This is a genomic window from Pedobacter sp. AC212, assembly GCF_979258625.1.
On sequence record NZ_OZ409870.1, the window covers coordinates 3,171,933 to 3,287,275 of the forward strand.

87 protein-coding genes (2 of these 87 cut by a window edge) are annotated in these 115,343 nt (G+C 38.5%); 8 read left to right on the top strand and 79 right to left on the bottom strand.

Translation table 11 applies throughout. From position 1 onward, the window contains the following. Together ACZZZC_RS13775 and ACZZZC_RS13780 are read left to right on the top strand one after the other, a co-directional pair. Nucleotides 1-200, top strand: partial view of a glycoside hydrolase family 43 protein gene (locus ACZZZC_RS13775; RefSeq protein ID WP_463487427.1) — the final stretch only. 772 nt of this gene lie to the left of the window's left edge; 200 of the gene's 972 nt are visible here — the last part of the coding sequence; the start codon falls outside the window, past its left edge; its stop codon occupies nucleotides 198-200. A 337-nt stretch (nucleotides 201-537) separates the two neighbouring features. Then, nucleotides 538-663 (top strand): hypothetical protein, encoded by a 126-nt coding sequence (locus ACZZZC_RS13780; protein ID WP_463487428.1) that lies wholly within the window; start codon nucleotides 538-540, stop codon nucleotides 661-663. A gap of 48 nt (nucleotides 664-711) precedes the next feature. Here ACZZZC_RS13780 and ACZZZC_RS13785 read toward each other — a convergent pair whose 3' ends face one another. The 3 genes from ACZZZC_RS13785 to ACZZZC_RS13795 form a co-directional block, all read right to left on the bottom strand. Continuing rightward, nucleotides 712-3,057 carry a beta-L-arabinofuranosidase domain-containing protein gene (locus ACZZZC_RS13785; RefSeq protein WP_463487429.1) on the bottom strand — a complete coding sequence of 782 codons (2,346 nt, stop codon included), beginning with the start codon at nucleotides 3,055-3,057 and terminating at the stop codon, nucleotides 712-714. 9 nt (nucleotides 3,058-3,066) lie between these two features. Continuing rightward, entirely contained in the window at nucleotides 3,067-4,389 is a 1,323-nt protein-coding gene (locus tag ACZZZC_RS13790; protein ID WP_463487430.1) for a rhamnogalacturonan acetylesterase, read from the bottom strand. Between the two features lie 283 nt (nucleotides 4,390-4,672). Beyond that, entirely contained in the window at nucleotides 4,673-7,177 is a 2,505-nt protein-coding gene (locus ACZZZC_RS13795; protein ID WP_463487431.1) for a DUF4982 domain-containing protein, read from the bottom strand. 147 nt (nucleotides 7,178-7,324) lie between these two features. Between ACZZZC_RS13795 and ACZZZC_RS13800 the strand changes: the two genes are divergently transcribed. Continuing rightward, on the top strand, nucleotides 7,325-8,221 hold the full coding sequence (locus ACZZZC_RS13800; RefSeq protein WP_463487432.1) for an AraC family transcriptional regulator: 897 nt from the start codon (nucleotides 7,325-7,327) through the stop codon (nucleotides 8,219-8,221). A 91-nt stretch (nucleotides 8,222-8,312) separates the two neighbouring features. Here the strand turns inward: ACZZZC_RS13800 and ACZZZC_RS13805 are convergent, their stop codons facing one another. From ACZZZC_RS13805 to ACZZZC_RS13980, 36 genes are all read right to left on the bottom strand, one after another. Next, complete coding sequence (locus ACZZZC_RS13805; RefSeq protein WP_463487433.1) at nucleotides 8,313-11,684, bottom strand: DUF5107 domain-containing protein; 3,372 nt, start codon at nucleotides 11,682-11,684, stop codon at nucleotides 8,313-8,315. Between the two features lie 14 nt (nucleotides 11,685-11,698). Then, nucleotides 11,699-13,048, bottom strand: coding sequence for a sugar porter family MFS transporter (locus ACZZZC_RS13810; protein ID WP_463482567.1), 1,350 nt, complete (start codon nucleotides 13,046-13,048; stop codon nucleotides 11,699-11,701). 1 nt (nucleotide 13,049) lies between these two features. After that, entirely contained in the window at nucleotides 13,050-15,497 is a 2,448-nt protein-coding gene (locus ACZZZC_RS13815; protein ID WP_463482568.1) for a beta-galactosidase, read from the bottom strand. 275 nt (nucleotides 15,498-15,772) lie between these two features. Beyond that, entirely contained in the window at nucleotides 15,773-16,816 is a 1,044-nt protein-coding gene (locus ACZZZC_RS13820) for an NAD(P)-dependent alcohol dehydrogenase (protein ID WP_463482569.1), read from the bottom strand. A gap of 183 nt (nucleotides 16,817-16,999) precedes the next feature. Next, complete coding sequence (locus tag ACZZZC_RS13825) at nucleotides 17,000-17,647, bottom strand: hypothetical protein (protein ID WP_463482570.1); 648 nt, start codon at nucleotides 17,645-17,647, stop codon at nucleotides 17,000-17,002. Then, complete coding sequence (locus tag ACZZZC_RS13830) at nucleotides 17,644-18,351, bottom strand: hypothetical protein (RefSeq protein ID WP_463482571.1); 708 nt, start codon at nucleotides 18,349-18,351, stop codon at nucleotides 17,644-17,646. The genes ACZZZC_RS13825 and ACZZZC_RS13830 overlap by 4 nt, the downstream gene beginning before the upstream one ends. Before the next feature lie 27 nt (nucleotides 18,352-18,378). Beyond that, a complete protein-coding gene (locus ACZZZC_RS13835; RefSeq protein ID WP_463482572.1) occupies nucleotides 18,379-19,203 on the bottom strand; it encodes a hypothetical protein in 825 nt (274 codons plus the stop codon). Nucleotides 19,204-19,215: 12 nt separating this feature from the next. Continuing rightward, nucleotides 19,216-19,653, bottom strand: a complete 438-nt coding sequence (locus ACZZZC_RS13840; protein WP_463487434.1) for a hypothetical protein — start codon at nucleotides 19,651-19,653, stop codon at nucleotides 19,216-19,218. Next, nucleotides 19,643-20,620, bottom strand: coding sequence for a hypothetical protein (locus tag ACZZZC_RS13845; protein ID WP_463482574.1), 978 nt, complete (start codon nucleotides 20,618-20,620; stop codon nucleotides 19,643-19,645). Before ACZZZC_RS13845 ends, ACZZZC_RS13840 begins: the two co-directional genes overlap by 11 nt. A 4-nt stretch (nucleotides 20,621-20,624) precedes the next feature. Next, nucleotides 20,625-21,212 carry a YcxB family protein gene (locus ACZZZC_RS13850; RefSeq protein WP_463482575.1) on the bottom strand — a complete coding sequence of 196 codons (588 nt, stop codon included), beginning with the start codon at nucleotides 21,210-21,212 and terminating at the stop codon, nucleotides 20,625-20,627. Nucleotides 21,213-21,330: 118 nt separating this feature from the next. Then, entirely contained in the window at nucleotides 21,331-21,972 is a 642-nt protein-coding gene (locus ACZZZC_RS13855) for a hypothetical protein (protein ID WP_463482576.1), read from the bottom strand. 130 nt (nucleotides 21,973-22,102) lie between these two features. Further along, nucleotides 22,103-23,044: an XAC2610-related protein gene (locus ACZZZC_RS13860; RefSeq protein WP_463487435.1), complete on the bottom strand. Its 942-nt coding sequence runs from the start codon at nucleotides 23,042-23,044 to the stop codon at nucleotides 22,103-22,105. A 243-nt stretch (nucleotides 23,045-23,287) separates the two neighbouring features. Next, complete coding sequence (locus ACZZZC_RS13865) at nucleotides 23,288-24,199, bottom strand: hypothetical protein (protein ID WP_463482578.1); 912 nt, start codon at nucleotides 24,197-24,199, stop codon at nucleotides 23,288-23,290. Then, the gene (locus tag ACZZZC_RS13870; RefSeq protein ID WP_463487436.1) at nucleotides 24,189-25,259 is read right to left on the bottom strand and encodes a DUF6688 domain-containing protein; all 1,071 of its coding nucleotides are present in this window, start codon (nucleotides 25,257-25,259) and stop codon (nucleotides 24,189-24,191) included. Before ACZZZC_RS13870 ends, ACZZZC_RS13865 begins: the two co-directional genes overlap by 11 nt. A gap of 1 nt (nucleotide 25,260) precedes the next feature. Then, nucleotides 25,261-26,085 carry a hypothetical protein gene (locus ACZZZC_RS13875; protein ID WP_463482580.1) on the bottom strand — a complete coding sequence of 275 codons (825 nt, stop codon included), beginning with the start codon at nucleotides 26,083-26,085 and terminating at the stop codon, nucleotides 25,261-25,263. Beyond that, nucleotides 26,082-26,903 carry a hypothetical protein gene (locus tag ACZZZC_RS13880; RefSeq protein ID WP_463487437.1) on the bottom strand — a complete coding sequence of 274 codons (822 nt, stop codon included), beginning with the start codon at nucleotides 26,901-26,903 and terminating at the stop codon, nucleotides 26,082-26,084. Before ACZZZC_RS13880 ends, ACZZZC_RS13875 begins: the two co-directional genes overlap by 4 nt. Before the next feature lie 33 nt (nucleotides 26,904-26,936). Next, complete coding sequence (locus tag ACZZZC_RS13885) at nucleotides 26,937-27,461, bottom strand: hypothetical protein (protein ID WP_463482582.1); 525 nt, start codon at nucleotides 27,459-27,461, stop codon at nucleotides 26,937-26,939. Nucleotides 27,462-27,555: 94 nt separating this feature from the next. Further along, nucleotides 27,556-28,539, bottom strand: coding sequence for a toxin-antitoxin system YwqK family antitoxin (locus ACZZZC_RS13890; RefSeq protein WP_463482583.1), 984 nt, complete (start codon nucleotides 28,537-28,539; stop codon nucleotides 27,556-27,558). A gap of 101 nt (nucleotides 28,540-28,640) precedes the next feature. Next, the gene (locus ACZZZC_RS13895; RefSeq protein ID WP_463482584.1) at nucleotides 28,641-29,018 is read right to left on the bottom strand and encodes a hypothetical protein; all 378 of its coding nucleotides are present in this window, start codon (nucleotides 29,016-29,018) and stop codon (nucleotides 28,641-28,643) included. A 2-nt stretch (nucleotides 29,019-29,020) separates the two neighbouring features. Further along, nucleotides 29,021-29,923: a hypothetical protein gene (locus ACZZZC_RS13900; RefSeq protein ID WP_463482585.1), complete on the bottom strand. Its 903-nt coding sequence runs from the start codon at nucleotides 29,921-29,923 to the stop codon at nucleotides 29,021-29,023. A gap of 23 nt (nucleotides 29,924-29,946) precedes the next feature. After that, the gene (locus ACZZZC_RS13905; protein ID WP_463487438.1) at nucleotides 29,947-30,327 is read right to left on the bottom strand and encodes a hypothetical protein; all 381 of its coding nucleotides are present in this window, start codon (nucleotides 30,325-30,327) and stop codon (nucleotides 29,947-29,949) included. 14 nt (nucleotides 30,328-30,341) lie between these two features. Further along, a complete protein-coding gene (locus ACZZZC_RS13910; RefSeq protein ID WP_463482587.1) occupies nucleotides 30,342-31,076 on the bottom strand; it encodes a DUF6882 domain-containing protein in 735 nt (244 codons plus the stop codon). A 272-nt stretch (nucleotides 31,077-31,348) separates the two neighbouring features. Further along, nucleotides 31,349-31,840, bottom strand: coding sequence for a hypothetical protein (locus ACZZZC_RS13915; protein WP_463482588.1), 492 nt, complete (start codon nucleotides 31,838-31,840; stop codon nucleotides 31,349-31,351). A 243-nt stretch (nucleotides 31,841-32,083) separates the two neighbouring features. After that, entirely contained in the window at nucleotides 32,084-32,905 is an 822-nt protein-coding gene (locus tag ACZZZC_RS13920) for a toxin-antitoxin system YwqK family antitoxin (protein ID WP_463482589.1), read from the bottom strand. 17 nt (nucleotides 32,906-32,922) lie between these two features. Further along, nucleotides 32,923-33,285 carry a hypothetical protein gene (locus ACZZZC_RS13925; protein WP_463482590.1) on the bottom strand — a complete coding sequence of 121 codons (363 nt, stop codon included), beginning with the start codon at nucleotides 33,283-33,285 and terminating at the stop codon, nucleotides 32,923-32,925. Between the two features lie 146 nt (nucleotides 33,286-33,431). Further along, nucleotides 33,432-34,100 (bottom strand): hypothetical protein, encoded by a 669-nt coding sequence (locus tag ACZZZC_RS13930; RefSeq protein WP_463482591.1) that lies wholly within the window; start codon nucleotides 34,098-34,100, stop codon nucleotides 33,432-33,434. Next, entirely contained in the window at nucleotides 34,097-34,564 is a 468-nt protein-coding gene (locus tag ACZZZC_RS13935) for an XAC2610-related protein (protein ID WP_463487439.1), read from the bottom strand. The genes ACZZZC_RS13930 and ACZZZC_RS13935 overlap by 4 nt, the downstream gene beginning before the upstream one ends. Next, complete coding sequence (locus tag ACZZZC_RS13940; RefSeq protein ID WP_463487440.1) at nucleotides 34,510-34,806, bottom strand: hypothetical protein; 297 nt, start codon at nucleotides 34,804-34,806, stop codon at nucleotides 34,510-34,512. Before ACZZZC_RS13940 ends, ACZZZC_RS13935 begins: the two co-directional genes overlap by 55 nt. 10 nt (nucleotides 34,807-34,816) lie before the next feature. Further along, entirely contained in the window at nucleotides 34,817-35,329 is a 513-nt protein-coding gene (locus ACZZZC_RS13945; RefSeq protein ID WP_463482593.1) for a L,D-transpeptidase family protein, read from the bottom strand. Between the two features lie 3 nt (nucleotides 35,330-35,332). Further along, nucleotides 35,333-37,120 (bottom strand): hypothetical protein, encoded by a 1,788-nt coding sequence (locus ACZZZC_RS13950; protein WP_463487441.1) that lies wholly within the window; start codon nucleotides 37,118-37,120, stop codon nucleotides 35,333-35,335. 4 nt (nucleotides 37,121-37,124) lie between these two features. Continuing rightward, nucleotides 37,125-37,871, bottom strand: coding sequence for a DUF2931 family protein (locus ACZZZC_RS13955; RefSeq protein ID WP_463482595.1), 747 nt, complete (start codon nucleotides 37,869-37,871; stop codon nucleotides 37,125-37,127). A gap of 4 nt (nucleotides 37,872-37,875) precedes the next feature. After that, the gene (locus tag ACZZZC_RS13960; RefSeq protein WP_463482596.1) at nucleotides 37,876-38,178 is read right to left on the bottom strand and encodes a hypothetical protein; all 303 of its coding nucleotides are present in this window, start codon (nucleotides 38,176-38,178) and stop codon (nucleotides 37,876-37,878) included. 11 nt (nucleotides 38,179-38,189) lie between these two features. After that, nucleotides 38,190-38,765, bottom strand: a complete 576-nt coding sequence (locus ACZZZC_RS13965) for a peroxiredoxin family protein (protein WP_463482597.1) — start codon at nucleotides 38,763-38,765, stop codon at nucleotides 38,190-38,192. A 148-nt stretch (nucleotides 38,766-38,913) separates the two neighbouring features. Beyond that, on the bottom strand, nucleotides 38,914-40,674 hold the full coding sequence (locus tag ACZZZC_RS13970; protein WP_463482598.1) for a WG repeat-containing protein: 1,761 nt from the start codon (nucleotides 40,672-40,674) through the stop codon (nucleotides 38,914-38,916). A gap of 59 nt (nucleotides 40,675-40,733) precedes the next feature. Continuing rightward, on the bottom strand, nucleotides 40,734-41,162 hold the full coding sequence (locus tag ACZZZC_RS13975) for a hypothetical protein (protein ID WP_463487442.1): 429 nt from the start codon (nucleotides 41,160-41,162) through the stop codon (nucleotides 40,734-40,736). Between the two features lie 4 nt (nucleotides 41,163-41,166). Then, nucleotides 41,167-41,472: a hypothetical protein gene (locus tag ACZZZC_RS13980; RefSeq protein WP_463482600.1), complete on the bottom strand. Its 306-nt coding sequence runs from the start codon at nucleotides 41,470-41,472 to the stop codon at nucleotides 41,167-41,169. Nucleotides 41,473-41,693: 221 nt separating this feature from the next. Here ACZZZC_RS13980 and ACZZZC_RS13985 point away from each other — a divergent pair, with 221 nt between their 5' ends. The 4 genes from ACZZZC_RS13985 to araA all read left to right on the top strand — a co-directional run bounded on the left by ACZZZC_RS13985 (nucleotide 41,694) and on the right by araA (nucleotide 46,388). Then, entirely contained in the window at nucleotides 41,694-41,918 is a 225-nt protein-coding gene (locus ACZZZC_RS13985; protein WP_056849153.1) for a CDGSH iron-sulfur domain-containing protein, read from the top strand. A gap of 210 nt (nucleotides 41,919-42,128) precedes the next feature. After that, nucleotides 42,129-43,829 carry a ribulokinase gene (locus ACZZZC_RS13990; RefSeq protein ID WP_463482601.1) on the top strand — a complete coding sequence of 567 codons (1,701 nt, stop codon included), beginning with the start codon at nucleotides 42,129-42,131 and terminating at the stop codon, nucleotides 43,827-43,829. Continuing rightward, nucleotides 43,826-44,524 carry an L-ribulose-5-phosphate 4-epimerase gene (locus ACZZZC_RS13995; RefSeq protein ID WP_463482602.1) on the top strand — a complete coding sequence of 233 codons (699 nt, stop codon included), beginning with the start codon at nucleotides 43,826-43,828 and terminating at the stop codon, nucleotides 44,522-44,524. Before ACZZZC_RS13990 ends, ACZZZC_RS13995 begins: the two co-directional genes overlap by 4 nt. A gap of 373 nt (nucleotides 44,525-44,897) precedes the next feature. Beyond that, complete coding sequence (gene araA, locus ACZZZC_RS14000) at nucleotides 44,898-46,388, top strand: L-arabinose isomerase (protein WP_463482603.1); 1,491 nt, start codon at nucleotides 44,898-44,900, stop codon at nucleotides 46,386-46,388. Between the two features lie 261 nt (nucleotides 46,389-46,649). Here the strand turns inward: araA and ACZZZC_RS14005 are convergent, their stop codons facing one another. From ACZZZC_RS14005 to ACZZZC_RS14095, 19 genes are all read right to left on the bottom strand, one after another. Then, the gene (locus tag ACZZZC_RS14005; protein ID WP_463487443.1) at nucleotides 46,650-47,666 is read right to left on the bottom strand and encodes a zinc-binding alcohol dehydrogenase family protein; all 1,017 of its coding nucleotides are present in this window, start codon (nucleotides 47,664-47,666) and stop codon (nucleotides 46,650-46,652) included. Nucleotides 47,667-47,785: 119 nt separating this feature from the next. Continuing rightward, nucleotides 47,786-48,574, bottom strand: a complete 789-nt coding sequence (locus ACZZZC_RS14010) for an L-fucose dehydrogenase (RefSeq protein WP_463482605.1) — start codon at nucleotides 48,572-48,574, stop codon at nucleotides 47,786-47,788. An 86-nt stretch (nucleotides 48,575-48,660) separates the two neighbouring features. After that, nucleotides 48,661-50,910 (bottom strand): DUF5703 domain-containing protein, encoded by a 2,250-nt coding sequence (locus ACZZZC_RS14015; protein WP_463482606.1) that lies wholly within the window; start codon nucleotides 50,908-50,910, stop codon nucleotides 48,661-48,663. A 257-nt stretch (nucleotides 50,911-51,167) separates the two neighbouring features. After that, the gene (locus ACZZZC_RS14020; protein WP_463482607.1) at nucleotides 51,168-52,595 is read right to left on the bottom strand and encodes a sialate O-acetylesterase; all 1,428 of its coding nucleotides are present in this window, start codon (nucleotides 52,593-52,595) and stop codon (nucleotides 51,168-51,170) included. A gap of 15 nt (nucleotides 52,596-52,610) precedes the next feature. Next, complete coding sequence (locus ACZZZC_RS14025) at nucleotides 52,611-54,632, bottom strand: aceric acid hydrolase (RefSeq protein ID WP_463482608.1); 2,022 nt, start codon at nucleotides 54,630-54,632, stop codon at nucleotides 52,611-52,613. Between the two features lie 90 nt (nucleotides 54,633-54,722). Then, nucleotides 54,723-58,121, bottom strand: a complete 3,399-nt coding sequence (locus ACZZZC_RS14030; protein WP_463482609.1) for a glycosyl hydrolase — start codon at nucleotides 58,119-58,121, stop codon at nucleotides 54,723-54,725. A gap of 146 nt (nucleotides 58,122-58,267) precedes the next feature. Then, nucleotides 58,268-59,557, bottom strand: a complete 1,290-nt coding sequence (fucP, locus tag ACZZZC_RS14035; RefSeq protein ID WP_463482610.1) for an L-fucose:H+ symporter permease — start codon at nucleotides 59,555-59,557, stop codon at nucleotides 58,268-58,270. Nucleotides 59,558-59,707: 150 nt separating this feature from the next. After that, nucleotides 59,708-60,151, bottom strand: a complete 444-nt coding sequence (locus ACZZZC_RS14040; protein ID WP_463482611.1) for a MaoC/PaaZ C-terminal domain-containing protein — start codon at nucleotides 60,149-60,151, stop codon at nucleotides 59,708-59,710. Nucleotides 60,152-60,361: 210 nt separating this feature from the next. Next, complete coding sequence (locus ACZZZC_RS14045) at nucleotides 60,362-61,441, bottom strand: Gfo/Idh/MocA family protein (RefSeq protein ID WP_463482612.1); 1,080 nt, start codon at nucleotides 61,439-61,441, stop codon at nucleotides 60,362-60,364. Then, a complete protein-coding gene (locus tag ACZZZC_RS14050) occupies nucleotides 61,438-62,676 on the bottom strand; it encodes an extracellular solute-binding protein (protein ID WP_463482613.1) in 1,239 nt (412 codons plus the stop codon). Before ACZZZC_RS14050 ends, ACZZZC_RS14045 begins: the two co-directional genes overlap by 4 nt. Next, complete coding sequence (locus tag ACZZZC_RS14055) at nucleotides 62,669-63,832, bottom strand: CaiB/BaiF CoA transferase family protein (RefSeq protein ID WP_463482614.1); 1,164 nt, start codon at nucleotides 63,830-63,832, stop codon at nucleotides 62,669-62,671. Before ACZZZC_RS14055 ends, ACZZZC_RS14050 begins: the two co-directional genes overlap by 8 nt. A 201-nt stretch (nucleotides 63,833-64,033) precedes the next feature. Next, nucleotides 64,034-65,194, bottom strand: coding sequence for a CaiB/BaiF CoA transferase family protein (locus ACZZZC_RS14060; RefSeq protein WP_463482615.1), 1,161 nt, complete (start codon nucleotides 65,192-65,194; stop codon nucleotides 64,034-64,036). Next, nucleotides 65,191-66,351 carry an ABC transporter substrate-binding protein gene (locus tag ACZZZC_RS14065; protein ID WP_463482616.1) on the bottom strand — a complete coding sequence of 387 codons (1,161 nt, stop codon included), beginning with the start codon at nucleotides 66,349-66,351 and terminating at the stop codon, nucleotides 65,191-65,193. Before ACZZZC_RS14065 ends, ACZZZC_RS14060 begins: the two co-directional genes overlap by 4 nt. 256 nt (nucleotides 66,352-66,607) lie before the next feature. After that, nucleotides 66,608-68,659 (bottom strand): glycoside hydrolase family 2 TIM barrel-domain containing protein, encoded by a 2,052-nt coding sequence (locus tag ACZZZC_RS14070; RefSeq protein WP_463487444.1) that lies wholly within the window; start codon nucleotides 68,657-68,659, stop codon nucleotides 66,608-66,610. Between the two features lie 25 nt (nucleotides 68,660-68,684). After that, nucleotides 68,685-68,993, bottom strand: coding sequence for a sugar-binding domain-containing protein (locus tag ACZZZC_RS14075; protein WP_463487445.1), 309 nt, complete (start codon nucleotides 68,991-68,993; stop codon nucleotides 68,685-68,687). Nucleotides 68,994-69,156: 163 nt separating this feature from the next. Next, the gene (locus ACZZZC_RS14080; protein WP_463482618.1) at nucleotides 69,157-70,263 is read right to left on the bottom strand and encodes a glycoside hydrolase family protein; all 1,107 of its coding nucleotides are present in this window, start codon (nucleotides 70,261-70,263) and stop codon (nucleotides 69,157-69,159) included. After that, on the bottom strand, nucleotides 70,256-73,015 hold the full coding sequence (locus ACZZZC_RS14085; protein WP_463487446.1) for a family 78 glycoside hydrolase catalytic domain: 2,760 nt from the start codon (nucleotides 73,013-73,015) through the stop codon (nucleotides 70,256-70,258). Before ACZZZC_RS14085 ends, ACZZZC_RS14080 begins: the two co-directional genes overlap by 8 nt. Before the next feature lie 242 nt (nucleotides 73,016-73,257). Then, nucleotides 73,258-74,799 (bottom strand): RagB/SusD family nutrient uptake outer membrane protein, encoded by a 1,542-nt coding sequence (locus tag ACZZZC_RS14090; protein WP_463482620.1) that lies wholly within the window; start codon nucleotides 74,797-74,799, stop codon nucleotides 73,258-73,260. Nucleotides 74,800-74,809: 10 nt separating this feature from the next. After that, nucleotides 74,810-77,947, bottom strand: a complete 3,138-nt coding sequence (locus tag ACZZZC_RS14095; protein ID WP_463482621.1) for a SusC/RagA family TonB-linked outer membrane protein — start codon at nucleotides 77,945-77,947, stop codon at nucleotides 74,810-74,812. 296 nt (nucleotides 77,948-78,243) lie between these two features. Between ACZZZC_RS14095 and ACZZZC_RS14100 the strand changes: the two genes are divergently transcribed. Continuing rightward, nucleotides 78,244-79,014 (top strand): IclR family transcriptional regulator, encoded by a 771-nt coding sequence (locus ACZZZC_RS14100; RefSeq protein WP_463482622.1) that lies wholly within the window; start codon nucleotides 78,244-78,246, stop codon nucleotides 79,012-79,014. Nucleotides 79,015-79,697: 683 nt separating this feature from the next. Here the strand turns inward: ACZZZC_RS14100 and ACZZZC_RS14105 are convergent. From ACZZZC_RS14105 to ACZZZC_RS14205, 21 genes are all read right to left on the bottom strand, one after another. Beyond that, on the bottom strand, nucleotides 79,698-81,863 hold the full coding sequence (locus tag ACZZZC_RS14105; protein WP_463487447.1) for an alpha-L-rhamnosidase-related protein: 2,166 nt from the start codon (nucleotides 81,861-81,863) through the stop codon (nucleotides 79,698-79,700). A gap of 51 nt (nucleotides 81,864-81,914) precedes the next feature. After that, nucleotides 81,915-83,504 (bottom strand): sodium:solute symporter family transporter, encoded by a 1,590-nt coding sequence (locus ACZZZC_RS14110; protein ID WP_463487448.1) that lies wholly within the window; start codon nucleotides 83,502-83,504, stop codon nucleotides 81,915-81,917. A gap of 135 nt (nucleotides 83,505-83,639) precedes the next feature. Beyond that, on the bottom strand, nucleotides 83,640-84,725 hold the full coding sequence (locus ACZZZC_RS14115) for a Gfo/Idh/MocA family protein (RefSeq protein WP_463482625.1): 1,086 nt from the start codon (nucleotides 84,723-84,725) through the stop codon (nucleotides 83,640-83,642). A gap of 99 nt (nucleotides 84,726-84,824) precedes the next feature. Beyond that, the gene (locus ACZZZC_RS14120; protein WP_463487449.1) at nucleotides 84,825-87,410 is read right to left on the bottom strand and encodes an L-rhamnose mutarotase; all 2,586 of its coding nucleotides are present in this window, start codon (nucleotides 87,408-87,410) and stop codon (nucleotides 84,825-84,827) included. A gap of 6 nt (nucleotides 87,411-87,416) precedes the next feature. Continuing rightward, nucleotides 87,417-88,349 (bottom strand): sugar phosphate isomerase/epimerase family protein, encoded by a 933-nt coding sequence (locus tag ACZZZC_RS14125; protein WP_463482627.1) that lies wholly within the window; start codon nucleotides 88,347-88,349, stop codon nucleotides 87,417-87,419. Further along, a complete protein-coding gene (locus tag ACZZZC_RS14130; protein ID WP_463482628.1) occupies nucleotides 88,349-90,004 on the bottom strand; it encodes an acetylxylan esterase in 1,656 nt (551 codons plus the stop codon). Before ACZZZC_RS14130 ends, ACZZZC_RS14125 begins: the two co-directional genes overlap by 1 nt. Beyond that, nucleotides 89,958-90,251: a GIY-YIG nuclease family protein gene (locus ACZZZC_RS14135; RefSeq protein WP_463482629.1), complete on the bottom strand. Its 294-nt coding sequence runs from the start codon at nucleotides 90,249-90,251 to the stop codon at nucleotides 89,958-89,960. Before ACZZZC_RS14135 ends, ACZZZC_RS14130 begins: the two co-directional genes overlap by 47 nt. A gap of 142 nt (nucleotides 90,252-90,393) precedes the next feature. Beyond that, nucleotides 90,394-91,530 (bottom strand): sialidase family protein, encoded by a 1,137-nt coding sequence (locus ACZZZC_RS14140; protein WP_463482630.1) that lies wholly within the window; start codon nucleotides 91,528-91,530, stop codon nucleotides 90,394-90,396. Between the two features lie 117 nt (nucleotides 91,531-91,647). Further along, nucleotides 91,648-92,316 carry a DUF3826 domain-containing protein gene (locus ACZZZC_RS14145; protein WP_463482631.1) on the bottom strand — a complete coding sequence of 223 codons (669 nt, stop codon included), beginning with the start codon at nucleotides 92,314-92,316 and terminating at the stop codon, nucleotides 91,648-91,650. A gap of 171 nt (nucleotides 92,317-92,487) precedes the next feature. Continuing rightward, nucleotides 92,488-95,226, bottom strand: a complete 2,739-nt coding sequence (locus tag ACZZZC_RS14150) for an alpha-L-rhamnosidase (RefSeq protein ID WP_463487450.1) — start codon at nucleotides 95,224-95,226, stop codon at nucleotides 92,488-92,490. Between the two features lie 180 nt (nucleotides 95,227-95,406). Further along, on the bottom strand, nucleotides 95,407-98,184 hold the full coding sequence (locus ACZZZC_RS14155; protein ID WP_463482633.1) for a glycoside hydrolase family 2 protein: 2,778 nt from the start codon (nucleotides 98,182-98,184) through the stop codon (nucleotides 95,407-95,409). Next, a complete protein-coding gene (locus ACZZZC_RS14160; protein ID WP_463482634.1) occupies nucleotides 98,184-99,593 on the bottom strand; it encodes a sialate O-acetylesterase in 1,410 nt (469 codons plus the stop codon). Before ACZZZC_RS14160 ends, ACZZZC_RS14155 begins: the two co-directional genes overlap by 1 nt. 169 nt (nucleotides 99,594-99,762) lie before the next feature. Further along, nucleotides 99,763-101,592, bottom strand: a complete 1,830-nt coding sequence (locus ACZZZC_RS14165; RefSeq protein ID WP_463482635.1) for a six-hairpin glycosidase — start codon at nucleotides 101,590-101,592, stop codon at nucleotides 99,763-99,765. 162 nt (nucleotides 101,593-101,754) lie between these two features. Continuing rightward, a complete protein-coding gene (locus ACZZZC_RS14170; protein WP_463482636.1) occupies nucleotides 101,755-102,681 on the bottom strand; it encodes a glycoside hydrolase family 43 protein in 927 nt (308 codons plus the stop codon). Nucleotides 102,682-103,039: 358 nt separating this feature from the next. Beyond that, nucleotides 103,040-104,440, bottom strand: a complete 1,401-nt coding sequence (locus tag ACZZZC_RS14175) for a glycoside hydrolase family 140 protein (protein WP_463482637.1) — start codon at nucleotides 104,438-104,440, stop codon at nucleotides 103,040-103,042. A 3-nt stretch (nucleotides 104,441-104,443) separates the two neighbouring features. Beyond that, on the bottom strand, nucleotides 104,444-107,596 hold the full coding sequence (locus ACZZZC_RS14180) for a DUF6298 domain-containing protein (RefSeq protein ID WP_463482638.1): 3,153 nt from the start codon (nucleotides 107,594-107,596) through the stop codon (nucleotides 104,444-104,446). A 162-nt stretch (nucleotides 107,597-107,758) separates the two neighbouring features. Next, nucleotides 107,759-109,390: a pectate lyase family protein gene (locus ACZZZC_RS14185; RefSeq protein WP_463482639.1), complete on the bottom strand. Its 1,632-nt coding sequence runs from the start codon at nucleotides 109,388-109,390 to the stop codon at nucleotides 107,759-107,761. Nucleotide 109,391: 1 nt separating this feature from the next. After that, complete coding sequence (locus tag ACZZZC_RS14190) at nucleotides 109,392-111,047, bottom strand: pectate lyase family protein (RefSeq protein ID WP_463482640.1); 1,656 nt, start codon at nucleotides 111,045-111,047, stop codon at nucleotides 109,392-109,394. A 373-nt stretch (nucleotides 111,048-111,420) separates the two neighbouring features. Further along, nucleotides 111,421-112,389, bottom strand: coding sequence for a hypothetical protein (locus tag ACZZZC_RS14195; RefSeq protein ID WP_463482641.1), 969 nt, complete (start codon nucleotides 112,387-112,389; stop codon nucleotides 111,421-111,423). A gap of 42 nt (nucleotides 112,390-112,431) precedes the next feature. Beyond that, nucleotides 112,432-114,288 (bottom strand): RagB/SusD family nutrient uptake outer membrane protein, encoded by a 1,857-nt coding sequence (locus ACZZZC_RS14200; RefSeq protein ID WP_463482642.1) that lies wholly within the window; start codon nucleotides 114,286-114,288, stop codon nucleotides 112,432-112,434. A gap of 11 nt (nucleotides 114,289-114,299) precedes the next feature. Beyond that, nucleotides 114,300-115,343: the 3' end of a SusC/RagA family TonB-linked outer membrane protein gene (locus ACZZZC_RS14205; RefSeq protein WP_463482643.1), read on the bottom strand. 2,133 nt of this gene lie beyond the right edge of the window; 1,044 of the gene's 3,177 nt are visible here — the last part of the coding sequence; its start codon lies off the right edge, out of view; the stop codon is at nucleotides 114,300-114,302.

The following is a 115,343-nucleotide window of genomic DNA, read 5'->3' on the forward strand; positions in this document are numbered from 1 at the left end:
TAGCTGGAAATTCGAATACCAATCATCAGGCTATAATCGATTTCAAAGGAAAATCATATTTTATTTACCACAATGGCGCCATTAACACTGAAGGCGGCAGTTTCAGAAGATCTGTTTGTATCGATTATTTGAACTATAATAGCGACGGAACGATAAAAAGAATAGTGATGACCAGCGAAGGAGTAAAAAAAGCAAAATAAACACCTTGATTAGTGGTGAAGATTATTGTCTAGCTTTCGCTTGCAGTACCTGAACTATTTTTGCTAAAACTGCTTCTTTTTCTTCCGCATCAGCGGAAGAGAAAAAAAGATCAAAGATAAAAGCTTAAAAGCTAAAGTAAAAGGACTAAAGCTGGCAAAACTGATTGGCGATAAATTTTATTGCCGTCAGTTTCAACTGACGGAAAATTAATAAAGCGACCAAGGCTTTAGCCAAATCCTGCCGTTTGAAAGTCTTTGTTTCTTGTAGCTCATTAAGTACCTAAACCCGACAGCAGCGAAAATACTTTTTGTTTGCAGGAACCTTGAATACACTGTCATGCTGAGGCACGAAGCATCTGCAGCCGATGAAACACCTGCCTGCGGTAGGCAGGGATGCTTCGTACCTCAGCATGACAGAAGCCGACAAAAAGATTGTAGCGAATGGCAGGAAGCAGATAAATAAACTTCGTTAACTAACTATTGGTTGCTAAGATTTGTTAACCTTTAAATCTTATCGCATCAGTCTTACTTCGTAAATATTGGCAATTCTGGAGTCTTTGCTAGCTTCAAATTTTACGGTTATTTCTTTATTCATTAGAGATTCTGGTATTAAGATATCCTTCGAGAAAAACACCTTTCCATTACCTCCATCCATTGAGATTTGCGTTACAAGTTTGCTATTAATAATGACATCGAAAGTTCGGTTTTTTTCGGCTCCATATAATAATAACCTCACTTTGCGAGCTTGTAAATCTTTGTTTTTTAACACATAACTAAACCAACCAGATCCATTTCGAAAATGTTGATCATTGAAGGTTCCATTATCCGTTTTCTCACCTTTAAAATCGTGATCAGACTCGGGTTGCTGTTCGCCAGTATTTACAAGATCAATTGTTGCCAATTCTAACTCCTGTTTCTCCTTTTCGGCAAGCTGAAAAGCCTTCGCCCGTTCGGGTAAACCTTCTATCGTAGCGTAAGGGAAATAAATGACGTATCTTTTCTCCTCTAAATTATAAAAAGGAACAAGCTTTAAATCTTTGTATTTCGGTTGATAAATCAATGCTGCAGCACTAAATTCCAATGCATTGTTGGGTAAAGGTTTTACCTGACTGGCAAGGGTGCTCTTAGTTCCAGTTACCAAAGGCGCTTCGTTTATCGGCAAAAGCTTGCCTGTTGCAATATGTCCCATTCTGCTACCGTCGGCAGTAATATTCGGCTGGTCTAGCGTATCTAATGCTGCTGCCAAAACCACGGGACCATGCACAAAGGAAACCCAGTCAGATCCATCAGGCATAAATTCAGTTGAGGTATGCATTGGTAAAATTACCTTAATCCGATCGCCTGTTGACCAAAGTCTGTTAACACTTACATAACCATTTTTTAAATCTTTTACTTCAACAGATTTTCCGTTAACAAAAACCTGCATTTTATTTTTTTCAACCCAAGAAGGATAACGAAAGTTCACAGCGAATTGCTGCTTTTTTGTCAGCGAAATTTCAAGCGTGGTGAAATCGGTGTTTGGAAATGATGTTCTTTGAACAGCCTTTATCCCACGTTCTTTCCAATCAACTTGCGATGGAATGAAGAGGTTTACAAATAGATTTTTTTCATCATGAGCATAAATCAACTCGCCGTATTTACCATGGTTTTCCAATCCTGATCCCACGCAGCACCAAAAACTTTCCTGAGGATTCGAATAGGTTCGGTAATGCCCGGGACGCATCGGGGTAAAATACACAAATCCACCTTTGCTGCGTTGCGAAGTAAGAATGTGGTTATAAAGCGTTCGTTCGTAATAATCTAAATAAGTGTTTGATGGATTGGCAAGAAACAGCTGCTTGGTGAGCTTCAGCATATTGTAAGAATTACAAGTTTCCGGTCCTTCCCTCGACTCAAGCATCGAAGAAAAATCGTTTGAAGGATGAAAATGCTCCCTCACACTGTTGCCACCAATGGAGGTGGTTCGGTGGTTTACAACTGTTTTCCAAAAAAAATCTGCAGCGTTTGCCATTGTGGTATCGGCTGCTACCAGGGCAATTTGTTCAAACCCAATTACCTTCGGAATTTGAGTATTGGCATGTAAACCATTTAAAGAATCTTTATTGTATTCAAGCGGATTTAAAATAGAGTGATCTGAAAACTGCCTGGCTAATTTAAGATATTTTTTATCTTTAGTAATTGAATATACATTGGCAAAAACCTCATTTAAGCCGCCATGTTCACTTTTTAACAAAGTTTGAATTTGCTCATCGGTTAAACCCGACACCAAATCAATGCACCAATCGGTGAGCTTAATGAGCATTCCTTTCGCCCTAATGTTTCCAGCAATAGCATAAGCATCGTAAAGGCCGGCGTAAATTTTATGAATGTTGTACAATGGAACCCATCTATCATTTAGCGAGAAACTTGATGATCTGATGTTGCCTGCTTTGATCTGCTCCCAAATTTTCTTTCCGTCAGGCACCCCGGAAAGATAACCATTACCATTTTTAATTTGACATTTCTCCAGCTCATGGATCATATAATCAAGCCGCTGCTTTACTTTTAAATCGCCTGTTGCGGCGTACATTAGTGATAGTGCCGAAACATAGTGGCCACCAATGTGCCCATCTAAACCCGTATTTTCCCAGTTACCGTACGAACTAGATTTTTGTGTTGACCCAGCCTCTACATGGTATGGTGCTAAAAGTTTATCGGCATTTAGCGAGAGCATATAATTTTGATCGGTTTGCTGAGCAGCCAAAAAAGGACTTTCTAGTAAACGCACATCTCTCAACTGAAAAGCGGTGAGCTTCTGTTGCGCCATACAGCATACGTTAACAGTAAAGAAACAAATAAGGGATAGAATGAATTTCATAGTCATGGATTAATTGCCATCTGGTTTGATTAAGCTGCTATTAGGGCTTTCAGGCCATTTCCAAACTGATGGGTCATCTGGTTTTGATGGATCAAAATTAGGAAAATCGTTCACAATATATTTAGCAATGCCAAGCTGCTGAGCTTTAATTCCTAAAACCACGCACTTTGCAATTTCATAAGCCCCGTACGGGTTGAAATGTGTATTGTCTGCCAATGGTTTATCCTGGTCGGGATAGCTATTTGCCGGATAATGAACAAAGGCTCTTTTAGATTTGTCTTCGCCCAATGCGTCGTACAATTTGGCTGTCATCACATTAAGATCAATTAAAGCAACGTTTTCCTCTTTAGCTACCTTCCTTGCGGCATCCGGATAATCGCCAAGTGTATTCTGTGTTTTTCCATCCGATCCGAAAGATCTTCTGCTAGTGGAAGTAACAATTACAGGGATTCCACCAATTTTCTTAAATTCAGAAACAAAGGTCTTCATCCGCTCCGTATAGGATTTATAAGCTCCATCATTGGCGCCTTTTTCCTTTTGGTCGTTGTGGCCAAATTCTATAAAAAGGTAATCGCCTGGCTTTGCAATACTCAGAATTTTATCCAACCTTCTGCTTCCTTGGAACGAGCCCAATGTGAGACCCGACTCTGCATGGTTGGCAATGGCAACGCCAGGTTTAAAAAACCGGGGAATCATTTGCCCCCAAGATGCCCAAGGTTCATTTTCCTGATTTACAACCGTAGAATTGCCAGCCAGAAAAATAGTAATCTGATCTTCAACTTTTGTAATTTCTAAGCCTGCTAATGCTGTTTGGTGATCAAACTCTAAAGTTAATTTATCGTCCCAATCTAGTTTGGTAAGCTCACGGGGTTTCAGCCCGACAACCCGGCCATCTTTAATGTTTTTATTTTTTACATTGACAATGAACGATTTGACCACATATTGGCCTAGTTTCGTTTGCACGTCTTCTAACATCAAGCGGCGGGATTCTGCTTTAACCGTAGTTAACGAGGATTCTTTTGAATCGCCCAATGTTAAGGTTACCCTATAATTTCCCTCTGGTACCGCTACCGAAAAATAAAACGGCTTATTGCTTCGCACCAAGTCGGCATTGAGCAGGTTTTTGCCTCCCCGGTCGATTCCTTCTACCTTACTATCAAAATCGAAACCATATTTTCTATTATTTGAAAAGCTGGTTGTTGGTAAAATTTTGATGCGGTTTTTTGCTGCCTTGCCTGGCCCAAAGTCAAACTTATAATCTATACTTTGCGCTTTTAATTGGTAGCAGAAAAACACAAGGCCGCTAATTAATATCAGTTTTTTAAAATTCATTTGCCTTTTTGTTGGTTATTTTCCGTGGTAGATGTTTTTTTTTCCGGCGATGCCTAAATCGATCTTATCCGCACTGATATTGGTGGCATATACATTACATAAATCATCCACAAATAAAATTATTGTACTCATAAATGGAATGTTCAGACCGCAATCGGCAGTAGGAAAATATTTGGTTAAGCAACTGAAAACTCAATTGCAACCAAATATGCAGAAACAATTTTTATTTGCCATCCTGTAGCCACCCGTTTAAATCAATCAAGAAAAAAAAATCAAACTAAAGCTATTTTGCTTTGGAAATAATTTCTGTTTGCGCCGCCTTTAAACCACCACCAGTTACGTTTAATTTTATTTTTCCTGGATTAACGGTCGACTCTACCAGAACCACCAGTTTTCCACTAAATAATTTCATGGTAGGTTTCTCAAAACTCTCTAAAGAAGTGGCGTCGCCATTACACACAGCTTTAAATTTTCCATTATCGCTCACTTCAAACTTGAGTTGTTGGCTGGCTGTAGGACATAGATTTCCGTTTTTATCAACGACCGAAACGGTAACAAAAGACAAATCTTTTCCATCTGCATCAACTACGCTCCGATCTGGAGTAAGTACAATTTTATAAGGCTTACCTGCAGTTACTATTTTTTCTTCCGCAGCAGGTTTACCTTGTGCATCGAAAGCTACAACTTTAAGCGTGCCAGGTTGATATTTTACATCCATCCACATCAATCTGTATCTGTTTTGAGGAGAGGTTTTGTCTTTTTTGCGAATGCCGAGGCTTTTGCCGTTCAAAAAAAGTTCAGCGCTATCGTAGCTGGTGTAAACAAAAACGGGTGTAGTTTCTCCATTTCTATTTTCCCAATTCCAATGCGGAAGTAAATGCAATGTTGGTTTAGTTTTGTTCCATCGGCTTCGGTATAAATAGAAACGGTCTTTTGGCAAACCTGCTAAATCGGAAATTCCGAAATATGAACTTCGCGAAGGCCAGCTATTGTCGTAAGGTGTTGGCTCGCCCAGGTAGTCGAAGCCGGTCCATACAAACTCCCCGATCACCCATGGCTTATCATCCTGCATTACAAAATCATCATCGGGAAGATTAGACCAGCTGCAGTATTCCATATCATAAGATGAAGATTGGAAATCATCATACTGCTTATCTTTGGCCTTAACCACCGGAAATTTATAAACCCCTCGTGAACTTACTGTAGAGGCGGTTTCAGAGCCTAAAATAAAACCTTGTGGGAAAGCCTTGTTGGCCTCCTCGTAAAGATGCACCCGATAATTTAGTCCTGGAATATCAAGAAGTGCCCCGAAGCCCGATTGCATAGTGGCCTTAACCTGATCCATTCCTACAGTAACTGGACGAGTAGGATCTTCACGATGAAAAATTTCCTGTAACCATTTTGCCCGTTTAACCCCTTCAGCTCCAAATTGATCAGGTACTTCATTTCCTGAACTCCACATCACAATACTCGGGTGGTTTTTGTTTGCCTGTACAAGATTTACGATATCTTTCTCAGCATCGGTATTGAAATACAAATGATAACCATTTTCTACCTTTGCTTTTGCCCATTCATCAAAACTTTCTGCCAAGAACATAAATCCCATTTCATCGCAAAGCTCCAATTGTTCGGGCGAAGGCATATTATGTGAACTCCTGATTGCATCGCAACCCATATCTTTCAAGATGGTTAGTTGTCTGCGTAACGCGGCCACATTGATCGCGGCTCCGAGTGGACCTAAATCATGATGTAAACAAACGCCTTTAAATTTTCGTACTTGTCCGTTTAAACTGAAACCCTGATTGGCCTTAAAACTAATGGTTCTGATGCCAAAACGAGTTTTAACGATATCTTTTACCTGGTCACCATCATATACTGTAGAAACAAGCGTGTACAGATATGGGTTTTCGGGGCTCCATAATCTTGGTTCGGAAACGCGAATATTCTGGTCTGCCTCCTGTCCAAAAAAAGATTTTGCAGTATCTGCGGCAACCTGTTTACCTGAACTATCCAAAACCTGATTCACCAGGCGCAAGTTTGAGCCAGTTAGTTTGGTTTTTACGTTCACCTTGGCGAATCCCTTTTCTACCACCGGTGTAGTGATGGTAATGCCCCATTGATCGATGCTTTTCTCTTCTTTGATAATGAGGTGAACATTGCGATACAACCCTGCACCAGGATACCAACGGGAAGATTTTGGCTTGTTATTAAGGTGAATGGCCAGTATATTATCTTTTGATTTTAGTTCATTGGTAATGTCTATATAAAAATAATTGTAACCATAATTCCACTGCCCTACTTGCTTTCCGTTAAGGTAAACCCGGGGTTCGCTCATTGCACCATCGATTTGTAGCAACACTTTTTGCGTTGAAGTAACGGCTGGAAGAATAAGTTTTTTTCTGTACCAACCTTCCCCAATATAGGGTAATGCACCTGTTCTACCTGTTTTTTCTGTAGGCTTTGTTTCACCGTTCTGCGTGATGGCAGTCACTTGTTTGTCTATTTCCTTATCGAAAGGACCAGAAATAGCCCAATCATGAGGAACCCGAACGCTTTGCCATTTGCTGTCGTCAAAACCTGGTGCAGCTGCATCGGCAAAAGTGCCTTTTGAAAATTTCCAACCATCGTTAAGTGTGATTTGGTTTCTTTGCGCTAAACCTTGAAAATAAACGGATAAAAGAAGCGATAGGATTAAGATTACTTTGGATTTGAACATTGGCTTATTGCCTTTTACCGGCGTGGTTATGGTTAGGATTTTATCGGTTTGTGAAGAAACGAAAGATTTCACAGAAAGTCAATTAAAATAAGTAAAACATGGAAATTGTTATATTTGCTATGCTTGAAGAATTAACCTAACAACATCAACCAACCATTGATCTACGCATATTTAAAAAAAATAATGCAAAGATACGATCATTGGTAGCGGCTATCCATTATGACCTATAAATTAAAATCAGACAAGAAGATAAAGGAGGGTTTTGTTGGCCAACAAATGATTGTTCTTCCACCGAATGTTAAAAATTCTGTTGTTAAGAATGATTTAATTAATCAGTTGTATCTCACAGCCATAGGCTATTATCCACATGCGATTTACCATAGCAGGGAGCGTAAACTCGGGTGTAGCGAATACATATTGCTCTATTGTATCACAGGGAGCGGGTCTGTAACCATTGAGGATCAAAACTTTAAGCTTAATCCCAATCATTTCATCATTCTGCCGAAACAAGTTGGGCATAAATACGCAAGTTCACAAAACAACCCGTGGACACTTTATTGGATACATTTTAAAGGCGCCAGTGCTGATATTTTTTATCGTCGATACTTGGAAAATATTCAAACCCCTGTTTTCTCTGCGTATGATGAAAAAAGATTTCGAGAATTTGAGATGATGTTGAAAATACTCGGGAACAGCTTTGAGAATAGAGATTTAGAAATTGTAAACTTGAGCCTACAGAATTTCTTGGCACATTTAATCTATTTCAAAGAGATTAATCCATCCCATATCGAATTGGATAAAGTTGCCAGATCGATTGCATTTATGAAACAAAATATTGCCCTCAACTATTCGCTTCAGGATCTGGCAACCGCACAACACTTGTCTGTAACCCATTATTCCAGACTTTTCAAAGCAAAAACCGGACGTTCTCCTAACCAATATTTTAACGAGTTGAAAATACAGAAGGCTTGCCAGTTTTTATATTTTAGTGATTTGAATATCAAGGAAATCTGTGTAGAGGTGGGTTTCTTTGATCAATATTATTTTTCACGATTATTTAAAAAAATGATGGGCATCGCTCCTGCTATATATAAAAACCAACATAAACGGTCTTAGCAACAAACAAGAGCGATTAAAAAGGCAATAAAATAGTAGATAGTTGAGGCGACAAAAATGAAAAATTGAAGTAAATCATGTCTCTAATTAATTATGTACTTGCCAACTTTCCCAAACCTTCAGTAGCCAAAAGCAGCAAATGACTTTTCGCTCCGAAATGCATTGCATCCAAATCAATAATAGAATTGAAAGTTTTGACCGCTTCATCTATTTTCCCTAAACCCGCGAGTCCAAGTCCTGACATATACAAACAATGAATTTTATTCCGCACATTCAGGTCATCATCAAAAATTAACAGGTTAGGCAATGAAACAGCAAAATAGTCTAATACCACCTGATCTTCCTGATGGGTTTGTCCATAAGAAAGCAAATCATTAAAGATAATATTAGCTTTATCATCCTCTCCGAGTTTTCTCCAGGCCAAACCCTGATAAAATATTTTATCGGGCTGTTGGTCATTGTAAAACATTGCCGCCCCTAAAGCCGAATTTCCTTCAGTTGCCTTTTGATAACAAGCGATTGCAATGTTACGATATTCTTCATCGGTATTCGATTCACTTAACCTTTCGTAACACACACCTAACCAATAAAATACATCATTTTCTGCTGCGCCATATAACTTTCCTTCACCCAAATTGTCTGGATATGTCTGCGCTTCCTGAAGCAAAGAAAGTGCATGATCATACTTACCTTGCATACCATAAGCTTTGGCCATTTCAGTTAAGGCGTACAAGTATTGACCAGAAACTTTGCCTTCACCTCCTTCCCATGGATGAAACTGCCTGGACATGATTAACTCGTAGGCCTTTTCATGTTTACCGATAAAATTATAGATAGACAATCGTTCCAAATACAGATCATCACGTTGCAAGACTATTTCTAAATGTTCCTCCAGAAATTTCAGGCGCTCAGTAACTCCATAGTTCAATCTTTTGTACAACTGATCGAGTTCCATCAATACCCGTGCATCAGTTTTATCTAAATTAAAGGCTTTTTGAAAAGAAGCCAATGCTAAATTCGGCTGATTAAGTTTGTTAAAATAAGCAATACCGAGATTTCTATGAGCAGTGGGAAACTGATCGTCAATCGAAACGGACAGTTCCCAACTTTTGATGGCCTCATGGTATTGACGTTTATCGTACCATAAATTACCTAGATAATACGGTGCTTTAGCATCTAATGTTTGATTGGCGATGGCATATTGCAAAACCTTAATATCCGTAAGTTTATTTGGAAAACAGAGATAGGAATTCGCTTTAGAAGCGAGTTCAACATAACGGTTTGCAATCTCGATCGTTCCAGATTGAGCAGAGAACCAAGCGAGGTAATAATATACCATTGGAGAAGTATTTCCATTTCTTTCGGCCAGTTTTAAAAACCTGCCGGCTTCTCTAAATAATCCTGCAGCCGCATAGTCGATGGCATATTCCAACAAATTATGTTCAGTACCCCGAGATAAAATCAACACTTGATTAAGATTCAGATTGGCTTCCTCGATATTGCCGATTGCCTCATTAATCAAATACCGTTCAAACCTCGCCCCTAAATTAAAACGATCTTTTTCTATAGCGATTGAGCAAACTAGCAAGGCTTTTTCATAATCTTTTAAATATCGTAACACCGTTGCTTTCAGTGCCCAGGCTTTGCTATTTCCCATGTTTCGGTTCAAAGCCTGATCTATATGTTCATCAGCCAGCTGATAATCTCCGCGGAAAACATCAATTTGGGAAATAGAGAAAAAGGCGGTATCCTGCCATGCTTTACTCCACGTAGCTTTATAAAAAGCACTATATGCCTCGTTAATTTGATCCTGATATTTTAGACAAAAGCCCAAATTGTAATAGGGTTCGCTATCGTAAGGATTGGGGTTTCTACCTATTGATGTTGCAACAGCTTTTTGAAAATAGGGTTCGGCTTTTTCAAACTGACCTCTGCGTAAATACCAAAGTCCGAGTGCGTTGTTGTTGCGCAAATCAGATGCATCTCTGTTTAAAGCTTCTTCATAGTATGGAACCGGACTGAAAGTAGCGTGCCTGTACTGCTCCAAATGTTGACCAATCAAAAAAAGCTGTTCATTGCTCTTCGCTTCTTTCGGCATTAAGGCTGGCTTAGCCGCTTCTGGCATCTCATTTTTTTTGTTTTCAGCGGGCTGATAACGAATCAGTTCATTTCCCTGCTCATTCAAAACCTGAAACAACAGCTGTTTCTCATCAAAATCAGCCTCAATCGCAATCGAATCCTCGAAAATTTCTTCGGGTTGAAGATTTACCTGATTGTTGTAAGGCAATTTGCCTCCAATGGAAACGATGATTTTACTTGCAGGCTGAATAGAGGTTACCATTATTTTAAAGTTGAGTTTACTTTCTTCAGCAGTTACAGTGAGTAAGATATCTTTTGTTGCATTTTTTACTTGTCCAAGTTCGCGATAAGGCAGAAAATATTGGGTAAATGTTTTCTCCTCGTAAGGCATCAGCCAGGTAAAATCAGGTTGATTATCAGTGAATACTCCCGTCATCAGTTCAATATAGGGCCCATCTTCATCAGTAAGGTTCCTATCCCAAGCTTGCCCGAAATCACTATAACCCCAGGTCCATTGTTTTTTTCCTGGCGAAACATGGTGATTGGCTACATGCAATAGCCCCCCTTTTGAGTCATGCTCATAGCCCCCCATAAAGTTGTAATCGGAGTTGATGGCCATATATGAGGTTGGAACGGGAATGTTTTTATATCTGGAAATATCTGTTCCAGGAGAATAGTCTACTTTGTAATATGTTCCTGTTGCAATTGGGAAGGAAGAAACATCACGTTTGCCGTGGTCGAAAACGGCATTCACATCCGGTGGGAAAATGGATTGATAATCATCGTTAACTTTTACGGCTGGATTTGCCCACCACAAAAAAGTTTGCGGTAATGGTGTCCTATTAAACAATTTGGCCTTAATCTCCACGTATGCCCTATCTGAATACAGGGTAAAACCGACCAATCCCTTCGTTCCAAACATCCTTTCCACCTCATTTATCCACACAGTTTTGCTTCCATCACTGTTTTCGCTGGTATCAAAATCAATCGCTTCGAAGGTGCTTGGTCTATGGTGCTGAGGCCAATTGAATTCAATTCCGCCCGAAATCCACGGTCCGGTCAATCCAACCAGCGCTGGTTTAATCACCTGGTTATAATATACAAAATGACGTTTTTTTATTTTATCGTAAGCCATTTGGATACGCCCACCCAATTCGGGTAAGATCATAATTTTGATATAACGATTTTCCAAAAACAAGCCTTTGTAGGCCTTGTCTGTTTTTTCATCTTCAATCTTTTCGATTACCGCGTTTGGATACACCACGCCGCTACTCCCCTGATAGACACGTTTCTCGAAAAACATAGGATTTTTATCAGGTTTACCGATACCGTAAGTAGGAATGATCACTTCTTCCTGCCAAACTTTTACCTCTGAAATACTCATTATTGATGTTAATTTTAATGTCCTACAAAAGTGCTTTCCAATTCCTCTAACGTTTTTCCTTTAGTTTCCCTTACCTTTTTCAACACGAATAAAAACCCAAGAAAGCATATCACCGCATACAGGTAAAAGGGCCCATAAGTACCGAGTTTTTCGGCTAAAATTGGAAAGGTGAAAACTAGAATAAAATAAGCTCCCCAAAGCGATACAATTGCTACAGAAGAAGCGAGCCCTCTAATATGATTGGGGAATATTTCAGAAATCAATACCCAGGTAACCGGCGCCAAAGAGCTGGCGTACATACTAATCGCAATGAGGACGAAAACAGAAACTAAACCCGCAGCGGCACCACTTTGTAGCAAATATGCCAGTATAATATAGGTAATCGATAAACCAATTGAACCGAAAAGCATTAAAGGTTTCCGCCCGAGTTTGTCTACCTGCCACATGGCAAAGAACGTAAATACAAGATTTACAATGCCGATTGCAACGGTTTCAAAAAGCTGCCTATCTAAGCTGGCCCCAACAGATTCAAAGATGGTTGAAGTATAATTGAAGACGACATTGATTCCACATAATTGCTGAAATACTGCAAGGGTAATCCCCACCAAAACTGCAGGGCGTACCGCTTTTGCAAAAACAGCTGCATAACTTTGTTTCCCTGTATTTTCAGCATTGGAACGCTGAATATCATTCATTGTTGATTCTACGTATTGGGGGGTCCCAATTTTGTTCAGGATGGCTTTTGCTTTTTCAGCTTGCCCGGAAACAATTAACCATCTAGGGCTTTCTGGCAGCCAAATCACGCCTAACAAAAATAAAACTGATGGCACAACGCCCAAGCCAAACATCCATCGCCAGGCATCAGGTCCAATATCTGCGAGTTTGTAGTTAACCAAATTGGTAATCAATATTCCAATAACAATAGTGAGTTGATTGATGGCCACATTTCTTCCTCTTACTTTTGCAGGAGATACTTCGGCAATATACATCGGGCTCAACATCGACGCCATACCTACACCTATACCTGCCGCAAACCTCATGGCTACAAATACGCTTAAGGTTGTGGAAAAAGCCATGCCAACAGATGAAACAGCAAACACGATTGCAGCGATTGCAAGGCCTGGTTTTCGCCCATATCCATCTGCAATTTTTCCAGCAGCGAGGCAGCCGACAATACAACCTAAAGCCAATGAGCCCGTAAGAAAACCCTCCCACCAGGCATTAAGCAGAAATTCAGTTCTTAAAAAAGGTAACGCCCCTGAAATCACCGCGAAATCAAAACCAAATAAATATCCGCCAAGCGCTGAGATAAAAGAAATTCCTATGATATAACCATTGTGAAATCCAGTATTTGTCTGTGTCATTCTATTTTATTTTGATGGTAAAAGTGTATTCTGGAACAAAGGTTAAGTGTTTAATATCGACTAATTTAGAGTCCTTTTCAAACTTAGGTAGAGCCTGTGGTAACAGATCTACCAAGTATGGGGCTGTTTTGTAAATAGGCCTGAAATAAAACTGAAGTTCATTTGATTTCGACTGCCCGATAAACTGCTTCAAACCAATATTCCATGGAAGCCCTTTAAAGAAATCATCTGCAACAAGCGTATTATCAAGATAAGCTAAGCCAACATCACCCAAGTAATCAATATTTAGAAAAATATCATTCAATCCCTTTTCTAAAACCGGCAGCTTAACCTGAACCTTATCTTCTGCTGTTAAATTTTTATCCAATACAGGACTAACCTCAGGAACTGAAACCGTGTAGTCATCAGTAGGAAAATTATCCTTCTGGACCTTCATCTCAGAAGTATTTTCAAAAACTAAACTTCCCTTGGGATAGACTGATAAACTAAAATTCGCTTTTCCTAAAGAGAGTAACTGCAATTGATCTTTATCTTTTAAAATAATGGCCTCAGAAAAGCAAATGGCTTTTTGATCATCAGCTGATATTATATAGGATTGCAGCGCTTTTGCTTTTGAAATGATTAAGACCTTGGTCTTTTTCCCCGCCAGCTCTATGCTGACCTCTGCGAAAGACTTTAGATCTGGTAGAATTTTGATTGTGTTCCCAGCTTGCGAAACCTTACAATTGCTGAGGTTAACTATCTTAAGCCCTGCTGATTTTGTAAACACCAACTCTGCAGGTTGTTGCCCATTAGCGAAAAAAACGTAATAAGGATTTACACCATTAAACTTGGTGAGCAGCTGGGCAGTTGCATACTTAAGGTTTGCCCCGTTAATATTGAGGTTAAAGGGATATATAGCATTCTCTCCACTTTTTATATTGACTGGAATAGAAATCTTTCCGGTTTTGGTATTGAGGTTTACTACTAATCCAGATTTATCGGTCGGTTTTGCATCATCCTGAAAGTTATTGATAAAAAGAAAACCACTGTTTCCATCAGACCTTACCGAATAGCGTAACGTTTCTAAGTTTTCTGGTTTAATTTTCTCATTATCTGGCGGTAATGTGACCGCCATCGGAGCCAGAAGATAGCCAAATTCTTTCAAGAAGAAATGGATCAGTTTTAAGCGGTGAAACGCCGCCCTAATCTGCCCATACTCACCAATAGGAGCCTGAAAATCGTATGAAATCTTCGGGTAACCATAAGTTTCATCACTAAAATAAAATTCACCTCTTGGTGTAGACCCACCATGATACATGTAATAACCCAGGCCATTGGCCGCACTTCCTAAACACCTATTAATTAAGGCATCCATACTTTCTGCAGCAACGGTGGGTCTTCTACTGTAGGTGCTCATAATTCCTGAACCAAGCTCTGCTGCAAATGCCGGGTAAGCTTGCGGATTATAACTTATCGGAGCGTAATCGGGAACTTTGGTCATATCCTTATACAAGAAAAAAGGTGAAATATCGGCCTTCTCTGTCCATGTTGGATAAGCATAAGCAGCAGTAACGGGCAGGCTTTCATTTTCAACGATTGCAGCATTTCCCCAACCGGTAGCGGTATACAATGGGGTTATTATCCCGTTTTTAATGGCAAGACTTTTAAGCATTTTCATATGATCCTGACCAAGTGCGGTATATGGATTTTTAATATCGGAAACCGCTACACCCTGATGGGTAACAGCACGATCTCTTGCTGAAGCCGTGAAATCGTAAGGCTCTCCAGGATAAGATATTCCCCATGGCGCAGCAGAGTGCTGGTATTCGTTTTCTAACTGCGTGGCTACAACGGGGCCGCCATCTTTAAAAAACAGCCCTTTCATTTGTTTACCAATTTCATTATACAGCTTATCTACATGGGCCAAATATCCAGCATCATTGGATCTAATTGAAAATGGCTTTGACAGTAACCAGTCTGGCAAACCACCGTTTCTAATTTCTCCATGGCAGAATGGCCCGATCCTGATGATCACCTGAACATCGTTCGCTTTGCATAATTGAAGAAACTTTCTGAGATTTCTGTTACCAGTCCAATTGAAGCTACCTTCTTTTTCTTCATGCATGTTCCAGAAAACATAGGTAGCAATCATAGAGATGCCACCTGCCTTCATTTTCTTAATAGATTCGTCCCAATAATTTTCAGCGTATCTGCTAAAATGAAACTCCCCAGTAATTGGAATTATAGCCTGATTATTATAGGATATGAAGTAGTTGTTTACCTCGATTTTATTTCCTTGTGGATCAACACCTCCCAGATTAAGTTGACCATTAACAATCTCTTCTGCGGCATTGGAAATATCAATATTATAATTTTTTTGCTGTGCTGAAGCAAAGTTCAGGAAAAGGGCTGACAGCAAAAACGCCAAAGCTTTCGGATAGTATATTTTTTTAATGCTCAGAAACATGTTTATAAATGGTATAAGCCAAAAATAATTGTACCGAACATTAATTCACATGGACGAGTCGCTACATAAAGATGGACAATCTTATCATCATAAATTTTAAAAAAAATATAAATTGAACCAAGAGGCAGATCGCTTTATCAGCTGAAGCGAAGCTTTTTGTGAGAGAAATATCTAATAATGGTAAACTAAAGCTAAACGAGAATGAATGTCGATTTATAACACAAAAAGCCCAGTAAATTAACGTCTACTGGGCTTCGGGCTTAAATTTCTGTTTTTTATAGCGTTGCCATATCAATTACAAATCTATAACGAACGTCTCCTTTTTCCATACGTTCATAAGCAGTCTGAATGTCTTTCATATCGATCATTTCAATATCAGAAACGATGTTATTTTCCGCACAGAAATCTAACATCTCCTGAGTTTCGGCAATGCCTCCAATCCCGGAACCTGCCAAACTTTTTCTTCCGCCTAATAAACTAAAAGCAGCAATTTCTGCTGGTTTTGGTGGAACACCTACGCAAATGTGCACACCGTTAGTTCTAAGTAGCGATAAATACATATTGAAATCATGTTCCGCTGAAACGGTATCCAAAATGAAATCGAAAGTTCCAGTAGCCGCTTTAACCTGTTCAGCATCTGTAGTCACTACAAAATGATGAGCACCGAGTTTTTTCGCGTCTTCTTCTTTTTTAGGCGATGTACTTAAAACCGTTACCTCAGCACCAAAGGCTACGCCGAATTTAACGGCCATATGCCCCAAACCACCTAGCCCAAGAACGGCAAGTTTATGTCCTTTACCTACTTTCCAATGGCGTAATGGAGAGTATGTAGTGATCCCAGCACATAACAGTGGAGCAACAGCTGCAAGATCCAATTTATCAGAGACATGCAATACAAATTCTTCTCTTACCACGATTGAATCAGAGTAACCGCCATAAGTGGGAGTTTTCCCGTCTCTTTCCAAGCCATTGTAAGTTTGGGTATTTCCTTCCAGACAATATTGTTCCAGATCTTGCTTACAATTTTCGCAAACCTGACAAGAATCAACCATACAGCCTGTTCCAGCTAAATCACCTACTTTAAATTTCTTTACGTGGTCTCCAACTTTTATTACTCTACCTACTATTTCGTGACCAGGAACCATCGGAAAAATTCCAGGAAACCAATCATTTTTAATTTGGTGTAAATCTGAATGGCAAACGCCACAGAATAAAATTTCAAATTGAACATCATGTGGTCCAACTTCCCGGCGTTCGAAATTCCAGGGTGCTAAATCTGTACCTGGGTTTTGTGCCGCGTATCCTTTTGTTGCAATCATTTTTTAAATTTTAGGTAATTATACTTCAACAAAAGTAATAGCAAATTGTTAGTCGTCTTGCATCAATCAAAGTATTACTTACAAAATTCAAACAATCAGTGGATTGATCTCAAACTCCTCCAATAAATAGCTATAACCAATACAGCGAAGGTATTGACACATCATTCTCCGCCTGCAAGTCTATTATCCTGCAATTAGCTGTTTTTTAACTTGAAGATGGTGACCATCCCATAAAAAAATCCATGTCCACTGGTATTCTTCACAAACCTCTTCCTCATCCGGATGCTGTTGTCTATAAACATCATCAGAATTTGTTCCATAAGAAATGATGACTTCTTTATTTATTACCTTAATGGAATAGATATAATAGCAGCCATCATCTTTGATATGATGGGTATTACTGATGTTATCTTTATACTCCAATTCTTTCAAATTCAAATGCTTAAAAAGATTTGAGAACTCAGTTAAATCCCAATAATCGTATAATCTGGAGAAGTGGTGGATTAACATTTCTTCGGTTAACTGATTATTATTGGCTGACCGTTGTAGATCAAAATCTGGGTTTACCTCAGAAATAATTAAAGCAGTATCTCTTACGGGGAATAGAAAAAAGTTCCCTAATTCTTCTGGATTTTTATTTTCTAGCGCAGATTGTAGCTTCGTCAACTCTTCAATCAATTTATGTTGATTGAGCATCTTTCCTTCAGCTTTTTTAGAAGGTAAAACATTTGCGGTATCTTCAACTGTAACTGTCTGGTTCTCTGTTTTTTTACTTTCAGTGCATGCAATAAAAGAACAGCTTAATACTATTACTATAATTAAATTCTTCATTCTATTTTGCTTTTAAAATAGTGAAATGATTTTGTTCTGCCGTTTGCTTTGTCAATTTTAAAAGCTTTAACAATAAAGGTTTGATCATCGATCCATTTTATTTTTTCTACTGCCCAATTTTTAGTTTCGAAGCTCGAGTATTCTCTCAAAAATTTTTGTGGCTGTTGTCTATCTCCCACTTTTAACAGACCAATAAAGCAACTATTAGGGTCGTAAATCCAGTTATAAAAGTAAAGAAAATACTTGCCATTAGGAGATGCAATGGGCGTTTCTACTGCGCCATCACCTATTGAAATTATTTGGTATTGGTAAGCTGTGATACTATCAATTAGTACCATGGTGCCAAATCCTAAATTTTCTGAAGTTGAATTATCGCTAAGTGCATATATTTTCAGCTTTGAATAGTATCCTAAATACTCATAGCCGCAAAAACCTCCTGCTAACCCATAATCTTTGTACTTTTTTAACTGGAAAAGTTTTTCTTTCGTTAGAATAAGATGATGTGTTTTTGATGGTTTAAGTAAGGGTTTCGAAAATTGTTTAGCTGGTTTAATTTGATCGAATTCGGCCTGATTGCTTTGCTCGAATTTTATTTTTGGAAGCTGATCATAAGTGGCTATAAACCCTACTGAGATAACCTTTTTCTGCTGCCCCAAAGTGGTTATTCCATAGCATAAAAACAAAATTAAAGTGAATCCTTTCATAGGGTTAATTGAGCTTTTAACTCTTAATTAATATCCGGTAACCAATAAATTTTTAGATGCTTTTAAACTGCACTTCTGAAATTTGGTATAAGCCATAGCGCCTTTGGTGCGGATTTGATCGGCAGTTCCACCAGCAATATAACTGCTCAAAGCATCGTGTAAAGTATAAGCTTCGGGCGCCATTAATCCGGTTGTCCACAGTAGTGGATTTGCTTTTGCCTGGCTTAAATGGGGTGCAAAATATTTTTTGCTGATGCAGGCCAAAATAATGGCATCTCGTTGTTTGCCATCAGCGTTGCTAAAATTTTCATCCAGCTGAAAATCCATTAAACCATCATGGCCTATGTAAGCCACCATTTTTGCATTACCGTTTATCCCAATGGTTGTTTTATTTATGTTGATAGTATCTTTCAACTGCCCCGCGGCACTATAAAGAAAATCTGTAGTTGTTTTTTTAATGTATTGCCCGTCATACGCATCTGCAACGAGGTAGTAATTTTTGCTAACGTGTTTAAAAACCAAACGCTCCATTCGTATTTTATCCAACTTTTGCGTTTTCAGCAACTTCCACTCTTTACTCTTTTTGAAATAGCTCCTGATTCCATTTGCACATCCCCAATACAAATTATTATCGGGATCTTGGCCATTGCCAATGGCTTTTGGTACAGGAACAATACCTTGATATTTGTTATCGCAAAGCGCTACAAAAACATGAATAGTTTTGGTAGCTGTATCGAACTTGGATACATTAACATCGCGTTTGTTATTCGCTTTAATAGGTTTGGGCTCACTTTGGCAGCTTGAAGCCAAAAGACCAAAAACTATGCACAGCATTAAATATTTCTTCATCATTTTATTGCTTATTTATTCTTGTATAGCTTCATTATTACCTATCTCCAGCATTCCCGTGATGGCCGCAAAAACTATTGCCAATGGCAAAAGAGCCGACAAAGCGAAATTGAAAAAGTAACTAATATAATCATGGAAATTGTATTGTTGAAAAGCCTCGATCAATGGATCGTCTCCAGTGTTGACAGCAATCCGAATCACCAGCGAGATCACTAAAAATGGCACCAAGAACCTAAAGATGAAATGTGGCGCCAATAAACCTGCATGATCGAAAAATTTAATGATATAACAATAAACAACTACACCAACTAATATAGCTGGGCTAATGCTAAAAAAAAACAGGCCACCATAACCGCTATTTAACTCAGGATTTATGAATACATAAATCAGAAAACCAATGGTGGTTGTTAATGCAATTAAAAAGGCTTTAATAAATGACAGCTTAATTTTCATTGCTATTTTTGGGTTTAATGATATAATAAACATCATCTTCATAGAGGAGTGCGTATGGCAGATTTTTAGGTTTATAGTAGCCAAAATTGTATGTAGGATACTTCCCTTGATCGTTTTTTGGCTTTTCATTCTGGAATAACTTCGCCTTAATTTTAATTGTATCTGTTTTATAAAATAAATTGATGTAAGCGAACCCATACCAGTTGTTTTTTTTCACCCGGTTTATTTTTTGATAATCAGCAACATAGACGATTGAATTGGGTTTATCAAAGGCTTTACTATCAGGAACCAGATTTGGTAGCTGAGCATCAGGGAGGTCATCAAGATTTACATATAATTTCTTACCATAAAGTGCAACCCATTTTCCGTTAATTAAAAATATGGCCTTATCTATTTCACGGTTTCTATTTGGATCATCGTACTTCCATAAGCGATCGAATTTGAAATAGAACACGTCTGTAGCTTTTTGATTTAGTCTGGAAAATTCCTCTTCAACTTTATCTTTCGGCCAGTCAACACTGGCATTAAGCTCAATGTATTTTTTAGTGGTGGTATCGCCATCTAATATCCAGCTTGAATATGCTGTGTTTTGCAATATATAATCGCCACGGAGAATAGTACTATAATCGTTGTTGAATGTAATGCTATCGGCCACATTTCCTAAGCTATCTATTTTATAAAATGATTGTTTCCTCTTATCTTCATGATGTTTAATAAGAATGATATTCTTTCTTGAAGCGAAATAATAAGGCTTCGAAAGATTATCTCTGTAGGAATTTTTGAAAAGACGAGTCACACTGTATCTTTCCGTCTTTACCCCTTCTGGCAGCAATTTATATTGGCTGTCTTTCAACTTGAAATCAGGTTGTTGGATGAAATTGCGAAAAAAATATCCATAGACAATACTTAAGATAAAGCCGGCAATTGCCAGTATGATTACTAGAATATTTTTCCTATAAATAGTCATTACATTAGTTCTTTATCCAAATTTCTGCCCCATTAAACTTCTTTGTTTTAATATGTTTTTGTTCCATTAAAAACGATCTAAATTCTTCCAACTCAGCAATACTTAAAAACGATGACTTGGGCAAAATTGAATGCTTTCTGCCCTGAAACAGCATAATAAACTCTTCATTTTCAGCTTTCTTGGTAAATGCTCCCCAATACACAAAGCCATCTCGATTGCTACTACTTTCTTTCTCAACAAGCTGCTGTTTAAAAGCCAATCCTTCTGTAAATAAATTAATGGTAAAATTACCTCTGTAAAATGGGCTTTGTTTAAAAGCATAAATTGGCAGGTAATAATAATTTAGCGCAACAGCGAGCAGCACAGACAACCAAATTAAACATGTTGCTAGCATAATGTTCTTTAAAGCTTTTATAAGCAGGATATTCGATGTAGATGGCTCAGATATAAACCAGCATGAAATGCCTACCCCAAAAATAAAACAGCTTAGAAATAATAAAAAGAACTTCGCCCGTGGCGTTGGGAAAACGTTAAAGCGGTAAGCTCGTTTAAGCTGGTCTTGAGTGTAAGCGTAATTTAAAGTGATTTGCATTTTTTTGGTAGGTTAATTTATAAAGTAGGTCGTCATTGCGAGGTTACGAAGCAATCTATCCCGCAAAATAGATTGCTTCGTCATGCTTCCTCGCAATGACGCTACGGTGAAAAAGTATCTACTCCACTTCCTGCCATTTCATGGATAATTTGGCCAAATACAGGGCAAACTGCTGTTTCTGTTCTGACGTTTCTAGCTTTTGGATTAAACCTGCTGATCTACTACTCCAATCCATATAAGCTTGTTCCTTTGCATCAATTTCGGCTTTGTTTTTATTTTTAAAGGCAGTTGAATACTCTTTTAAAAGTGTCTCGAAAGCAGCGAAGTGCTGATCAACCTCTGGATTACCGAAATCCGGTTTTTCCATGGCATTGATTTTATCAATTCCCTTTTGTCGGTTTTCTTCGGAAGTTTTCACTAACTCCTCTGTGCTCGTTTTTTTCTTTCCCGCAAAAATTAAAATAGAAAAAAACAGTGCAAGCGAGGCCAACGAAACCAAGGCGTATAGGCCAGTTTTTCCTCCATGGCCCATCCATTTCCTAAGGCCGAAAAACAATAGTGCAAGCCCGAGCAAAACCATTGTTACCGCCAGACCAGTATTTCCTAAATAAATAAATACAGGATATAAAATGCGGGGAATGTTGTAGTTAGATTGAGGTTGAAAATACAATGTGCCTTGACTAAATATTCCAGCGCCAATAAATCCGATCGCAGCAGACTTTATTCGCTCGGCATTTTGAATTGCCTTATTATTTTCCATATTCGAGAGTTTTTTTATTGAAGATAACCTCCTTTTCTATTCTCTTTATAGATAATAATTATTCGCTCTAGCCTTGTACAAATGTGTTGCTCTTGCTTTATTATTCGCAAAAAGCACTGCATAACATTTTTTATTTTTTCTTTTCGGTTTTAACCAATACAGATTTTCCGTTTTCGATTTTATAATAAGTGAAATGCGTGTAGCTGTCGTTTTCGTAAACCCTTTCTTCTTTCACCAGAAACAGTTTTCCATTTTGCCAGCGGTAATATTGGGTTCCTTCGTTTCCGCTTCCATCTGCATCTATGGTTTGGGCTTCTTTTTTAACGGCATCAAAAAATATCACACCTAAATCATTCAACTGTTTGCTTTGGATAAATCCACGTTTTTCGGGTTGATAGATAAAATACAGGAAAGAGTAATCGCCTTTGGCTACGCCTGGGTAATAGATGGGGATTTTAATATCGAGGTAACCATCAAAATTCAGATCCTCGAGCAAAACTTCGGCTTCTTTCATAAAAACATCATGAAAATCTGTAAAAATGCAGCGCTGGCTTTTGTTTACGAAGACCTTGAGCAAAACCAGATTGAAATAATATTGCGCATCGGCTGGAAGGTTATCTATCTTCGCTCGGTTTCGGGAGTACTGAAAAACGTAATTGGAAGGATTAAATGCCTTTAAATTTTCTCTAGCTGTCAGTTTTACGGTTAGATATGCTGCGTCTTTACCAGGTTTTTGCCAACTGCCGCTCAAATAAATCTGGTCTATATAATTAAGTCTGAATTTCCCTGTGATTTCATATTTCCGCTTTGCGATATTGTAGGTGCTTTCTTGCAAGTTGAGTTCGCCATCTATTAATTTGCCCTCGAGAATTATTTTCTCGGTATTGCCATTCTTTTTGTAGTAGTATTCGCCAGCTATACTATCGTTCTTTTGGTTCATTTCCAATTTCATTTCTATCGGATATTTATCGATCAATCCAGTGAAATTTATAATTGAAGTAACTTTGGCATCTTGCGCTTTTAATTCAAAAAAAGACAGTGCTGATAATAGTATGATAAGTATTTTTTTCATTGTTTGTTTTCTAGTTTATGTTGTTTAATCCTCCCACTTTCTCCTCAATGTCATTAAGTTAAAAAAGCTTCGTCATTGCGAGGGTCGATTTTTCATCGCCCGAAGCAATCTCCTTTTCGAAAGTAGAAAGCTAAACAGCAATGAGATTGCTTCGTTCCTCGCAATGACGACCGCTTTAAAAACCTTGGCTTAATTAAGCGGGACACATGACCCATATCTTTCTATTAGAGAATGTCAATCGTTTTAAAAATCGAACCATTCTAAAATATACGCTTCATTTTTTTCCTCTGCTCCTTTATAAATCCCAATGGGTTTGCCGTAAAACAGTTGCATCGTCTTGGCATCAAATTTTGCTCGACAATTATCTATAGTTAACCTGCAATAAACTTTTACCGGCACCAGAAACTGGCCCTCGTTGTTGGCATTATAACCTCCATAAACTCTCTCGTTTTTATCAGCTGTTGTAAAATAATATTCGCAACGATTATATTCGATAGTCCTACTTTTAATACTGTTCTCGAATTTCTCTTTACCGTTTGCACGGTAATATTCAGCGGGATTATAATCTGCTAACTTCGAGGGCAAGGCCGTTAATTCGGCAAGAGTTAAAGGGATATGCACAATAAAATACAGGAAGTATTTATTCGTCTCGTGTTCAATAAAGTAACGTTTTCTTTCATACCATCTCCCTTCATTAGATTTTTCAAGTTCTTTTCGCTTGGCTACATACGTTTCTTCGTCTTTAATTATTTCCTTTTGATAGTTGAGCTTTTTAAAAATTTTGGGGTCAAGATTTTTCGGGTCGATATTTAATACATATTGCGCATTGGTGTAAACAGACCTGCCTTCCTTGTAATAACTGATGTAGGCGTTCCAACGTGGAATACTGCTCATCCAACTCACATCTAAAACTAATGGCACTAAGTCGGAAGATTTAATGGCGTATTGCTGATCACCAATTTTTGCTATTAAAAAATCTGTTTCTACATTAAAATCGGGCATAAAATCGCCAACTGGTTTACGCTGTTTAATTAAACCTAAAGGTTCTACAGGAACTGTGCTCGTTTTCTCTTCCATTTTTGTAGGTTTTACTTCTTGCCCGATGCAACTGAACGAGACAAACAACATGAAAATGGCAGTTATCTTAAATTTCATATTGTTTGTTTATTTTTTCTTCGGGTTTGGCACTAAACAAGTACAACACCATTAAAAAGAAATATTCTAAAGGTTTCATTAAGATATAAACTGCGTTTGAAGCCTTGGCTGTAGTAATTTTTTTTGATAGCGGATAGCCATATTTATCGTAAAAACCTCTAATCACTTTGTGTAAACGAGGTGCGTTTTCTTGTATCAATTCTTCAAAAGCATTGGCAATTAACAACTGTCTGTTCACAATAATTTCGTGCCCATGTCTTTTGCCAAGCCGTAAAGGTTTTACAATTGCAGGTGTTCCGCAAACAGCAACTGTACAGAGGTAATGCCCTTTATGGTCTAAAAATGGAGGATGTGTTTTTTGCGAGAATGTCCAGGTAGTGGTTTCTGTAAACACTTTAGTTATAGAATTGACATGTTGCCCGAAGAGTATTAAAATAGCTGTTACTATGGCGAAAACTGGCAAAATCATCAAAAAAATCCATAAAGGAAGTACTTTGGCTTGGGCTAGTTTTTGGTTTAGCTGGTTTAGATATTTGTTGCGATAAATTTTAGTGGGCGAAAATTTAATTTCGTTGCTTACAATTTTGTTTAAAATGATAATGCTTGTAACAATGTAAAAGAATGGTAGTGGTACAAAGAAAAACTCTCCTTTATTGTGTATTGTATTACTACCCGTTTGAATAAGAACAGACAAGCTTATAGGCAGACCAATAATCACAAAAACTACACAGATTGAAAATAGCAAAGGCGGCAAATTATTGCGCTTATACCAAAGTTTAATTAGGCTGAAAATGGCAAGTGTAAAAAACACCAAGAGTGTTGGCAAGTGCTTGAAAGCGAGTGGCGTATAGCCACCATCTACCACATCTATTGAGGTATAATAATCATCGCCATTAAAAAGCCAGATCATACCAAATAAACTAATAGACAGGATAAAAAGACCTATAAAAATAAACTCCCCAACCACAATTGCAGGTTTTGCATTTTGCCTTACCTGCTTGTAAAACAGATAGCCAGCAATGGGGCAAATAATAAAAAACAAGATGATGATTACCGTCATTTTAATTCGCTCTTGGTGCTTCTAGTTCTTTCTTATCTGGATCGATACCATCAATATAAAAACCAATTTTATAAATATGTCTAGCAAAATCATTTTCCCATCTAAAAGAAAAATTAATACTTTTCTGCTGTAATTTTTCGATGTATGCTTTCGAATAAGTTAAACTGGCAATCTGTAGCAATTCATTATCTACCTTTCGCAACCTAAACCTGTAAGATCCATATCTACCATAACCACTAATTTGATGGGCCATATCAATTGCTTTCTTATTAAATGCATCCGTGGTTTCTATTGGATCATGGTTATGCGTTACCGGAAACCCATCGACCAATATAATACCATAATTTTTTACTTCCCTGTCATTCAATTTGCTGTCATTAACCTGCATTTCAACGATATAATCAACACCTTTATATTTAACAGTGGAAAGGCTAACCAAACCATTTTTGGAACGAAAATTTTTACCATCATTTGAGTTTAATTCCAATTTTGGGCACATAGAGATCACCTGTTTAATAGGTTTAAAAAGTTCAATTTTGATATTGTTATATGAGATAGAGAATTTATCTCCAAATATTTCGATCCTATCTTTTTGCAGTTTAAAAAGTGATAAGGCCCAACTGTAGCTGACCTCATTAAAAGGTTTGGGTTTGATACTATCCGTATAAATAATTCTTACCGGATCGTATTCATAGGGGTTATCGATGCTATAAACCAAACGAGCAAGTTCATCGGCTTTTTTATATAAGCTGTCTGTTTTAGTTTGGGCCGTAACAATTTTTGCTAAGCCAAATAAAATGAATAAAAGTAAGCCGATTTTTTTCATTTCACCTTGGTTAATTTCATTTGATATAAATCTACATCAGAGATATTGTATTTCCCCGTAAGCTCTTTGAGTTTACCTGCATCGAATAGCATTTTCGTATTGTTCAAAACCTGATAGCTCCCTTTTGAATTTGTGGTATCTGCTGGTCTGTTTGGCCCATCAAAAGTGCTATTATATTCGCAAATCATATTTATTTTAAATGGTGATTTTTCTGCATCAAACCTCACCTCTATCATTCTCCTAATCATTCCCTCTGGAAGATTTTTAGCACCAGTATAGGCGTTGTCTACAAGCCCTTGATACTCGCTGTAAAACGGACTGCACCTATCTGTTTTACACCATTCTCTAAAACCATCTTTAAGCAAATAAACGGTATCAGCCTGTTTGGTAAAGGCTAATTTCCAATCGCTATTTTTTAGCAAGGCTGATATATCAAATGTTTGGTTGGTTCTTCTTAAAAAAATAGTATCAATTTTATATTTCGCACTTTTTGATTGCCCACCGCCTCTTGTACTATACATTGAAACTGCATCTTTTTCAAAACCTTCTTTTTCTACCGGCTCAAAAACCATTAAGGGAGGAGCTTCCATAGCAAATATTTCAGTCAACAAAAATGCATTGTAACGCTCTTCAGCAAGCTTAAACCCTCCATTTTTATCTGTTAAAGCTTCTCCAACCTTGCAATTGGCAATGGGGTTTTTATCGTAATCTACAATTACGCCAGTAATTTCTGGCCGCCTAAGCCTAGAGATGCATGATTGCTGGCTTACAGCTATAAAGCTGAGAAATAAACAAATTAATGCCCTAATTTTTATCATAGTTGAAAATTAAGCGGTAAACGTTAGCACAGTTTAATTTAAAATATCACTATGTATTCTTCCAATCTCATCGTCAGTTGTCATAAAATCGTATTTATCTGAGAACACCCAATATTCATTACTTATTTGTGTATCCCTGTAAAGTGTGAGATGAAAAGTTTTTATTTTCTTATTCACTATTGTCAAACTCATACCTTCTCCATAACCAGAATGATGAGAATTATAGTCTTTCATTTTTAGTATTTCATTTTTCAGTTCTTTCGAAGAGAATTTGCTAAACACATCCTCTTGGTGGTAAATTTTAGTACCTACATCACTTACTATCATTTTAACTTCGTTTCTAATCTTTTCTATCATATTTGTATAGATGTTGTAGGTTAAAAAGCCAAAAAAAATCGCATTGAATATTAATATAATTCCAACTTTTCTGTATTTCAAAAACTTGATTTCGAACTGCGAAATAAAGGCAATTGAAAAACCAATAAGTCCAAAAAAAACTGAAACGGCAAAAATCAATTTTATAGTTAAGTAGAGTTCAGAATATTCATCTATGCTCATTTTTTTAAACGTTTTTCAGTTTCGATGCCAATCAGATTTGTTGATCAATGCTTTTTAACTTTTAAGCAAATTTGCTGTTGTGTATTTACCATTTCTAAAGTTTTTGATTAATTAACTTGCCTTTCCTATCGTAATATTTCCATTCACCAATCTGCTTTCCATTACTAGATTTTCCGATACTTTCCAGTTTTCCGTTATCGTGATATGTTTTCCATTCGCCTGTTCGTTTTCCATTTTCATCATATTGCCCAATTTTTTCTAATTGCTCATTTTCATGGTAAGCTCGCCACTCGCCAGCGCTTTTTCCATTAATATAACTACCAACAGTTTTCAGTTTTCCATTATCATGAAACCATTTCCATTCGCCAGTTTGTTTGCCATTTTCATAGTTCCCAATTATCCATAATTGGTTATTTTCGTGGTATCTTTTTGACAGCCCAATCAGCTGTCCATTGTTATACATTTCTATACTTGCAAGTTTTCCATCCTCATAAAACGATTTCCATTCTTCAACTTCAATACCATTTTTGTAATGTTGAATTTGTTCTAATTGCCCACTTTCATAGTAATATTTCCACTCTCCCGTTTTATTTTGGTTTTCGTAATTTCCGATAGATAAGAGTTGTCCGTTTTCGTGGTATTTTTTCCATTCGCCTATTTTTTTTCCATTTTCATAGCTTCCTATTTCCAACAATTGACCATTTTCGGAATATACTTTCCACTCATTTGTTTCATTTCCATTGGCATACACTCCTGTTTTATATATTTTACCATCAATATAGTAGCTTTCCCATTTTCCTGTTAGTTTTCCGTTATCCCATCTTCCTATTTCACTTAATTTTCCATTTGGGAAATAATCTTTCCATTCGCCTGTTTGCTTATCATTTTCGTATTTTCCAATCGTCGCTAATTTTCCATTTTCATGATACCACTTCCATTCACCAGTTCTTTCGTTATTCGCATCGTATAAGCCTAGCTGTCTTAATTTACCATTGTCGTAATAGCTTTTCTCTTCATTTTGTCCAAAAGCAAAAAATTGCACCAGTAAGAGCATTGTAAGTATCCATATATTCTTCATTTGCGTTTCTTAAATGGCGTTTTTCGAGGTTTTGTTGAGATACTTAATTATTTTAGCTTCGTGTCAATTATTCCTCTATCAGCGTAACCAGTAACATTAAACTAATCTTTCTTATAATTATCGAGGTTTAAACCATTTGTTTTAAAAACCAAGCTTTCGTTATTTACAAATATCTCTGCCATTTCTCCATTGGTACGCATAGATAAATGGTATTCTTTTTTATTAATAGTAAACGAAACTCCTTTTGCACCAACTTTAATGTCTTGATTTGGCTCGTAATTCAATTTTTTTAATGCTGTTTTCAGGTTTTCTAGCTGTATTTTGTTCAGTAAAAACGTTCCGTAATTATTATGAATTTCCGCTTTTTCTATTGCATCAACAGCTAAAAAATCAGTCAGCATTTTATCTTTTGTAAATGTTGGGTTTTGGCTGCATCCATAAAACAAAGCGATAATTAAGATTAATATCAGTTTTTTCATCTTTACTTCTTATCCGTCAATTCCAGTTCATCCAAAGTTGCTTTTGTTTCTTTAAGTGCTTTAATTTCTTCGTTTAGCTTTTTAATTTCAGCATCAAAATAAGCTGCATCGGCTTTTGGTCTTTCAATGGTTCCACCCTTTTTGGTTGTTATTTTAGTGGCATAAGCTTTGATTACCAAATCATATGGAGAAAAATCGGTGATAGGATATTTTGCAGTTTTCCATAAGTTAGAATGTTGAACCGCATTATGTAGCAAGGGTTGGTGATAATCGAAATTTTCATTTGGTTTTAAAACATAATCATCATTCCAAGTACCTCCCTGACCTTCTGAAGCTATTAATTCTCCTGTTTTTTTGGAATAAATATTAATGTAAAACATATACTCTCCAATTAAATTTTCTTTAAAAGTGTTTGTAAAAGTTAAATCCAAAAAAGGCTGTTTGGGATCATCGGAAAAAAACACATCTTCACTAATGGAGATTTTAGTCAATTTAAAAGCATCTATTTTCTTAATTATTTCAATTGCTTTAAGCTTATCTTTTTCTAAACTATCAATTTCGGCTTTTTTGCTGGCTATTTTTTCATCTCGGTCGGCTTTTAAAAAGTCTTCAGCATAGCTGATGATGGCGCTGTAGCTTTTGCCATCAATCATTTCCATGGAAATTTTGTCGAATGATTTTCCTCCATATTTCTTCGGGGAATTCCATTTCTCTTTCATCGCTTTTACAACGATTATCCGCAAAGCTTTCTCCAGGTTTTCTTTTTCTTCTTTGTCTAATTTTTCTTCCATTTTAGCTTTTGATGTTTTAAAAGCTTGCTCATCCTTGCCAGAAATAGTTGGGCCACACGCAGCAAAAAGCATTATGATTAGGGAAAGCATTAAAACTGAATAGGAATTTTTCATTTTGATTTCTTTAGATGATAAGCCTAAGCTTGTTGAATACTTTTTGCATTATTAAATATTGCTTTGGTTAGTTCAGTTGTGTCTTCTGCCGAAAAATGACTGTGTCCAATTCCTACCAGTTGGGCATTAACCCCCTCTGTTGGTTGTAAAAAAGTATCGTAGGCAAAGTCAATTAAACCACTTATATATTTTTCTGCACCCCCTAGTTCTATTAATTTATGTTTTACAAACGCATTTATTTCGGTTGGGTCTAAAAAGCATAATAAATTTCCGACGCCGAAACTATAGCCATAGTAACTTAAAGCAAAAACATTAAACAAGGTTTGGTTATTGATATCCCACCTTTCATCGTTTTTTACTTGATTAAATAATTGTTCGCTTTTTTGTTTAAAAATTTCTATCATTTTGTGCTGGATTTTTATCCGTTCAACTTTGTTAATCTCGATAGCTCATCGAACTCGGCTGTAATCGTTTGTCCGTTTTTTGCAGCAACTAACTTGGCTCCATTCTCAGAAATTTGGTAACCTTTTGCGTTTAAATAATTCGTTAGCGCCAAATTGTGGTTCATCTCAAATTGCGAAATGAGTTGCGGAAAAACTGTCGCAATTCTGTGGTGATTGTGCTGACGAATTTTATCTACTTTTTCACTTTGTATGGTAACCACCATCGCACCTTCACCATAGTCGGCGATATAATAACCACTTGTGTTAAACATGCCCGAAGCTACCGATCCAATTAAGTGTAAATCGGCAATTGTTGCATCAAATTGGTTAATACTTAGCAGATCTATATCGTTTTCGTCACCATATTTTTTTAGTTGGTTTGCTTGTTGCATAATGCTTTCAGGCAATTCTGATTTTGTATTTGCCCAGGCCCAAAGCCAGGTTTGAGATGAATGTGAAAATGTTCCTAAAACCTGGATAGGAAACACCAAGTCTGCACCAAAGCTAATTTCTCCCTTCGTCATGTCAACATTCCAATTATTGCTGCCGATTACATCGCCTAAATCAATTTGCTTATCGAACGCAATACCGCAAAACTGTTCTATAAGTTCTTGTTCGGTTTTACAGATTGGTATACTTGGTGTCGGCAATGTTTCTTTTGGCTGTTCAGCTTTATCGTTTTGTCCGAATATTTTATCAAAAAATCCCATAAGAAAAATGATTATAACCTGCGATATTTTAAAGGTGACTTCGTTTTTCTTTAACCTATCGCAGGCACTATGTTAATAGTAATATTGTTTAATCGGGTCTATTCTAATTTGTTCCCATTCCCAAGCGTACTCACCCGTGTTTGGGGCTTTTTTGGGGTTCAGCGGCTGTAATTCTTTTTAGTGTGAATGGAATTATTACTTTTTCATGCTATATGTACGGTTTGATGAAAAATTAACCTTTGGTATTAAACTGTTCAGTTTCAATTAACCTTTTAATTCGCTTTATCTATTCTGGTTTCGCTTGGACCGCCGTAATAAACAGATTTGTCGTTCATAGTTGTTTTGCTTCTATCAACTTGTAAATCCATAGTAAAAGATACTTCCATTTTATCTGTGTATTTTAAGGGTTTTCCCTCGTTATCGTAAAATACAACCTGATCCATTGTAAATGTACCGGGTGCGTCAAATTCATTTTTCCCTTTTCCATTAGCCATAGGTAGCGATGCAATCATTTTTCCTTTTCCACCTGGCTCATCATAAAAAGCGATATGCGGCAATTGGCTATCGTTAGACAATGTACTTTTTACTGTGATATCGCCGTCAATAAAAGGATAACCGACAATGGCAAATCGTTTCCCATTATTTTCTTCTTTTTGATTTAAGGCATGGTATTCTTCAAACGTTACAACTTTTCCTTTTTCTTTGTTTTGGCTACATGAAATAAGCATAGCTGATGCAAGAGCGATAAATAGCATTTTCTTCATTTTGTTTTTTGTTAACTTTAAAATTTATTGTTATTGTAGTATTTAAATTTGTAAGTCTGAGCCGTTTGATACTAATTTTAGTTGTATTTAGCCAATTCAAGTTTATACTAATACTTGTGGCGTAAACCTCATAAATCTAGCAACCCAAACGCTTTTAAGTTTGGCTAACGACTGCGCAATTTCTAAGGAAGTCGTTTGCGATGATAATTTCTTCAAGATTTTTTGGAACGTTTTATACTTACCTTATTTTTGCGCTTGTTTATAAATTGCTTCTGTTACTTTTTCTCCATTAAGATAGTAATGTGTAAAAAGCACTGATCCATCTGGTTTGTACATGTGTGAAACGCCATGACGTTTTCCGTTCAAAAATTCGACATCCATATTTTTTTTACCCAAAGCATAATTGGTGGATAAACCGTTTTGCAAATCATCTTTATAATTGGTTTCGGTCATGATTTGTCCATCGTTATAAACTCGATAAACACCATTTCGCTTATCATTTTTGTAATTAATTTCTATAGTTAATTTCCCATCTGAACCATAAGTTTTAGAAGTTCCATTCTTCAAATCGTTTTCATAATAAGCTTCGGTTATTACTTGGTCGCCTGAAAAGGTTTGAGATAAACCGTGTTTTTTATCGGCTTTGTACACAGATTTATTTGATAATTTACCACCGCTGTACATTTCGCTGGCACCGTTTTTTTTGCCATCCTTATACTCCTGGCGTAACCAAACTTTGCCTTCGTTATCGTAATTTTCTTTTATCCCGTTACGAACGCCGTTTTTGTAGTAAAGTTTGCATTCCATTCTTCCGCCTTGCGAATACCAAAACGCCTCGCCAGTAATTATTCCTTTTTTGATATTGTAAAGTGCAAATCCGCCTTCATCAAATGGAATTTTGTACTTGCCTTGTAAAAGTTTGTTATTTAAGCTGAGCACCAATTCGCTACTATCGGCATTGTAATCCTTTTGCAAATGTTTCCATTTTATTTCTTCGGGCAGTTGTGCAAAAATTGGTTTAGCCAAACAAAGCAGCAGGAATAAAGGAGTAATCTTCAAAATCATTTTTGGAGCCATTTTAATTAATCTAGTTTGTTTCTTTTTTCATCCCACTTTTTAGTAAGGTCCTCTATAAATCCGTAATACGTTTTGCGTTCATCACGTTTAAGCTTATCTTCTAATTTAAGTGCCTTTATTGTCCAGTCAGAAAACTGTATGCTTAACTCCGGAGAATATGATTTGTCATCATTTTTCACCGCAGTTGAGAGTACATTCCAAAGATTTTTGAAATCATTTAGATGATTATTTACTTCATCATTACTATATTTTGGGATTTCGATACCAGATTTGGAGAAGTAATCAACTCCATCGCTTTTAGGCGAATTTGAACAGGCGGAAACAAGTGATAGGACAATAAATAGGAAGAAAAAATTTAGCGTTCTCATGCTTATATCATTTTATAAACACCAAACTATAAATTTTCATTTTAGCGAAATCGCTCAATTATTATTTGCGAGGAATTGTTTATTATTCGCTTATGCTTTATATATTTTACAACCCTTAGAATGTTTAATTAACAGATTTCGAATGATTAACCTGCCGCAGTAAAGCCTTTAAAAATGATTCGTTTATTGTCGACCAATTCAAACATATAAATGTTGTTGTGTTCTCCCTCACTTACATGCTCTCCGTTTTCATCAACACCGGTGCTCCCAAAACTCATATTTAAATACAGGGCGTTTTGTTCTTCTACGTAAAAATCAGCTAACATTTGATAGGTATAGTCTCCTTTGGTAAATATTGGTGATTCTGAATGCTGCTCATTCAAAAGCTTAGCGGTTTTTATTTTGGTGATGGTCTTCACAAAGTCGGGATCAAAAATCAGGTTAAGGTAACGGTCGAGATCCTCTTCGTAAAAGAAATCGGCTTTGCTTCCATATTTTAACTTTCGCTTTTTCCACTCCCCATCGCTCAATTGAATTAAATACCACAAACTAGAATTTTCGGTAGTTAATACAGGAAATTTAAAATAGGTTTTAAGCTTGGCCTTATCCTTTGTTAAAACAGCAGACCTAAAATTTTTAAAATCATCAACCCAAGTTTTTACCGGGATGTATTTTGAAGTATTGGCTACTTTTATTTGAGTGGTATCGGCAGCTTTTTCCTGCACCACATTTTGGGTATTCGCATCTTTCTTTTTGTCGCCACCATTACATGCAAATAATAGCGACGCTGCAAAAAGCATCAATATTTTCTTCATTTTCGATTTTTATCTAAAATATCTTTGATCTTACCATCCAATACCTCCTCGTCTCCGGCGAAATCATCCTCAAAACCTGCACCAATTTGGTAAACTTTATTGGCTTTAGAAATTTTGTAAACGCTATAGTTATTTGTCCCAGAATAACCATAACCTAGAATTACATTATATTTCTTGTTATATTCTGGATTAACAATATTCTCAAAATTTAGCACGCGATTAACCTTATGATTTTTGCTATCTACTAGATATAAAAAATAATGTGAGTTTGAACCTCTCGCACCTGTTTCTGAGAAGATAACAATATCATTTACATCATCTCCATTGAAATCTTTGTATTCTATAAAATCTTTTTGGGTTTTGATAAGTACATTTTCTCCCCAGATTATTTTATCAGTTTGCCCCCTATCTATACCAAAATATATTCGGGCTGTTTTTCCTTTTCTAGGTATTCTTCCCCACAATTTTGAACTGCAAAAACATAACTGGTATCTGCAAACGGATGGTAATATTCCCAGATACAATTTGGATCGCATTGATAAAAGACCTTACTATCACTCGTATTTCCCACGATAGGATTTTCGATTTTGATTTGCTTTTTCTGTTGTTTCGGAAAAGCCTTCACCTCTTTACCTGAGTGTTTCTTCTCCTTTGGTTGACAAGCAGCTATACTAAACAAAAATATAAGTATAATTAAATTTCTCATTTCACTTATTTTATGGTTTGATCTGAATTCCCGCTCCTAATTTCACGGAGCGATATAACTCATCGACCTCAGAATTCGTTAAGGCAACACATCCATTCGTCCAGTTAAACCACCTTTGAAATTTGTTAATCATACCTAGACCATTTCGTAAACCATGAATCTTGATATCGCCACCTGTAGACTTTCCTATCGACTTTGCATAATTGATATCTTGCACATTAGGATAAGAAATACCTAAATTTTTATTGTAGCCGCTTTTATCATTTTTGGCGTTGATGGTATAATGTCCCTCAGGTGTTTTTTCATCACCTTCAAATTGTTTATGTCCAACCGGATTATCGCCAAAAGAAACTTGGTAGGTTTTAAGCAATTTCCCTTGCTGATAAACGAACATTTTATGTTGAGATTTAGAAACTACCAACGAATCTACCAACACATCTGATGGAAGTTTATTTTCTGGGTATATGTTGTAAACCAAACCAGCAAAAAACACAATGACCAATAGCAATAATATCTTTCTCATTTTCTAGTTTTCCTCTTTTGGCGCTGGTTGCAAAGTTGGTCTGCCCTCTGTTGCCTCAACCAGCTTCTTATCATCCGTTAGACTGTACAAATCAATTTTATAAAGCAACTGATTTTTATAATTGTATTCATATAGCCAAATTCCACTTATAGTTCCCTTGGCGTTAATCATATCATATTTTATCTTTCTATTTTTAGCATCATAGCTGGTTTTATAAGTATACACTAATTGCTTATCTCTATACAAATTTTCAACAATGAGCCTACCTTTTTCATCGTATTTAAATAACATTTTACCACCAACGTTGCCGTTAGTTATTTCAGTACGTTCCACCAATCTGCCAAATTTATCGTAAACAAAGTGTTCCTCATATTTGTAATTATCACTAGAAAAAACGGTTTTCACAACCTGTTTTTTTGTATCATAAGTCTTTGAAGTTTTACCTTGCTTGTTGTCATCAGACAATTCATAAACTTCATCTCCACCAGTGTAACGTGTAACTTTTGTTACGCTATCGACTTTGTTGTAATAAAAAGTTTCGTCCCAACTTAACTCTGGCAAAGGAATGTAGTCGAAATCGAAACCTGTTTCTTTAAACACCTTACCTTTTTCATTATATTGATATTTAATAACCCGGCCAAGGCGATGATTTACTGTGGCTAATTTTTTAAACTTTTCTATTTCAGCTTCACTAAGTTTCGGTGTAATAATGATTGGTTTAGGCTGAAGCGCCAAGCCTACAATGATTTGGTTACCGTACTTATCAATAAATAATTTTTGATCAGTTTTGATGTTTCGGAAGCCCAAAAAACCTTCTTTGGAATAGCAATATACCAACCTGTAATACCCGTTCGGGATAGTTACAGTTTTATTAGTTTCAATAAAATAATAAGATTTGTAACGGTCTAATTCTATAAAATGGCGGTCAGCATCATTTGTTGCTTTGGAAATTTCTGTAATTTCTTTTCCATCACCATTAATTAGAAACAATTTTCGGGCATCTGGGTTAGTATTACCTGTATCTTTAACTGCACCTGTATAAAATTCGGAAGGGTGTGATCGATGAAAATACGCCATATCATAATCGTAATTTTTGGATATTTTTTCGCCCTTATTATTTACTAGATATGCTACATCACCTTTAAGTATTATTTTGGCTTTAGGCTCTCTATCCTCAACCAGACTTTGCTTTGCACGATATCCTTTTAACCACGCTAGCTGGCTGTAAACAATTTCATCTGCTTGACTTGCACCACCCTCATGGTAAGCATAACCATCATTTAATGCATTGCTGATATTATTATAAACTATTGGGGATAGAATTTGTGTATTGGTATTGAACACGCCAAACTTATTCCCCATTTGTACTGTAAGTAAACTGTCTGGTAGCGCCACAAAAACACTGCCTATTCTATCGTATTGAAAATTGAGAATGATTTTCCCGGTATCGTTTATCAACCCAAATACTTCTTTGCCTAAATTATTAAGCTGGCGTATCGCGATATATTTACCATATGATTTAATGAAACCAGAAATTTCTTTTTGAGCCGGAAAAATAATTTCTCCGGTTTTTTTATTCGCAACGCCATAACCGTAATTAATAGAAGCGCTTTCTTTGGTTTGATATTGTATAAAGTTGCTGTCTATTTCATGAATAAAATGGAATTTAGCTAGTTTTTCAATTAGGGCTTTGTTGTTTTCTAAAATATTTAGCTGTGCGTGTATTTTTTGGTTTATAAAAATTAAAAAACAGATCAAGATAAAACTATGTTTAGATAATGTATTTCTCATAGCGTTAATCTATAAATCCGTTTTTCTTTTGGTAATCCCAAAGTTCTTTGTTGTTCTCTAGATATCGAGAAGGCGAATCGATATAGTTTGCATCTTTGTCATAACCATTTTTAAGCAGCGTTTTCACACTATCTGATAGTTTGCTGAAAGCTTCTTCAAAATACGCTTCTTTCGATATTTTTCCATCGAAGTAAAAATCAGCTGCCTTTGGGATTTTTGGTTTTAATTTGACACGCAAAATTTCCTGCTCCAAATTTACTCCCCTTAACCATATAATTACATTGCCTTTATTTGCAACTCCAACCATAAACGACAAACCTTTCCGCCTGCCGGCATAATCAGATAATATTAAAAACTGTTTATTCTGACGAGCTGAATCGAATATTTTTTCTATGCTACGTTTTGGCAGTTGCAGGCTATCACTATAAAAGAGCTTATCCCTGAATGAAAAATAACTTATTTTAATACTGCTTGGCAATCTTTGTGTTTTCGCATGTGTGCTGGCCGTGTAATCAATTTGCCAATTTGTTGAAAAACTAGACAAGTATTCAGAATCTATAGGCTCGAAATCATCATTTGGCGTGATCAAGTACAACTCAGAAATTGCTATCGGAAATGTATTTGGCGCAGTAACAGTTGCCGAATAATCATATCTCTCCCAGCTCTTGTAAGTTAAAAAACGATAAATGATACCTGCAAGCAGTAAGACGCCAAAACCAATATACAACTTGTTGATGTGATTGATCTTCATACTATTAATGGTTAAAGCCCTTACTTAGTTGCCATGAATACCATAACAAGCCAAAAAATATAATAGCAATGATTAGCGCAATGCCAAATAGCCATTTACCAATTCTGTAACCTTTTCCATGATAGCTAAATGCGTAGCCACCTAACAAAAACAAGATACCAATCCCCAAAACGCCTAAGCCCAGCTCTTTTCCTTCTTCGCCTGCGCTGAAAGCAAAAGCCACTAACAAGGAAAAATTTGCTAAAATTAATACAATACTAAGATTACTATTTTTCGTTTTATTTAATTCGAGTTCATCCTGTTCCATCAACATGGAAATTAAAGTTTCTTTGATTTAACCAAACTATCGAGCAAAACATCAAAGGTGTCTGTGTTCCCGCCACACCCGTTGTAAACTACTTTACCTTTCGGATCAATCAGGATTTTTGCCGGTGTGCAATAAACGTTCTCTTTAATTGCCTTCTCTTTTCCCGGCCCCTGTGTATTGTCAATTTGTTTGAAACTGAACTTAGCGTCTATAACACTTTTCGTCATAGTTGTAGCATCATCTGAAAACCCATTCACAATTCCAACCATAGGAAACTGATTGCCATATTTTTGGTGCAGTGTATTTAGTTCAGCCACCAGATCATAACTTTCTGATTTTTTGAGGTAGCTATTTTGATAAACAAATACAATCCAGTACTTACCATCATGCTCTGCAGAATTAAATGTGCTTCCATCAACCGTTTTTGCCGAAAACTTTTTCGGACTGCTGCCAAGCAGCAAATCGACATCAGCTTTGTTTGCCGCAATAATTTCCTTCATTTTATCGGCTTTCGTTTTTTCCTGTGATTCGCCATTGCAACCAAGCAGGGCAAGAAGTATAAAATTTGCTAAGATAAATTTCTTCATAAATAGTAGTTTAGTTCAATTGTGTTTTCATGGTACATTCATTACGAGACATCTCCAACCCTTCTTTAACTTTGGTTAATACCTTTTTAGCGTCAAACTTTCAACTGCGTTTTTTTCTTGTCAGATCAACCACTAATCATTTTTGTTTCTAATTCGTACGCTTTTCAGGTGCTGGTGGCAATGGTGGAGCAGCTTCCATTACTTCCATTTTTTTCTCTTCGGGCATACTATACAAATCAATTTTATACTGCAATTGGCCGTTACCATTGTATCTGTAAAACCAAATGCTTGTGCTTATTCCTCGGCTGTCAATCATATCGTATTTTATTTTTCGGTCTTGCTTATCGTAACCAGTGGTGTAAGTGTAATCAAGTTTACCATCGCGAAAAACCTCCTCCTTTAAAACCTGGCTTTTGGCATTGTACTTAAACATACTTTTCGAAATCAACTTTCCATCATACCACTTGGTTGTTTCTTTTACATTGCCAGAATTATCATAGGTAAATCGTTCTTCATATTTTGTTTCTCCAACTGTACTGGTGGTACTTACCAATTGTTTTTTGGCGTTGTATATTTTTTTTACCGCAGGGGCTGCTTCATTTGGATCCAAATCAAATGGTTCATTAACACCCTGATATCTCGTAATCCTTTTTACCTTATTATTGTTATCATAATAGTAAGTGTCTTCCCATCCTAGTATGGGCTGGTCGGAACCTTCACAATTGAAACCAGTTTCTTTAAACAGTTTGCCAGTATTGGTGTACTGGTATTTCGTAACACGCCCTAAATACAGCTGCTTTGTAACCAATTTCTTAAAATCGTTGATTTCAAAATCAGTTAATTGCTGAGTTAAAATGGCTTTTTTGGGCACTGGCGGTTCGCCAATAGTGAGTTGATTTCCGTATTGATCGACAAATAATTTCTGTTTGGTTTTTAAGTTTACAAAACCAATAAAACCCTCAGACAAATACAGCTCAACAAATTTCTCATAACCATCAGGAATGGTGATTATTTTCTCGGTATTGATGAAATAATAGCTTCGCTTGGGGATCAAATCGATAAGATAGCGATTGCCACTATTTCGATGAGACGAAATTTCAGCAACTTCCTGGCCAAGACCATTAATGAGAAATAATTTTCGAGCCTCTGGATTTTTACTTCCAGTATCTTTAACAGCGCCTAAATAAAATTCATAAGGATGTGCTTTATAGAAAGACTCCAAATCGTAATCATAGTTTTTTGATATTTTATCGCCCTTTTTGTTCACCAGATAAGCAACATTGTCGTTAACAATAATTTTTGCATTGGGCTCGATATAATCTACGCTAACTGGCTGAACATAAAAACCGTCTAAGCCTAATTGGCTATAAATACTTTTGGCCGCTTCAATCGAAGTACCATTACGACTGGCATCATAGTCGTTCAACACATTGTTTGTGTTATCGTAAATTATCGGCGATAAAAGCGCAGTCTTTGTATTAAAAACCCCAAATTTATTTCCCACTTGCACAATCACTAAACTATCGGGCATCGGAACTAAAAAGTTGCCTATCAAATCATATTTAAAGTCGAGAATAACTTTTCCCTTTTCGTCTATTAGACCAAATAATTCGTTTCCCAAATTACTACGCTTTTCAATGGCGAGGTATTTACCGTAGGAGGCCATTGAATAGCCATTACCATTTTTTGAGGGAAAAATTACTGTTCCTGTTTTTCGAGATGCAATGCCATAACCAGAGCTCCTTTCGGCTTTGTATTTGATGAAGTTGCTGTCCAATTTACCAACATAGGCAAATTGTGCAAGTTTGTTGAGGAGTGCTCTGTTATTTTCCAGGATGTTAACCTGTGCTTGAACACTCTGTATAAAGACGATTAATAGAATGAAAAACTTAATGAGGCGTTTAAACATATTTTATTAATTAGTAACATTGAAAATTGATGCATCCAGAGAGATCTATCAAGTATCTTTTAACAATCATAATTTTCATAGTGTGTTCGTTCTAAACCCTCTTCCAATTCTTCCTTCAACTTTGGCGATAATGCTTGTTTCTTCAGTACAACTTTTAATTGTGTTTTGCCGTCAGGACTGATCCAAATCCCTTCCAAACCATTAGGAGTTTTTTTCAAGATTAACATTCCTGTAAACCGATACTCTGTCATCCCGAAGCGGCCTTTTTCATCACTTTGAATCAGTAATTCGATCCAGTTTTTGCCATTGCCGTATTGATAAATGCCAGAATATAGTGGGGTTGCTCCACAATCATTTCCATCTTCTTTTAAATACAATCTAACCGATCGGTTATTAACTTTACCGGTATAAAAGGTTGTTTTCACTTCCTGTGCGAAACCAATAGTGAAAAATAAAAAACAACAGGTACAAGAGATTAAAAATTTCATGATCTTAAGAAGTAATAAATGTGTGTCCGATATACATAATTAGAAAAAGCAGTACTCCAAGTAAAGCTGCTGCATAAATATTTTGCAGTCCGTCACTAACTCTCTTTTTGACAAAAAAATACAGTGCTTGAGCGATCAAAAATGTTTCTAAAATCAAAAAAGCGCCAAAAGGTATAAACTTTTGCAACTTGAGTGACATGCCGCTATTCCCACTCTCGCCTTTGTCAAATAAAGAGACGAAGAAGAAAGCCAGGAGGACTAAGCCAATCAGCACTACCAAAATAAATCGCTTACCAAACACTTGTTTCATGTATCGAATTAAGATATTTAAAGAGAATTTGGTTAATTATACAATTAAAGAAGACAAAAATTTTCTTTGATGAATATCCGCCTGTAGGTTTTAATTATTCGCCATCCTTCAATTGGTATTTGTAAAACATTAACGCCTACGCGGAACAATTCTAAACTGTAAACTAATAAGGGAAATCAATTCTGTTTAAGTTAATTTTGTAACATACTAACAAAACATTTATGTCAAAAACAAAACTAACGATCAACAATAACGGATCAGTGAAAATTGAAGGTGATTTTGAAATTGTAGATAGAAACGGTAATGCTTATGGTTTGCAAGGCAGAGAAATTGTTTCTATTTGCCGTTGCGGATTATCAAAAAACAAACCTTTTTGCGATGGCGCACATAACGGGCATTTTGAACATGAAGCTATAGCATTCGATCTTCCTCCAAAAAAGGTTTAATTTTAAAAAACAATACTAAAAAGCCTTGCAGCAATGCAGGGCTTTCGCATGTAAAAACAATATGATAATTATTTAATCTATTATGCATATTTAAACCCAAAAGTGCTTAAACGCCTGCAAACAAGAATGCTTCGTAATTGTGGATTAAAAAAATGTTTAAAATTTTTTAGTTTAGATAAATAAACGTTAATTTGACGATTATTTATTGTTATGAGCACAGCAAACTATGTAATTGGCGTTGATTACGGGACGGATTCTGTTCGGTCCGTTTTAGTAGATACTGCTAAAGGAAAAGAAATTTCTGCATCCGTTTTTCTATACCCACGGTGGCAAAAGGGTTTATATTGTAAGCCATCCATCAATCAATTCAGGCAACATCCTTTAGATTATGTTGAGGGTTTAACCCACACCATTAAAGATTGTTTGGCAAAAGCCGGTGGAGCGGATATTGCCCATTTGGTTAAAGGTATTTCCATTGATACCACCGGATCCAGTCCGGTTGCTGTCGATGCATCAGGTACTCCCCTTGCATTAAAGCCAGGTTTTGAGGAAAATCCAAATGCCATGTTTGTACTTTGGAAAGACCACACTGCAGTTAAAGAGGCTGCCGAAATTAATGAACATGCGACGAAATTTCCTGTAAACTATTTGAAATACGTTGGCGGCATCTATTCTTCAGAATGGTTTTGGTCTAAACTATTGCGCATTTTAAGAATTGATTCGTCCATCGAAAAAAACGCAGAATCGTGGGTGGAACATTGCGACTGGATTCCTTTTTTATTAACAGGAGGAACTGATGTGGCAACGATGAAACGTAGTCGCTGCGCTGCCGGACATAAAGCTTTATGGGCAGAAGAATTTGATGGGTTACCGCCGGAAAGTTTCTTTAGCAGTTTAGACCCACTTTTGGCTGGCTTTAGAGAAAAGCTTTTTGTTGATACCTATACTTCTGATGTTTCAGCTGGAACATTAAGCGAGGAATGGGCAAATAAATTAGGCTTAAATACTGATGTAGTCATAGGCGTTGGCGCATTCGATGCCCACATGGGCGCTGTCGGCGGACAGATTGAACCTTATTACTTAAGCAAAGTAATGGGAACCAGCACTTGCGATATTTTGGTTGCCCCAAATCAGGATTTACATGGTAAACTGATTAATGGTATTTGTGGCCAGGTGAATGGCTCCGTAATTCCAGGCATGGCCGGTTTGGAAGCTGGTCAATCGGCTTTTGGCGATGTTTACGCATGGTTCAAAAACTTAATCAGCTGGCCTTTAAATCATCTGTTAACAGCATCTGAACTTATTGATGAAGCAACAGCAGTTGCTTTGAAAGAAGAATTGGAAGGCAAAATAATTGCTAATTTGAGTAAACAAGCTGATGCACTTGAAGACGACGACTATGCTGAGTTAGCAATAGATTGGTTGAACGGCAGAAGAACTCCAGATGCCAATCAGGAACTTAAAGGCGCCATTACCGGTTTAGGCCTTGGTACCGATGCGCCTCGTTTCTTCCGTGCTTTAGCTGCTGCAACATGCTTTGGAGCTAAAGCAATTGTAGATCGTTTTAAAGAACAAGGTGTTCCGGTTAAAGGGATTATCGGCATTGGCGGAGTAGCTAAAAAATCATCATACATTATGCAAATGATGGCCGATGTTTTGGAAATGCCAATCAGAATCCACCGTTTCGAACATACTTGCGCTTTGGGTGCAGCGATGTTTGCAGCTGTTGCCGCTGGCATTTACCCAACCATTGAGGATGCCATGGCTGCTATGGGAACTGGTTTTGAAAAAGAGTACAAGCCAAATGTGAAGAAACAGAAAATGTACCGCATGCATTACCAGCAGTATCTTGGCTTAGGCCGATACCTGGAGCGTTACAATAAAAAAGATGTTAAACCGTACTTATCATGAGCAACTATCAGGATATAAAGGAGCAGGCTTATTTAGCCAACATGCAGTTGCCTAAACTTGGCTTGGTATTGTTCACTTTCGGAAATGTGAGTGCCGCTGACCGGGCTAAAGGTGTATTTGCCATTAAGCCGAGCGGTGTACCTTACGAAGATTTATCAGCCGATAAAATGGTGATTGTTGATTTCGATGGCAATACTGTTGAAGGAAGTTTACGTCCATCATCTGACACCAAAACCCATGCGGTTTTGTATAAACATTGGGAAAATGTAGGTGGAATTGTTCACACACATTCTACTTATGGAACAGCTTGGGCACAAGCGCAAAAGGCCATTCCAATTTATGGAACAACCCACGCCGACCATTTGACGGTTGATATCCCTTGTGCACCACCAATGGACGATGCAATGATAAAAGGCAACTACGAATATGAAACAGGCTTTCAGATTATGAATCATTTCGAAAGTTTGGGTTTGAGTTATCAAGAAGTGGAGATGATTTTAGTGGGTAACCACGCTCCTTTTACCTGGGGAAAAACGGCCGAGAAAGCAGTTTATAACAGCGCTGTTTTAGAAGCCGTTGCACAAATGGCTTTGTTAACCCAGCAAATCAATCCTCAGGCGCCGAAGTTAAAAGATTCGTTAATTCAAAAGCATTATGAGCGCAAACATGGTACAGGCGCTTATTACGGACAATAAGTGAGTTCGGAGTTGAGAATGTTGAGGTTCAAATTTTTGTAGAAATCTGAAAATGATTTGGAAAGCAATTGCAGTGGTGATTCGGTTACGATAGTCCCGCCTTTTGCTTTAGCCCAGCAGAAAAAGCTGGGGCTGCCGCTGCTATCGGGTTTAGGATTAAAAGGTTTACCGAAGTAAAATAAACCTGATTGGAGTGAGCATCCCGATAGTTCATCGGGATAAAACGGAAAGCAGGACTAGCGGAACCGATGGAAACAGAAATCTGCTTTTCAAAAATGATAAAGCTATTATCTGCACCTAGAAATGATAAATCTTTTGGTCTGTGAGCATACAGACTGAGAAGAATTGAATAAAATTAAAATAACATAGAGTAATGATTGATTTAAAAAAATTACAGGTTTGGTTTATCACAGGTACACAACATTTGTATGGTGAAGAAACCTTAAAACAAGTTGCAGCGCATGCACAAGAAGTTGCTGATTCACTAAACCAGAATGGAAAAATCTCTGTTTCGGTTGTTTACAAGCCTATTGTGAAAAGCACTGAAGAGATTTTCGAAACATTGCAACAAGCCAATATCGATAAAAACTGTATCGGTGTAATTACCTGGATGCACACCTTTTCTCCTGCTAAAATGTGGATTAGAGGCCTAAATGTTTTGCAGAAACCACTGTTGCATTTGCATACGCAATTTAATCGCGACATTCCATGGAGTACCATCGACATGGATTTCATGAACCTGAACCAGAGTGCACACGGTGATCGTGAGTTTGGTTTTATGGTAACCAGAATGCGCAAAGATCGTAAAGTTGTAGTTGGCCATTGGCAAGATGAAGAAGTAGCCAAACAAATTGATATCTGGTGCCGTGCCGCTGCTGGTTGGAACGATTGGCAGGGAGCAATATTCGCCCGCTTCGGAGATAACATGCGTTTTGTTGCCGTAACCGATGGCGATAAAGTGGAAGCTGAAATGAAGTTTGGATTCTCTGTAAACACTTATGGCATAGGAGATTTAGTAGCAGTAATTAATGCGATACCTGAAGATGAAATTCAAAATTTATTGAGGGAATACGAAGAAACTTACGAAATGGCTGCCGACTTGAAAGCTGGCGGTGCCAGACATCAATCTGTTTACGATGCAGCTAAAATTGAATTGGGTTTACGTAAGTTTTTAGAAGATGGCGGCTTCAAAGGATTCTCTGATACTTTTGAAGATTTGCATGGCATGATCCAGCTTCCGGGGATAGCAGCGCAACGTTTAATGGCCGATGGTTATGGATTTGCTGGTGAAGGCGATTGGAAAACAGCAGCTTTGGTACGTGCCTGTAAAGTAATGGGCGCTGGTTTAGCTGGCGGTAACGCATTTATGGAAGATTACACCTATCATTTTGATCCTTCAAACTCAATGGTTTTGGGCTCTCACATGCTGGAAGTTGATGCAAGTTTGGCATCTGGCAAGGCAAGTTTAGAAGTTCATCCATTAGGAATTGGCGGCAAAGCTGATCCGGCCCGTTTGGTTTTTAATGTTGCCGGAGGCGACGCTTTAAATGCATCTTTAATTGATATGGGAAATCGTTTCCGCCTGTTGGTTAACGAAGTAACCGCTGTTGAGGCAGAAAATGATTTACCTAATTTACCTGTGGCCCGCGTGTTATGGAAACCACTTCCGGATATGAAAACAGGCTGTGCTGCCTGGATTTATGCTGGTGGTGCACATCACACCGCTTACAGTCAGAATTTAACTACCGAACACTTATTGGATTTTGCAAACATTGCAGGATTGGAATACGTAAACATTGGTGCAGATACGAAAATTAACCAGTTTAGAAATGAATTACACTGGAACGAGGTTTTCTTCAAATAGGATTATTTAAACGCTCAAATCTTAAAGCCGATAGTTTTAACTATCGGCTTTTTTGTTTGTAACTGGTTGGTGGAAACAGTTTTGGGGTTCCTATTTCTGGTTGGTGGAGACACCAACCAGTAGGATTGCCTATTTGTAGCAAAAGTAATCTGCGAATGTGGCAAAAGAAAACACATACACGAACGGTCATAATCCTGAATTTATTTCAGGATCTTAAAATCTGGTTGGTGGAGACACCAACCAGTAGAATGAAAGCAAAACCTAATCTATACTTACCATTGCTTTGATCACCCCCGTTTTAGGATCTAACCAACTTTCAAACTCCTCTTTCACCTCCTCAAATTTAACCTGATGCGTAATGTAATTTGTAGGATTTACCAATCCCGCTTTCATTGACTTAATTACATGTTCGAAATCTTCGATGGTTGCATTTCTACTGCTCATTAATGTTGATTCGCGTTTATGAAACTCCGGATGGTTGAAAATCAAATCTCCTTTTTGCAGGCCTATTAAAACGAATCGTGCCCCGTGAGCCATATAATTAATCGCGTTATTGATTGCCTTTTGATTCCCCGTAGCATCAATCACGACAGTTGGCATATCGCCGTTTGTAATATCGCTAAGTTGTTGCGTTACATCAGGCGCAAGCGCATTAACCACGTGAGCAACTTTTAATTTCTCCTTACAAAATGCCAACCGATCTTCGTTGATATCCAAAGTAATCACATTTGCGCCGGCAATCCGGGCAAATTCCATCGTTCCTAAACCAATCGGACCAGCACCAATTACCAGTACAAATTCACCTGGCTGAACATCTGCCCTCCTAACACCATGGGCACCGATTGCCAACGGCTCAACTAAAGCAAGTTCATCATAACTCAAACCTTCACCATGCAAAAGTGTACGCGATGGCACTTGCAAATATTCTCGCATACCCCCATCAACATGTACGCCACAAACCTGCATTTTAACGCAGCAATTTGGTTTGTTCATGCGGCAGGCAATACACTCACCACAGTTAAAATAAGGAATAAACGTTACGGCCTCACCTATTTCAAAACCTTCAGCGCCGTCTGCTTCCACTAGCTCACCCGAAAGTTCATGCCCCAAAACCCGTGGATAATTAAAGAAAGGCTGGGTACCTTCAAAAGCGTGTAAATCGGTACCACAAATGCCAATTCGCTTAATTTTAATAATGGCGTGATCTTTCTTTAACTCCGGCTTAACTGTTTCAGAATATTCGAAGGTACCAGGTGTTGTACAAGTAAGGGTTTTCATTTTTAATTTAATGATTGAGTAAAAAAATCGTCATCTCGACTGAAGCATAGCGGAATGGAGAGATCTGTTTAGATAGATTTCTCGGCTGTGTTGCACTTCGCTCGAAATGACGGACTGGGTTACGCGTTAGCTAAAGCTCTGTCTAAATGAACATAACCACCATCTACATGAATAATTTGTCCGGTAGTATGGCTTGATTTTGACGACATTAAGAAAGCAGTCATGTTGGCAATTTCTTCCGCAGTAGTCATTCTGTTTTCCAAAGGAATTTTAGAGGTAATTTCGTCCAATTTAGCTTGTGCATCAGGTAAGGTTTCAATCCAGGTTTCGTAAGCTGGGGTCCAACATTCGGCCACCACCACTGCATTTACACGGATTCCATACTTCAAAAGCTCTACTGCCCACTCGCGGGTTAAAGCGTTTCTTCCACCGTTTGCTGCAGCATATGCTGAAGTATTTCCCTGACCAGTTTCCGCTGTTTTCGAAGTAATATTAACGATTGCACCTTTGCTTTTAATCAATTCTGGCAAGGCGTGATGTGCCATTAAATAATAGTGGACCACGTTCTTGTGTAATGAAGCCATAAAATCTTCGTAATTACCGCTTTCTAAACCCACTCCATCATTTACACCTGCATTGTTTACCAAACCATCAATTCTTCCAAATTGAGTAACAATTTCAGCGACTACCTTCTTACAATCATCAGGATTGGATAATTCAGCAACAAATTGTGCAGCCTTTCCACCCTGGGCAGCAATAGCATTAACAACTTTTTGGTTATCATCGGCTTTTCTACCAACAACTACTGCGATGGCATTTTCCTTGGCAAAAACTTCTGCAATGCTACGTCCGATACCTTTTGCAGCACCAGTAATTACGATCACTTTTTCTTTTAACTGTAAATCCATATTTTTCTATTTATTCAATGATTGAATTTTGAATGAATAAATGTTCATTGGCAAATCGCTAAGACATTCCCTCATTCAATCCTCCGTCACTCTAACATTTTATTAATTACATCTGCCCTTCTTGATTCTGGCAAAACTTTCAAATCTACTAATTTTCCATCTTTCAAAGTCCCTTCGACTGTCGTTTTATATGGAGCATGAAGTTTGAAATGAACATCCCATTCTTTAGGCCACGCAGGAAACAAATAAATGCTTTTTCCATCTGCCTGCAGTAGCATTTCCTGTAAACCGATCATCCCCGAGCCGCCCCAATTGTGGTCTGGAACCCAATCAAAACCTGGTCCCCAGAAAGCAGGAAAGCGCCTACCGGAATCTTTCAGTTTCGCAGTTGTCAACTTTGCCGCCTCATCCGTCAATCCTAATCTCGCTGCAAAAATATTATCCTGTTTCCAACCTACATGACTTCGGAATTTTAAAACGTCTGTATCATATTTGAACGTATTGATTGCCGTGTCTAAACCCGGCTTTCCTATTCCATAAATTCCCCAAGGATAAACCGGGTATAATTGCGGACTTTCGGTATTGTTAATTCGCTCCCAAAGTTTAGCAGGAGAAATCGTGGCATGACCATTAAACTCCCTGAAGCTTATTGGCGGGACGGTTTTTAGCATTTCATTCCATTCTGTTTTTTGTTTTTCGGATAAACCGGGATACGCAATCAGCCTTTCAAGAACTGTTTTTAAAGCAGCGATTGTCGAGGTGGAATTGTAGGCCATTTTATAAGTCTCCGCACCAGAACCCGGATATAAAACCAAGTGACCATTGGCATCCAAAGCCTTTGCTCCTCTTTGCTTCGCCAGGTAGGTATAATGCTCTTTGAAAAATGTGAGGGAGCTTTCAATTAAAGGAAGATATGTTTCAATATTTGCGCCATCATATCTTTCAGTTTCCAAAATCATCATACAAAATTCCAAAACGGTATCCCACTCATATTCCAACCAGGCATTGTATTCCATGCCTTTGTTAAAATCAGCAGGTCGTTTCCAGCCATATTCTGCCGGATTTGGTAATCCAAAGTTTTCCAGTTGCTCTGTAAAACTGGCTCCATTATGTCCCCAGGAAGCTTGCGTCCTAATCTCCGCATTTTTCAGTAGATTGAGATAGAAATCGAACTGTGGCTTCATCATTTCGAAGTCGCCGCTTTTTAACATTGGCCAGTAAACCAACCGCTGGTTTTGTGCGGTGTGCGTTCCTCCTCCCCAGTTTCTAAAATCGGGCGTGTATTTCAAAGCAGTATCTGTAAGTTGCGGATCATAAGTAAACAAGCCACCATTAAACTTAGTAGGATAATTTCCAAATGCGTTGCAGCCTAACATATACCGAAACAACTGATAGTTTTTTGATGACTGATTCGTTGCTTCATCTTTTGAGCTGATGTTGATAAAACTTCGTTGCCAGTAATCATTCCACCATTTAACACTTGCTTTTTGATTGATTTTGTTTGGCACTGCATTTAATGTTCTTTCCCATTCCTGAAGCGATTTGGTTTTTGCAGTGGTTAGGGTAATGGAAATATTAGCCGATTTGGAGGGCTTCTTACTTTTCAAAGTCCAACCTTTAAAAGGCGTATTCAAATATTTCCCTTCGTAATTCCCAGCGGCCAATAGGTTATCTCCCCTCATTGTTCCTCCAAAAATTAAATTATTTAGAGGATTATATAGTTCTTCTTTCCTGTCAACAAGTTCTTGTTGCTTTACGGCGACGTCGAAAACGGTTTCTGCTTTGTTCTGGTGATAAAATTGAATGGCATTATTTTTAAATACAACCTCGTCTTTAAGAGTCTTTACAATCCCTTGAGGTGCCCATTTATACGAATTCTGGTTATTTTCCTTGCCTTTAGTTATGCGATCTTCAAAACGCCAGCTTTCATAACTTGCTTCGGTGCTAATGTTCTGATTTGATTTAATATCTAAATGAATAATTGGATTGAAAACATCTACCCAAACTTTGATTTGGGTGTTCAAATCCCCATTAACTCCGGAAATCTGAGCATATCCATCTTTTAGAATTAATTCTTGTTTGAAAGTTTTTCCATCGAATGGATTAGGACTGAATTTAAGTTTTACCCGGCCTAGTTTGAGTAACGTATTATTTTCATCAAATGTTCCGCTACGCGATAGATAAAGGTAAACTTCACCTTTTTCCACCCATAAATTTAGGCCGATATCTCCTCCGCCAACCGGCATCGATTCTGATGAATTAATACTTTGGGAAGTCCAAACAACATTAGCAAGTTGTTTTTCTTGCGAAAAAGCAGTAGAGGTTAGTAAACACAAAAGCGAAATAAAAATTTTTGACCCACATAGAAACTTGGCAACATCCAAGCGAAATACATAGAATTTTGACCATATAAGGAATGTGAGAACATTTAAGGTCTTAGCCAGAATACTTGATTTACTTGGTATCGTTTTGGTTAAAATCATTCTTTGTTAATCAATTATAAGTCGTCATTTCGACCGAAGCGGAGAAATCTTTTTGATGAGATTGCTTTCCCGAAAGGTCGGAATAAACTGTATTTCGCAATGATGTGTCGTTAATTATCCCAATCATCGGTGCGGAAAGAAGAAACCGGCAGGCCATCATTGCCGAATAAATCGCCTACCAGGAAATCTTTAAAAGCATAACGAACCGCAACTGGCATTTTAACTTGTTCAGCTGATACTGTAATGCTGCTTCCGGTAATTGCTGCTTTCGCAGGATAAAATTTCCGATCTGCTCCCGCTACTTCAAAAAGACTTAATTCTTTACCGAAGGCGGTCAAGCCATTGGCTACATTTTGAAATTTAATTACTGCTTTATTTTTATCAATGGTTAAAGACTCATAATTGGGACTTAGTGCGCCAAAGCCTTTTATACCGTAAGTTTGTGCCAAGGCAAGATAAGCCAAACGCTCACCACCTTGTTTTTTGTTCGCTGGATGAATGGATTTTTCCTCACCGATATCCATCAAAACCGCCATTCCTGAATTAGGAATCTTATTTAGAGATTTTCGCTGGGCATCTCTTAAAAATGCGGAGTTAAATTTCCCTCCAATGTGGTAAGGCGGAAGCTGCGCATAATTATAGGGAGCAATTTGCGCATAGTAAAATGGAAATTCTCCGTTATTCCAATTTTTTCTCCATGAAGAAACCATTGCTGGAAATAAATCTTCATAGCGATCTGGTCGCTCGTAATTAGATTCTCCCTGATACCAAATTGCACCCTTGATTCCGTAACCAATCACAGGATAAAGCATTCCGTTATAGAGCGTTGTTGGTGTTCTGCTTACTTCTTTTATCGTATCGCCTTTGGCTGGAATTTTAACTTCCGGAAATGCCTTTAAATCTTCTGGCGACATCCAGGCTTCAATGGAAGAACCTCCATAGCTGTCATTGATGACACCGATAGGCACTTGCAATAACTCACTTAATAGGGAAGCAAAATAATAGGCAGTCGCACTGAAGTTAGAAACCGTTTCTGGTGCCGCCATTTTCCATTGAGATGGTTTACTGTTTTCCTGGCGTTCGATAATGGAAGAACGCGGAACGGTATAAAGTCTAATATTTTTATTCGCCGATTTAAGGATGGCTTCGTTTGAACCGATTATTGGCTGACTTTTGAAGCCTTTCATTGGCATTTCCATGTTCGATTGACCACCGCAAAACCAAACCTCACCAATTAAAATGTCTGTTAAAACCAGCTTTTCGCCATCATTTAATTCGAGTTCATATGGTCCTCCAGCCGATGGTGTGGCCACTTTTACTTTCCACTTCCCGTCTTGATCAGCGATTACTGAATAGCTTTTCTTGTTCCAGGATGTGATGATCTTTACTTTAGCAGAAGCCTTCGCCCAACCCCAAATGGCCACATTACTTTGTTGCTGCAAAACCATATGATCGGTAAAAATGGAGGCAGGTTTAACCGTTGCCGATGCGACGATGCAGCAAATGAGGTTTAAAAGTATGGTGAGTTTTAGTTTCATTCTTATCACGTTATTTTATTTACTAACCGGTAGCCAAACCGACATTTCTGAATGCCCGCGATTTCCCCAGGCAAAATAAGGTACCAGTTTAATTTCAGCATCATTGCTATTATTATTAACCGGACGATACAATACGTTTTTCCAGTTATTCGGTTCCACAATTTTAGCATTACCAATCAAACTCATCATTTCGGCACCATCAATATTGATTGGTTGAGCGGTAAATTTCGTTGAGGTAGGAATAAAAGCGTTGAAAATATCTTTGCCTGGTAAATCTGTTGACTCCAGGCAATAAACAATTGGTCCGCGTTTTACCGCAATTTGGTTTCTATTTTCTTCTACTAAAGGATTGGCCTCAATCAAAGTAGCTTCCATCGGGAGATTCAATTCTATTACATCACCTTTTTTCCAAACCCGATTTATTTCGGCGTATGTTCCAGAAATTGCTTCAATATTTTCTGCCTTTCCATTAACACTAATTTGAGCATTTTGAGTCCATGCTGGGATTCTAAGAAAAACTGAATACGGTTTATTTCCTGTTTCTTTTATCGCGATCATAATATTTCCATCCCATGGATAATTGGTAGTTTGCGCAACAGAAATCTTACTGCCATCAGCTAATTTAGTAGTTAAGTTATTTCCACCGTACAAATTGAACCACAAGCCTTTATCAGAAACACTATAAGCATAATCACTTACTTCGGCAATGGTTCTTACCACATTTGGAGGGCAGCAATTCGATAGGCCAATGTATGGAACTCTATCTTTTGACCATCGTTGTTTGAATGGAAGATCATCAGATTGCGCCAGCGGATTAGTATATAAAAAGTTTTTTCCATTTAAACTTATTCCCGATAAAACACTGTTGTGCAAAGCCAGTTCCATCACATCCGCATATTTTGCATCGCCTGTAATCTGGAGCATTCTCCAGTTCCAAAGTACATTACCAATATTAGCACAGGTTTCGTTATGGGCTGTAAAATTTGGCAACTGGTAATCGCGACCGAAAGCCTGATGAATTTTTTGAACATCAGCTGGATTGTAGGAGGTCCCATCAGGCGAAGTGCCATCATAAAGTGAACCACAGCCTCCTGTGATATACATTTTATGCTGATTCACATCATCCCACATTAAATTCAAGGTTTTCAAAAGTGAATCTTTTCCGGTTTCGGCATATAAATCGGCTACGCCAGCGTACAAATAGTTCGCTCTCACCGCATGCCCCATCGCCTTGGTTTGCTGCAAGAACGGAATTCTATCCTGATTATCATCTGTTCCGTCATCAATTTTACCTTTAATGGCAATTAAGTGATTGGCCAATTCCAAATATCTGGGGTCTTTAGTTGTGCGGTACATTTCTACAACGCCCATGTAGTGAGAAGGACAAATGGCATTTCTGGCCAGTGTTGGCGATGCCGATTTGTAGAAATTGTACAAATAGTCCGTTGCTTTTTTAGCGATGTTTAATAGTGTGGTTTTTCCAGTAGCACGATAATGGATGCAACCCGCCGTCATCAAGTGCCCAATGTTATAAGATTCGAAGCTCAGCCTATCTTGAAACTGATTTTTTGAACCGGTTTTACGCTGCTCAATCATTGCTTTCGTGTAGATATAACCATCTTCGCGTTGCGATTTTCCAATCACGACAATAGCTTTATCCATCATTTCATTGAGTTTGGGATTTTTTGTCGACGCATATAAACTCGCTACAGCTTCCAGTGTTTTGTAATAATCCCCATCATGAAAAGATGGTCCTGAATGCGCACCTGTATCTAAGCCTGCGGCAATTTCAAAGTTTTTAAATGCATGGCTTATTTTTGGATCGTTATAAATGGCCCACATATTGGGCACCATGGTTTCAGTCGCAACCTTAAACCGATCGGCCCAAAAACCCTTTGTCCAGGTTACATCAGCCATGTTAACACTTCGTAACTTCGCATATTTACTATTTGAAGTATTAACAAGCGCCATGTCCTGGGCATAAACCTGTAAAAATGGTAGCGTTAGTAGGATGATGATTGCAGATCTGTTTATCATATTGCTTGCTATTTTATCTTCTTGCTATCATTGCAAGCCAAGAGCAATACTTCTTATAGATTGCTTCATGCCTCGCAAAGACGATTATTTTTATTTCTCTTCCGCTTGAATAACAACCGGCCCAAACAATCCTGAAGGATTTAAAGGTTTACCTTCCAAACGGAAAGGCGCAGTAGTCTTCGTAATTCTTTTATCTCCAGGTAATTTATCATCCCCTATTAAACGATTTGCCCAGGTGTTTGTAACTTCAATAGTGATTTTATTTTCGCCCTTTTTTATTGCTTTGCTGATGTTTAAGCGATGCGGTGCTGTCCACAATGTGCCACAATTTATCCCATTGATTTTCACTTCAGCCACGCTGGAAAATTCACCTAAATCAATCCAGGCATTTTTTGTATCTCCATTGAATGTAAAACTCTTCGAATAAATGGCAACTCCTGAGTAGTATTTTATTAAACTATCAGCCTGTTTAGTCCAGTCGGTTAAATCTTTAAATACAACTGGCTTTGACGGACCACCAAGAGCTGGATCGAATTGTACTTGCCAGTCCGTTGAAATATTTTCAATGGCTTTAAACTTATTGAAATTTGGCCCAGCTTGCAGTTGAGTTAAACTTGTCTTTTCATTAAAAATTACGAACACCGAACCATTCGATGGCAATTTTAAGTTAAAATAAGTCCTTCCATCTCTAATCGACCAGCTCTTCAAAGCTATTGTATCATTGCTTACCGAGTTGTAGATTTTAGGTACCCTTCCACTTATTCTAAAAGAAAAATTAAAATCTCTTTCTTCAGCTTCTTGGTTTGATATAAAGTAGATATCTTTTGATCCATCTGATCTATGTGTATAGGTTATGTTTTTTGAATACCCAGGTGAAACATCCGTGACCTCATAGTTGACATCAGTAATATTCAAATCTTTTTTGACGCCAATTTTATCGAAATTCTCACTATAATAGGGCGCTTTAATTATCATTCCATTGCCTATCCTTTTAATAAGATTAGTAGCAATTTTATCGTCCCAAATCTCATTAACTATTAGATCAAACTCAGCTCTACTTGCCTGTTTTAAACCATTTTGATATAAAGGTTTATCTGCAACGATAACCTTGGCCCCCGCCTTTATTAATTCATAAAGCTTTTCAACAATTTCAAAACTCATGTATTGATAGTTCGGATTCATTTTCATCGCCCCGGGAAAAACCAAAACTTGATATGTTGCGCCGCTTTCAAAAACTACCTCCCCATTTTTTACCTTAGCAGTAGCCAATACATCAGGATTAAAACTATCGTAAGCGTAACCGCGTAACGGATTTACCCAGTTTTCAGGATCAGCGATATTTGCAGAATGTGTTACGCCAGACGGAATCTGACGCAAAGGTTCTCCAACATTGGCCAAACGTTTCTTTTCTGTTTCCACTACATCAGCACCGAAAATGCCAGGTAAAGTTTCTACTAGCCGATCTGGCAGAACTGAACGGCGGGGTAATTCTTCTCCCGTAAAAACTGCGATATCAACCACAGGCTTACCTTGCTGTAACAGGTTTTGTGTTCGCTCAGCGTACTCTACCCATGCTTTACCCGCTTTCCACCAGGTTTGGTCTCTTTGGAAATATAACCCTACACCATCTAGCGTCATCCCTGGTTTTCTATCCATCCATGGATTGTGCGTAAAAACATGATAAACCAACTTGTTAATTCCAAGCGCATAATTCCTATCCTGCAATGTTTTCATATTCGAAGGATTCTCATTCCAATCCATGCGAACCGTGGTAAAAGCTTCTGCTTGAACAATATTTTTCCCATAGATATGAGCACCAGAAATGGCATCCAACATATCATTCGGCTTATCGTGAGTCGGGCTGTTCAACCAGAATTCTCCCATTGGTACATCAACAGTTTTGTAATGCAACAATCCATCGCTCATCATCGTTGGCGCAATGCTTTCAGCCGTAAAAGTTACCCCTTGTTCTCTAGCTAATTTTGCCAAGGTTTTGTAAAACTGATCTACTACCAATTCGGAGATGGTTTTACGAATGTCGTAAAGAAAATTCTCAGAAACTGAAGCGCTTTCTACAGGCAATCCGGTCATAATAGGCAAGTATGGCGTTAAATCGTACCCTCTGCGTTTCTGAAATTCTGCCTTAAATAATGGCGACCAATTCTGACTGCCACATTCCCAACTATCTACATGGAAAACGCTTAAAACTTTCTTAGCTATTTCTGGTCCGCCATATTTTAGCGCTTCGCCATACCAGTTATCGAATTGCAGTTTAACGGCTTCTGGATTAAACTTATCGCACTCCAACCCTTTTCCACCACCACCGGTTGCGTTTGTATGGCCTGTTGATGTATGTCCGACTCTTAGAATTGTCCACTCGCCTTTCGGTGCTTTCCAGTTTAAAGTTCCGCCTGCATTTAATTTATCCGTGAGGTTGATGATTTTATTCAATGGAACACACAGTTCTTTTGCAATCTGTTCATTTGTACTTCTCTTGCTAATTCTCCAAACCGAACCATTTTTCCCTTCAAACTGATTAATTTGGGCAGATGAACTTAACTCAAGATTTACCAGTTTCAAAGAAGGTTTCCATTTAGCCGCATCCAAATCTTCAGCCCCTGGTTCAGAATTCTTTTTATCGTAAATAAACCTGAAAAATTTAGCCGTTGTTGGTTTAATGGAGTGCGTTACATCTTCGTCGGTATCTTGCCAACCATGACGTGGTGCTTCCAGCCTGCCAATTGATCGAAAGCTTTTTCCATCATCACTCACTTCAATTGCCAGTCGCTGTGCCTGATAATTATTTCCACTAATTTTAATAGTTACTGTTCTGCAAGTAAAAGGTTTTGCAAACTCATATTGAATGTAACACGGTTCGTTGGAACCAAAGTTTTTCTTATTTCCGGACTTAATCAATCCTGTGGCATCAGCATCATTGCTAGCCGTAATTTTAGGTATAACCGTTCTGGTAGAAATGTTTTCGCCCACAGGCGATGGATAAGCATAAACTGCGATATCCTTATAATAGTTTTCGTTTGATTCTGGTTTAGGCAGGATAATTTTTGGAGTTGCACTATTTACCACAGTCTTAGACCAAACCACCTTTTGCATGGAAAATTCAGGCGTAATCCAGGGTCCGCCGGCCAAGGCGAAACCATCACTCACATGCATTCCAAGTTTTAAGTTTAAACGTTTGGCCTCACTCATGGCGAACTCAACCAGTTTCCACCATTCGGGTGTAAGCTGAACTGCTGGTGGTGAATAAACTGGCGTTTTATCCGGACCTTGAATACTCATCAAGTAAGCACCTCCAATTCCATTGGCTTTCATCGCCTCTAAATCGGCTGTAATACCAGGTTTAGAAACCGCACCTTTTACCCAATACCAGAATACCCAAGGTTTAGCATTTTCGTTTTGTTGTGCATTAAGCGTAAAGCTAAAAGTACACAATAGAAAGAACAGGAAGATTTTACTAAACACTCGTTTCATTTTGATTTATTTTTCGTCATTGCGAAATCGATTTTTCATCGATTGAAGCAATCTTTCTCGTAAAGCAGACTGCTTCAGCTTACTCATTCCAGGCCTCGCAATAACGATTTATTTTTTTATCCCTCCCAGTAATAACGGAACATTGTTTATTTATGGGCGATTTTATAACCTCTTAATCCGAAATAAAGAATAATTAAATAACAAACTAAAGGAATACTGTAACCAATTTGGATATTATCTCCGTAATGATCGATTAGGGAACCCATCCCGAATGGTAATATCGCACCGCCAACAATTGACATAATGAGCCAAGATGAACCCGGTTTTGTATCCTCTCCTATACCATCTATTCCCAAGGCAAAAATGGTTGGGAACATAATCGACATGAAGAAACCCAAACCGCCCAAAGCGTAAACTACTACTACTCCTGTTCCAGTTATAGCAACAATACTAAGTAAAACACATATTACAGCGTAAATAGCCAATAGTTTGTTTGATGCGATGTAGCGTAATAAAGCTGTCCCCACAAATCGCCCAACTAAAAATAATGTACCATATAACCCTAGATAATTCAATGCTGTATACTCATCAAAACCACCAGCCTGTTGTGCTGCCCTGATGAAAAAGCTAGTTACACAAACCTGTGCACCTACGTAAAAAAACTGTGCAATTACTGCCCAACGTAAATGTTTATGTTTTAAAGCGCCCAAAAAACTACCTTGAGAAATACCATCTTTACTGGCTGTTTTAACCTCTGGAAGTTTCATAAAATAAAATAGCAAGGCCACTAAAACCAAAATAGTTCCCAAAATAATATATGGTGTTTTTACTGTTGATGCTTCGGTTAGAAAATAATTGTTTCTAACAGTTTCCGTCATTGCCGCTAATTCTTCTTTGGTGTGAGATTTACCAGAAAGAATAAATCGACCTACAACTGTTGCCAAAGGTGCTGCTAAACCATTAAATGTTGCTGCGAGGTTCAATCGCCATGCCGCTTTATCAGGACTACCTAATATTGCTGCGTAAGGATTTGCAGAGGTTTCTAACAACGTTAAACCACAACCAATGATGAAAAGTGCTATTAAGAATGTAATGTAAGACAAATTATTTGCCGCAGGAACGAATAAAAAAGCGCCAAAAGCGAAGGCTAGCAATCCAGTAATCATGGTTGATTTATACCCGAACCGTTTTAGAAGCACACCCGCAGGGATTGCCATTAAAAAGTAAGCTAAAAACACTGAAGTGTCAATCAATGTAGATTGACTATTACTTAAGTTACACGCCTTTTTTAGGTGTGGAATTAATATCGAATCGAGGTTGTGCGCCATTCCCCAAAGAAAAAAGAGGCTGACTACTAAGATAAAAGGCAACAGGTATTTTTTCCCTGATGAAGGATCACCTTCGGTTACAATTTCTGGCTGTGTGTTGTGGTTCATTATATTTGGTTTATTTGTTAGTTCATTGGTTCATTAGTCATTGGTTCATTAGTGCAAAGCTATCCTATACATTTGTCCATTTCGTGTTGTTGGCATTTTATCAAAATCATCAATATCGGCACCCAAACCAATGAACTATTGACTACTGAACTAATGATTTTTCTTTACTACAAGCAAATGGTCGCAGACTAAAACTACTTCTCCATGCTGATTGATTATTTCTACGTGTTCGGTTACAGTTCCGTATTCGGGTCTTTTGCTATCTCCCTTTTCTGAGATTGTGATTTCTGAATGAATAGTATCACCAATAAAAACAGGTTTTACAAAACGCAGTTTATCGTAGCCTTTGCTCATCGCCTCCGGATTAATTTCTGAAGCGGTTAATCCAATTCCGATGCTAAAAATCATCGTTCCATGGGCAATTCTTTGTTTAAAAGGCTGCGTAGCACACCATTCTGCATCCATGTGGTGCGGAAAAAAATCTCCTGTATGGCCGGCGTGAACAACGAAATCGGTTTCTGTGATCGTACGTCCAAGCGTTGTACGTTTATCTTGTAATTGGTAATCTTCAAAAAATGTTGATTTGAAATACATTTTATTTTTTTTTAAAAATTTTCGTTGTCTTGGCCAGACGGGCTTTTTTCTTTTGATCGCAAAAGAAACAAAACTCCCAGCTTAAAATTTTTCTATTTAAGTTAATGCTTTGGCTTTAACTGTGCATCCCGAAAAATTTGTTAGGCTGGATTTAGTAGAACGACTTTAAGTGCTTTGGCTCTTGAAATCGCCTATATCCGAACTTATAACTTATAACTTATAACCTAAAACATTTACCCCTCCGGTATCACTCGATTGATAAGCACTTTCCACAACAGCCATCGTTTGAATCACATCCTCAACACTTGTATACAACACATCACTCGAACCCTCATTATACCTCATCAAATTTGCCATCGTTCCAATAAAAGCTTCCGGAAACCAAGAGCCTTCTAGTTTTACAGTTTGCCATTCAGGCGATTCACCTTCTTCTACAATACAGTATTCGAAAACATCTGGCACACCATGAGGATAATCCATTAACAGGCCAATTTTTGCCACAATCGCACCTTTTGTCCCCTCCCATTTAATATAACTCTCCTGGTGGTTTGGTCCAAAATCATGATCGTGGTTGGTATTAATCACCGCATGGAGCGTATCACCATAATCTAACAAAATTGTAGAGCGTGAAGATGATAAATTTTTCGCGGGATGTCTCAAAGTTTTTGCTAAAACAGTGTTCGGATTACCCAAAAATGATCTGATCAGATCTACATAATGGATGCTATGGTATTGAATCTCAAGCCTCGGATGAATGATCACATGTGGAAAAATTTCCCAAGGCGTTTTAATCGTCACCCGAACTTCCATATCGTAAAGTTCACCAATAAGTCCTTTTTCAATGAGGTATCTAGCTGCACTTACAAATGGCGCAAAACGAAGTTGAAAATTAATAGCTGCTTTCAGATTTTTAGAACGGCAAAGCGCTAAAATTTCATTTGCCTGAGCAAAATCATCACCCATAGGCTTTTGGATTAAAACAGCGCTTCCATCTGGCAATTGATTTAAAGCATCGATATATTGCGCAGGCATTGTTGTGAGATCATAAACTGCATTTTTTGGTGCATTTGCTACGGCTTCAGCAACGGTATTAAATACATTCGGAATACCAAAAGCATCTGCTAATTTTTGGGCCCGTTCTTTGGTTCGGTTCACGATGCCGTACACTTCAAAACCAGCAATTTTATAAGCTGGAAGATGTGCATCGGCCACGATTCCACCAGCACCAATGATAATAATTGGTTGCTTTGTTGATGGTAATTCTGGTTTATATTTTATATCAATACTCATTTATCAATTTTATTTATCTGGCTCTGTGCTTCTAAAATAAGCGCTTCACTTGGCGTTTCAGTATTTACCGCCTGTAAAACCATTTGATCGATAATAGCGGCAATTGCTGCCCAATTTTGTTTTTGCGGTAGCATATTTGCCACCTCGTGCAACGTTTCCAATTTGTGATAATAAGGAATAATGACGTTGATTTCAGGATCCTTCCAGGTTGAAATTCTGCAGCCAATTCCGCCTTCCATTGTAAGTTGTTTATCTTGTTCCTGAGCTAATGCAAAGCGAAGAAAATCATAAGCAAGATCCTTATTTTTACTGCCTTTGGCGATGGTGTAAAGCCAGTAAATATTTAACGAAGCGGAATTTTTACCCTCCGCTGCTGGTAACAAACCAACATCAACTTTTCCTTTAACCTTAGAGTTTACATCTACTTCACACATCGCAGCAAAACCAAACCAGTTGATCATCATGGCCGCTTCTCCTTGCGAAAATGCAATTCCAGCAGCTACCGATTCAAATTTGGCTGATTTTGGATGGACCGCAGTTTTGTCATTCACTATTTTTCGGTAAAAATCTAACCCGCTGATTGCCGCCTCTGTGTTAAGCTGGATAAATCCGTTTTTATCTGTTAGGCTCCCACCCCTGGTCCACAATTGCAGGCAAAAATCAAACACCGTATTATGCCCGTCAGGGTAGCAGGCAAAAATACTTCCATATAAATTATCTTCCGGACGGTTAAAATATTGGGCAATTTGATGGAAGTCATCCCAGGTTTTTGGCACTTCTAAGGGCTTACCGTACTTTGCCAAAAATCTTGTTTGCTCAAGTTCGCTTTCGAACAAGTCTTTCCTGAAGATGAAGCATTCTGGTCCATCGTGGAAGGGCAAGCCTACCACTTCCCAACCAAAACGCTGCAACGTTAATAAAGACTTGCTCCATCCTCTCGGAAAATCTTCAGGTTTATTTTTGTTGATGTAAGGATTGAGCACTTCAAAATCCTGATGAGAATAACCTTCCAAAACCCAATCTGTGCTGATGTGGGCAATATCAAAATCTCCATTCGCTAAACCTTTTTTTGAAATGGTTTTATCATAGAGTTCATGCAAATCCATCACCACCATGTCCAGCTTCACGGTACAGCCTGAAAATTCGCAATATTGATCCCAGAATTTCCGTATCGCGGATTCAAACGGAGCAAATTTGCGAACAGCTATTTTGAAAGTTTCTATTTGGTTATGCATTGGCAATCGTTTTCTGCGTAATGAATTCTTTTATAATCCTTTCATTGTCTTGCCCTAATTTTGGTGAACCTTTGCTGGAAGTTAACAGTTCGCCGTCAATTCGAATTGGGCATCGGGTGGTTTCATATTGGTAACCATCCTCCATCTCCACTTCCTGAATCATATTTAATACTTTAAAACCGTCATGCGCCATCAGTGCATTCCAGTTTAATACATCAGCACACCAAATATCTGCTGGTTCTAAAACGGAAAGCCATTTTTCAGTAGTTGCGGTAAGCAGATGTTCTGCCAAAATCGCTTTAATTTCGTCTCTTTTATCAAAAGCTTCCTTCAATTCTATATAATCTTCCAGCTTTTCGCAGTCTAATAATTGTCCTAATTGAGGAATTGAACCCATTGCTAAAGCCAGATAGCCATTTTCGGTTTGATAGATCCCATAAGGCGCACCAAGATAAGCGTTGGCATTGTTTCTTTTTGAACGTTCTGGTAAAGCACCGCCATCATTCATGAAGGTCGTAATCGTCTCAAACTGAAAATCATAGGCCGATTCCATCATGCTTACTTGCACAAAACCGCCCTCATTTCTTATCGCTTTGCGATATAGGCAAGCCAAAAGTCCTTGCGCCAAATGCGCACCCGCCAGCATATCAACAATAGATAAACCCATTGCCACAGGACCGCTATCCGCATTTCCTGTTAGAGATGTTAGTCCGGTAACGGATTGTAAAAGTAAATCCTGGCCTGGTTTATTTTTCCATTCTGTATCTGTTCCATAGCCTGAAACTTCGCCATAAATGATGGCTGGATTTAAAGCGCTAACTGAAGGATAATCAAAGCCTAAACGCTCCATCACGCCAGGGCGAAAATTGTGGATCATCACATCTGCTTTTTTAAGCAGCTCACGCACCATATCCCTGTCTTCTTCATTCTTTAAATCTACTTCAAAGCTCTCTTTATTTCTATTGATGGCATGAAAAACAGACGATTCTCCGTTCATAATCAGATTCGAAGTGTATAGGGTGCGGCAAATATCGCCCACCCCTAAACGTTCAATTTTGATTACCCGAGCGCCCATATCAGCCAAGCGCAAACTTGCCGATGGACCGGAAAGAAACTGGCTGAAATCGATAACTAAATAATCTTCAAGCGGTCTCATAATTTTGTTTATTTATCAAAGTTGCTATTTTGAGCTAAAAGCGGTCGTCATCTCGACCGTAGTGGAGAGATCTTCAACGGTGGTCAAAGATTTCTCCATTTCGCTTCGCTTCAGTCGAAATGACGACCGATTTATTTATTTTTATTTTAAGTTGTGTTTCTGAACTTACAGATTCTTCACTGTGCTCAGAATGACAATCGATTAAGGATGATTCTCTAATTCAAATTCTCTATTAATATCCAATGTATCAAAACCCAGTTTTGGTGCAGCTTTCGGGGCAAATAATTTTTCATTATCTAACCTAATAGGGCTTACTGTCGTTTTGATTTTCAGGTCTTCACCCAAATCCAACTGTTGTTCAATTTGCAGATTTTTATAAGTATTTAACGCCGTGGCAGTTTGGTAATTCAATACCTCTGCACACCAAATTCCGTGGCTTTCTAAAAGATTAACCCAGTTTTTGGTTTCCTCCTTTTTGAAAGTTTCGGCTAAACGAACAATCAGTTTATCCCGATTCTCGAAGGCTGAACCTGCCTCGACATACAAATCGGAAATATCACATTTAATAATGGCGCAAATATTCGGAAGATTTCCCATCGCCATGGCAATATACCCATCTTTTGTTTCATACATCCCGTAAGGTGCACTTAAATAGGCATGTGCGCTACCCTTTGCCCCACTTCTGTCTGGCAGTTTCCCGCCATCATTTAAATAGGTAGTGATCACCTCAAACTGCACATCTAAAATCGACTCCAGTAAACTCACCTCGACCAAAACACTTTTATTGGTTTTTGCTCTCTTGATTAAACCGACTAAAATGCCTTGAGCCAGGTGATTTCCACACATAATATCAGAAACAGAAAGCCCGAAAGGAACGGGTCCATCTGTATCAACGCCCGATAAAAATGTTAATCCCGAAACTGCCTGAACCAATAAATCCTGACCTGGTTTATTTTTCCATGGGCCTTCGTTTCCATAACCAGTTACCACTCCATAAATAATTTTAGGATTGATAGCCTGAACATGATCGTAATCCAATCCTATTTTTTCCATTACTCCAGGGCGGAAATTATGCGTCATTACATCAGCCTTGCTGATTAATTTCTTCAACTTTTCTAAATCATCCGGGTTTTTTAAGTCCGCTGCATAACTTTCCTTATTGCGGTTAATGGTATGAAAAAGCAAGCTATCATCATCAACGAAAAGATTTTTTATTGATAACTGACGACAAGCATCGCCGGTTTTCGGGCGTTCGATTTTAATTACCCGAGCGCCTAAATCTGCTAATTTTAAGCCGGCAGATGGTCCTGCCAGAAACTGGCAAAACTCCAAAACTAAAAGTCCTTCTAGCGGCCTGTTCATGATAATACCAAAGTTTTAGATTTTTGATACAATTCGTTCATCTTCGATAAAACTGCAATTTCGTCTCCACCATTCATTAAATAATCCCGAACTACATCGCCTGCGTGATCTTGAAAAAACATGGAGCCATGATAACGCGGACGAAGAAATGCCCGTTGTAAAGCAGGTAAAGTATTAAAAAAATAATTGTGACTTTGACGGTTAACTTCTTCGTTTTTCCAAGCTGCTAAATGCCCTGGCTGACCTCCGTTTTCGAAAAACAAAGTAGATTGACAGGATGGAGAACCCACAAATTCGACATACTTGGCGGCTACATCTAGCTCCTCACATTTGGAAGATATCGCCAAACCGGTTCCACCTAATGTGCTTCTTAAGTTTGTTTTTCCATCAAGGGAAATCATATCGTGAAAATGTAAGGTTTTGCGGGCATATCCGTTTCTTGAATAATTGGAATAGCCATACGCAAACGGGCAATAAGCGATTTCATCTGTTAAGGTCATCGCTTCATAAACGTGGATTGGATTTCTATTGAAGTTTGCCGGATCTATTTTCGAAGCCAGTTCGCGATACATTTGCAAGGCTTTAACACCAGTTTGCTGCGACACCACTTCATCATCACCTTGACAAGGATCTTCGCCAAGAGAGCAACAGAGCGTGTAAAAGTTCATCAGTACATCGATTGGGATTCCAGCAAAGGCAACCAATCCTTTATCTGCAAGCGCTAGTAAATCGTCGAAAGATTTCGGCAATTCCAAACCGTTATCAGCAAACAAATCAGGCCGTGAAGCCGCCACCGGGGTTGCCGCATCTATCGGAAGCGCCCATAAATGTTCATCATAGAAATAACTTTCGTAAGACTGACCAACCGAATTTCGTTCCTGATCAGCAAGATAATCATCAGAAAGATAAAAATCTAAGGGCACTATCGACTGTGTTTTCGCTGCAAAACCAGCCCAGGGATGATCGATTACGAGTAAATCAAATCTTTCTGCCAGTTCCTGAATAGAAAAATCGGCAAATTGCTGCAAACTCCTTTTCTCCCAGGTAATGTTAACATTTGGATATAATTCGGAAAAACGCTGTGCCGTAGCCACCATAGGCAAAAGCCCGCGACTATGATTCCAGGTTATTCCTTTTAAATTAATTGTTTTCTCCACTTTATATTTCTTCTTTTTAAACCGTCGACTAAAGTCAACGGCAATGAATTAGCAAACTGCCAACCATTTATTGTTTATTTATACTGTCGTCATTCTGAACGCGGTGAAAAATCTCTAAGCTATTTCATACAACATTGAGGTAAGATATGCTTTGGCAGAGCCTGTCCCTATTCGTTTGCAGATTTGTCGTTTCTCAGAATGACAATACCTTAATTTTAAATTTATTTGTCTAGTTTATTCTCTAATATTTAGTTGATCATTTCCCTGTATTGATTGTGATAGATGTTGATGTTAAACCATTAGAACTAGCCGTTAATTTGATAGCCCCGGCCTTCTCCGTTGATTGAAGGATAGCCAGGCATAAGCCATGAAATGCTTTGCGATAATTTGCCTTAAATGGCTCTAAACTTGCCTGGAAACCATTATCAACGCCAGCGATAAAACCATCGCCTTCCACTTTGAAATTCACTAAATGATCCGCATTTGGCACTAAATTGCCAGCAGCATCCAAAACCCGCACCGTTACAAATGATAAGTCGGAACCATCGGCTTTGATGTTTTTCCTATCGGCGATTAATTCTATTTTGGCTGCTGCTCCTGCAGTTTTCACTTCCTTAACTAAAACTTCTTTACCGTTTTTTCGGGAAACTGCTTTCAGTGTTCCCGGCTCGAAATTTACATTCCAGAGCACGTGCAGATCATCATTTTGTTTTGATTTTTTACCCAATGATTTACCGTTGAGGTACAACTCCACTTCATCGGCATTGTTGTAATAAGCCCAAACTTCAACAGATTTGCCTGATTCCAAACCCGCCTGTTCGGTAGGCAGGTTCCAGTGTGGCAAAATATGTAAAACACGTTTATTCGTCCATTCGCTTTGATACATGTAATAAGAATCTTTTGGGAAACCTGCTAAATCCACAATTCCGAAATAGGAACTTCTGGCGGGCCAGGGATAAGGCAACGGTTCTCCTAAATAATCAAAACCTGTCCAAACGAATAAACCGGAAACGTGGTCGTATTTTTTTGCTTCCTTCCACGTTTCTTCGTGTGTAGAACCCCAGTAGGCCGAAACATTATCGTATGAGGATGCAGACCATTCTTTATTGCCTTCGGTAAATTTAGTTTTTCCATCTTTAGGCCAACGGCGAATGGTATCTGCCGTATCGTAAAAACCCCTTGTTTCTAAAGCAGATGTAGTTTCTGTAGCCAAAAATTTTACTCCCGGATAGTTTTTTGGGAAATCCGCATATTTTTTATGATTGTAATTAAGTCCGTAAACATCAAGCGCATTCGCCTGGTAAATAAAGTTCTTTTTCGCGTCGGTTTCTGTTAATGCTGAAATTACCGGACGGGAAGTGTCTAAATTTTTAACGATACCGACCAATTCTTTGGTAATCGCAATGCCTGTGCTGTCAAATTGCTCGCGAATTTCATTTCCAATACTCCAAAGTATAATAGATGGATGATTACGGTCGCGTTTGATCATATCCTCGAGATCACGTTTGTGCCACTCTGAAAAATTCAAATGGTAATCATTTTTGGTTTTCTTTTTCGCCCACATGTCAAAAGCCTCGTCCATTACCAGGAAACCCATTTTATCACATAAATCTAAAAACTCTGGTGCTGGTGGATTATGAGCAGTGCGGATGGCGTTAACGCCCATTTCTTTCATAATTTCGAGTTGACGCTCCATTGCTCTAACATTAACGGCAGCACCTAAAGCACCTAAATCATGATGGAGGCAAACTCCTAAAATTTTCATTGGCTTACCGTTTAAAGAAAAGCCTTTTTCAGCATCAAAATTGAAAGATCGGATGCCAAACCTGGTTTCGTATTTATCAATGATTTTTCCATTCTGGGAAATTTGCGTAACCAGTTTGTATTGATAAGGATTTTTCACAGACCACAAAATGGGATTTTTAACCTCGAAAATCCTGTTGATCAATAAACCTGATGTATCGATTTTTAGCGCTTGCTGTACAGTAGCAGAAGTTATTTTTCCTTCGGCATTATAAATGGTATTCGTTACTGCAACAGTTTGTGTTTTTAAGGTTTTATTCTGAACCTGAATCTGCAATTCTACTTTACCAGACTGATCTGCAGTTATAAAAGTTCCCCATTTTGATACTGCAGTTTTAGCTGTAGAGGTTAACCAAACGTTCCTGTAAATTCCAGAACCTGAATACCAGCGGGAATCTGGCTGGGCTGAATTATCAACTTTAACTGCTATGATGTTTTTACCCGATTTCAAAAAGTTGCTAATCTCATAAGAGAAAGAAGAATAGCCGTATGGTCGTTTTCCCAAATATTTTCCATTAATCCAGACTTCACTATTTTTTATACACCCCGTCGAATTCGATGCTGATTACTCGGTTTTGAAAATCTGCAGGCGCTGTAAATTCTTTTCTATACCAACCAATTCCTGTTGGAAGACCACCGCCTTCGGGTTTAGCGGGATTTTTTTCGTCGAATTTCCCTTCAATGCTCCAATCGTGGGGTAAGGTAAGTTTTCTCCATTTTAAATCGCTGTATGCTGGAGATTTCGCCCCTGGCTCGTCACCTAAAAAGAATTTCCAGTTTTTATTGAAATTTGTTCTGGTGCGGGATTCAGAAATCACTATTACTGGGCGAGTTGTCATTGCGAGGCTGGGATTGAGTGAGCCGAAGCAATCTGATTCTACAAATGAGATTGCTTCGTACCTCGCAATGACGGTGTTGGCTGATTTTGCCTCGCAATGATGACTTGCCGACAAGCCTGCCATCAAAAAAAATAAAACCTTAAAATTGTTCAACATCTTCATTCTAATTTCCACTTACAAAGTTCACTTTACTTTTACCTAAATCTTTCGAGGTTGCCACCGCGATGCCGCGTTGATCTTGCTTGTTCACTGCACAATAAAAATGATAAACCACTCCTTTGTACTTCAACACGAAAGACTTGTGAGCATATAACTCATCATATTTCTCTGATGATTCAATTAAATTATCGCCGTTCCAATCAGTCCAGTTTACTAAATCTTTAGATACCGCAAAACGATTAAATGATCCTTTTCTGTCTTGCCAAAAGGCACCAAAATAGAACATCACGTAGTTATCACCCATTTTTTGGATTACCGCATCGCCCGTAATTCCAACAGGATGATGCACCACAGGATTTTTATTGAAACGCTGCCAGTGAACCATATCATCTGAAACTGCCATTCCAATTCGCTCGTACCAACGTGTTTTCTTATTATTAGCCAAAGAATCACCAACGGCATTATAATACATTACGAACGGATGTCCGGTTAACCTTTTTGGGTCTTCAATAACTGTACTTTTAAAGAGTTTGTTTCTGTTTTCCCACCAACGAACATCTTTGTCTGCTGAAGTTAAAACAGGTTTATCTAACCTGCTCCACTCTTGCACAACTGATGGATGATTTTTCGCATTAGCCATGCCTATTGAGAGCGGTTCTACTTCGTAGCCCTTTTCTTTTCCACCAAAGTACGACATCCAATATTTACCATCGAATTGATTTACACCGTAGTCTCCACCCCATTTAATATCTAGCAAAGCGTTGTAACCCGCTTTTTGGTTATCATCCCACAAACTATTGTCGCCAAACGACAGCAATTTGCCCTGATTTTCCCAGCGCAAAAGATCTTTGCTTTTTGATAACCAGGTTTCGTAACCACGCCCGCTGAAAATAAGATAAGTCATATACCAGTATTTTCCCTTTTTAAAAATAGTTGGGCAGTCCATTTTATAATCTTTATCGTCAGGAACCATTACCAGGCCATACTTAAAAGGCGTTTTAACTTCCTGATAAATTTTTTCCATCTCCGCCTGAGAAACAGAATTTGCAACCTGAGCTTGTAGACTGAATGTGCTCAAAACCAGAAAAAGTATGATTTTAAATCTATTCATTTGTACATATAAATTTGTAATGCCCCGAACCAATTGTAATTTTTGCCTTGCCGTTTTCGAAGCTTAAGGCATTCATTTTTGGATTTAACTCATCTGTAATGGTTTGCTTTGTTTTCCCTGGAAAATAAACATCAGCCGTTGTATTAACTGGAATATTCACTTCAAGCACAAAGTTTTTGTCACTTTTGTTCCATTGCGTTGCTATTTTCCCGTAAGGAGAATCATAACTTACATTTGCAGAAGTTAAGTCGCCAACCACTTCCGGCTCGATCACAATATGCTTAAAAGCAACTGAATGATCAGCCTGACGAATACCGCCGATGCCGCTGTAAAGCCATTCCATTAAATGCCCAAGCATAAAATGATTATTTGAAACGGTTGGAAGTGCGGCCCATGACTCGGTTAAAGCGGTTGCGCCTTTGGCAATTTGCATTCCATAACCAGGTACGTCAGAGCGGCTGTTCATGTCGAAAATTACATCCGATCTTCCTGCATCTTCCAGAACACGAAGAACATAGCGGTAGCCGATATCGCCAGCCGTTAAACTGTTTTTCCGGTTTCTAATATCTTTTACTAAATTTTCGATCACTGCGCTTTTATCCTGATCTGCTACCAAACCCATGTAAACCGCCATGGCGTTCGCAGCTTGCGAACCCGTTGCATATTGCTTGGTTTTAGGATCAAAAAACTGATCATTGAAAGCTTTTCTTACTTCGACTGCTAATTTCGAATAATTTAAAGCATCTGCTTTTTCACCCAAAAGCGTAGCCATTTTTTCTAAAATCTTTAAGTCGTAATAATAGATCGCCGTACCTGTAACGCCCATTGGCGTGAGTTGGGAAACACCTGGAGGTTTTGGTCCCAAATCATACCAATCTCCTAACCCTTGCGACAAAATATGGTTATCAGCTTTGGTTGCAAGGTAGTTAATATAGCCTTGCATCATCGGGTAATAATCAATCATTGCTTGCTTATCGCCATACCACTGATATAAATACCAGGGAAGTAGAATGCCACTGCTTCCCCACTCCGGCGAATCACGGAACATATCGCCTCCCCATTCAAATTTCACATATTCTGGCGCTATTTCTGGAATAAGGCCGTTAGGCAACTGCGAATTCCTCATATCCTCGAGCGCTTTTTTGAATAATGGCGCCGCAGCATAATTGTAACCTACAGAATTGCCCATTAAGTGCAGTTGCTCTAACCATCCAAGCTTTTCGCGATGCGGACAATCGGTAAACACACTCACCATGTTGCTTTTGATCGACCAATCAATCAACTTAAAGGTTTTATTAAAAAGTTCGTTTGATGTATTGAATTCACCCACTTGTTCGGCGGCATTTCTGATGTGTAATGCTTTTAAGCTTTCTATAACAGGTGAGCCAGATTTATTTTCTGTGTTTGCCGGAATACCACCTCTTACTTGAAGATACCTGAAACCCGTGTAAAAAAACTTCGGCCGCCAGGTTTCTATTCCTTCACCTTTTAAGATGTAGGTAAAGTACGATGGGCCCCCGATATTTTTTTGCGTCACTGAGCCATCTTCTTTAATTAACTCCGCCGGTGTAATGAGAATGGTATCGCCTTTTTTACCGCGAACTTTCAATTCTATTATCGATGATGAATTTTGCTTCATATCGTAAACCCACTCACCATTAGGCACCCGAGTAGTTTTTATAGAAGAGGTATATCCAAAAACTTTTACAGGCTCTTCCTTTTGGGCATTTAAATTCGGTCCATCGACCAACAAAGCGGATTTCCATTGCTGGTCATTAAATCCTGCTACATTCCAGTTTTTTTGCTCGAGGTTTGCGTTATAATCCTCACCGCCATAAATACTTGAAAATGTAACTGCTGAAGGAGCCGTTTTCCAACTCTGGTTACTGATAATATTGGCAGAGGTACCGTCTGTATATTCAACCAAAACACGACAAATCATTTTTGGATAACCATAAGCTACCTTTAGTTTTCTATATCGTTCTTTAACGGGAGGGATATAATAAAAACCGTTTCCAAGCATTACACCAACAGCATTTTTCCCTTTCTTGATCTGTTTGGTTACATCGTAGGGAACATACAATGCTTCTTTGTCATATTTTGTCCATCCCGGCGCAAGAAAATCATCCCCAACCTTTTCGCCGTTTAAACTCATTTCGAAATGACCTAAGCCCGAAATAAAAGCGGTTGCCTTTTTTATAGTTTTAGAAACGACAAAATCTTTACGGAACATTGGCAATATATTACTGCCGGTATACTTATCTTTTTTACCATCAACAGGTAAAACATTGATATTCGAATCTGCCAGTTTTTCGTAAGCAATCCACTTGGCGCCCTTCCAATCCTCAACATTTAGTAAACCCATTTGCCAACATGCAGTAGCGCTCCATGGTGAAACATTTCCAAAATTATCCCACACCTTTACTTTCCAGTAATAGGTTTTGGTTGATAGAAGTTTATTGCCTTGATATTTTATCTGGATAGATTGTGCAGAATTTACTTTCTTGGTGTCCCAAACATCGCCAATATTTTGATTCAACTTTGTAATGCTGCTCGAAACCAGAACCTGATATGCTGACTGCATCACATTTCGTTGATCAGATTGTAATTTCCAACTTAGGCTTGGCGAAGTAAAATCTACTCCGATTGGATTATGGCGAGAGGCTAAACTTAATTGTATGACTTCAACCTGCTGCGCAAAAAGCGAAGCATTAAATGTGAAAAGCAACAAAAAAGTTATGAATTTGCTCATTAAAAAATTGACATCTTTTGGATGTTTTACCTAGGTTTATAATTGGTTATCAGCTTCAAAAACAACAAAAGAAATTAATTCTTTATGTTAGCATTTAGGTTTATAGTTAAACGTTAAACCTATTTACGTGACTAATTCAAATATAAATAATTTTTTTAAATATGAAAAGAGATGACGTTGTAATAATTCTGTAGCGAAATAAGTAGCAGCAGCTAATTATTAACTTAGCTGCTGCTGGTAATTTAATAATTTGGATTTTGAAGCAATTTCGGATTATTATCCAGTTCGGATGATGGAAATGGCAATACGTAATTTTTGGTCTCAAAAATCAATGCTGTTCCTGCTGGTGTGCGCAAAGTAGGCAATTTTATATGCGCAATATTCCATCGTTTTAAATCATTATACCGCTGGCCTTCAAGTGCAAATTCGATTCTTCTCTCATGGCGGATATAATTTCTAAGCAAAGCCTGAGTATTATATTTGGTTTGATCAGTAGCTGGCATTGCTATACCGATACGTTGCCTAACATCGTTAATTGCTTTATAAACTGTTGCGTCGGGGCCACTAACTTCATTTTGCGCTTCGGCATACATCAATAAGATATCAGCATAGCGTAAATGAATGTAATCTTGATCGGTTAGTGTGGCCGTTCCAGAGGTAATTGGTGCTCTCGATAGATCGACATACTTTTCCATTAAAAATCCGGTGAAAGATTGTGCAAAACCATTCCAAATTACATTTGACGAATTTCTCCATATCTCATCAGGAAGTTTCATGGTTAAATTTAATCGGGGATCGCGATTATTGTAGGGATTTGCAGCGCTAAACAGAGGCGATTCCGCACTTGGTTTTCCATCTGTCATTTCGTAATCATCAGCTAAATCTTTGTAAGGCTGAATGAGGGAAAACCATCCCAATTCAATATCCATACCGCCTGCACCAGGAGAAGTTCTTTGAGGATTAGTTGGAGCAAGGTATTGGGTAGAAAACATAATTTCGGTATTTACAGCTGCCGTAGCTTGTCCACTTGTTTTAAATAAAGCTGCATAATTATTAGAAAGTGCAAATTTATTGTCTGTCATAATTTCTTTCAACACTGGAATAGCCTCTGCCCATTTTTGCTGGGTAATTAAAACTCTGGCTTTAATACCTTGTGCACTCCCCTTTACTGCATGACCATTATATTTATCATTTGGAAGATTAGCAATAGCAAAGTCTAAATCTTGTTGTATAAAAGCATAAACCTGCTCTTTTGTACTCTTCGGAATTTTTACCTCCTCAACAGTTTTTGGGTAATGCTCATTAATTGGCACGCCTCCAAAATGCTGCACCAAATCAAAATAAGCCAAGGCTCTTATAAAACGTACCTCTGCTTTATAAACATTTTTCTTCGCCTCAGTCACCGGAGCACGGTCTACATTATCTAGAAAATAATTACAAGAAGTAATTGCTCTGTATGGAGATGAATAAAGATTTGGTAAAACGCCACTTAATCCTGGCGAAATACTTCCGGTTGTCATTTCAAGCAAATTTGCCTGATTGGTATTTTGGTATGGGAAAGCATTATCACTTAATGCATCTAAATACACCCTTTCGTAGCCCAAAAAGTTTTGCTGCAAGCGAGAATACACGCCAGCCAATGCAGTTTGTACATCAGTTTCTGAGCCCCAAAATATTTCAGAAGAGACACTGTTTAATGGATTTTTATCTAAAAAATCTTTTTTGCATGACCCGAATATTAGTAATCCGAATACGAAACACAATATTATATTTTTATTTTTCATGAGATATCTCTTAGAATTTAACATTTAAGCCAACATTAAAAATTTTCGTTTGTGGATATTGCGCCAAATTTCCAGTGGAACTAGCTCTTTCTGGATCTCCACCTTCGTATTTTGTGATAGTGAATAGGTTATCAGCGGATACATACACACCTAAGCTTTTAATTCCGATTTTAGAAATAGCGCTAACCGGTACATCGAAACCAAGCATTACGTTTTTAAGTCGTAAATAAGATGCATCTTGTAGATAGTAAGTTGATGCTGCATAAGGCGCAACTCCGCTATAACCAGCAACATAAATGGCAGGCACGGTATTACTTCTGTTTTCTGGTGTCCAAGCATTTAAAAACTTAGTAGTAGGTGCTGTACCTTGTTGGAAAGGGTCGACGCCCCAGTTATTCACGCGGTTTTTGATGCCCTCAACTCCCTGGAAAAAAGCGCTGAAACTAAATCTCTTATAACCTAAATTTAAACCGAAAGAATAGTTAAAATCAGGATAAGCACCATCTACCACTATTCTATCGTTTGCGTTTACAATTCCATCACCATTTACATCTTTCATTTTTAAATCTCCCGCTTTCGGACTACGATTTAATTCATGCACAGGAACACTTGGGTTACCAATATCTTCCACCTGAAAAATACCATCCCATTGGTACAAATAGAAAGAAGAGTAAGGTAATCCAACTTCGTTGATGGTACTGCCTTTTGCTGGTGTTCTAAGTTCTATCACTTTATTTTTAGCAGTAGAAATTAGCGCATTTAAGCTATAAGTAAATTCGCCGATTTTGTTTTGGTGCGTTAAAGCCAGTTCAACACCCTGGCTTCGCATTTTTCCATCGTTAACTGTCGAGGCACCTAACCCTAAACTTAATGGTACGGTTGGTCTGGCTAAAATATCGAAAGTAGAACGTCTGAACCAATCGAAGGTTGCTCCAAAAAGACCATTTTTAATATTAAGATCGAAACCAACATCAATACTTCTGGTTGATTCCCATCTTAAACTAACATCTTTGAAATCATTTATAACACCACCTTGTTGCAGTGCACTATTACCGAAAGGATAATTAACGTTATTAATGATAATATTATCCTGATAGAGGTAAGTACCAATATCCTGATTGCCCAGTGTACCGTAAGAAGCCCTGATTTTAAAACTACTTAGCCAGCTTAATTTATCTTTAATAAAGCTTTCTTCAGATACCAACCACCCCGCAGAAAAGGATGGAAATACGCCCCAACGGTAATCTGGCGAAACTTTCGAGGTTCCATCGTAACGTAAGTTAGCCTCCAATAAATATTTCCCTTTAAAATCGTAGTTAATTCGTCCGAATAGTGATCTCATACCCCATTCTGATGGTGCGGCTAAAGACGGTAACCTCGGATGCGTAAAATACAAAGATTCGCCTGATGCAGAATAACCGGTAAGATCTTCCAGAATTGGTGCTACCGAATTAATTCTTCTGCCTCTTAAGTTTTGATTTTTATAAGATAGCTGTTCAAAACCGGCTAAAGCTTTTAGGTTATGCCCTGTACCCAAGGTTTTCTCGTAGGTTAATGTGGAGTATACGGTTGGATTTAAAACCTTCGAATATTGATCGGTAACACCTAAAATATCGGGACCAAAAGAGTTAGCTACATATTCATTAGTTAAAGGTGCTCTATCTTGTAAGAGAAAGGCAGAGTAAGGATGCTGATACATTTTGTAATATTCATCAACATAATTTATTGCAACTTTTGAACTCCAGGTTAAGCCTTCAAAAGGTTTAATATCGATATAAGCCTGGGCATTCACATTATACTCTTTGGTCGTTTGTTCTCCCATGGCGTAAGCTTCTTGTGGGTTACGGTTTCTGCCTTCGTTTGCATAAGCCCTCGAAACTACCCTACCGCTACCATCAGGCAAAAACGGGCCATAAAGCGGGCCTGCAGCATACACTAGCAAGGCCATGTTTTCGCCAGTAAAAGGTGGTTCCTTGCGGTCTTTATAAGTCATGTTGATAATTGTACCCACACTGATGCTTTTGGTTAGGTTATTATTATAGTTTAGCAATGCATTGTAGCGCTTAAACTTATAGCCTTTAAAAACAGCATTCTGATCTAAATAACCTGCTGAAATATTGAAAGTGCTTTTATCGCTTCCGCCAGAGATTGAAAGGTTATGTTGCATTACATTAGCAGGATTAATATAGTAATCCAGATTATCGAAATCAGGATATTGTGCTTTATCTGGCGAGTTACGATATAAATCTATATCAGCCTGTGCATATCTGAAAGCGATACCAGAACGGGCCGCTGCTGTATTATACATTTCCATGTATTGGGCAGAATTTGTAATTAAATCTGGTAGTGCTGTAGGGGTATGTCTGGCGAAATTGGCCCGGTAGCTAAACACCGTTTCACCTCGTTTCCCTTTTTTAGTAGTTACTAATATTACTCCGTTGGCAGCCCTTGCGCCGTAAATTGCGGCAGATGATGCATCTTTTAATACGGTAACATTCTCAATATCATCAGGAGATAAATTATTGAAGGAACCCGCTACACCATCAATTAATACCAGTGGATCGGTGCTTCCGCCATAGGTAGAACGCCCTCTGATTAAAAAGTTCGGGTTATCTCTTCCTGGTTCGCCCGAGGGTTGCGTTACCTGAACGCCAGTTATACGACCCTGAATTAAATTTGCCGCATTTGGAGCTGGTCTTTCAGTGAGTGTTTTTCCACTAACTGTAGCTACAGCACCTGTTAAATTTATTTTCTTTTGTGTGCCATAACCTACGACAATTACATCCTCTAAGTCGTTTTGCTCTTCGGCAAGCGCTAAATTGACGGTGGTACGGTTATTTACCGCCACTTCCTGAACGGTAAAACCCACAAAAGAAAAAATCAAAGTTACATTACCCGAAGCAGCAGAAATGGAGTACTTTCCATCGGTATCGGTTGTTGCACCAATGTCGGTACCTTTTACTTTTACACTCACACCTGGCAAAGTTTCTCCTTTTTGTGAGGAAACCACTCCTTTAATAATAAATTTAGTTGGTAAGGTTTGGGCAAATCCAGTTGTCGCAATAACCATGAGGATGGCTAAAATTTTTGCGATTAAAACATGGCGCAGCCTAAACAAGCAATAGCTCTTGCAGTTAATTGGGTTCATAATCGAATTTATTTGGTTAGTTTTTTGATAATTGTTTAGCAATTACCATGATTGTTTTTTAAAAAATAGAAAGATTTTTAGGGTAAATATTTGGTTAATAATTTTACTGTTAATTGGAAACTGAAATTGCTCAATAGTTAATAACGAGCTGAAATTTCAAATCTATCTTCTCTATATCTGGCTAACTCAAATATAAATATTTATTTCATATATAAAAACAATTTTTATACTATAACTCCTTTTGATTTTTAATTTTTATTTGCTCCAAATTATTAAGTTTGTTTAAATTACTTTCAATGAATAACGATACGAAATACCAGGCCCCTGCATTAGACAAGGGATTAGACATACTTGAACATCTATCTGCACAATCCATCCCCCTTTCACAAACTGAAATTGCGGTTGGCATTGAAAAAACGCCGAATGAAATTTACAGGATGTTAATGAGTTTGGAGAGTCGTGGTTATATTTTACGTGATGAAGTTTCTGGAAAGTACAGGCTTTCGTTAAAGTTATTTTACCTTTCACACAGGCATTCGCCGATGGACGAGTTGAGAAAAGCCGCTCAATTTCCATTAGAAGAACTGGCCAATACCATCCGCCAATCTTGCCACTTAAGTATCTTGTATATGAACCAGGTGATGGTGATTATCCATGCTAAAAGTCCGGGGCCTATTGCCCTGTCTATTGAAGAAGGAAATTTGTTCCCCTTGCCATTAACAGCTTCTGGCAAGGTCTTATTAGCCTATATGCCCGACATTGAAAAAAGAACAACTTTAAGAAATAATTCAATTTTCAAGAAATATAGTAAAGCGCAGCAAGAAGATTTTATGGTTTCGCTCGACGATATTAAGAAAACTGGTTCTTATTTCAAAAACAGTGATTCCGTTTCGGGTGTAACGGATATTTCTGTTCCGATTGGTGTAGATAGCAACAATGGCATTATTGCCTGTTTAACTATTTCGATGTTAAATGCTTTAAATAACGACAAGGCTATGGGAAATGATACTATTCTCTCAGAAGCAAATAAGTGTGTTAAAAAGATTGAGCAAAGAATTGGGGTATAAAGTGTTCTAAAAGCCTCACCCTATGAAAGGGTGTAGTTATTTTTCCATGTGCTGCATCCCTCTCCTTGAAGAGAGGGAAACAAAGAAGATGTGGTTTGAACCTGTTGGCTTCACTCCTTTGTTCTTTAAATCCATCTCTCAAAGAAATGTTAAATTAGTCTTCGCGAAGCGTGCATAAGGAAGTTCGCGAAGCGTGCATAAGGAAGATTGAGCAAAGGATTATAGTATAAACTGTTCTAATAGCCTCACCCTATGAAAGGTTGTAATTATTTTTCCATGTGCTGCATCCCTATCCTTGAAGAGAGGGAAACAAAGAAGATGCGGTTTGAACCCGTTGCTTCAATCATTTGTCTGTTAGATCCATCAATGAAAGAAAGGTGAGGTTAGTCTTCCCGAAGCGGGCATAAGGAAGATTGAACAAAGGATTGGGGTGGAAACTGTTCTAAAAGCCTCACCCTGTGAAAGGTTGTAGTTATTTTTCAATCCACTGCATCCCTCTCCTTGAAGAGAGGGAAACAAAGAGATGTGGTTTGAACCTATTGGCTCCACTCCTTTGTTCTTTAAGTTTATCTCTCAAAGTGGAAGGTTTGAAAGCCTTAAAAAATGATAACGCATAAAGATGCTTTGTGCATTGCCTGCCTGCTAAGGGCAGGCAAGCAATGACGAAAAACAAAAAACATATGTTATCCAGAATATTTCACACTATAATCTCTGCCTTTATCAATTGTTATCTCATAAACACCTTTCGAAACTTCCTTAACTTCTGCACCTTTTACCACAGGCTTGGTTTTGCTATTTATTCTTAATTTTCCTGTTCCTACGGCAGATGAAATTTTAATTTCTTTTTTACTGCAGTACAAGGAGATATCGCCATTAGCAGTAGGAACCTTTCCCTCCATCCATTCCAAACCACCTAAATTTGGGGTGATCGTATAGGTTTCATAACCTGGTGTAGTGGGTTCAACACCCAAATAATACTTGCCCAATAAATAGATCGGACTTGCACCCCAGGCATGGCAAAGGCTTTTTCCAAATGGTCTGCCATACATTGCTAAATGCTCTGCCCCTTTTTTATCTGGATTATATTCTTCCCAAAAAGACGTTGCACCGAGTTTTAACATTCCACCCCAATAGCTTTTCATTTCTTTTAAGACGTAGCTTTGCTCACCCATTGCGCAAAGGGCTTCCAGTTCGTAGAAACGCATATAAGGAGTTGTAATTTTTGCAACCTGGTCATTAAGGAGCACATTCTTTTTCACACCAAGTTTCTGTTCTGGGGTAAAATAATCGAAAAAGATGCCAAACATATTGGCGTAACGCGTTACATTGTCCGTTTGCTTACCATCTATCCTACTGTGAACCAAGGCGTTTTTATTTTGGTTCCAATACAAATCAAATATTTTAGCTTTTAACTCTTTTGCTTGTTGATCGTATTTTGTGGCACCTTCAGTATCATTGGCCAGTTTGGCACATAAAGCCATCGTTTCTAAGCTTCGGGCATATAATAATTGCTCAAAACTTACTTCACCGTCTTTACTCAGTTTGTCTGCCCAATCGATAAAAATCCAATCGCCCTGCATCCATTCCAGCAAACCATCTTTGTTTTTTCTTCCATCGATATACGTCATTAAAGATTGCATACGGGGATAAATATCTTGCACAAATTTTTGATCGCCTGTGAACTTGTAGTAATCGTAAATCCCTAAAAACCAATAGAAAGAGTAATCCATTATGGTATTGATGTGGGCTGTAACCGGATCTTTTCCGCGTTGTGCCCATAAAGTTTTTTTTACTGTTGGTGCATCAAAAAACGAATAATAATTCATCAGATAACTTTGGTAGGCATCACCACTCCAAACCCAACGGTCGCGTTTAATTCCATCGATAAAAAATTCACGGGTATTTAAGTGAAAGGTGTATTTAGCTACATCGTAAATTTTATTCAGTTCGGTATCAGATGATTTAAAACTTCCCCTTTCGGTTACAGGCGCATACTCATAAAGCATGGAGATGGAATCAAGGGTCACATTTCCACTGGTTTGGCGATTTACATATCTGAATGCTTTCGAAAGTGGCATTACCGAATCTTTCTTTTGCGTTAGATCAATATCAACATAATCTAACGTTTCGCATTTTTCTTCTGAGGAAGCCTCTTCAGGCGATTCGCCATAATATAAGCTCAAACGGCCCTTGCCTTTCAAACCGTGTACTTTTATGAAACCAAATGTTTCCCGGCCAAAATCAAGCAATTCGCCGCCGTCGTTTTTCTTCTTCGAGATTGCAAACATCGGTTTCACCGGTAATTTAAACTGCGACGGCAATTGATCGGGATCATTCAAATTCCATGAACCTGCCGAAACGAATGTGGTTCCTGATTTGTCGGAAACCTTTCCGCTTTGATCAATCCATTCCTTATCCTCAAAAGTCGAAAGCCATGTTTCGTCTGAAACAATTGTTGTTCCTTGTACAAAAATCGCTGGAACATGTGCCTGATTGTAAACTTTAAGGCTCAATTTATGCTTTCCGGCAGGAATTTGGATGGTTTTAGGAAAACCAGAAATGGCCTGTCCGTCGATCTTAACATTATAAGTTCCTTCTACAAAAAGCTTAACTTCTTCAGGTTGAGAAAGATTAAATTCCTTATGAAAATCTACCAGGACATAGTGGCTATCCATTTTCCAAAAGACTGGAAAAAATGATCCTCGTTCGGTTCTGCGGTTTTGCATTACATTGCTCATGTAAATATCAAAGTCACCTGGATACCAAATCCATGAGGCTTTTTGGGCCAAAGCTGGCATCACAAAACAGCTTAAAAATGCCAGAATAATTATTGTTTTAAAGTTTTTCATATAGTGTATTTTTTGCTTGATATCATCGGACTTCGGACCTCAAACACCTTTTTAGTGTCCGTTAAAGAATATATAAAGTATAACCATCACAACGGCTAATGCACCAAAAGAAATCCATACCCTTCGACTTGGCTTTTCTATATTTGCCTGATGTGATTCATTTACGATGTAAACAGATGGTGAACGATCGGCAAGAGAAATAACAATCGACAAAATCATCAGCAAGGCAAAAATGAGGAAGGACAAAACCAGATAATGTGGCCAAAATGTATATACAGAAGATGGCAAAACCCAAAGGTAACAAACGCCTATACCTAAACTGATGATTGAGCCAATTGACAACGTGAAATTAACAGCTTTTCTAGTGGTTCGTTTCCAAAACACAGTTGATAAAAACACAACAGACAATGGCGGAGCAATAAAACCTAACACAGCCTGAAAGACATCGAACAATTTCAGGCCTTGAATATTATCTATTGCTAATGCAACCAGGATGGCAAAAACGCAACCTGCAACTATTGTTAACCTGCCAGTTTTAATAATTTCTTTGGTTGTTGCATTGGGGTTAATTTTTTTCACATACACATCCATGGTAAAAACAGTACTTAAAGAATTAAGGCAAGATCCAATTGTACCTACCAAAACTGCAATTAACACCACGATTACCAAGCCATTCATTCCTGGAGGAAACAGATTGGTAACCATGGTCATGTATGCCATGTCGGCGTTGCCCAGATTAGGATATAAGACGTAACACAAAATCCCGGTGACAATAAAAAGCGGCAATGAAAGTATTTTAAGCCAACCAATAAAACTGACACCCAACTGTCCCTGTTCTAAATTCTTGGCTCCAAGTACCGATTGAACCATGGATTGATCGGTGCAGAAGAAAGCCACAGCAGAAACCGGATAACCCAGCAGAATGGCATACCATGGATATTGCGGATCGCTTCCAGGCTGAACGAGGTTCCAGAAATTCTTTGGTGTTTTTTGGTATAGTGCACTTATTCCTCCAACTTTCTCCAAACCTAAATAAGTAAGTGCGAAGGAAACGCAGATCAGTAAAATCATTTGAAAAACGTTCACTTTAGCGATAGCTTTAAGTCCGCCGAAAAATGCGAACAGGCCAGCAAAAGCTACTAAAACGGTAACCGATTGCCACATCGGAACGCCCAAAATCTGCCTCACCAAAACACCACCAGCAAACAAACCCAATGATAGCCATGAAATCAAAATCTTAATCAGGGCATACCAGGCAAGTATATTTTGTGTTGAATCGCCGTAACGGTTGCCCATAAATTCGGGCATGGTACTTACTTTAGCTGCCAGATATTTTGGAGCAAATACAATGGCAAGCAAGAATAGAAAGATAAAGGCATACCACTCGAAATTAACCGCCACAATACCCGTAGAATAACCGATACTTGCAAACGCAACCAACATGGATGGACCAACATTTGTTCCCCACATGTTAAAACCAATGCTCGACCAGTTAAGTGATTTGTTGGCCAGGAACAAGTTTTCATCTTCGTTTTTCTTCTTTGAAAAGCTTGCCCTATACCCGATAATAATTAAAATGACGAGGTAAGCGGCGACAATAAAGTAATCTAAGTTGGTTAAACGTTCTACAATATTTCCCATTAATTTATTTGGTTAGTTGTTTATTGGTTGTTGGTTTTTTCCATAGATGCACAGAGATAAACACAGATTTAAGTTTGTATCTGTGTTTATCCTTTCTATCTGTGGTTAATATTATTCCGTTCGCTGTGGCATAAACTACAAGCCAATCGATTCTCTTGTAATATTGTTTACTTTTAAAATTTCATCAATTTTTACAGGCAAACCGATCTCCATTGATTTATCCATCGCCTGCAATAGGGCAACAGTTCCAATTCCTTCTTTTAAATCCGGATAGGCCGTGAATTTGTTATTGATACTGTCTGCAAAATAATCGAGATAGTTCTGGTATTCGCCCGCATGATGACTTTGTCCCTCGAAACGGAAATAGTGTTTCAATGTTGCATCACCCCAGGTAATAATCTTTTCTTCACCGGTTTTGGTCGTAACAGAATAGCGTAATTCGTGGTAATCGGCCTGACTCGCTCCTTCTGTTCCGCGGAGAATGCAACTCATTCCGCTATCGCGACTTGCAGGTTGCGTTGGGCCTGTATATGCACCGCTTACCCGTGCAATTCTGCCATCTTTTGCCTTGAATATAAAATGCATCGTATCAACATTTTTCAATCCTGCTTTTAAGCCGTTGCTACTCAACATGCCATAACCCATTACTTCTTCAATATCAGGCATATACCAGCGAACAAAATCAACAGGATGACTTAAGCCGCCGTACAACCATTTAAATGATTGTTTTAAGGACCAACCTTTCTCTAGAAACCAACGGTGATCTGCATGGTAATGACTTTCGATGGTGATCAGCTCGCCAATTAAACCTTTATCAAAATCCTTTTTCTGGCGCATTGCAGGTTCGAAAAAACGAGAACTTTGTCCTACGAAAATCTTCCTTCTTGATTTTTTTGCCAATTCTAAAAGCTCATTGGCCTGAGACAGATCATCAATAAATGGCTTTGTACAAACTACGTGTTTACCATGTTGCAAGGCCAGTTTAATGTGCTCAAAATGCAAATGATCTGGTGTGTAAATGGCTATCATATCAATTTTATCGCTCGTTAGCATATCCTCGTAATTGGTAGTCCAATTTTGAAAATCGAATTCCAATGAGCGTTCCTCGCAAAGCTTTTTGTTCGCATCGCAAATCTGAATGAGCTTAAATTTCTTGCTCGCTAATGATGCAGAAATCGTGCTTCTGCCCTCTCCTAAACCTAAAATCCCTAGTCTTAACATGTTGATATTTTCTTATTTCTTAAGTCGTCGTTGCGAGGTGTGAAGCAATCTTAATGAATATGTAGGATTGAATCATGCCTGGCAATGACGGTTATTTATCTATTCAATCGGTTTAAAAAATACCCAAGCCTCCCCGGGTTTTGTTCCTGCTATACCTTCCTGGTATTTTTTCATAATGGCATTCCATTCATCCACCTTCGGATTATTTAAAGTCGTTTTTGGATTTAAATCGTCTAGTTTTTTGCCTTTAGGAATACTGATAATTAACATCAGTTGCCTATCCTTTTTAAAAATTGCCAGGCGCTGAAACTCAGCATTGCAAAATCCTTTGGATATCTCCGGCCACTTTTCAAATTGCGTTTTATGGTAATCCAAATACTCTTTCTGCATTTTTTCGTCCTCAACCAAATTGGCCGATAGAATCACATTGTCCCATTCGGCAACTGGTTTTTCCCCACAGTTTTTCTCCCTGTTAAAGTCGTAAAAAATATTGTCATAAAGCTTAACTTCTGTCGCATTTAAGCGTTTCAAAGTTTGCTGTAAACTTTCTACTTTTAAGCTTGAGGTATAAATAACCAATCTGTTACTCCATTTATAGATTGCGTTAGTTAATAGGTTGTTCTCTTTTGCAAAATCATCCAGCGTTTGTTTCCCCGGTAACTGACCATCTTTAAATATCAATTCAAAAACAACCGTTTTATCTTCCGCCTGATTGATACCGCGATTTGAGTAACTGCTTTTTTCTTTAAGCATGTATCTGAAGGGCAACTCCAATCCTGCATTTTTTTTGATGTTTTCAGCAACCTTTGGCCCGTTGTTTTCCCATAAATTTCCCGGCCCATTCGCATTCTGAAGATATTTTTCAGTAGGCGTCCAGTTATTTTTGATGGTGAATTCAGAAGATCCTTCATCTGTATACAAGTAAAACCAGTGATCAGGAAGGTGAGCATATGGCGCCTTATAAATACTATCAACTACATTTTCGGTAATGAAAGATTCTGGTTGGGCAGAGAGCGTGTAAATTCCTGCAACATCATACATGTGTTTGCCATAGTGATGGATTTTGTTTGCGTTGATGATGTTATTTTTCATCGCATTTTGCGTTTTAGTCCACCCCCAGCCCATGCTGATTCCTGAATAGGAGACATCGCTAATCTCATTATGGATAATTTTGATTCCTTTCACATAACCTGCACCAATGCCAACAGCACCCCAATCCTCATTGGTAACATCCGTAATCAGGTTGTTTTCTATCCGGGCATTCGTTGAAATTTCCCGTTTATCTTTGGGATTATAAGGCAAATGAACTTCTGTTGCTTCATCAGAAAATGTACCCACTAAGACCGCTGAACCGCCAATATCTTTAAACAAATTGCCTTTAATCAAATTATCTGATGTTCCTTTGTTGAAGTCTAAACCCGTAGAGGCAAGATGTTGGAAACGGCAGTTTTCAAAGCTGATCTGATTGGCAAAATTTACTTCAACAGCGGCTGCCGGCCTACCAACCCAAGCCTGATTTTCCAAACTTGGCTTATCTTGAGTTCCGGGTATTGCAAGTTTATACGCATCGAGCATGTACATCCCAGCCTGATGTGGAACATGTCCTTCCCTGGATGGCCTCAGCCAGGTAGCGTGTTCGAATGAAATCCCTTGGAAGCTTACAAAAGAAACCGGATCATCAATTGTTCCTTCAATTTTTAGCAGATTTTCTAATGAAGGGGCCATCACAACTGCCTTTTGCATATTTTCTGATGCCTTCGGCCAATAATAAATTTTATGGTTTTTTAGATCTGCAAACCATTCGCCTGGCTCATCTAAAAACTGGATGGCATTGGATAAATAGAAAGCAGAGTTTCCTGTTTTTTCAGAAATCCAGGGCGCTGGCCAGGGATGTTCGGATTGAATTCTACTTTCAGGCTGCATGAAAGAAAGCTCTACAGCATTACCAATCACTTTAACCGATTTTACCCGAAGATTGGCGATTGCCCACCATTGATGGATTAACATTTCCATACCGGCAATTTTGCTTAAATCCGTGTTTTGTTGAAGCGGTATTCTACAGGTTTGATTTTTTTTATCCCAGGATAAAATTCTACCCATGGCATCTCCATTATAATTTTTTGCCCGGATCGCCTTAGTTCCATTTACCCAAAGCTGGCGAAATGGCAAATCGCTGACACCGTCGTTAGGAAGGTCAGCAACCCAAATTTTTCCCAGAGACTTTTTTGGTAATCCTGGAACGGCTCCATTGACCTTTTTCCAACCCGCGATTCTAACCCCACCACTTAAAACAACTTTTTCAGTGGCGAAAATCTCTGTGGGGCTACTTTTAGTTCCAGCATCTTCAGGGCGAAGAACGATGGGCTCATGCAATTGATAAATGCCTGCTCCAACCAGTATTTTAATTCCATCTTTAGTGGATGGATCTTTTAAACGTCTTAATTCTCGGGCTTTCCGAATGGCTGCATGAAGCGTTGCAAGAGGTTGTTCCTTATTTCCATTGTTAGTATCAGCACCATTTTTTGCGACATAAATTTCTACTGCACTTGTGTTAACGTTTAGCAACGACAGCAAAATTACAAAACAGAAAAAAGGTTTAAATCGTGATGGCCTGGTTCGTGTCAACACAAACCAAGTAGACAACGATTTCTTTTCATTTATACTTTGCTTCTTTCTGGCTTCCATAATTCCTTAATGAGATTGCTTCGTGCCTCGCAATGACGAGTTATCGATTTGAAAAACAGACTTAAGGTAACTGGTATTGGCACTAAAATTATATTTCACATTTGTAGGTTGGCTTGCATCTCTGCTCCTTTCAACAACCAACCAACCGCTCCATCCAATGTCGTCGAGGGTTTCTTTTACCTTTTTTAAATCGATTTTCGGGTCGTTCTGCAACCAAACGCCGTCATCATTGGTTGCGTGGATTTGAATGATATTTTTTCTACCGAGTATTCTCAATTCCTGCTCTAAATCTCTCCCATTTTTTATCGGATTTGAAAAATTGAAGTAACTTTTAATGTGTTTACATCCAATATCTTTGAGCAATTTACGTTCAGCTGTTGCATCGAGTGCTGTCTCAATTCCGATCACAATACCCGCTTTTGCAGCCATTTTTCCGGCAACCTTCAGCCTGCTAACGATAGGCTCACGCAGCTCAGGATTTTTAACAAGATCTCCCTGAACACCCAGCGGCAAGAACACCACTTTTACGTTCATTGCCTTTGCTGTGTCCAAACAATCCTGAATCATTTTTTGATAAGTTGGCCGTGTGGCGAAGGATTGCGCATAGAAACCCGTCATTGCTAAAGAACAAATTTCAAGATTCAATTCTTTCGCTTGATCAAGGTATTGCTGACGCACTATCGGGTCGGCTAATTTGTTATCAAAGGTCTCTCTATTCCCCAAACCACCCATATCGATTTCAAGTCCATCTGCACCAAGCTCTTTTGCAAGTGGCAAGGCACTAATTTTCTGACGTTTCAAAATCATCAAATCAATTACGGCAACTTTGTATTTACCCACTTTTTCGGCTGCTACAAGTAGCTGATCAGGAATTAATGCGGCGCCCGTTAATAGGACTACATTGGCGATAAAAGCTCGTCTGTTCTGCTGCATTTGCATTATCTCGTTGCGTTTAATGGAAATAATTTCTCCAGATTCTCAAATCCCATCACTGCGTTTTTTGGTAACTTTTCGCCTTTATCTCCGAAAACGTACATTGCATTTTCTTTCTCGATAGTTACTTTACTTTCATCATATTTTCCGGCTTTATCTTTTACCAAACTGCCATTCAGTTTAAAGTTTTTAATCAGAAAATCGTAGAGCGCAATGCGTTTATTTATCCCAAAATCGTGTTTTTCTGCAGGAAGATGAACATTCTCCACCTTATTGCTCACGCCATAATATCCATACATTTTTTGCAGGTAAGGGAAATCATGTTGTGGTGTGTGGGCCGTCCAATCGCTACCATCTGAAACCAAAAGTTGTGGTCGTGGGGCCGCCATTGCTGCTAATTCTACATTATCTGTTCCGCCACCGCATTGATGAATAGGCATTCCACTTTCGCATGGACAACCACCGTAAAAATAGGATGACATCGCTACAACTGGTGCGCTTAGTTTTATTCTATCATCCATAGCGGTCATTAAAATCGAATGACTTCCAGCTCCTGAACCACCACTAATTCCGATTCTGCTGGTGTCTGTTTCTTTGAGCAAAGAGAAATAGTCGAGGATTCTGATTCCGCCCAAAGTTTGTACTGTTTGGGCTAAACTCCGGCGGTGGTCTTCGTACTTAAACTGCAGCATCGATTCGCCCCATGCAAATAAATCGTAGCTGAAAGCCATTGCGCCCATACGTGCAATCGTAGCACAACGGAGCTGACAATCGGCTCTGTAGCGTTGCTTTTCCCAGTGGCCATCAGGACTTAGAATTACGGGAATTTTGCCTTTAACATTTAGCGGTTTATAAAGTGATCCATTGATCCAAACACCCGGCAGGATTTCCAAAGCAATATTTTCTACCGAATAACCATCAAAAACCCGCTTCGCCGTAGTGATTGGTTTTGAATTCAATTTTGCCGGCAACGGTGAAAGTAACAAGGCTTTGTAAAGCTCGGGTTTTATCTCCGCCTTCCGTTTTTCCCAACTGCTTTTGTCGCTGTATTTTGTAGCTAGCGTATCTAGGTAGGCCCAGCCATCTTTTGGTTCCCATCGGTAGTATTCGTATTCTTTTAACTTGTAAACGCCGGGTTTTTCCTTGTTTACCTTCATATCTAATGGAGCAAGAACGTTTGTGAGCGTTTCATCTACATCGGCACGAAAACGCCATTCTGCGTAGTTCAGCCATTTGTCTTTCACCTGCGGTTCTGAATACTTAATCTGAACGTTGAAGCGGGTCTGGATTTCTTTTAAAACGTCGACTAATGGCTTTTTGTAAAGATTGTCAGTATTTTGGGTTTGGGCAGATATGTTAATCGGGAAAGAAAAATAAACCAATAATATTGCAACATACTTAAATATTCTGCCCGTACTTGCGAGGCTTGATTTCTCGTCAACCAAAGCAATCTCTCTCGAAAGGTCAGATTGCTTCGTACCTCGCAAGGACGATCCGGCGAGAGACTGAATCAACAAATCCGTCATTGCGAGGCTTGATTTTTCATCAACCGAAGCAATCTCTCTCGAAAGGTTAATTTTTAGCGCCGTATTTGCTCTATTCGACGTAAAAAAATTAGTCCAATGTTTCATATAAATCGTTCCAATTTGGATTAAATTCATTTATTAATTTAAGTTTGGCAATTCTGTTGCCGCCTTTTATTCTTTTTTCTTCATCAATCGCTTCTTCTATACTCCAGAAGAAATTATAGTAAACTAGTTTATAGCACTTGTATTTAGAGGTAAAACTTTCGTGGTACTGATTATTGATATGTTCATAAATCCTGTTTCTTAAATCAGAAGTTACACCTGTATATAAAACCATATGTGCTTTGTTAGTCATGATATAAACATATCCACCTCGTTCCATTATGCTGATTTAATAGAAAGAGATTGCTTCGTACCTCGCAAGGACGATACGGCGGTCTTCGTTGTAAATCTGCGCCTTTGAGAACTAAAATAATCTGGCTCCCTCGAAATGACGGTTGGAATAAATGCAAAATTGCCTACTCTCATGGTTCTTCGTTTTTCGTTTCTGTAATGACAGGAGCTGCATAGCCGTTAAGCTTAGGCCAAACGCCATTCTTGATTTTTTTCAATTTCAACTTTGAAGGATCAACAACCACATGTTTGATTTTCTGCCTTCTCCAGGTATAAATGAAATGGAGCATCCCGTCTGATGTTTGAATTACGGCAGGATATGAATATTGACTAATTGGTGAATCTTCTAAAATCAAAGCTGCAGACCAGTTTTTTCCATCCTTAGAAACCGAAACGTTTAATGGCGTTCTTGGTCCTTTTGCTAAATCGCCGGGAGGCAAAACGTGATTGTAAACCAAAACGTGACGTCCATCTTTCATCGTTACTGCATCTGTGCCAGAATTATTATTAGGCAATGAGGTTTTCGTTAAAGCAGACCAGCTTTCGCCGTTATCTTCTGACCACGATTCGACAATAGCCCTGTTAGCTGTTCTTGCTAAAATTTGCAACTTGCCGTTTCCATGCTGTAAAATGCTAGGCTGAATAGCCTTAATGCCGTTTTCTGGCAATGGGCCAACCGTTCTCCATGTTTTGCCATTGTCTTTAGTGACCTCAAAATGAATTTTCCAGCCATCACCCTCTCTACTGGAAGGCGCAAACAGATTTCCATTACTTAACAAAACTGGCTTGTTTTTTACAGGGCCGATATAACCATCTGGAAGCTTTGTAGCATCCGACCAGGTAATTCCACCGTCTTTCGAAGTTTTCATCAATCCCCACCATTCAGATGGCTTCGGACCGATTTTATAAAATAAGATTAAGTCTCCTCCCGGAATTTGATATAGAACCGGGTTCCAGGTAGGTAATCTTTTCCCATCGGGTTGAACACCATTGGCCACTGATACCGGCGCTAACCATTTTCCTTCTACAAAACGACTGATGTAAATTTCAACATCAGGGTTCCGCTCTTTTGTTCCTCCGAAATAGGAAGCAACCAAGCCCGTTGGTGTTTCAACAATTGTTGCTGAATGACAGGATGGAAACGGCGCTTGATCGTAGAGGAATTCTTGCTTTACCACCCCTTTTTGCCACTTTTCAACTTGTGCATTTGCACTTAACCCTAATGCTAATGCAATTCCTAGTGTGATGTATATTTTCTTTTTTAACATAGTTTTTTTCAATTAACAAAGTTCGTCATTGCGAGGCACGAAGCAATCCTAATGCTCCAGCTACCGTAGTAAGATTGCTTCGTGCCTCGCAATGACGATGAGGTGAAACAATCGCCGTTATTGTTTAGCCTTTTTCGCTTTCTCTTCTTTTATCTTTTTGGTATAGGCGCTGTAAAGGGCTCTCCAACTGCGACCATTATTGTTTAACATTTGCTCTGACTTGGTTTTGTAAATCTCGAAAATGGCAGAAATCTGTTTCATGTTTTTATAATCGACAGCTTGCTCTCTGGCCTGTTTCATAAAAGCCAAAATTTTAGCTTCTTCATCTGCTGTCAAATCCGGAACGATGGCTTTGTAGCCTTTCATGGTAAAATCGACTTTACCAATGGTGTATTTATCTAGAATTACCTCTACTTGTTCTGCAGATAAGTTTTTATTTAAACCATCCATTAAAGATTGGTGAACGGTTGAGGGCATAGCAGAATCGGCGATAATTTGCTTATCAAGATCAGTCAATTTGCTCCCGGTAACCGGATTAATTCCATCCGGAACAGTTGATGAAGGATGGCTGTTATGCCAATCTCTCACAGCCGTTAAGTGAACAGCAATCACATTTTCTACGGCTGTTTTTTTAGCTGCGTCTGTTAGGTTTAATGCTGAAACCCATTCCTTCGCTTTATTTAAAATTTCTTCATTTGCGCTCACATCCTGAGCTTGACTGAGGGAAGTTGCCGTGGTTAACAGCATCAATAACATCATTATTGGTTTTAAAATCTTTCTCATCATTGTATTAATTATGTGTTTCTATTTTTAATTGCTTTATCAACTTAGTAATTACGAGCTAAGAAAATTTTAGCATGGCGATCGTTTTAAGATTGCTTCGTGCCTCGCAATGACGACCTGTTTTTTATTCTCTTACTTCCTATTCTCCACTCTCTATTTCCTATTCCCAATCTCCTACTTCCCATCCACTACAAATTCATAATCACCCGAACCGATCTCATAAACCGCCCGGTTATTTTCCATTTTTATAAATTTCAAATCTTTAATTGATTTAATCTTTTCCGAAACCTCGCTTTTGCTTTTTGCAGGAATATAAACCATAGCCATTGTATTTGGCGGAACGCTTAAATTCCAGGTAAAGGTGTTTCCTGTTTTATTATAACTGCTTTTAATCATGCCATAAATTGAATTATAACTGGCATTTACAGCATTCAGTCCTTCAATCATTTCAGGCTTCATCGTGATCTGTTTAAAAGCAGCACTTTCAGACTTAATTCCAGCAAGGTTTTCATAATACCAAATCAGTAAATCTCCAAGCATCATCACATGATTTTGAGAATTCATTTTTGGATCTGCCGTATTGCCATTCCATAATTCCCAAATCGTTGTGGCGCCATTTTCTACCATGTAACCCCAACTTGGATAGGTTTTTTGGGTAGCAACCGTGTAAGCAAGATCTGGTCTGCCATAGTCATTCAAACAACGCATTAACCATTGAATCCCCACTAAGCCATTGCTTAAATGACCCTTATTGGTCACTTCAACAGTGTGGGTGATATTTTTAAAAACAGTCTCTACCTTATCTTTCGGAACCATACCAAAATAAAGCGGAATGATATTATCGGTCAAAGCATTTGTAGCATAATATCCTTGCTGATTATAATACTTTTCATTGAAAGCATTTTTGATCTTCTCTCCCAGAACTTCGTAGGTCTTTACATCCTCCTCGTTACCAATGGCTTTTCCAAATTGTATCATCAGATTTGTAAAGTGGTAATAATATGCTGTTGAAATCAATTCGGAAGGATATTTTTTATCAGCACTTTTGCCTCGGCCAAGTTCAATTGTAACGGGCGGCATACACCAATCGCCATAACTATCTTTGGTTAAAATATAATCTTTCATGTAGCGATCTTGCATGTAAGAAAGCCATTTTTTCATTGCCGGATAATTATCGCGAACCGAAGAAACGTCGCCTGTTTGCTTGTAGAGCATTTCTGTTACCAGGAGCATCGCCCCTGGCCAGGTCATGTTATCGCTGTAATAGCGCCAGAACGCAGGCGCAACATCAGGAATTGCACCATCTTCTTTTTGCGAATTTCTAATATCCTGAAGCCATTTGGCATAAAACCTGCCATTATCAAACAAGAAATTCTCACCATAAGCTACTGCGCCTCTATCCCCCAACCATGGCATACGCTCGTTACGTTGCGGGCAATCAACCGGAATGCCTTTATAGCTGCCGGCAATTCCCCACCAGGCATTTTTGAAAATCTGATTGGTTAAGGCGTTCGAAGTTTCAAAAGTTCCAACTGTTTTCATGTTATCGTAAACCATTTTCCCCACAAAATCGTTCACTGACGGCTGGTAACTATACCCCGAAAGCTCTACAAACCTAAAACCCCTGTAAGTAAAAGTGGGCTCCCAGGTTTCGGTTTCTCCACCCTTTAGAGTATACAAATCTGTACATTTCGCATTGCGAAGATTGGCCGTAAAAAGTTCTCCGTTATCTTGTAACGATTCAGCGAAACGCATTTTAATTTGCTTTCCTCTTGCTCCTTTAACCTTTATTTGCAACCATCCAACCATGTTTTGCCCCATATCAAGAATGTATCTTCCACCAGAGAGTTTCGAAATTGAAACCGGCTTCAAGGTATTCATCACCTTCATATTCTCATTCATTTGAGCCTCAATCACTCCGCTGGGCTCCTGCACAAATTCCGCCTTCAGCCACTTGCTCTCATCAAAACCCACTGTATTCCAACCGACGGCTTCTTTAGTCGCATCATATTCCTCGCCATCGTATTCATTGTTCGTTCTAATTGGACCATCCGCAGTACCTTTCCAGCTATTATCGGTATCAATATTTGCTGTACTTCCATCTGTGTACACAATGTTGATATTCATCAGCATCTTCGGGAAACCAAACGTCTTTATTTTATAAGGTTTCTCATTCTGGCGCATGGCGAAAAAACGTCCGTTACCCAAGATGGCACCAACAGCGTTTTTTCCATTTTTGATGTAACTGGTTACATCGTAGGTATTGTACTTTACATTTTTGGTATAATCGGTTGGCGATGGCGATAATACATCGTTTCCAACTTTTTTTCCGTTGATAAAAAGCTCGTACAAACCTAAACCAATGATAGATGCTGTGGCACTTTTAACCTGCTTTTTATTTTGGAATTCCTTCCTGAAATATCTCGCAGATAAGCGTGAGTCAGTTTTGATATTATCCCACGGAAATGCCCTGTCGAAGCCGATCCATCCTTTCGGCCAATCTTTGTAATACAGCAAGCCCATAGAAAAATAATTTGGTGTTGACCACTCACTTTGACCTGCGCTTGTCCAGACTTTTACCTTCCAAAACGCTTTTAATCTACTTTTTAATGGCGCTCCATTGTACCTTACATGAATTGATTCGGCTGTACTTACTTTCTGCGAATTCCATAGATCACCTTCATTTGCATTTAGTTTTTCTGCTGTTGATGAAACCAATATTTGATAAGCGGTTTGCATCACGTTTCGTTCTTTCGAAATGATATGCCATGCAAAACGCGGCTTTTGCACATCGATTCCAAGTGGGTTTTCGAGCATCTCGCAGGTTGTATTTTGCAAAGAAACTTGAGCCACCACTTTTGTTAATGGTAGTAACCAAATACTGATTATCGCTATGTAGATTTTAATGTTCATTACGCTTCGCGGTTGATTACATCGATTAAGTGATTACACTGATTGTGTTATTGTTTTTTTTAAAATTCGTCATTGCGAAGCTGGGCCTGAGCGAGCTGAAGCAATCTTTTTTACTAATGTTATTGTGCTCCATAATTCCGTTATTGAGATTGCTTCGTCGTGCCTCCTCGCAATGACGGACTACTTCACTGAAAAATCAAAATACAAAGTCATATCCAACGCCCTGCTCTGGTCTTTATCGAAATCGTAAAATACATGTTTCATTCCCATTGGTCCGGTGGTTTCTGGTTTCTGCGTTTTGGTTCCTATTGCCGAAATTCCGTTCATAAAAGAAATGTCGCCATTTGGAAAAGTTGGGCTCATATTATCCCACTCGGTATCTTTCGATTTTTTTGGTGTAAACAACCTTAAAAATACGTCTTCTCTATCTGTTACCACTTTAAAAGATTGTTGTTTTCCAACAAACTCACACCAATACATGTTGGAATAGTAACCTTTAAATTCAGGATATTGCCAGCCAGGTTCACCAGTTGCCGAATTATTATAATCCTTTTTCCAGATACCAAACTGCTGCCCTTTCATCCTGTTTTTCCAAACCCGATAAGGCCCATTGCCTTTATATTCTACACTTTTTATTTCCGTTTCAGGATAAGAAAAGTTTAGTCCAACAAATGTGGTAAAATAGGCCGAAGGAAAATATTTAACTTCCATTTTTAACCATCCAGATGGGTAGATTGTCCATTGTAAAGTATTCCAGCTCTCTTTCTTATCGAATTTAGATGAAATTATGAGATTTTGACCATCCATTTTGGTGGTGAAATTTTTGAAGTTATTTTCAGCTTCCTGCATTACAGGACCATTTGAAAACGGAACTGTTCCATTTGCATTTTTAGCTTGTTGCAATAATCCTGTAGTTTTATTGAAAGTAAAGTCGATGCCATTTGCCGACACCTGATACGAATTTACATCTTCCTTTAAATTTACTTTCGATGGTCCAGTGGTTGTGACCATTTTATCTGCATCAGCCTTTGGTAAGGCAATTGGAAAACTCCAGGTAAATAACTCTTTACCATAAAAATCCTTTATAGTGAGGTAAAGCGCATCAAAAGTTCTCCAGTCTGCAGGAAGATTGATTTGCAATTTTCCTTTTTCAAAAGGTTTAATGTTTGGCGCATCTGCTTTACCGGCCTTAAATTCAGCATCAGTTCCACCAGACTTCAGCATTCTCAATTTCCATTCGTAAGTACATTGATTCAAGTTCGTGAAAGCATAACGGTTCTCCAATAAAAAGGAGCCATCGAAACCAGCGGTCATCTCTCTCTTCTCTACAAAAACAGGACTCCAAACTTCCTTAATGGTAAAGAAACTGCCCTCCTTTTCATGGTAAGGACCAACAATGCCATCGGGGCCGTGATTTCCATCGGTATCCAATTCGCCGTTTTTATCTGTACGAACAACGGCCTGGTCAGCAAAATCCCAAAGAAAACCACCTGCTGAAAGCGGGTTGTTCCACATCGCGTTCCAATAATCTTCTATGCCAGCACCGTGACCGCCATCCCACATACCATGCAAAAATTCAGTTGGCATTAAAATGTTGTGACCATGATCGTAATTTCCTATTCCGTAGTTAAATTCACGATAGTGTGTGGTTTCAAATCCGTTAAATACTTCCCATGGATGGATTAATGGCCGCTTTTGGATGTCTTCTTCAGCAAAAAGATGATCGAGTTCGCGGTTATGGCCACCCTCGTTTCCATTTGCCCAGAATATAATTGATGGATGATTTTCGTCGTTCAGCATCATCTCTTTCATCAATTTTGTGCCTGTTGGCGTGTCGTAAGTGCCGTGCCAGCCAGCCAGTTCATCCATCACAAATAAACCGAGCGAATCGCAAACCTCTAAAAAGTGGCCATCTGGAGGATAATGCGACATGCGCACCGCGTTCATGTTCATTTCTTTCATGAGCTCAACATCAGCTATGCTGATTTTTTCACTTGTTGTTCTGCCTGATGTCGGATAAAATGAATGCCTGTTTACTCCTTTGAATTTTATTTTAACTCCGTTTATATAAACGCCATCACGTTCTTTTACTTCTACTGTTCTGAAACCAATTTTTTTAGAAAGCTGATGGATGACTTTACCTTTTTTAATAAGCGAAAATGTCGCTGTATAAAGGTTTGGAAATTCTGAGGACCAAAGTTCTGGCTGAGAAAACTGATGGTTTAACATCAATTTTTGCGTTCCTTTTTTAACCGAAGTTGTAAACCTGTCACCAAAACGTTTTCCATCTTTAGCAAAAAGCTCTACTTCAACTTTGTCGGCATCACCAGTGAAGGCTACCTGAGTGTTTAAATTTCCGTCTGCTTTGGCATCGATTTGTATTCTTTCAAAATGTGTTTGTGGCAAAGCTTCGAGGTAAACAGGCCTGAAAATCCCGCCGAATATCCAGAAATCGGCTTTACGCTCTGCTTCGTTTACTGATTTATTTGCCGAATGTTTTGAAACCTTCACTTCCAGTAAATTCTCACCATCAGGTTTCAGCAGGTTCGAAATGTTATACCTAAACACATAAAAAGAACCCTGGTGCACAGCTCCTGCTAATTTTCCATTTATTTTAACTTCGGTATCCGTCATCGAACCCTCAAAAACAATATTGATTTGCTGACTCTTCCAGTTGCCCGGAACTTTAAATTTATACTTGTAAAGGCCTTCTTCCTTTCCTTTGTTTTCCTCCTTGTTAAAGCCGTAGTTATATTTACCAAAACCCTGTAATTCCCAATTGGAAGGCACCGGAATGGTTGTCCACTTCCCAGAATTTGCTCCGGCAGTGCAGAAAAAATCCCAGTTCACGGTATCATCATTTCCCGTTCCAGAAAGATATAATTTTTCCGTTTGCTGCGCACTTGCAACACCAAACAACATAATCGAACAAAAGAAAAGTATAAATCTAAGTTTCATTAATTGGTTTTAAATTGACTGGTTAGAGGGTTATCAGTTCTGAAAGGCAGTGCAGGTAAACCATTGCTATATAAATTACCTGTTGGATTTTCTGTCCAATTGTAACGCACTGCTTTTGGATTAGGAATTTCTTTCGAAGAAACAATCACTTTTCCTTCTTTAATATTAGCTTCGGCTGCAACAAATTTTCCATCACTGCCTGCAATGGTAAAACCCGTAATAGTATTGCCTGCAATCGGTTTTAAATAATCAAAGTCCAGAGTAGCGAAATTATTTTTGAAGGCAACGGCTTTATAACGCGGGCCAGAAAAATCAATTTTCTGGTTGTATGTTTTGCCTAAAGCTAAAAGCGCTAAACGCCTTCCCACCTCCCATTTGTAGGTTGGATGCAAATCTGCTCCGTTGTCATTTAAGTCAGATGTTGAAATTATTCCTGTATTTGGCAAACGTAAAACCTGCTGTTGAGCCTCCCAAAAATTAGGCTCCGTATCTGGCGTCAGCACAACTTTATCGCTTTTTTGCTTGCTATAATCGTAAGGTGCAATTTGAACGTAGTAAAATGGCAGTTGCTCACCCCAGGCCTTTCTCCATAAGTTAACCAATGTTTTAAGCTTATAGGAATAACTAATGGTTTCATTTAAAAAGCAGTTGGTTTCTCCCTGGTACCACAAAAATCCGCGGACTTTAAACTTGGTTAATGGCTCAATCATTGGTGTATAAAACTTGCCGGGGTCGTTGCTTACCTTTTGATTTTTGAAATATTCCTCCTGCGCAAAAGCCTCCGGAGAAACCCAGGGTTCAATGGCACTGCCAGAAACAGCAGAAGAAATCATTCCAACCGGAATACCCAATTTCTCTTGGATTTCTTTCGCGAAAAAATAACCTACAGCCGAAAATGCCCTTAAAGCAGAATCTTCTGCAACGGCCCAACTTTTATGAATAGAATCGGGTTTTGTCAACTGCTTGCGGTTGACCAGGAAAATCCTGATCTGTTGATTCTTGGCCTTTTCTACCGCATCTGCAGGAAAACGCAGTTTCTCATTTTTTGGTTTAGGAATTTTCGCCAGTTTACGCATTTGATATTCCATGTTCGATTGACCGGAACATAGCCAAACTTCACCGACTAAAATATTCGTCAACTCAATTTTATTAGCGCCCGAAATCGTCATCCTTTGTGGTTGTGCTGATGTTTTTAATGGCGATAATAACACAGACCAATTCCCATTTTTATCCGTTATGGCTTGCTTTGTTTGTCCTGCAAAATTCACCTCGATTTTTTCATTTGGTGAAGCAAATCCCCAGATGTTGATGGGCTTATCTCGCTGCAAAACCATGTTACTCGATAAAATTTGCGGCAAAAGGATTTTGGCGTTGGCAGAAAAGGAAAGTACAAGGAGACCTAACATCATGAGAGATTGCTTCGTACCTAGCAAAGACGATGTGATAAATCTCATTAATTGTAAGGCGGTCGTCATTGCGAAGCTGGATTGGTGCGAGCTGAAGCAATCTGATTGATCTAATGAGATTGCTTTGTCGTGCCTCCTCGCAATGACGGTGTGTTTATCAATATTTCCCATCCTAAAACCCTTCCGTTTTTAAATATTTAATTGAATAAACGGCTTCTTTCTTCTCAAATTCTCCAGCATTTTTCAAATCGTAAGTCTGGTCGGCAGGTGTATCCACATTTGGAAAGCGACGAACTTCTCCTGTGCGGAAAACAATACGCGAAACATCAACCACCGGCTGAAAGGCTAAACTTAGCGACAATTCCTTTCCATTAACGGTAAGTGAATAAAACCGCGTGTGGGCATCTAACTTCAATTTGATGTCATAGCTTTTTCCAGCTTCATATTTCATGAAGTTTTTGTAGCGAGCACCAGCTTTTCCACTTAAATTTCCGGCGGTATCAAATGTCAGGCGAACACTTGCCGTTCCTTTTGCATCCTGTAATTCGATCTCTAATAAACCGAAGTTATTTTGCTTTGGTGTAACTGAAAATGAAGTAATTATCTTTTTCGATGCAGGGAATAAGCGTTCGGCTTTTGCGTAATCAAAGGGATCTTTATCTTTCAATATCAAAGCGCCATCTTCCACTTTAACCAGTGCCCAAAGCGGACTATAGATATTCCAGTTTTCGAGCAATTTTGCGCTGCCAGTTTTAGCAAAATCATCATTTGCGTGTTCCATAGCCTTATCTTTTACAGGCAGAGGCACCGAAGAAACCCAAATATCTTCTTTATTCATACTATAAGTTACCCATAATTTGCCATCGGCAGGTTTCCCATTGCCTTCGATAATGCCGCGAACATACTGCGGACCATAAGATTTGTAGTTTCCACCGTACCGCATCGGAGTGATTTCGCCATTGATTAAAAGCAAATTGGTATAATCTAAACCATTTTTACTGGTTGATATGGCTAAGGGCCACCGATATTCCGAAGGATTATAAACAGTTGCGTAATTTCCATCAGCAGTTTTTTGACCCCAAATTTTGGCATTGCTGTTTACAAAACCTGGCGCTCGAAAGGCACTCTCAGGCCAGCTCTTCCCGTTGTCAGCGCTAATCGCGGTCAAAGCATTTTTCCATAAACCGACTACTCTTCCGTCAGGTAGATGATAATAACTAAACGCTTTATACTGTTTTTGCAACGTGATTAGCGGGTCTTTCCTATCTGCTTCCTCGTTCCATTGCTGCGTCATCAACTTATTGGCCAGCAACTCTTTGCAAGCTGCAACGAAAGCTTTATTTTTACTCTTTGTAAAGTATGGATATTTGGTGTTTTTCTCTGTATAACCAGGATTGTAGTGAATAAAATAGATGGGACCATATTTTCCATCGGCCTGAATTTCGCGAACTGCTCTACCAATTCCATGGCCATCGTTAGGGTCATCTTTAGCATCAAAACTGATTGCATAAAAACCTAAAACAAGAAATACATTTTTGGTAGAAACATAAAAACCCATGCGCTGATGCATTACTGCATCTAAATCTTTAGCCACATCGGTTCTGCCTTCTTTTGTGGTACCATCTGCAATTCTGTAAATAGGAAAAATTACGTCTGGCTTAGTCCAGGTATAACCATCCGGTGAAGATTGCAATAAAGTTTGCCCTGGCGGAATACTTTCGCCAACCTTATCGCTTAAGTATTCTACATAAAATTTATTGTTCCAATAGGCCAACATTGGGGCATGGTTATACGTCCAGCCAAAATTTTCGGCCAATTCCGGATGTTCTCTATTTGCCCTGAAAGTTTGAATATTATGTACCCCCATTACCGGCGAAAGTTGCCCATGGTGATAATCTGCGTTCACTAAAGTCTTCCCGGTGTAACGTACTGTATCCTGCGCTTGCAATGTTGATGATGCAAGTGCAAGTGATAAGATGATATATAGTCTATTCAATTTCATTCTTCTTTTATTTTGCCGTCGTTGCGAGTTTTCGATTTGTCATCGAAACGAAGCAATCTTACAACGGGTTTTTTCTCGTTTCGAGCCAACGCTTTAAGATTGCTTCGTACCTCGCAAAGACGAATTTTATTTTGGCTGGTGAGATACCAACCGAAAGTCCTTTTATTTTTTCAATCCTTCAATCACTTTCCTTTTTACTTTAATAATGGTTCCATGTTTATGTCCTTCTGGTACCGACACCTCCGAGGTCACATCTTTAAAGTTTTTAAAATCTGATGTTTTGTAAGCTGAATAAATTTTTTGGCCATAAGCATCAAAATAAATCAACCAATCATTTTTCACTTTAACCACTGTTGGTCCTTCGGTTAATTTCGGACTGAAAGTTTCTGAAACATCTTTATACGGACCTAAGGCATCCTGCCCAAAAGCTACTTTTAAATTTCTGTTCGGACGGGTATTATCCTTCAACACCAAAACATAATCTTTTGCGGCCCGTTTCACAATTACCGCATCAATTACACTGAAACCAGGATCTAAAAACAATTTGGGCTTAGAGAAATTGATAAAGTCTTTGGTAGTAATGCTATACATCCGGTGGTTATTCTCTTCTTCCTCAATACCTTTAGCAAAACGGAATGGAATGGTTGATGCCCAGATGATTACAAATTCGGCCTGCTCCTTATCATAAAAAATTTCTGGTGCCCAAACATTTACGGTTTTAGGCTCACTTTCCATTACCGGCAGGAATTTTTGTTCGCTCCAGTTAATCAAATCTTTCGAGCTGGCATAACCAAAACCTTTGTCGCCTTTCCAGCTGCATGTCCAGACCAAATGAAAAATCCCATCTGGTCCTTGAGCAATGGATGGGTCGCGTAAAACTTTCTGTGTGCCAACCGTAGGTCTTAAGAAAGTTTTATTCAAATCTGTCCAATGGTAAGCGTCGTAACTATATAAAAAACGTAAGCCATCAGTTGCGGGTTCATGGAACGAGGTGAATAAATACCCTTGTTTTGAACAAGACGTTACCACGCACAAAGACAGTCCGATGATGGCTAAACGTAATGTTAATATGAACTTTGCTTTAAACATTTATTAATTTTTATTTTAACTCCGTCTTTCCCGCGTAGGCGTGAATCTTAATGCAATGACCAAGTAATGGTTGCTATCGCTTTAAGATTCCCAATCAAATTGGGAATGACGACCGTTCTTATAACCGCCACTTAAATCACCAACTTTGTCAGTCTGAACACAGTGAAAAATTCCGTGCCGCAGAAAACTACCACCAAATACACCGCCGAACCAAAATGGTGGGTTAGGTTTCAGCAGTACTAATCGTTTTCCGATTTTTTGTACCTCAGAATGACAGCAATTTTGAGGATTGCTGGCTCGTGAGATTGCTTCGTGCCTCGCAATGACGGGCATGTTAGCAATAGCAACAAACCAAACTTCAAACCTTATCCAAAACCAAAACCCAATCGTTACCATTTGCAGGCTTTCCTGGCGGATTGAATTCTTTTACTCCCTTATTCTCAAACTCACCAATTGTGGTGAATTTTCCCGTCCGTGGATCATACCATGAAGCCTTCACCTCATCTCCATCTATTTTGCCAAGCTGTACACTAAAAGTTTTACCCGTGTAGATGTAAAACATTGCGTACTCCTCTCCCCGTGTGGCTAAAACTTTGTTGTATTTTTCACCATTGGTTCCTGCAACCATCGTTTGATCAGGTACCCGATCAAAATAAGAACGTGATAACATTAAGTCTTTCAAAAATTTCATTTGCTGAGCTCCCGGGGCATTTATCGCCGTAATCCATTGATCTTTCGGACCGTAAGCAGGTTTCAAATCAGTTTTTTTGTACATCTGCATCACCGAATTATGGCCATAAGTGTAGCCGAAGGCTCCGGCAAAAACCGACCAATAGCCATATCTTCTTACATCAGCGTCGTTCCAGCGTGGCTGGGTAACATCATGCAATCCTTGCGGAATATCTTCGTATGACGGTTCACCATCAATTGTAGGTTTTGCTGGCTTCAGTTTATAATCGCTTTCAATGTATCTCCAGTTGTCTTCGCCATAATGTAATTTTTCTTTTGCTGAGGTATCTTGCTCATAACGGCGATGACCAGATTGAATCATGTCAAAATCATTCCATTTTGCATCGTGAAACCAAGCCGAAGAAGCAGTTCTTCCCCGTGGGTGAAAAGTGATCAAATGGTTTGGATCATTCGCTCGTAGTGTTTCGCCAATCGCATTCCAAACTTTTAAACCGTCAGTTCCCTTAATATCGCCACCATTTAACCAGATAATATTCCACTTATCACGGTATCTTTTTGCTAGGAATTCAGCATACTTTTTTGCCTGAACCTCATTTACTTTTTTCTCTTTCACATTGGTTCCCCAAACCGGTACAAGCGCCATGTAAAGTCCTTTTTCGGCAGCTTTGTCAACAACATAATCAATATGATCCCAATAATCGTAAGCAGTAGAATCTTTATAATCGTTTTGCTCGGTTAAAACTTGTTTAGAAACATCTTTATTCACCAAAGCAGAATCGCCGTAAATATTTTTAGCAGCCACATCATGCAAAACCATCACCTGAATGACATTGAAACCTTTTTGTTTTCTATCTTCCAGGTAAGTATTGGTTTCTTCCCGATTTAAGCGGCTAAATAATAACCAACCCGTATCGCCCAACCAAAAGAAGGGTTTTCCATCGCCGGTAGAAAAATATCTTCCATTTTCAGAAATCAGTAGACTTTTATCACCAAAATGTGGTTTATCCTTGCATCCAAATGCCAGGATTGATACTAAGAAAACCAGAGATAGTTTAAATTTTAAATTCATGTATTAAATTTTATTGATGATGATTACCTCATCGCCCGTTCCAACCTTATTTAGTTTTACCATAGCCCCTGCATTTATTTTTTCTTCTTTCAGGATCTTTCCGTTTCGCGTATTTAAAACTTTCATACTAAACTTCCCAGCCACTTTACTGAGGTCGAGATTGATTGATTCGCCTGATGCATTGTACAAAATGTAGGCTTTGCCTGTATTTTCCAAGCCATATTGCCCGGCAGATTTACCCGCAGGAAGGAATGCTTTCATAGAGGAAGCGGTGCTTAAGAAATTTTTATCAAACCCTTGAATATTGGAAAGAGAACCGCCAGCCATGAAAGTAGCCCAACCAAAAGAATCGTAATTATCGCCTGAATAGATGACAGCTTTCGCTGGAAACTTTTCCTTGTATTCAGAAACTGCATGGTAAACTTCTTCAAACGAAGTTTTCTTTGGTTTCAACAAGCGGGCATGTTGCCTTGGTGCCAAATTAAGGCCGCCTTTAGGTGCATAAGCAGTTCCATCTGCCTGGTAATGCCAATATCTGATATCGATCAAATCGACCACATCCGCCCTTGTCTTATCGGCCAAGATTGCATCCTGAACATCCTTAGTTACACTTAAACCAATAATCGGATGCTTACCGGTTTCCTTTTCCCATTCTTTAATGGTGTCAATCCAGAATTGTACAAAATGTATCGGACCGGTAAATTCTGCACCAATAAGTTGAATTACACCCGAATTTCCATCAAAGTTTTCCAGACATTTTCTGATGTACGCTTTGTGGATCGCTTTGCGATTTTCATTACTGATATCATAAAACTGTTCAGCCATAAAAATTCTTTTGTCGCCTGCATAAGGTACGGGTTCTGGGAACCCAGTATTATTAATGTTGTTGGCCGTACGCCATGGAAAATCGGCATAATGGGCACCTGCTTCAATAATATTATGCTGAAAATAGTTTTGATGAATCAAGACCAGACTTTTTTGATCGGCAAGATTTGCGAAACTTTTTAGCCTGTCCCAATACCAAAGATTATACTTTGTGATGTCGTACTTACTCAAACCGTCCCAAGCCTTTTCCTGTCCGCTACGGGCGAAAGGCAACTCATAAAATGGCGCCCAAACTTCACCGTCCATTCTGCGAATGCGTTCGTGATCATCTCTCCTTCTATCGTACCATAGCCCGTAATTATGATCCAAAACTTTTACAGAACCATTTTGCATGGAGTCTGTGATCTCGTTCAAATCATCGGTAAGGCCATTTCCTTCACGACCAGGAACGAAACGGCTAGCATGGAATTTTGTTTTCTTCAACCCATAAGGGCGGGCACTTCCATTCCACCAGGGTACATCCTGGCGATTGCCCACCACCAATTCGTTACCGCGAACCAGCCAGCCATTTTTGATGGTCATCGCCTCAGCAAGTGTTGGTTGAATTACTTTCTCTACGCCAATTTTATCAATGCTTTTTGCTTGATTTATATCTGTAGAGATTTTATTTCTTTCTGTTGCCGAATCAATATATTGGGAAATAGTTAATGCAGGTTTATAGGCTAACTTGGTTAATTTTTGCGCCATATCAACAGGTGGGCTGCTCGAAGCTTCGGTTTCTACCGGAAGTAAAAATGTCCTTGCCTCAACTTCACTTCCCAATCGATCTCTAAGTTGTGCATAATACAAACTTCTTGGCTGAATTTGTTCATTCGACATGTCCCAATAACCATTTCCAGAAAACTGTGCCCATGTTCCAAACGCCCAGTTCTGTGCGGTTGGTGGCTGAGGATTATCAACCCTTGCTGCACTGCATTGCCAAAAAACGCTATTAGCGGCGCTCCAGCCGGCACCCTGCCCATCCTGACCACGATTTAAATAACTTAAGGCTTGCCCATCGACGTTTACAATATCGAACAAAACGCCGGATGCCCAGCTATCAATTGTACCGCTGAAACTGAAAGGCAAATAAGATTGGCATTGTACGAAAACATTTGGTCCCGGTGCACAAAAGCCAACCGCAAAATCATGATAACCAAACTCAGCATACAGCCTTTGAAAAAGCGTTTGCTGTCCTATAGTTAAAAATGTATTTCTTCTCTCTCCACCGATCTCTGAAATCGGCGCAAATGATTTACAATCTTCAACAGTAATGCGTTTTGAGGTTTCTAACACATTTACCGCTGAGCCAGCGAAGTGTTCAAAAACAACCTGTCGCACCCAGGCATCTTGCGCATTCTCTAGGCAAATCGCCGTCCAGCGATGGTATTCATCTTTAATATTTTCTTTGTGATAATCGGATTCTATTTTTAAATTTTCAACTCCTGCATTGTTGATTCTTCCATTCCATTCATACTTGGAAACGGTTGCCCCCCCAAATTTCGCGTCTAGTGCAGTTGTAAGCGGCGCATCAAGCGTAATTGTAGAACCGTTTATTGCCGTGATCTTTCTATCCCATCGGATATCTCTTGTCCCGGGTTTCCAACCCAAAGCACTCTCGCCACCGCCAAACTCAGCCGTTTTTAAGGTTTCGATCCATTCTTTTGTGGATGGACGATTAATCAGGATCTGATCGCCGACTTTGAAACCATTAATATTGGATAAGGTGACCTGATTTGCATTTACAGGAACATAGTTATTGGTGATGGCCACTGGATTCTGTTCTGACCGATCATTCCTGCCTAATATTCTGATTACCCCGATCCGATCTAATCCAGTTGCAAAAATTTTCGTGCCACCATCGCCAAATCCACTACCACGAAGAACCACACCTGACGCTGAAATTTTGAGTGTGCCAGCCACCTCATAAGTTCCTTTTTCGAGTAAAATAGCCCCACGCAAGCCATCTTTTCCGATAGGTAACTTTGAAACATAATTAATCGCAGATTGAATTCTTATTGTGGCATCGCCCTTCGAAACCGGAACCACTACTTTTATTGTTGCATCTGGAATTGCTTTTTCACCAGCCATGTAACCTGCGTAAGAAAAATCAGGAATGCGATTTCCCTCGGTATCAGGAGTGTAAGCCAATTTACCATCCTTGCTTTTATAAAGCGGTTTGGGTGGTTCAACTGGTTTTGTTTTTTGGGCAAACGAAAAACTGGTAAACAAAAAAAGTAAAGCCAGAATAGACAGTACTTTAGATTTATATATGTGGTTAGTTTTTGGCATTAATGTTATTCTATTTACGCTTATCGTCATTGCGAGGCACGAAGCAATCTTAAAACTTTCGCTATCGCATTAAGATTGCTTCGTGCCTCGCAATGACGACGCGGTTATATATGGTGCTTAGTATTTTTACTTTTCACGCTAAACTCTTCAATTCAACTCCTTTTAAGGCCTTACCTTATTTACATCAACCAAACTATTTAAATACACCTCGATATTGGCATAGCCTGATTTCGAGATTTTTGCTGCGTCACTGGCATCCTTAGGATTCAATCCATTTTTAGTTTCCCAGGCATCTGGAATCCCATCTTTATCCGAATCGAGGTAAGCTTTACCTTTGTATTCGGGATAACCGCCAACTTGTGCAATATCAGAAATAATTCCTTTTTTGTATGAATCAGCTGGCAAGCGGCGTTTAACATAATTTTGAGCAGCGGGAAGTTTTCCATCTTCTACATGTTCAATTTCACCTGTTGCTACCTGTTTAACGATACGCTTGTCTACCGCATCTCGAACAGGTAAAGATGCACCAGCATTTGCCAGAACATAATCATACGCCTTCTTGGTATCGATGATCGAAATTTTTGCCATGGGAAGTGGTTTGTCAGCACGGATAGAATCTAACAACTTCTGCATATCACGTTTGCTTTCTGGCTGAACGCCCCCATCCCAGTTGTTTTTGGTTACTTTTTCATTGCCTTCAACAATATTCCCAGTCACATAAGCCTTGCCAAACTCATTTTTGAACCTGACGTCTCTTCCCGATTCTGGCTTTAAAATGCGATAAGAAATTGGCTGACCTGCAGGCGTTATTGGACCTGGTTTATAATAATTGTTTACAAAACTATAAAATGAAGCATTGTCGCCACCATCGGCACTTCTATTCCACCAGTTAAAAATTACGTTGTTCGCGAAACCAAAATCACCGTACATGCCAACAGAAGGGTTTCTTGCAATATTCGAAGCCCAAAGGTTACGCATGAAGGTAGAATTTAATCCACCAATGGTACTTCCAAAAGCATGATTATAAGTATCTAAGGCTTCAGAAAAGATCGAATTTTGAATGGTTACATTCACCGTTGGCAATTTTTCTGGTTTTGAACCGTCTTTCGGATCATAAACATGGCGGTAAATAGACATGTTTTCATCTAATCCCCAACTTGCTGAAACGTGGTCAATCATGATGTTTCCAACAGGATTGCCGCCGATTGCGTCATCTCTACGGGTAACATCGGTAGCACCGCGGCGGAAACGCATATAACGAATCACGACATCGTGCGTATTAATCCAAACCGATTCGCCAGCGATACAAACCCCATCGCCAGGTGCACTCTGACCAGCAATGGTAATGTATGGCGCCCGAATAATCAGGGGTGTTTTTAATTTGATAATTCCTGCTACGTTAAACACAATAATGCGGGCACCACCTTGTTCGCAAGCTTCACGTAAAGTTCCTTTACCTGAGTCTTCCAGACTGGTCACTACATAAACTTTTCCACCTCGGCCGCCAAAAGAATAAGCTCCACCACCTTCAGCACCTGGAAAAGCAACCATTTTTGCCTGAGGTAAATCACTTGGTTTTGCAGCCCATGGAATATAAGGTTTGCCTTGCTTCGCCTCAGCATCAACGATAGGTTTTACTTTAAGAAACTGTAATTCCGATTGCTCTTCAATACTTTTTAAAAGTGAATCGGCTCTTTTTTCCATTGCTTCGGGTATAACCGGGTATTGCGCAAAAGCAACATTCCCGATACCACATAACACAGCAATGCTAAAAATAGAATTCCACTTATGCATATTAGTTAGGTTTTACGGTTGAAACATTGACAACACTGTTCAAATAAACTTCGATGTTTGAATAGCCACTTTTGGAAATTTTTGCAGCGTCAGATGCATCTTTAGGGTTTAATCCGTTTTTTAATTCGTATGCATCTGGCATACCATCGTTATCAGCATCTTTGTAAGGCGTACCTTTATATTGTGGATAACCACCCACTTGACTGACATCGGTGATAATACCCATTTTGTAAGAATCTTTTGGTAAACGACGGTGTTCAAAATCTTTCTCTGGTAACTTTACCCCTTCAATAAAATCAATTTTACCAGTTGTAACCTGCTTAATTACCCTTGTATCCACCGGATCTCTTTTTGGTAAATTAGCACCAACATGGGTAAGTACGTAATCTTTGGCTTGTAAAGTTGGTAGAATGGTAATTTTTGCCATTGGAAATGGCTTTCTCACCCTCATTGCTGCAAAATATGGAGAAGCCTGCTCAAATGTCATTAGCTCGCCTTTTTTATCTTCAAGCTGCACACCACCATCCCAATTATTTTTAGTTACTTTTTCATTTCCTTCGATAATGTTTCCTTCTACGTAGGCACGGCCGAAAACCACATAAGGCAATTTACTACGACCGCTTTCTGGTTTTAAAATCCGGTAGCTGATCGGTTCTTTTAAATTGGTAACCGGTCCGGGTTTGTAATAGTTATTTACGATATTAAATAACGCAGTGTAATCTCCACCATCTGTAGAGCGGTTATTCCAGTTGAAAACTACATTGTTTGCGAAATTGAAAATTCCATTCCAACCAATTGAAGGATTTCTGGCACCATTATCGGCCCAAAGGTTACGCATAAAAGTACAGTTTTCACCACCTAAGGTACTACCGAAAGCGTGGTTCCAGGTATCCAATGCTTCAGAGAAGATTGAGTTTTGAATAGTGATGTTCACCGTTGCTAATTTGTCCTCGATTTTACCCGTGCTATCATTGTACATGTGGCGGTACATCGACATATTCTCATCTAAACCCCAACTTGCCGAAACGTGGTCAATCATAATGTTACCTACCGGATTTCCACCAATCGCATCATCCCGGCGACCCACGAAAGTTTCACCCCTTCTGAAACGCATGAACCGAACAATTACATCGTGTGTATTTAACCACACCGATTCTCCAGCCACGCAAACGCCATCACCAGGGGCGGTTTGACCTGCAATAGTAATATAAGGTGCACGAATAATTAACGGCGTTTTTAATCGAATGATACCAGCAACGTTGAAAACAACGATACGGGCTCCACCTTGCTCACAGGCATCGCGTAACGAACCCGGACCACTATCGTTCAGATTTTTAACTACAATAACTCTTCCACCGCGACCACCAAAACTGTAAGCGCCACCACCTTCAGCACCCGGGAAGGCAATGATATCCGATTGAGGTAAGTCAGTTGGACGACCAGCCCAAGGAATATAAGGCTTTCCTTGTTTAGCTTCCTGCTCGATAATGGGCTTAGCTTTCTCCCAAGCAACGTCTGATTGATGATAAGCAGCTTTCATCATCGAATCTGATGCTTTTTTAACATCAGCAGGAATGTTGGGGTATTGCGCAAAAGCCGAACCAGCGGAGAGAATTAATGCTGATGAAAATAGTAGGTTAAAAAAGTTTTTTTTCATATTGTTTTGCTCCTAAGAAAAGCAAAGAATTGAAGCTAATATCTTTAACTGAAAAAATATTAATAAACGTGGCTCATTTCTTTGTCAGTTCAAATAAAAAATTTTGGTTAGAAAGTATATTAAAATTTAAAGTTAACCGTAATATGTGGCTGTTTTGTGCAACATTTTGACTTAAAAGTATATCATATTAGCAATAGCTAAAGAATATGCATTTAAACCTGACTGTTATAACTTAGCCACGATACAAGGTAGAAATAATTTTCATATATAAATGTAACATTCTTAAATGAAAAAGGAAGCACTCGCTGCTTCCTTTTTTCAAACCAAATATATATAAAATTATGGCGGTGTTTAGCCGCCAGAAAAGGCATTTTTATCGTTGCACTTTAACACTTACGTTAATGAAAGGTTTCTTCTCAAAATCTAAGGCAACCACATTAATATACATAATTCCATATTTACCTTCCGGAGTTAAAAAAAATACAGCGCTACCGGTATTAAGACCATTGGCTAATGTGGTACCAACAGTAGCATCCAAATTGATAGTTCTTGCTTTAGCTAATGTTTCTACAGTGGAGCCAGATACTGCCCCTGTTAAAAATGCTGTAGCTTGTCCCGTTATAGGTGCGCTAAATTTTGTTGTTCTTTTAGGTGTCCAAGTACTGATATCATAAACACTCAATGGATTTACAGCCACACTCGGAGAATATAAATTATAAGTATACGAAATCGCTGATGGGGTGGAATTTGAGGCTAGTTTTCTATAAACTCCGAAATCAATGTTAGCTGAGTTTGAAGCACCATTAGTATAACTAAAGCTTGAGGCATCTCTTAACGAGAAAAAGCTAGGCAATGACTTTCCTACTGAATCTGGAAGGTAGATGGTTCTATTGGCATAAACCATATAACTTGGATTCACCTCAATAGTTACACTCTTTTTTCCATCACCAATAAAAATCCCCTTTTGATTTAATGCATAAATCCGGTAAGTGGTTTTTCCATCACGAGCCATCGTTAATTTAATGATATCACTAAAACTTCTGCGCTTAGTCGGATCATTGATTGAAATTATGGTACGCTCGGGCGTTTGTGTTCCAGAAGATTTCTCTATGGTATATGAATACATATCCTCAGATGCTGAATTGATAGTGAAATCAATCCAAACCTCATCTTTATCGTTCACCAATTTGTAGTCGGTTACGCAACGGGGATCGCTATTATTATAGGTTACGGTTACATCCGTAAACATGGTAAATATATTTTCTGATTCCTTTTTACATGAAGCAAACAACAATATGCTTAATGCAATAAAGAATAACTTGTGAATATTTTTAGTTTTCATTTTTGAATTTTTAAAACTGATAATGAATTTAATATTTCCTAATTAATCTAATGGATCAAAAGTTCCACCCGGCCAACCGATTGTTGTAGCGATATTGGCACCAAAATTCACAAAATCACTATGGAAAGTGTAGAAATAATGAAACTCTGGAACATTATAAGGCAAATATGTTGCATTGGTCAGAGTAACGGTTCTAAAATATCTATTATAAGTAGTTTTATCGTTAACATTAATGGTTTCTCTAAACATAACGCCGTTCGTAACTGTTTCAAGCGTAGTTTTATCAGCCGCAGATGCCAATTGAATTTCCAATTTTGCCATACTTCCAGTTAACAGGTGCATGGTGCGAGATCTTCTCAAATCAGCATTGCGTTTGTTTTCGAAAGCAAATTCAATTTGTCTTTCATTTAAAATTAAAGTTCGTAAATCAGCAGTACTACCGGCTAAACCTAAGCCATAATCAGCATCTCCAGCCACCACACCCGCTCTAACACGAATTTGTCTAACCAAATCTTTTGCTCCTGCGATATTTCCTGTTTCATTTAAGCAATCGGCATAATTTAGCATTACTTCGGCGAATCTTAATTCAATCCAGTCCATTCCACTACCGCCTAAACCATTATTATAAGCAACTGCGCCAGCAATTAAACCAGGTGTAGTGAAGCGCTTAACATAAACAGCGTTACCATTTGATTCGTTTACTGCGGTATTGTAGGTCCACTGTTTTCTTGTCGCATTTCCACTTAATGGATAAACGCTGCCGTTGTATGCAAAAGTAGCTTCAAATCTCGGGTCTCTATTTTGCCAAAACATAGTTGCATCATAAGGGAAAGCAGTAGAAGTATTTCTAGGTTTACCATCCCTCATTGGGTATGCATCTAACATTTTTGTGGTAGGTGTATAGAATGAGCTATAAGATCCACCTTCAGAACTTGGTCTGTTTCTTGATTCACCATTGTGCCCTCTGGCATTAACTGTACTGGAATAGGTCCTAACCAATATCGCTTCCGAATTTGCAGTTCCTTCAGTACGGAAAATATCAAGATAATTTGGCATTAATCTTTTGCCGGCTGTAACAGCTAAATCATAAGCCTCTTTATTTGCAGTTAAAGCATCTGTCCATCTCGCTGCTTGATAAGGATGTTTAGCATCATTAGTTGGATTAAATTGCGGACTTGCCCAATAAAAAAGAACTTTAGCCTTTAAACAAGCTGCAATCAGTTTGGTAATTTTACCTCTTCCATCTCCATCACCAGGATTAAAGCCTTCCAACATTTGCATAGAAGTATTTAGATCAGAAACGATTGCATCAATACATTCTTTTGCACTCTTTCTACCACCCATGTATACCGAATTTTCCAATTGCTGCTCTAAGATAAGTGGAACACCACCATAAACTTTTACCAATTCAAAATAGGTCATCGCTCTTAAGGCATAATATTGACCTAATAAAATACGCTGTCTATCTGCTGGCATCTTACCCTTCGGTACGTTAGTAATCGCATCATTACATCTGGCAATATCCCAATATTTATTATCGCCCGGATTTCCACGATACTGATTTCCTGTAAATCTTACGTCATTAACTCCTAAAACCCCAACCAAACCCAATGCTGCTTTAGCATTGTCATTACCATCTGGAAAATAACTTTCATCACTTGCTACATGAACACCATAACGATCGGGTAAAACCTGTAATGGAAACCAAGGCATAACAACATCATACACTCTATTTAAGTGCAGTTGAACAGATCCTTCATTATCCCATATTGCAGCATCTATACCTTCGGTATCTGGCAATAAGAAAAATTCATCTTTATTTACACATGCAGGTAAAGCAGCTGCTAATGCAAAAACTAACAATGCTTTATTTATATTATTTTTAATTTGCTTAATCATTACTTAAAAGATTATAAGTTAACAGTTAATCCCAAAGATATTGTTCTCAACATTGGATAATCGTAAGCACTTGAAGTGTACGGATCCTTATATGGTAGTGGATTGATAATTGTCCACAAATTGTTTCCGGTTAATAGCAGGCGAGCACCACCAATACCCAATTTATTCGCAAAAGCAGTAGGCGCTTTATAGCTCAAAGTCATAGTATTGATACGGATCATCGTACCATCAACTGCCCAAAAATCAGAATTCCTGGTTAATGCAGGATCATCAAAACGAGGGAATTTACCTTCCATTGGATTTTCAGGTGTCCAGCGATCTTGCCATATAGTCAACACATTTCTAGCAGCTGATGGTGCAATCCTAGCCCTGCTATCGTAAAATACTTTGCCTCCAAAACGTGCATTAATATTGGTATTTAGAGAAAAGTTTTTATAAGTTAGATTGAGTGACAAACCAGTTCCGAAGAAAGAATTAGTATTTTTATACAACGGTACCATATCACTATCCGAAATTACACCATCCCCATTAGTATCTTCAAAATACAACCATCCTGCTTGAGGGATCACATCATATACTCTGTAATTAGGATACTTAGCCATCCAAGCATCCACTTCGCCTTGAGTTCTAAACATACCTAACGATCTTAAACCGATATTACTAGATGAATATACACGAGGATCGGTACCGAATTGTGTTTGCCAATCTGGTGCTACATTATTAATTAACTGACCTGGAGCATAAAGTGTTCTATTAACCACTGAGTTACCCCAACCAAAGTTCATGCTTGCACTTAAATTCCAATCGGTAGCTAGTTTGGCTTTGTAACCAATGCTAAATTCTGATCCCCAGTTGTAAGTTTCTCTATAATTGACAACTGGTGCAGCTGTACCGAAGTAAAGCGGAAAAAGATTATTTCCTCCTAAATCAAATGCATCGTAATTGCGGTTTTGGAAAACCTCTACGCTAAAGTCGAGTTTATTATCAAACATCGAAGTTTCCAAACCAATGTTGATGGTTCTTTTTTTCTCCCAGGTAATGTCTGGGTTAGCTAA

Coding starts and splice junctions, on each gene's coding strand:
- ACZZZC_RS13780 (WP_463487428.1), top strand. CDS start 538: ATGCTGAGGCACGAAGCATCTGCAGCCGATGAAACACCTGCCTGCGGT.
- ACZZZC_RS13785 (WP_463487429.1), bottom strand. CDS start 3,057: ATGAAATTCATTCTATCCCTTATTTGTTTCTTTACTGTTAACGTATGC.
- ACZZZC_RS13790 (WP_463487430.1), bottom strand. CDS start 4,389: ATGAATTTTAAAAAACTGATATTAATTAGCGGCCTTGTGTTTTTCTGC.
- ACZZZC_RS13800 (WP_463487432.1), top strand. CDS start 7,325: ATGACCTATAAATTAAAATCAGACAAGAAGATAAAGGAGGGTTTTGTT.
- ACZZZC_RS13805 (WP_463487433.1), bottom strand. CDS start 11,684: ATGAGTATTTCAGAGGTAAAAGTTTGGCAGGAAGAAGTGATCATTCCT.
- ACZZZC_RS13810 (WP_463482567.1), bottom strand. CDS start 13,048: ATGACACAGACAAATACTGGATTTCACAATGGTTATATCATAGGAATT.
- ACZZZC_RS13815 (WP_463482568.1), bottom strand. CDS start 15,497: ATGTTTCTGAGCATTAAAAAAATATACTATCCGAAAGCTTTGGCGTTT.
- ACZZZC_RS13820 (WP_463482569.1), bottom strand. CDS start 16,816: ATGATTGCAACAAAAGGATACGCGGCACAAAACCCAGGTACAGATTTA.
- ACZZZC_RS13825 (WP_463482570.1), bottom strand. CDS start 17,647: ATGAAGAATTTAATTATAGTAATAGTATTAAGCTGTTCTTTTATTGCA.
- ACZZZC_RS13830 (WP_463482571.1), bottom strand. CDS start 18,351: ATGAAAGGATTCACTTTAATTTTGTTTTTATGCTATGGAATAACCACT.
- ACZZZC_RS13835 (WP_463482572.1), bottom strand. CDS start 19,203: ATGATGAAGAAATATTTAATGCTGTGCATAGTTTTTGGTCTTTTGGCT.
- ACZZZC_RS13840 (WP_463487434.1), bottom strand. CDS start 19,653: ATGAAAATTAAGCTGTCATTTATTAAAGCCTTTTTAATTGCATTAACA.
- ACZZZC_RS13845 (WP_463482574.1), bottom strand. CDS start 20,620: ATGACTATTTATAGGAAAAATATTCTAGTAATCATACTGGCAATTGCC.
- ACZZZC_RS13850 (WP_463482575.1), bottom strand. CDS start 21,212: ATGCAAATCACTTTAAATTACGCTTACACTCAAGACCAGCTTAAACGA.
- ACZZZC_RS13855 (WP_463482576.1), bottom strand. CDS start 21,972: ATGGAAAATAATAAGGCAATTCAAAATGCCGAGCGAATAAAGTCTGCT.
- ACZZZC_RS13860 (WP_463487435.1), bottom strand. CDS start 23,044: ATGAAAAAAATACTTATCATACTATTATCAGCACTGTCTTTTTTTGAA.
- ACZZZC_RS13865 (WP_463482578.1), bottom strand. CDS start 24,199: ATGAAATTTAAGATAACTGCCATTTTCATGTTGTTTGTCTCGTTCAGT.
- ACZZZC_RS13870 (WP_463487436.1), bottom strand. CDS start 25,259: ATGACGGTAATCATCATCTTGTTTTTTATTATTTGCCCCATTGCTGGC.
- ACZZZC_RS13875 (WP_463482580.1), bottom strand. CDS start 26,085: ATGAAAAAAATCGGCTTACTTTTATTCATTTTATTTGGCTTAGCAAAA.
- ACZZZC_RS13880 (WP_463487437.1), bottom strand. CDS start 26,903: ATGATAAAAATTAGGGCATTAATTTGTTTATTTCTCAGCTTTATAGCT.
- ACZZZC_RS13885 (WP_463482582.1), bottom strand. CDS start 27,461: ATGAGCATAGATGAATATTCTGAACTCTACTTAACTATAAAATTGATT.
- ACZZZC_RS13890 (WP_463482583.1), bottom strand. CDS start 28,539: ATGAAGAATATATGGATACTTACAATGCTCTTACTGGTGCAATTTTTT.
- ACZZZC_RS13895 (WP_463482584.1), bottom strand. CDS start 29,018: ATGAAAAAACTGATATTAATCTTAATTATCGCTTTGTTTTATGGATGC.
- ACZZZC_RS13900 (WP_463482585.1), bottom strand. CDS start 29,923: ATGAAAAATTCCTATTCAGTTTTAATGCTTTCCCTAATCATAATGCTT.
- ACZZZC_RS13905 (WP_463487438.1), bottom strand. CDS start 30,327: ATGATAGAAATTTTTAAACAAAAAAGCGAACAATTATTTAATCAAGTA.
- ACZZZC_RS13910 (WP_463482587.1), bottom strand. CDS start 31,076: ATGGGATTTTTTGATAAAATATTCGGACAAAACGATAAAGCTGAACAG.
- ACZZZC_RS13915 (WP_463482588.1), bottom strand. CDS start 31,840: ATGAAGAAAATGCTATTTATCGCTCTTGCATCAGCTATGCTTATTTCA.
- ACZZZC_RS13920 (WP_463482589.1), bottom strand. CDS start 32,905: ATGATTTTGAAGATTACTCCTTTATTCCTGCTGCTTTGTTTGGCTAAA.
- ACZZZC_RS13925 (WP_463482590.1), bottom strand. CDS start 33,285: ATGAGAACGCTAAATTTTTTCTTCCTATTTATTGTCCTATCACTTGTT.
- ACZZZC_RS13930 (WP_463482591.1), bottom strand. CDS start 34,100: ATGAAGAAAATATTGATGCTTTTTGCAGCGTCGCTATTATTTGCATGT.
- ACZZZC_RS13940 (WP_463487440.1), bottom strand. CDS start 34,806: ATGAGAAATTTAATTATACTTATATTTTTGTTTAGTATAGCTGCTTGT.
- ACZZZC_RS13945 (WP_463482593.1), bottom strand. CDS start 35,329: ATGAGAAAGATATTATTGCTATTGGTCATTGTGTTTTTTGCTGGTTTG.
- ACZZZC_RS13950 (WP_463487441.1), bottom strand. CDS start 37,120: ATGAGAAATACATTATCTAAACATAGTTTTATCTTGATCTGTTTTTTA.
- ACZZZC_RS13955 (WP_463482595.1), bottom strand. CDS start 37,871: ATGAAGATCAATCACATCAACAAGTTGTATATTGGTTTTGGCGTCTTA.
- ACZZZC_RS13960 (WP_463482596.1), bottom strand. CDS start 38,178: ATGGAACAGGATGAACTCGAATTAAATAAAACGAAAAATAGTAATCTT.
- ACZZZC_RS13965 (WP_463482597.1), bottom strand. CDS start 38,765: ATGAAGAAATTTATCTTAGCAAATTTTATACTTCTTGCCCTGCTTGGT.
- ACZZZC_RS13970 (WP_463482598.1), bottom strand. CDS start 40,674: ATGTTTAAACGCCTCATTAAGTTTTTCATTCTATTAATCGTCTTTATA.
- ACZZZC_RS13975 (WP_463487442.1), bottom strand. CDS start 41,162: ATGAAATTTTTAATCTCTTGTACCTGTTGTTTTTTATTTTTCACTATT.
- ACZZZC_RS13980 (WP_463482600.1), bottom strand. CDS start 41,472: ATGAAACAAGTGTTTGGTAAGCGATTTATTTTGGTAGTGCTGATTGGC.
- ACZZZC_RS13985 (WP_056849153.1), top strand. CDS start 41,694: ATGTCAAAAACAAAACTAACGATCAACAATAACGGATCAGTGAAAATT.
- ACZZZC_RS13990 (WP_463482601.1), top strand. CDS start 42,129: ATGAGCACAGCAAACTATGTAATTGGCGTTGATTACGGGACGGATTCT.
- ACZZZC_RS13995 (WP_463482602.1), top strand. CDS start 43,826: ATGAGCAACTATCAGGATATAAAGGAGCAGGCTTATTTAGCCAACATG.
- araA (WP_463482603.1), top strand. CDS start 44,898: ATGATTGATTTAAAAAAATTACAGGTTTGGTTTATCACAGGTACACAA.
- ACZZZC_RS14005 (WP_463487443.1), bottom strand. CDS start 47,666: ATGAAAACCCTTACTTGTACAACACCTGGTACCTTCGAATATTCTGAA.
- ACZZZC_RS14010 (WP_463482605.1), bottom strand. CDS start 48,574: ATGGATTTACAGTTAAAAGAAAAAGTGATCGTAATTACTGGTGCTGCA.
- ACZZZC_RS14020 (WP_463482607.1), bottom strand. CDS start 52,595: ATGAAACTAAAACTCACCATACTTTTAAACCTCATTTGCTGCATCGTC.
- ACZZZC_RS14025 (WP_463482608.1), bottom strand. CDS start 54,632: ATGATAAACAGATCTGCAATCATCATCCTACTAACGCTACCATTTTTA.
- ACZZZC_RS14030 (WP_463482609.1), bottom strand. CDS start 58,121: ATGAAACGAGTGTTTAGTAAAATCTTCCTGTTCTTTCTATTGTGTACT.
- fucP (WP_463482610.1), bottom strand. CDS start 59,557: ATGAACCACAACACACAGCCAGAAATTGTAACCGAAGGTGATCCTTCA.
- ACZZZC_RS14040 (WP_463482611.1), bottom strand. CDS start 60,151: ATGTATTTCAAATCAACATTTTTTGAAGATTACCAATTACAAGATAAA.
- ACZZZC_RS14045 (WP_463482612.1), bottom strand. CDS start 61,441: ATGAGTATTGATATAAAATATAAACCAGAATTACCATCAACAAAGCAA.
- ACZZZC_RS14050 (WP_463482613.1), bottom strand. CDS start 62,676: ATGCATAACCAAATAGAAACTTTCAAAATAGCTGTTCGCAAATTTGCT.
- ACZZZC_RS14055 (WP_463482614.1), bottom strand. CDS start 63,832: ATGAGACCGCTTGAAGATTATTTAGTTATCGATTTCAGCCAGTTTCTT.
- ACZZZC_RS14060 (WP_463482615.1), bottom strand. CDS start 65,194: ATGAACAGGCCGCTAGAAGGACTTTTAGTTTTGGAGTTTTGCCAGTTT.
- ACZZZC_RS14075 (WP_463487445.1), bottom strand. CDS start 68,993: ATGACAACTCGCCCAGTAATAGTGATTTCTGAATCCCGCACCAGAACA.
- ACZZZC_RS14080 (WP_463482618.1), bottom strand. CDS start 70,263: ATGAATAGATTTAAAATCATACTTTTTCTGGTTTTGAGCACATTCAGT.
- ACZZZC_RS14085 (WP_463487446.1), bottom strand. CDS start 73,015: ATGAGCAAATTCATAACTTTTTTGTTGCTTTTCACATTTAATGCTTCG.
- ACZZZC_RS14090 (WP_463482620.1), bottom strand. CDS start 74,799: ATGAAAAATAAAAATATAATATTGTGTTTCGTATTCGGATTACTAATA.
- ACZZZC_RS14095 (WP_463482621.1), bottom strand. CDS start 77,947: ATGAACCCAATTAACTGCAAGAGCTATTGCTTGTTTAGGCTGCGCCAT.
- ACZZZC_RS14100 (WP_463482622.1), top strand. CDS start 78,244: ATGAATAACGATACGAAATACCAGGCCCCTGCATTAGACAAGGGATTA.
- ACZZZC_RS14105 (WP_463487447.1), bottom strand. CDS start 81,863: ATGAAAAACTTTAAAACAATAATTATTCTGGCATTTTTAAGCTGTTTT.
- ACZZZC_RS14110 (WP_463487448.1), bottom strand. CDS start 83,504: ATGGGAAATATTGTAGAACGTTTAACCAACTTAGATTACTTTATTGTC.
- ACZZZC_RS14115 (WP_463482625.1), bottom strand. CDS start 84,725: ATGTTAAGACTAGGGATTTTAGGTTTAGGAGAGGGCAGAAGCACGATT.
- ACZZZC_RS14120 (WP_463487449.1), bottom strand. CDS start 87,410: ATGGAAGCCAGAAAGAAGCAAAGTATAAATGAAAAGAAATCGTTGTCT.
- ACZZZC_RS14125 (WP_463482627.1), bottom strand. CDS start 88,349: ATGCAAATGCAGCAGAACAGACGAGCTTTTATCGCCAATGTAGTCCTA.
- ACZZZC_RS14130 (WP_463482628.1), bottom strand. CDS start 90,004: ATGAATTTAATCCAAATTGGAACGATTTATATGAAACATTGGACTAAT.
- ACZZZC_RS14135 (WP_463482629.1), bottom strand. CDS start 90,251: ATGGAACGAGGTGGATATGTTTATATCATGACTAACAAAGCACATATG.
- ACZZZC_RS14140 (WP_463482630.1), bottom strand. CDS start 91,530: ATGTTAAAAAAGAAAATATACATCACACTAGGAATTGCATTAGCATTA.
- ACZZZC_RS14145 (WP_463482631.1), bottom strand. CDS start 92,316: ATGATGAGAAAGATTTTAAAACCAATAATGATGTTATTGATGCTGTTA.
- ACZZZC_RS14150 (WP_463487450.1), bottom strand. CDS start 95,226: ATGAACATTAAAATCTACATAGCGATAATCAGTATTTGGTTACTACCA.
- ACZZZC_RS14155 (WP_463482633.1), bottom strand. CDS start 98,184: ATGAAACTTAGATTTATACTTTTCTTTTGTTCGATTATGTTGTTTGGT.
- ACZZZC_RS14160 (WP_463482634.1), bottom strand. CDS start 99,593: ATGATGTTAGGTCTCCTTGTACTTTCCTTTTCTGCCAACGCCAAAATC.
- ACZZZC_RS14165 (WP_463482635.1), bottom strand. CDS start 101,592: ATGAAATTGAATAGACTATATATCATCTTATCACTTGCACTTGCATCA.
- ACZZZC_RS14170 (WP_463482636.1), bottom strand. CDS start 102,681: ATGTTTAAAGCAAAGTTCATATTAACATTACGTTTAGCCATCATCGGA.
- ACZZZC_RS14175 (WP_463482637.1), bottom strand. CDS start 104,440: ATGAATTTAAAATTTAAACTATCTCTGGTTTTCTTAGTATCAATCCTG.
- ACZZZC_RS14180 (WP_463482638.1), bottom strand. CDS start 107,596: ATGCCAAAAACTAACCACATATATAAATCTAAAGTACTGTCTATTCTG.
- ACZZZC_RS14185 (WP_463482639.1), bottom strand. CDS start 109,390: ATGCATAAGTGGAATTCTATTTTTAGCATTGCTGTGTTATGTGGTATC.
- ACZZZC_RS14190 (WP_463482640.1), bottom strand. CDS start 111,047: ATGAAAAAAAACTTTTTTAACCTACTATTTTCATCAGCATTAATTCTC.
- ACZZZC_RS14195 (WP_463482641.1), bottom strand. CDS start 112,389: ATGAAAACTAAAAATATTCACAAGTTATTCTTTATTGCATTAAGCATA.
- ACZZZC_RS14200 (WP_463482642.1), bottom strand. CDS start 114,288: ATGATTAAGCAAATTAAAAATAATATAAATAAAGCATTGTTAGTTTTT.